Annotated in this window: 111 protein-coding genes, 1 tRNA gene and 2 pseudogenes (2 of these 114 running past the window's edge); 78 read left to right on the top strand and 36 right to left on the bottom strand. The window is 69.8% G+C overall.

Annotated elements, in window-relative coordinates; all coding sequences use genetic code 11:
• Positions 1-182 carry the end of a nuclease-related domain-containing protein gene (locus tag ACGFYY_RS01255; RefSeq protein ID WP_393706515.1) on the top strand. 628 nt of this gene lie to the left of the window's left edge, so the window shows 182 of its 810 coding nt (coding positions 629-810); the start codon falls outside the window, past its left edge; its stop codon occupies positions 180-182.
• 146 nt (positions 183-328) lie between these two features.
• Here ACGFYY_RS01255 and ACGFYY_RS01250 read toward each other — a convergent pair whose 3' ends face one another.
• Entirely contained in the window at positions 329-1,489 is a 1,161-nt protein-coding gene (locus ACGFYY_RS01250) for a Ku protein (protein ID WP_393706514.1), read from the bottom strand.
• 31 nt (positions 1,490-1,520) lie between these two features.
• On the opposite strand from ACGFYY_RS01250, the gene ligD reads away from it, so the two are divergent.
• The 7 genes from ligD (at position 1,521) to ACGFYY_RS01215 (ending at position 9,482) form a co-directional block, all read left to right on the top strand.
• The gene (gene ligD, locus ACGFYY_RS01245) at positions 1,521-2,447 is read left to right on the top strand and encodes a non-homologous end-joining DNA ligase (RefSeq protein WP_393706513.1); all 927 of its coding nucleotides are present in this window, start codon (positions 1,521-1,523) and stop codon (positions 2,445-2,447) included.
• A 204-nt stretch (positions 2,448-2,651) separates the two neighbouring features.
• Positions 2,652-4,112, top strand: a complete 1,461-nt coding sequence (locus tag ACGFYY_RS01240; RefSeq protein ID WP_393706512.1) for a tyrosine-type recombinase/integrase — start codon at positions 2,652-2,654, stop codon at positions 4,110-4,112.
• A complete protein-coding gene (locus ACGFYY_RS01235) occupies positions 4,096-4,944 on the top strand; it encodes a hypothetical protein (protein WP_393706511.1) in 849 nt (282 codons plus the stop codon). The genes ACGFYY_RS01240 and ACGFYY_RS01235 overlap by 17 nt, the downstream gene beginning before the upstream one ends.
• Complete coding sequence (locus ACGFYY_RS01230) at positions 4,925-5,995, top strand: hypothetical protein (RefSeq protein WP_393706510.1); 1,071 nt, start codon at positions 4,925-4,927, stop codon at positions 5,993-5,995. The genes ACGFYY_RS01235 and ACGFYY_RS01230 overlap by 20 nt, the downstream gene beginning before the upstream one ends.
• Entirely contained in the window at positions 5,992-8,073 is a 2,082-nt protein-coding gene (locus ACGFYY_RS01225) for a hypothetical protein (protein ID WP_393706509.1), read from the top strand. Before ACGFYY_RS01230 ends, ACGFYY_RS01225 begins: the two co-directional genes overlap by 4 nt.
• The gene (locus ACGFYY_RS01220) at positions 8,070-8,480 is read left to right on the top strand and encodes a hypothetical protein (protein ID WP_393706508.1); all 411 of its coding nucleotides are present in this window, start codon (positions 8,070-8,072) and stop codon (positions 8,478-8,480) included. Before ACGFYY_RS01225 ends, ACGFYY_RS01220 begins: the two co-directional genes overlap by 4 nt.
• Before the next feature lie 99 nt (positions 8,481-8,579).
• Positions 8,580-9,482 carry a DNA ligase gene (locus tag ACGFYY_RS01215; RefSeq protein ID WP_393706507.1) on the top strand — a complete coding sequence of 301 codons (903 nt, stop codon included), beginning with the start codon at positions 8,580-8,582 and terminating at the stop codon, positions 9,480-9,482.
• Positions 9,483-9,492: 10 nt separating this feature from the next.
• Here ACGFYY_RS01215 and ACGFYY_RS01210 read toward each other — a convergent pair whose 3' ends face one another.
• From ACGFYY_RS01210 to ACGFYY_RS01195, 4 genes are all read right to left on the bottom strand, one after another.
• On the bottom strand, positions 9,493-10,479 hold the full coding sequence (locus ACGFYY_RS01210) for a hypothetical protein (protein ID WP_393706506.1): 987 nt from the start codon (positions 10,477-10,479) through the stop codon (positions 9,493-9,495).
• A 27-nt stretch (positions 10,480-10,506) separates the two neighbouring features.
• Positions 10,507-12,777 carry a DUF6571 family protein gene (locus ACGFYY_RS01205; protein WP_393706505.1) on the bottom strand — a complete coding sequence of 757 codons (2,271 nt, stop codon included), beginning with the start codon at positions 12,775-12,777 and terminating at the stop codon, positions 10,507-10,509.
• A gap of 30 nt (positions 12,778-12,807) precedes the next feature.
• Complete coding sequence (locus ACGFYY_RS01200) at positions 12,808-13,245, bottom strand: hypothetical protein (RefSeq protein ID WP_393706504.1); 438 nt, start codon at positions 13,243-13,245, stop codon at positions 12,808-12,810.
• 212 nt (positions 13,246-13,457) lie between these two features.
• Positions 13,458-13,736, bottom strand: a complete 279-nt coding sequence (locus ACGFYY_RS01195) for a hypothetical protein (protein ID WP_393706503.1) — start codon at positions 13,734-13,736, stop codon at positions 13,458-13,460.
• 340 nt (positions 13,737-14,076) lie between these two features.
• Here ACGFYY_RS01195 and ACGFYY_RS01190 point away from each other — a divergent pair, with 340 nt between their 5' ends.
• A complete protein-coding gene (locus ACGFYY_RS01190; protein ID WP_393706502.1) occupies positions 14,077-14,922 on the top strand; it encodes an ATP-dependent DNA ligase in 846 nt (281 codons plus the stop codon).
• Between the two features lie 68 nt (positions 14,923-14,990).
• Here ACGFYY_RS01190 and ACGFYY_RS01185 read toward each other — a convergent pair whose 3' ends face one another.
• Positions 14,991-15,386 (bottom strand): DUF6479 family protein, encoded by a 396-nt coding sequence (locus ACGFYY_RS01185; protein ID WP_365269598.1) that lies wholly within the window; start codon positions 15,384-15,386, stop codon positions 14,991-14,993.
• Between the two features lie 119 nt (positions 15,387-15,505).
• Between ACGFYY_RS01185 and ACGFYY_RS01180 the strand changes: the two genes are divergently transcribed.
• Complete coding sequence (locus tag ACGFYY_RS01180; protein ID WP_365269636.1) at positions 15,506-15,829, top strand: plasmid stabilization protein; 324 nt, start codon at positions 15,506-15,508, stop codon at positions 15,827-15,829.
• A gap of 9 nt (positions 15,830-15,838) precedes the next feature.
• On the opposite strand, the gene ACGFYY_RS01175 is transcribed toward ACGFYY_RS01180, so the two are convergent.
• Complete coding sequence (locus ACGFYY_RS01175) at positions 15,839-16,825, bottom strand: XdhC family protein (protein ID WP_393706501.1); 987 nt, start codon at positions 16,823-16,825, stop codon at positions 15,839-15,841.
• A gap of 316 nt (positions 16,826-17,141) precedes the next feature.
• Here ACGFYY_RS01175 and ACGFYY_RS01170 point away from each other — a divergent pair, with 316 nt between their 5' ends.
• The 4 genes from ACGFYY_RS01170 to ACGFYY_RS01155 all read left to right on the top strand — a co-directional run bounded on the left by ACGFYY_RS01170 (position 17,142) and on the right by ACGFYY_RS01155 (position 20,936).
• Positions 17,142-17,816, top strand: a complete 675-nt coding sequence (locus ACGFYY_RS01170; RefSeq protein ID WP_393706500.1) for a hypothetical protein — start codon at positions 17,142-17,144, stop codon at positions 17,814-17,816.
• A gap of 179 nt (positions 17,817-17,995) precedes the next feature.
• Positions 17,996-18,754, top strand: coding sequence for a DUF6928 family protein (locus tag ACGFYY_RS01165; protein ID WP_393706499.1), 759 nt, complete (start codon positions 17,996-17,998; stop codon positions 18,752-18,754).
• Positions 18,755-19,407: 653 nt separating this feature from the next.
• Positions 19,408-19,941, top strand: a complete 534-nt coding sequence (locus ACGFYY_RS01160) for a DUF6932 family protein (protein ID WP_393706498.1) — start codon at positions 19,408-19,410, stop codon at positions 19,939-19,941.
• Between the two features lie 365 nt (positions 19,942-20,306).
• On the top strand, positions 20,307-20,936 hold the full coding sequence (locus tag ACGFYY_RS01155; RefSeq protein WP_393706497.1) for a hypothetical protein: 630 nt from the start codon (positions 20,307-20,309) through the stop codon (positions 20,934-20,936).
• Between the two features lie 884 nt (positions 20,937-21,820).
• On the opposite strand, the gene ACGFYY_RS01150 is transcribed toward ACGFYY_RS01155, so the two are convergent.
• The 6 genes and pseudogenes from ACGFYY_RS01150 to ACGFYY_RS01125 form a co-directional block, all read right to left on the bottom strand.
• Positions 21,821-22,621: a nucleotidyltransferase gene (locus ACGFYY_RS01150; RefSeq protein ID WP_393706496.1), complete on the bottom strand. Its 801-nt coding sequence runs from the start codon at positions 22,619-22,621 to the stop codon at positions 21,821-21,823.
• A 165-nt stretch (positions 22,622-22,786) separates the two neighbouring features.
• Positions 22,787-23,239: a deaminase gene (locus ACGFYY_RS01145; protein ID WP_393706495.1), complete on the bottom strand. Its 453-nt coding sequence runs from the start codon at positions 23,237-23,239 to the stop codon at positions 22,787-22,789.
• Positions 23,236-23,919, bottom strand: coding sequence for a RibD family protein (locus ACGFYY_RS01140; protein WP_393706494.1), 684 nt, complete (start codon positions 23,917-23,919; stop codon positions 23,236-23,238). Before ACGFYY_RS01140 ends, ACGFYY_RS01145 begins: the two co-directional genes overlap by 4 nt.
• 41 nt (positions 23,920-23,960) lie before the next feature.
• The gene (locus ACGFYY_RS01135) at positions 23,961-24,968 is read right to left on the bottom strand and encodes a DNA-binding protein (protein ID WP_393706824.1); all 1,008 of its coding nucleotides are present in this window, start codon (positions 24,966-24,968) and stop codon (positions 23,961-23,963) included.
• 192 nt (positions 24,969-25,160) lie between these two features.
• A pseudogene (locus tag ACGFYY_RS01130) lies at positions 25,161-25,316 on the bottom strand (helix-turn-helix domain-containing protein); the annotation flags it as partial.
• A 296-nt stretch (positions 25,317-25,612) separates the two neighbouring features.
• Positions 25,613-25,990: a winged helix-turn-helix domain-containing protein gene (locus ACGFYY_RS01125; RefSeq protein ID WP_393706493.1), complete on the bottom strand. Its 378-nt coding sequence runs from the start codon at positions 25,988-25,990 to the stop codon at positions 25,613-25,615.
• A 270-nt stretch (positions 25,991-26,260) separates the two neighbouring features.
• Between ACGFYY_RS01125 and ACGFYY_RS01120 the strand changes: the two genes are divergently transcribed.
• The 15 genes and pseudogenes from ACGFYY_RS01120 (at position 26,261) to ACGFYY_RS01050 (ending at position 38,489) form a co-directional block, all read left to right on the top strand.
• Positions 26,261-26,563 carry a hypothetical protein gene (locus ACGFYY_RS01120; protein WP_393706492.1) on the top strand — a complete coding sequence of 101 codons (303 nt, stop codon included), beginning with the start codon at positions 26,261-26,263 and terminating at the stop codon, positions 26,561-26,563.
• On the top strand, positions 26,560-27,204 hold the full coding sequence (locus ACGFYY_RS01115) for a GGDEF domain-containing protein (RefSeq protein ID WP_393706491.1): 645 nt from the start codon (positions 26,560-26,562) through the stop codon (positions 27,202-27,204). The genes ACGFYY_RS01120 and ACGFYY_RS01115 overlap by 4 nt, the downstream gene beginning before the upstream one ends.
• Complete coding sequence (locus ACGFYY_RS01110) at positions 27,204-28,292, top strand: conjugal transfer protein (RefSeq protein WP_393706490.1); 1,089 nt, start codon at positions 27,204-27,206, stop codon at positions 28,290-28,292. Before ACGFYY_RS01115 ends, ACGFYY_RS01110 begins: the two co-directional genes overlap by 1 nt.
• Positions 28,292-28,676: pseudogene (locus tag ACGFYY_RS01105) on the top strand (RRQRL motif-containing zinc-binding protein). Before ACGFYY_RS01110 ends, ACGFYY_RS01105 begins: the two are co-directional and overlap by 1 nt.
• 92 nt (positions 28,677-28,768) lie before the next feature.
• On the top strand, positions 28,769-30,994 hold the full coding sequence (locus tag ACGFYY_RS01100; protein WP_393706489.1) for a cell division protein FtsK: 2,226 nt from the start codon (positions 28,769-28,771) through the stop codon (positions 30,992-30,994).
• A gap of 139 nt (positions 30,995-31,133) precedes the next feature.
• On the top strand, positions 31,134-31,385 hold the full coding sequence (locus tag ACGFYY_RS01095; protein WP_393706488.1) for a hypothetical protein: 252 nt from the start codon (positions 31,134-31,136) through the stop codon (positions 31,383-31,385).
• Between the two features lie 23 nt (positions 31,386-31,408).
• Entirely contained in the window at positions 31,409-31,603 is a 195-nt protein-coding gene (locus tag ACGFYY_RS01090; RefSeq protein ID WP_030768821.1) for a hypothetical protein, read from the top strand.
• Between the two features lie 12 nt (positions 31,604-31,615).
• Positions 31,616-32,065, top strand: coding sequence for a hypothetical protein (locus ACGFYY_RS01085; protein WP_393706487.1), 450 nt, complete (start codon positions 31,616-31,618; stop codon positions 32,063-32,065).
• An 11-nt stretch (positions 32,066-32,076) separates the two neighbouring features.
• Positions 32,077-32,583, top strand: coding sequence for a hypothetical protein (locus ACGFYY_RS01080; protein ID WP_393706486.1), 507 nt, complete (start codon positions 32,077-32,079; stop codon positions 32,581-32,583).
• 84 nt (positions 32,584-32,667) lie between these two features.
• On the top strand, positions 32,668-33,375 hold the full coding sequence (locus ACGFYY_RS01075; protein WP_393706485.1) for a class I SAM-dependent methyltransferase: 708 nt from the start codon (positions 32,668-32,670) through the stop codon (positions 33,373-33,375).
• Entirely contained in the window at positions 33,372-34,286 is a 915-nt protein-coding gene (locus ACGFYY_RS01070; RefSeq protein ID WP_393706484.1) for a bifunctional DNA primase/polymerase, read from the top strand. The genes ACGFYY_RS01075 and ACGFYY_RS01070 overlap by 4 nt, the downstream gene beginning before the upstream one ends.
• Positions 34,283-35,830, top strand: a complete 1,548-nt coding sequence (locus ACGFYY_RS01065) for a YfjI family protein (RefSeq protein WP_393706483.1) — start codon at positions 34,283-34,285, stop codon at positions 35,828-35,830. The genes ACGFYY_RS01070 and ACGFYY_RS01065 overlap by 4 nt, the downstream gene beginning before the upstream one ends.
• A 321-nt stretch (positions 35,831-36,151) precedes the next feature.
• Positions 36,152-36,343: an AlpA family transcriptional regulator gene (locus ACGFYY_RS01060; protein ID WP_078628386.1), complete on the top strand. Its 192-nt coding sequence runs from the start codon at positions 36,152-36,154 to the stop codon at positions 36,341-36,343.
• Positions 36,340-37,806, top strand: a complete 1,467-nt coding sequence (locus tag ACGFYY_RS01055) for a tyrosine-type recombinase/integrase (RefSeq protein WP_393706482.1) — start codon at positions 36,340-36,342, stop codon at positions 37,804-37,806. The genes ACGFYY_RS01060 and ACGFYY_RS01055 overlap by 4 nt, the downstream gene beginning before the upstream one ends.
• Before the next feature lie 125 nt (positions 37,807-37,931).
• Positions 37,932-38,489 (top strand): hypothetical protein, encoded by a 558-nt coding sequence (locus ACGFYY_RS01050; protein ID WP_393706481.1) that lies wholly within the window; start codon positions 37,932-37,934, stop codon positions 38,487-38,489.
• Between the two features lie 189 nt (positions 38,490-38,678).
• Here ACGFYY_RS01050 and ACGFYY_RS01045 read toward each other — a convergent pair whose 3' ends face one another.
• Positions 38,679-39,491 (bottom strand): DUF4231 domain-containing protein, encoded by an 813-nt coding sequence (locus ACGFYY_RS01045; protein WP_393706480.1) that lies wholly within the window; start codon positions 39,489-39,491, stop codon positions 38,679-38,681.
• A 255-nt stretch (positions 39,492-39,746) separates the two neighbouring features.
• Positions 39,747-39,818, bottom strand: a tRNA-Arg gene (locus ACGFYY_RS01040).
• Between the two features lie 106 nt (positions 39,819-39,924).
• Here ACGFYY_RS01040 and ACGFYY_RS01035 point away from each other — a divergent pair.
• The 25 genes from ACGFYY_RS01035 to ACGFYY_RS00915 all read left to right on the top strand — a co-directional run bounded on the left by ACGFYY_RS01035 (position 39,925) and on the right by ACGFYY_RS00915 (position 65,974).
• Positions 39,925-40,410 carry a response regulator gene (locus ACGFYY_RS01035; RefSeq protein ID WP_393706479.1) on the top strand — a complete coding sequence of 162 codons (486 nt, stop codon included), beginning with the start codon at positions 39,925-39,927 and terminating at the stop codon, positions 40,408-40,410.
• 96 nt (positions 40,411-40,506) lie between these two features.
• The gene (gene nrtL / locus ACGFYY_RS01030) at positions 40,507-41,451 is read left to right on the top strand and encodes an ArgS-related anticodon-binding protein NrtL (protein ID WP_393706478.1); all 945 of its coding nucleotides are present in this window, start codon (positions 40,507-40,509) and stop codon (positions 41,449-41,451) included.
• A 19-nt stretch (positions 41,452-41,470) separates the two neighbouring features.
• Entirely contained in the window at positions 41,471-42,862 is a 1,392-nt protein-coding gene (gene lysA / locus ACGFYY_RS01025; RefSeq protein WP_393706477.1) for a diaminopimelate decarboxylase, read from the top strand.
• Between the two features lie 126 nt (positions 42,863-42,988).
• A complete protein-coding gene (locus ACGFYY_RS01020) occupies positions 42,989-44,278 on the top strand; it encodes a homoserine dehydrogenase (protein WP_109783610.1) in 1,290 nt (429 codons plus the stop codon).
• Between the two features lie 6 nt (positions 44,279-44,284).
• Positions 44,285-45,355: a threonine synthase gene (thrC, locus tag ACGFYY_RS01015; RefSeq protein ID WP_393706476.1), complete on the top strand. Its 1,071-nt coding sequence runs from the start codon at positions 44,285-44,287 to the stop codon at positions 45,353-45,355.
• Between the two features lie 381 nt (positions 45,356-45,736).
• Positions 45,737-46,663, top strand: a complete 927-nt coding sequence (gene thrB, locus ACGFYY_RS01010; RefSeq protein WP_365269577.1) for a homoserine kinase — start codon at positions 45,737-45,739, stop codon at positions 46,661-46,663.
• Positions 46,664-47,095: 432 nt separating this feature from the next.
• Positions 47,096-49,192 carry a transcription termination factor Rho gene (gene rho / locus ACGFYY_RS01005; protein WP_393706475.1) on the top strand — a complete coding sequence of 699 codons (2,097 nt, stop codon included), beginning with the start codon at positions 47,096-47,098 and terminating at the stop codon, positions 49,190-49,192.
• Positions 49,193-49,425: 233 nt separating this feature from the next.
• The gene (locus ACGFYY_RS01000) at positions 49,426-50,526 is read left to right on the top strand and encodes an LCP family protein (RefSeq protein WP_393706474.1); all 1,101 of its coding nucleotides are present in this window, start codon (positions 49,426-49,428) and stop codon (positions 50,524-50,526) included.
• A 182-nt stretch (positions 50,527-50,708) separates the two neighbouring features.
• Complete coding sequence (gene rpmE / locus ACGFYY_RS00995) at positions 50,709-50,927, top strand: 50S ribosomal protein L31 (RefSeq protein ID WP_030008686.1); 219 nt, start codon at positions 50,709-50,711, stop codon at positions 50,925-50,927.
• A 125-nt stretch (positions 50,928-51,052) separates the two neighbouring features.
• Entirely contained in the window at positions 51,053-52,132 is a 1,080-nt protein-coding gene (gene prfA / locus ACGFYY_RS00990) for a peptide chain release factor 1 (RefSeq protein ID WP_030008687.1), read from the top strand.
• Between the two features lie 49 nt (positions 52,133-52,181).
• Positions 52,182-53,027, top strand: coding sequence for a peptide chain release factor N(5)-glutamine methyltransferase (gene prmC / locus ACGFYY_RS00985; RefSeq protein WP_393706473.1), 846 nt, complete (start codon positions 52,182-52,184; stop codon positions 53,025-53,027).
• A 49-nt stretch (positions 53,028-53,076) separates the two neighbouring features.
• Positions 53,077-53,724, top strand: coding sequence for an L-threonylcarbamoyladenylate synthase (locus ACGFYY_RS00980; RefSeq protein WP_393706472.1), 648 nt, complete (start codon positions 53,077-53,079; stop codon positions 53,722-53,724).
• On the top strand, positions 53,721-54,377 hold the full coding sequence (locus ACGFYY_RS00975; protein WP_181382876.1) for a protein-tyrosine-phosphatase: 657 nt from the start codon (positions 53,721-53,723) through the stop codon (positions 54,375-54,377). The genes ACGFYY_RS00980 and ACGFYY_RS00975 overlap by 4 nt, the downstream gene beginning before the upstream one ends.
• A 168-nt stretch (positions 54,378-54,545) precedes the next feature.
• Positions 54,546-55,775 (top strand): serine hydroxymethyltransferase, encoded by a 1,230-nt coding sequence (glyA, locus tag ACGFYY_RS00970; RefSeq protein ID WP_393706471.1) that lies wholly within the window; start codon positions 54,546-54,548, stop codon positions 55,773-55,775.
• A 116-nt stretch (positions 55,776-55,891) separates the two neighbouring features.
• On the top strand, positions 55,892-57,226 hold the full coding sequence (locus ACGFYY_RS00965; protein WP_393706470.1) for an MraY family glycosyltransferase: 1,335 nt from the start codon (positions 55,892-55,894) through the stop codon (positions 57,224-57,226).
• 274 nt (positions 57,227-57,500) lie between these two features.
• Positions 57,501-57,950 carry a hypothetical protein gene (locus ACGFYY_RS00960; protein ID WP_266379868.1) on the top strand — a complete coding sequence of 150 codons (450 nt, stop codon included), beginning with the start codon at positions 57,501-57,503 and terminating at the stop codon, positions 57,948-57,950.
• A gap of 210 nt (positions 57,951-58,160) precedes the next feature.
• Entirely contained in the window at positions 58,161-58,997 is an 837-nt protein-coding gene (gene atpB, locus ACGFYY_RS00955; protein ID WP_365269630.1) for a F0F1 ATP synthase subunit A, read from the top strand.
• A gap of 74 nt (positions 58,998-59,071) precedes the next feature.
• Complete coding sequence (locus ACGFYY_RS00950) at positions 59,072-59,320, top strand: ATP synthase subunit C (RefSeq protein WP_030008695.1); 249 nt, start codon at positions 59,072-59,074, stop codon at positions 59,318-59,320.
• A gap of 40 nt (positions 59,321-59,360) precedes the next feature.
• Positions 59,361-59,906 (top strand): F0F1 ATP synthase subunit B, encoded by a 546-nt coding sequence (locus tag ACGFYY_RS00945; protein WP_030008696.1) that lies wholly within the window; start codon positions 59,361-59,363, stop codon positions 59,904-59,906.
• Complete coding sequence (locus ACGFYY_RS00940; RefSeq protein WP_365269558.1) at positions 59,903-60,718, top strand: F0F1 ATP synthase subunit delta; 816 nt, start codon at positions 59,903-59,905, stop codon at positions 60,716-60,718. Before ACGFYY_RS00945 ends, ACGFYY_RS00940 begins: the two co-directional genes overlap by 4 nt.
• Before the next feature lie 130 nt (positions 60,719-60,848).
• Positions 60,849-62,444 carry a F0F1 ATP synthase subunit alpha gene (atpA, locus tag ACGFYY_RS00935; RefSeq protein ID WP_030857153.1) on the top strand — a complete coding sequence of 532 codons (1,596 nt, stop codon included), beginning with the start codon at positions 60,849-60,851 and terminating at the stop codon, positions 62,442-62,444.
• Between the two features lie 20 nt (positions 62,445-62,464).
• Positions 62,465-63,382, top strand: coding sequence for a F0F1 ATP synthase subunit gamma (locus ACGFYY_RS00930; RefSeq protein ID WP_365269555.1), 918 nt, complete (start codon positions 62,465-62,467; stop codon positions 63,380-63,382).
• On the top strand, positions 63,382-64,824 hold the full coding sequence (gene atpD / locus ACGFYY_RS00925) for a F0F1 ATP synthase subunit beta (RefSeq protein WP_136232537.1): 1,443 nt from the start codon (positions 63,382-63,384) through the stop codon (positions 64,822-64,824). Before ACGFYY_RS00930 ends, atpD begins: the two co-directional genes overlap by 1 nt.
• A gap of 141 nt (positions 64,825-64,965) precedes the next feature.
• On the top strand, positions 64,966-65,337 hold the full coding sequence (locus ACGFYY_RS00920; RefSeq protein WP_030720897.1) for a F0F1 ATP synthase subunit epsilon: 372 nt from the start codon (positions 64,966-64,968) through the stop codon (positions 65,335-65,337).
• A gap of 190 nt (positions 65,338-65,527) precedes the next feature.
• Positions 65,528-65,974 carry a DUF2550 domain-containing protein gene (locus tag ACGFYY_RS00915; RefSeq protein WP_365269551.1) on the top strand — a complete coding sequence of 149 codons (447 nt, stop codon included), beginning with the start codon at positions 65,528-65,530 and terminating at the stop codon, positions 65,972-65,974.
• Positions 65,975-66,061: 87 nt separating this feature from the next.
• Here ACGFYY_RS00915 and ACGFYY_RS00910 read toward each other — a convergent pair whose 3' ends face one another.
• The 3 genes from ACGFYY_RS00910 to ACGFYY_RS00900 all read right to left on the bottom strand — a co-directional run bounded on the left by ACGFYY_RS00910 (position 66,062) and on the right by ACGFYY_RS00900 (position 69,922).
• Positions 66,062-67,915 (bottom strand): glycosyl hydrolase family 18 protein, encoded by a 1,854-nt coding sequence (locus ACGFYY_RS00910; RefSeq protein WP_393706469.1) that lies wholly within the window; start codon positions 67,913-67,915, stop codon positions 66,062-66,064.
• A 172-nt stretch (positions 67,916-68,087) separates the two neighbouring features.
• Positions 68,088-68,741, bottom strand: a complete 654-nt coding sequence (locus ACGFYY_RS00905) for a response regulator (protein ID WP_393706468.1) — start codon at positions 68,739-68,741, stop codon at positions 68,088-68,090.
• A complete protein-coding gene (locus ACGFYY_RS00900; protein WP_393706467.1) occupies positions 68,738-69,922 on the bottom strand; it encodes a sensor histidine kinase in 1,185 nt (394 codons plus the stop codon). The genes ACGFYY_RS00905 and ACGFYY_RS00900 overlap by 4 nt, the downstream gene beginning before the upstream one ends.
• Positions 69,923-70,085: 163 nt before the next feature.
• Between ACGFYY_RS00900 and ACGFYY_RS00895 the strand changes: the two genes are divergently transcribed.
• On the top strand, positions 70,086-70,709 hold the full coding sequence (locus tag ACGFYY_RS00895) for a hypothetical protein (RefSeq protein WP_393706466.1): 624 nt from the start codon (positions 70,086-70,088) through the stop codon (positions 70,707-70,709).
• Here the strand turns inward: ACGFYY_RS00895 and ACGFYY_RS00890 are convergent.
• The gene (locus ACGFYY_RS00890; RefSeq protein ID WP_365269536.1) at positions 70,706-71,278 is read right to left on the bottom strand and encodes a cob(I)yrinic acid a,c-diamide adenosyltransferase; all 573 of its coding nucleotides are present in this window, start codon (positions 71,276-71,278) and stop codon (positions 70,706-70,708) included. The genes ACGFYY_RS00895 and ACGFYY_RS00890 overlap by 4 nt on opposite strands.
• Positions 71,279-71,376: 98 nt before the next feature.
• Here ACGFYY_RS00890 and ACGFYY_RS00885 point away from each other — a divergent pair, with 98 nt between their 5' ends.
• The 4 genes from ACGFYY_RS00885 to ACGFYY_RS00870 all read left to right on the top strand — a co-directional run bounded on the left by ACGFYY_RS00885 (position 71,377) and on the right by ACGFYY_RS00870 (position 76,133).
• Positions 71,377-71,916 (top strand): hypothetical protein, encoded by a 540-nt coding sequence (locus ACGFYY_RS00885; RefSeq protein ID WP_393706465.1) that lies wholly within the window; start codon positions 71,377-71,379, stop codon positions 71,914-71,916.
• 156 nt (positions 71,917-72,072) lie between these two features.
• Positions 72,073-72,921, top strand: a complete 849-nt coding sequence (locus tag ACGFYY_RS00880) for a 3-hydroxyacyl-CoA dehydrogenase family protein (protein ID WP_365269530.1) — start codon at positions 72,073-72,075, stop codon at positions 72,919-72,921.
• A gap of 176 nt (positions 72,922-73,097) precedes the next feature.
• Positions 73,098-73,421, top strand: a complete 324-nt coding sequence (locus tag ACGFYY_RS00875) for an STAS domain-containing protein (RefSeq protein WP_030764081.1) — start codon at positions 73,098-73,100, stop codon at positions 73,419-73,421.
• Positions 73,422-73,613: 192 nt separating this feature from the next.
• The gene (locus tag ACGFYY_RS00870) at positions 73,614-76,133 is read left to right on the top strand and encodes an ATP-binding protein (RefSeq protein WP_393706464.1); all 2,520 of its coding nucleotides are present in this window, start codon (positions 73,614-73,616) and stop codon (positions 76,131-76,133) included.
• A 55-nt stretch (positions 76,134-76,188) separates the two neighbouring features.
• Here ACGFYY_RS00870 and nucS read toward each other — a convergent pair whose 3' ends face one another.
• Positions 76,189-76,860, bottom strand: coding sequence for an endonuclease NucS (gene nucS / locus ACGFYY_RS00865; RefSeq protein WP_030720861.1), 672 nt, complete (start codon positions 76,858-76,860; stop codon positions 76,189-76,191).
• 220 nt (positions 76,861-77,080) lie between these two features.
• Between nucS and ACGFYY_RS00860 the strand changes: the two genes are divergently transcribed.
• A complete protein-coding gene (locus tag ACGFYY_RS00860; protein ID WP_030037139.1) occupies positions 77,081-77,473 on the top strand; it encodes an SCO5389 family protein in 393 nt (130 codons plus the stop codon).
• A 94-nt stretch (positions 77,474-77,567) separates the two neighbouring features.
• Here the strand turns inward: ACGFYY_RS00860 and ACGFYY_RS00855 are convergent, their stop codons facing one another.
• A complete protein-coding gene (locus ACGFYY_RS00855) occupies positions 77,568-78,599 on the bottom strand; it encodes an LLM class flavin-dependent oxidoreductase (protein ID WP_393706463.1) in 1,032 nt (343 codons plus the stop codon).
• 229 nt (positions 78,600-78,828) lie between these two features.
• Between ACGFYY_RS00855 and ACGFYY_RS00850 the strand changes: the two genes are divergently transcribed.
• Positions 78,829-79,155 (top strand): hypothetical protein, encoded by a 327-nt coding sequence (locus ACGFYY_RS00850; protein ID WP_030009607.1) that lies wholly within the window; start codon positions 78,829-78,831, stop codon positions 79,153-79,155.
• An 18-nt stretch (positions 79,156-79,173) separates the two neighbouring features.
• On the opposite strand, the gene ACGFYY_RS00845 is transcribed toward ACGFYY_RS00850, so the two are convergent.
• From ACGFYY_RS00845 to mce, 7 genes are all read right to left on the bottom strand, one after another.
• Positions 79,174-80,010, bottom strand: coding sequence for an ABC transporter permease (locus tag ACGFYY_RS00845; protein ID WP_030764068.1), 837 nt, complete (start codon positions 80,008-80,010; stop codon positions 79,174-79,176).
• Positions 80,007-81,143, bottom strand: coding sequence for an ABC transporter ATP-binding protein (locus ACGFYY_RS00840; RefSeq protein WP_393706462.1), 1,137 nt, complete (start codon positions 81,141-81,143; stop codon positions 80,007-80,009). The genes ACGFYY_RS00845 and ACGFYY_RS00840 overlap by 4 nt, the downstream gene beginning before the upstream one ends.
• Positions 81,144-81,289: 146 nt before the next feature.
• Complete coding sequence (locus ACGFYY_RS00835; RefSeq protein WP_365266054.1) at positions 81,290-82,060, bottom strand: ABC transporter permease subunit; 771 nt, start codon at positions 82,058-82,060, stop codon at positions 81,290-81,292.
• A 2-nt stretch (positions 82,061-82,062) separates the two neighbouring features.
• Complete coding sequence (locus tag ACGFYY_RS00830; protein WP_365266056.1) at positions 82,063-83,058, bottom strand: ABC transporter ATP-binding protein; 996 nt, start codon at positions 83,056-83,058, stop codon at positions 82,063-82,065.
• A 102-nt stretch (positions 83,059-83,160) separates the two neighbouring features.
• Positions 83,161-84,099: a cellulose-binding protein gene (locus tag ACGFYY_RS00825; RefSeq protein ID WP_030386920.1), complete on the bottom strand. Its 939-nt coding sequence runs from the start codon at positions 84,097-84,099 to the stop codon at positions 83,161-83,163.
• Positions 84,100-84,294: 195 nt separating this feature from the next.
• The gene (scy, locus tag ACGFYY_RS00820; protein WP_393706461.1) at positions 84,295-88,851 is read right to left on the bottom strand and encodes a polarized growth protein Scy; all 4,557 of its coding nucleotides are present in this window, start codon (positions 88,849-88,851) and stop codon (positions 84,295-84,297) included.
• Between the two features lie 192 nt (positions 88,852-89,043).
• The gene (gene mce, locus ACGFYY_RS00815; RefSeq protein WP_008738238.1) at positions 89,044-89,472 is read right to left on the bottom strand and encodes a methylmalonyl-CoA epimerase; all 429 of its coding nucleotides are present in this window, start codon (positions 89,470-89,472) and stop codon (positions 89,044-89,046) included.
• A 135-nt stretch (positions 89,473-89,607) separates the two neighbouring features.
• Between mce and ACGFYY_RS00810 the strand changes: the two genes are divergently transcribed.
• Together ACGFYY_RS00810 and meaB are read left to right on the top strand one after the other, a co-directional pair.
• On the top strand, positions 89,608-90,807 hold the full coding sequence (locus ACGFYY_RS00810) for an acetyl-CoA C-acetyltransferase (protein ID WP_393706460.1): 1,200 nt from the start codon (positions 89,608-89,610) through the stop codon (positions 90,805-90,807).
• Positions 90,808-90,887: 80 nt separating this feature from the next.
• Complete coding sequence (gene meaB / locus ACGFYY_RS00805; protein WP_393706459.1) at positions 90,888-91,850, top strand: methylmalonyl Co-A mutase-associated GTPase MeaB; 963 nt, start codon at positions 90,888-90,890, stop codon at positions 91,848-91,850.
• A gap of 70 nt (positions 91,851-91,920) precedes the next feature.
• Here meaB and ACGFYY_RS00800 read toward each other — a convergent pair whose 3' ends face one another.
• The 5 genes from ACGFYY_RS00800 to ACGFYY_RS00780 form a co-directional block, all read right to left on the bottom strand.
• Positions 91,921-92,499, bottom strand: coding sequence for a PepSY domain-containing protein (locus ACGFYY_RS00800; protein ID WP_393706458.1), 579 nt, complete (start codon positions 92,497-92,499; stop codon positions 91,921-91,923).
• Between the two features lie 125 nt (positions 92,500-92,624).
• Positions 92,625-93,128: a MarR family winged helix-turn-helix transcriptional regulator gene (locus tag ACGFYY_RS00795; RefSeq protein ID WP_393706821.1), complete on the bottom strand. Its 504-nt coding sequence runs from the start codon at positions 93,126-93,128 to the stop codon at positions 92,625-92,627.
• A gap of 63 nt (positions 93,129-93,191) precedes the next feature.
• On the bottom strand, positions 93,192-93,995 hold the full coding sequence (locus tag ACGFYY_RS00790; RefSeq protein ID WP_365266138.1) for an AIM24 family protein: 804 nt from the start codon (positions 93,993-93,995) through the stop codon (positions 93,192-93,194).
• Between the two features lie 11 nt (positions 93,996-94,006).
• Positions 94,007-94,657, bottom strand: a complete 651-nt coding sequence (locus tag ACGFYY_RS00785) for an AIM24 family protein (protein ID WP_030009699.1) — start codon at positions 94,655-94,657, stop codon at positions 94,007-94,009.
• Entirely contained in the window at positions 94,657-95,295 is a 639-nt protein-coding gene (locus ACGFYY_RS00780) for an AIM24 family protein (protein WP_030009698.1), read from the bottom strand. The genes ACGFYY_RS00785 and ACGFYY_RS00780 overlap by 1 nt, the downstream gene beginning before the upstream one ends.
• A 187-nt stretch (positions 95,296-95,482) precedes the next feature.
• On the opposite strand from ACGFYY_RS00780, the gene ACGFYY_RS00775 reads away from it, so the two are divergent.
• From ACGFYY_RS00775 to ACGFYY_RS00745, 7 genes are all read left to right on the top strand, one after another.
• The gene (locus tag ACGFYY_RS00775) at positions 95,483-95,830 is read left to right on the top strand and encodes a DUF3817 domain-containing protein (protein WP_365266067.1); all 348 of its coding nucleotides are present in this window, start codon (positions 95,483-95,485) and stop codon (positions 95,828-95,830) included.
• On the top strand, positions 95,827-96,123 hold the full coding sequence (locus ACGFYY_RS00770) for an MTH1187 family thiamine-binding protein (protein ID WP_150259427.1): 297 nt from the start codon (positions 95,827-95,829) through the stop codon (positions 96,121-96,123). The genes ACGFYY_RS00775 and ACGFYY_RS00770 overlap by 4 nt, the downstream gene beginning before the upstream one ends.
• Positions 96,124-96,294: 171 nt before the next feature.
• Complete coding sequence (locus ACGFYY_RS00765) at positions 96,295-96,993, top strand: hypothetical protein (RefSeq protein ID WP_393706819.1); 699 nt, start codon at positions 96,295-96,297, stop codon at positions 96,991-96,993.
• On the top strand, positions 96,990-97,670 hold the full coding sequence (locus tag ACGFYY_RS00760) for a DUF4166 domain-containing protein (protein WP_393706457.1): 681 nt from the start codon (positions 96,990-96,992) through the stop codon (positions 97,668-97,670). The genes ACGFYY_RS00765 and ACGFYY_RS00760 overlap by 4 nt, the downstream gene beginning before the upstream one ends.
• The gene (locus ACGFYY_RS00755; RefSeq protein WP_393706456.1) at positions 97,667-98,296 is read left to right on the top strand and encodes a TetR/AcrR family transcriptional regulator; all 630 of its coding nucleotides are present in this window, start codon (positions 97,667-97,669) and stop codon (positions 98,294-98,296) included. Before ACGFYY_RS00760 ends, ACGFYY_RS00755 begins: the two co-directional genes overlap by 4 nt.
• 161 nt (positions 98,297-98,457) lie before the next feature.
• The gene (locus ACGFYY_RS00750; protein ID WP_393706455.1) at positions 98,458-100,218 is read left to right on the top strand and encodes a glycosyltransferase family 2 protein; all 1,761 of its coding nucleotides are present in this window, start codon (positions 98,458-98,460) and stop codon (positions 100,216-100,218) included.
• Positions 100,219-100,220: 2 nt separating this feature from the next.
• Complete coding sequence (locus ACGFYY_RS00745) at positions 100,221-102,197, top strand: galactose oxidase-like domain-containing protein (RefSeq protein WP_393706454.1); 1,977 nt, start codon at positions 100,221-100,223, stop codon at positions 102,195-102,197.
• A 15-nt stretch (positions 102,198-102,212) separates the two neighbouring features.
• Here ACGFYY_RS00745 and ACGFYY_RS00740 read toward each other — a convergent pair whose 3' ends face one another.
• Together ACGFYY_RS00740 and ACGFYY_RS00735 are read right to left on the bottom strand one after the other, a co-directional pair.
• Complete coding sequence (locus ACGFYY_RS00740; RefSeq protein WP_393706453.1) at positions 102,213-103,253, bottom strand: glycoside hydrolase family 6 protein; 1,041 nt, start codon at positions 103,251-103,253, stop codon at positions 102,213-102,215.
• Between the two features lie 101 nt (positions 103,254-103,354).
• Positions 103,355-104,353 (bottom strand): DUF5937 family protein, encoded by a 999-nt coding sequence (locus ACGFYY_RS00735; RefSeq protein WP_393706452.1) that lies wholly within the window; start codon positions 104,351-104,353, stop codon positions 103,355-103,357.
• Positions 104,354-104,464: 111 nt separating this feature from the next.
• Here ACGFYY_RS00735 and ACGFYY_RS00730 point away from each other — a divergent pair, with 111 nt between their 5' ends.
• The 5 genes from ACGFYY_RS00730 to ACGFYY_RS00710 all read left to right on the top strand — a co-directional run bounded on the left by ACGFYY_RS00730 (position 104,465) and on the right by ACGFYY_RS00710 (position 108,968).
• Complete coding sequence (locus ACGFYY_RS00730) at positions 104,465-105,721, top strand: MFS transporter (RefSeq protein ID WP_393706451.1); 1,257 nt, start codon at positions 104,465-104,467, stop codon at positions 105,719-105,721.
• Positions 105,722-105,742: 21 nt separating this feature from the next.
• Positions 105,743-106,249, top strand: coding sequence for a MarR family winged helix-turn-helix transcriptional regulator (locus ACGFYY_RS00725; RefSeq protein ID WP_393706450.1), 507 nt, complete (start codon positions 105,743-105,745; stop codon positions 106,247-106,249).
• 90 nt (positions 106,250-106,339) lie between these two features.
• Complete coding sequence (locus ACGFYY_RS00720; protein WP_030764021.1) at positions 106,340-106,669, top strand: DUF3817 domain-containing protein; 330 nt, start codon at positions 106,340-106,342, stop codon at positions 106,667-106,669.
• A gap of 98 nt (positions 106,670-106,767) precedes the next feature.
• Positions 106,768-108,468 carry a methylmalonyl-CoA mutase family protein gene (locus tag ACGFYY_RS00715; RefSeq protein ID WP_365266082.1) on the top strand — a complete coding sequence of 567 codons (1,701 nt, stop codon included), beginning with the start codon at positions 106,768-106,770 and terminating at the stop codon, positions 108,466-108,468.
• A 47-nt stretch (positions 108,469-108,515) separates the two neighbouring features.
• Positions 108,516-108,968 (top strand): hypothetical protein, encoded by a 453-nt coding sequence (locus ACGFYY_RS00710; RefSeq protein WP_352336036.1) that lies wholly within the window; start codon positions 108,516-108,518, stop codon positions 108,966-108,968.
• A 7-nt stretch (positions 108,969-108,975) separates the two neighbouring features.
• On the opposite strand, the gene ACGFYY_RS00705 is transcribed toward ACGFYY_RS00710, so the two are convergent.
• Positions 108,976-109,596, bottom strand: a complete 621-nt coding sequence (locus ACGFYY_RS00705) for a TetR/AcrR family transcriptional regulator (protein WP_365266084.1) — start codon at positions 109,594-109,596, stop codon at positions 108,976-108,978.
• 249 nt (positions 109,597-109,845) lie between these two features.
• On the opposite strand from ACGFYY_RS00705, the gene ACGFYY_RS00700 reads away from it, so the two are divergent.
• The 3 genes from ACGFYY_RS00700 to ACGFYY_RS00690 form a co-directional block, all read left to right on the top strand.
• Entirely contained in the window at positions 109,846-110,850 is a 1,005-nt protein-coding gene (locus ACGFYY_RS00700; RefSeq protein ID WP_393706449.1) for a tetratricopeptide repeat protein, read from the top strand.
• A gap of 628 nt (positions 110,851-111,478) precedes the next feature.
• Positions 111,479-112,120, top strand: a complete 642-nt coding sequence (locus ACGFYY_RS00695; protein ID WP_030764011.1) for a DUF6230 family protein — start codon at positions 111,479-111,481, stop codon at positions 112,118-112,120.
• Positions 112,121-112,227: 107 nt separating this feature from the next.
• Positions 112,228-112,731: the 5' portion of a DUF6114 domain-containing protein gene (locus ACGFYY_RS00690; RefSeq protein ID WP_365266090.1), read on the top strand. The gene runs 99 nt beyond the window's last position; 504 of the gene's 603 nt are visible here — the first part of the coding sequence; its start codon is at positions 112,228-112,230; its stop codon lies off the right edge, out of view.

Raw genomic sequence — 112,731 nt, 5'->3', positions numbered from 1 at the left:
CGGTGGTCGACGCCTCGCGCGTCGAGACGGCCCCCACGGTCCGCGACATCCGCGTCCTCCAACCCCCGACGGCGACCCCGACCCTCACGGCATCCCCGACGACCCTGAAACCCCCGGAGATCGAAGCCCTCTTCGCCCAGGCCCGCGACACCACCACCTGGCTGGGCCCGAGACCCGTCTGACCGGGCCCCTCCGCCCCGTACGTCAGCCTCGCCGGCGTTCGAGGCGCGGGGTCCGGGGCGGTGCCCCGGTTGCGGGAGGGGGCGGGTGGGGGAGAGCGCCGCAGGCCCGCCCCGCCCGTGCGGCCCGACCCCGGCACCACCCCCGTTCAGGCGGAGGTCCGCTTCCGCGGTGTCGCGGTCTTCTTCGCGGCCGCCGCACCGGTCTTCTTCGCCGCCGCGGTCTTGGCCGTACTCTTCGCCGTGCTCTTGTTCGCGCCCGCGGTGCCCGCGCCCGCACCCGAAGTCGACTTGCTCGCGGCCGACTTGCCACCCGCCGTCGTCTTCTTCTTCGTCGCGGCCGTAGCCGCCGTCTTCTTGGCCGTAGCCGCCGTCGACTTCTTCCCACCGACCGCCTTCGGCGCGGCGGCGCCCGTGCCCGAGCGCGAACCCGTACGCGAACCCGTACCCGTACCCGCACCGGCCTTCCGTCGGATCGGCGTGACCTCGGCCTCCGCCTCGGCCGCGCCACCCTCGGCCGCCCCCGCCTCCCCCCGGGAAGCCTTCGCGGCCCGCACACTCTTCTCCAGCGCCGCCATCAGGTCGATCACCTGCCCGCCGGCCGGCTCCACCACGGCCTCCGTCGGCTCGAAAGCCCCGCCCGACTTCGCGACGATCAGCGCCTCCACGGCGTCCCGGTAGTCGTCGTGCAGCGAGGCCATCTCCACGTCCCCCAGCGTCGCCATCAGCGCGTCCGCCAGGTCGAGTTCGGCGTCCCGGACCGTCACGTCGGCCTCCGGCGCCACGCCCTCCGGCGCCCGGATCTCGTCCGGCCACAACAGTCCGTGCATCGCGATCACGTCGTCCACGACCCGCAGCATGCCCAGCCGCTCCCGCCCCCGCAGCGCGTACTTGGCGATCGCGACCTTCCGGCTCCGCTTGAGCGCCTCCCGGAGCAACGTGTACGGCTTCGCCGCCGTCGCCCCGTTCGCCGCGAGGTAGTACGCCGCGTCCATCTGCAGCGGATCGATCTCCTCCGCCGGCACGAACGACATGATCTCGATCGTCTTCGCGGTCGCCAGCGGCAGCTGCGCCAGGTCCTCGTCCGTGATCGGCACGATCGACCCGTCGGCCTCCTCGTACCCCTTGCCGATCTCGGCGCTCGGCACCTCCTCCCCGTCCAGCTCGCACACCTTGCGGTACCGGACGCGCCCGCCGTCGTTGACGTGGATCTGGCGGAAGGAGATCGAGTGGCTCTCGGTGGCGTTCACGAGCTTGATCGGGATGCTGACCAGGCCGAAGGAGATCGCCCCGTTCCAAATGGATCGCACGGTTCCTCCTGTTTCGTGGCAGTCTCATCGTATGACGCCGATCACATTGGTGGAGGGCCGTCGCATCGCGCTCAGCAATCTCGACAAGGTCCTCTACCCGGAGACCGGCTTCACCAAGGGCGAGGTGTTGCACTACTACGCCACCGTCGCGGGCCCGCTGCTCGCCCACATCCACGACCGACCGGTGTCCTTCCTTCGCTACCCCGACGGTCCGGACGGCCAGCTCTTCTTCACCAAGAACCCGCCGCCCGGCACGCCCGACTGGGTGAGGACCACCCCCGTGCCGCGCTCGGAGGACCTCTCCGCCGCCCAGGTGGTCGTCGCCGACCTGGCCACCCTCATGTGGTCCGCCAACCTGGTCGTGGAGTTCCACACCCCCCAATGGCCCGCCGGCCACCCCGCCCTCGCCGACCGGATGGTCCTCGACCTCGACCCCGGCCCGCCCGCGACCGTCGTCGAGTGCTGCGCCGCCGCGCTCTGGCTGCGTGACCGGCTCGCCGCCGACGGCCTGCACGCCTACGCCAAGACCTCCGGTTCCAAGGGCATGCACCTGGCCGTGCCGCTGGAGCCGACCCCGTCCGAGCGGGTGTCCGCGTACGCGAAGCGGCTCGCCCAGGAGGCCGAGCGCGAGCTCCCCGAACTCGTCGTGCACCGCATGGCCAAGGCCCTGCGCCCCGGCAAGGTCTTCGTCGACCACAGCCAGAACGCCGCCGCCAAGACCACCGCCGCCCCCTACACCCTGCGCGCGCGGGCCCGGCCGACCGTGTCCGCGCCCGTGTCCTGGGCGGAGGTCGAGGCCTGCCGGACCGCCGCCGGCCTCGTCTTCCTCGCCGACGACATCGCCCCGAGGCTCGCCCGTGAGGGGGACCTGTTCGGCTCCGTGACCGACCCCGAGCGGGCCCGCCCGCTCCCCGGGACCGGGACGGCGCCGAGGTCCCGGACCGGGACCCGGCCGTGATCCGCGTCGCGCTGGCCGCCCCCGTACGTACCCTGCCGCGCGGGGCGGGACTGGCGTACGAGCCGAAGTTCGACGGTTCTCCAGACACTTTGGAGTGTCTCATCCGGGTGACTCTCCCAGCCTTCCCGTAGCCGTTCGCGTGATCGTCCGTTGGGGTGACTGTCCGGTTCTTCGGAACGACGGCAGCGTCCCTCGGAGGATTCTGTGCAGCTGTTCTTCACCAACAAGCGGAAGGTCTGGAAGGTCGGTGAAGTTGCCGGCCTGGATCACGCCCAGCTCACGGATCTCTTCGAGCGACGTCGCATACCCGCAGGTACACCGATCCTGCTCGACAAGGCGATGCGCCCGGTGGAACCGGTCTCGACGTGGTTCCGGAAGATCTCCTTGAGCGGCCTGGACGCAAAGACGATGCGGTCGTACGCGTACACCGTCCTGATGCTGCTGAACTTCCTGGCGGCGCGAGGTTTGGATCTGCGCACGGCTACCGAGTCGGACATCCAGGAGTTCCGGCAGTGGCGGCGAGAGGATGCGGAGGAGACCGTCGGGGAGGCGACCTGGGACCGTGATTCGGCGGCCATCAGCGGGCTCTACGACTTCCTGCTCCAGGACGGCTTTGTCGAGGTCCGCCCCTGGCGGGCGACGGGACGGAGAGCAGCACTGCGCAGCGGGACCAGCCGTGACCTGCGGGTTCGACACATGGAGCTGGAGCAGTACCTCTACTGCCGGGACGTGGGTTTCGGCGGGCTGGCACCGGACGCGCAACTGGACGAGACATTCCGTGGATGGCGACCGCACCGCAATCGGGCGGCATGCGAGCTCGCGCTCATGACCGGCATGCGCATCCAGGAGTGGGCCACCCTGCTGCTGCCGGAGCTCGGGCTGGAAACCGGCCTGCGGCCGCGGACCACCGATGTCGCCCTTGCCGCCTGCGCGAAGTACGGACGGCCGCGCTCCGTCTACGTCCCCATGGACGCCATGGAGCTACTTGACCCCTACCTGCACATCGAGCGCCCGGAGATCGTCGCTAAATCCCAGTCCAGCCTGCGTCGGCGACACCGGGATCTCTTTGTGGTCCAGCGGTTCGAAGCAGACGCCTCGAAGGTCCGCGGGGTTCTCGACGGCCGAACGGTGACACGGGTGATCAAGGACATGAAACCCGATCTCCGCCGCATCACGGTGATGGAGACCGGCGACGGCCTGGATCCGCTGGCTCTGTTCATCGGGCAGGGCGGGCGGATGCTCACCTTCTCGGGCTGGGACCGGATCCGCTGGCGGGCCTGGGAACGGATGGAGCGGTGGGCAGCTCAGGTCGCGGTTCCGCAGTTGCCGCGCCGCTGCTGGGTCTACCACGACCTACGGCATACGTTCGCTCTGCGTCTTCTGATCTTCCTTACGCGCGAGGGGTTGAACGACGCCCAGAACCAGGGCCTGCCGATGTCGACCTTGCTGGACCACATGACCGGCAACCCTCTGCTGGTCGTTCAACGCCGACTCGGCCATGCCCAGCCATCCACGACCTATCGCTACATCCGCTACCTGAAGGACCCCATGCGGGAGGTCGACGATGCCTTCCGCGAGTGGACTGCGTCCGGCGGGGCCTCGTACATCACGGTCGCCCGTCATCTGCTGAGTCTTGAGGAGCATGTCCATGCCGCGCAGAGGTGAACACACGGGCAACTTCCCCACCTCCAGCTCCCGGCTTCCCGCACAACGTCGGGTCGGCGTCCGAGAGGTCGTCGCCCTCGACGGCAATGGGGAGATGGCCCCCGTCGCACTGGATCCGACCGCCTTCGAGTGCGAGACGCTGGCCGCGGAGCTCGCCGACGAGTGGGTGGAGCTGGCCGCAGCAGCTGGTCTGCACGCCGGCACGAATCGGCAGTACCGCCGGGCCATCAGGGCATTCTGCGAGCACGTTGACGCCACCGTTCCCCGTCCTCGCCAGGCGTCGCTGGCCCGCGCCGAGCCGGATCTGCACCACGCGGTCACCGAGTGGATCCGCGTGCTGCCCACCGAGCACAAGGCCGGATCGAGGACGCCGGCCTGGCTCGCGGGGAAACTGCGCATTCTGATCGGCCGCCGGATCGAGCATCACGAACGTCCCGTCGCAGGTCACCTGCACGGCTGGGTGGACGGCTCGCTCGGCCTGCGCCGCGGGCAGTCACAGGAACTCGACGAGTTCACCCGAAGTGACAAGAAAAGACTCGTGCAGAGGGCATGGGCCGACCACCTCGCCATCGCGGCAAGGATTCGACGCGGCTGGGAACTCGTCGCCAGCGGCACAGACCCAGCGAAGGGAGGATGGAGCGAACCGGCCAACCTGCTCTGGGCTCTGGCCAACGATGCCTGGACCTGCGGTGAGATCAGTCAGCACCTGCCGGTCTGGTCCAACATGCCGGATTCACTGCGCGGCTTGCTGCCGCAGGGGGATCGCCCCGGCTGGCGCCAAGAGGGCCTTGCTGAGATTTCTCGTCCGCGAGTTGTTCCTGAGCAACCTTGATCTTCAGCCGTACCGAGTCCTGCTGATGGCGATCACTGGTCGGGCCCCGGAGGAGGTCACGCTGCTGACGGAGGATGACATCGAGTTCGGCCCACACGGCGTGCTCATCGACTTCAGCAAGTGGCGGGCTCACTCCCACACACGGCAGGCGTTCAGCACGCCGCCCGTGGATACCACGCCCATCCTCCATCCGAGCAAGCCGAGGCTGGACGCGTCGGAGATCGTTCGACGACTCCTGGACATGAACAGGCCGCTAGCCGAGCGAGCCGGTATCTCACCGGTTCCGCTCTTCCTCCGAGCGTCGTTGCCCTCCTCCTCACTGTCGATCTCGCGGATGGACAGAGTGGTCGGCGGCACGTTCCGGGACTGGATGAAGGTCCACGACCTTTCCGTTGATGGCGCAGTGGATATCCGGCGGCTCCGCAAGTCCGGCAAAGTCGAGAAGGCGATCGCCTTCAAGGGTCGGGTCAGCGACATCGCCGACGACCACTCGGTGGAGACCTTCCGCAGCCACTACGCCCACGGCACCACGCTGCGGGTCATCGCGGGAAACGTCATCACCGCCGCTCAACAACGCTGGTTCACCCAGACGCTGGACGGGCCCCTTGTACTCACCGAGGAAGCAGAAGCGTCGCTGCACGAGCCGGGAACAGCCGTCACCCTGGGCCTCAGCCCCGACGACGTGGAGCAGTTGCGGGCCGGCCAGCTGGACATGGGCGTCTCCAGCTGCCGAGACCCTCTCGACTCACCGTACGGACGGCCCGGCCAGCTCTGCCCTGTCGCACCCACACGCTGTCTGGAATGCCGCAACGCGTTCGTGCTGCCGTCCAACCTGCCCCAGCTGCAGTTGTTCTCGGCCCATCTGGACCAGCTTCAGCTGCGGCTGTCACCCCGGCACTTCCACGCGCTCTGGGGACAGAGCCGTGTCAACGTCACCGAGGCGATCAAGGCCCGCACCGACGCAGAGATCGCACTCGCCCATCAGCAGATCGTTGACCAAGGGCTGACGCTGCCGCTTCCCCTCGCCGCACATGTGGAGTTCGACGCGTGAACAGGCACCTCTCGCTTTCCCAGGGCCAGTCAATCTTCCGTGAAGACGAACCTGTGATCCAGTCCCACCCCATGCTGGAAGGGGCGAAACCCCCACGGTTCGACTCCAAGGAGTGCTGGGACCTCAACGGGGTGGTCCGGCGAGCTCCGAACATGCAGGCCGCGGGCATGCGCGTTTGGTTTCGCGACCTCAACCCGGAGTGGAATCTGACGGCCCGCGAACTGGCCATGGTCTGGTTCAACCCGCGCCATCCGGCCGTTCTCGCGCGGGGCCTTCACCTGCCGGCTGCACCTTTGTCGCCGGTCACCGTCGCCCAGCGGATCGGGCATCTGCGAGCCATGGCCGCCTTCGGCGCCTCCCAAGGGCTGCCCCCAAGGCTCGACGACTGGAGCGACGACGATTTCCAGGACTACGTCACGCAGCGATGCGAGACCGGCGAGGCGACCAGCGCCCTCGGGCACGTCCATCTGATCAAGGCCCTCTACCGGTTCCGTCAGGCTCTCGCGTCTGGAGGTCTGAAGCGAGACCCTTGGCCCGGCGTTTCCACCAACGCGGTCCTCAACCAGCCCGTCGTGCCGGCTCTCAAGACCCCAGTGATCGCTCCGGAGACGTGGTTCCCCCTCGTCCGCGCCGCGTGGACGTACATCAGCGTGTTCGCCCCGGACATCTTGCGCACCCAATCCCACTGGCAGGACATTCAGGCACGGACCCAAAAGATCAGCACAGCCGAGGCAGACCCTCTCTTCAGGGCCTGGGTGGCGGACCCCGATCACCTGGTTCCCTTGGGCACGGCCGGGGCTACGGAGAGGTCTGTCAACTGGTCGCTGCTGTGCTGGATGATCGGAGCCGAGCCAAGGCGTGGCCGCCTCTTCGAAACCGCGTCCCGGCCCGGCCGCGAACGCCGGGCGATGGTCGAACAGCTCGTCGCGGCGGGCCGCTCGCAGGTCGGGCTGGTGGCCGACCTCATCCAGGTGTCACGGCCCGATGGAAGCTGCGGCCCCTGGCATGACTCGCTACAGCCACGCGATCTGTGGCTGGAGTGCGTCGCCCTGCGCAATGCCTGCTACGTCTTCGTCGCCGCGCTGTCGATGATGCGGGACTGCGAGATCCGAGAGATCGTCAAGGGCGGAGTCGTGGAGCACTACGGCACCCCGGCGGTGAAATCGACCAAACGGAAACTGGACCCGGACCTGCCCACGAAGCACTGGTGGATCATTGCTCCGGTCGCCGAGGCCATCGACGTCGCCTCCCAGCTGTCTCAACACAACGAATTGGCCTTCGCGTCCGCGAGTCCGCGATCCACCGGCGAGGGATTCGTCAGCGGGCACGCAGTTGCCGACTTCATCGCCCATGTCAATCGCTCCCGTCACATCACCGGCCTCGACGAGATCCCGCAGCAGAACGTCACTCCCCACATGTTTCGCCGGACAATGGCCATGCTCACCAAAGACTTCCCCGGATCCGAGATCGCGGTCGGCATGCAGCTCAAGCACGCCGCCACCCGCGCCCTGGCCAACCGGACCACGCAGGGCTACATGGATCACGATCCATCCTGGGCCCGCCACCTGGACACCGCCATCCAAGAGCGCCGGTTCCAGCGGCTCAAGGACCTCTACACCGCTGACAGCCGTGGCGAGAACATCGGTTTCGGACCCGGAGCCGAGCAAATGCGCGACGCTTTCGCCGCCGTCCGGCAGCAGGCCGAAACTCTCCGCAGCACCGGCAAGGCTCAGCGCGGCGACATTCGCGTCGAATTCGACCTCCTGCGACGCACCCGGATCTCCATCCGTTTCGGCAAGCTGAACCATTGCACTATGAACGACGCCAACCCCGTCGGCGCGAAATGCCTGGAAGATGCCATCGTCCCCCAGGGCCACCAAGGCCCGCTCCTCGACCGCTGCCAGCCGTCCCGATGCGCCAACAGCGTCCTTGGCCCAGAGCACCTGCCCATCTGGCAGGCCGAACGCTCTTCCTTGCTCAAGCTGCTGGACACACCCAAGATCCCCAAGAACCGGAGGGCCCTGCTCGACGCGCAACTGCAGGATGTCGAGCTCGTGATCAAGAGGGCGGACCAGTGACCGTGTCACCCCGGGCCGAGCAGGCGCTCTGCGAAGCCATGGAACGGCTGCTGTCGGGCAAGCCGAGCCGAACCGACGGCGCACTCACCAAGAACAACCTCTGGCGCGAGGCCGGCGTCAGCCGAGCCACCATGAACCGCGCGACCTCGGTCCTCGCCGAATGGGACAGCCGGGTCGACGAGAGTCCGGCTACCGCCCTGGATCGCCAGCGCCGTGAGGAGCTCAGCGAGGTGCGCGGCAATCTCCGAAAGAGCCGACAGGAATGCCGGCAGCTCCAGGACCAGGTCGACGCCGCTGCCACGGTCATCGCGGTGCTGCTGGCCGAGAACGCGGCGTTCCGTGAACAGCTGGCCAAACGATCGGCCGTCGTCATCCCACTCGACCGGACGAGCGCCATCCGTGAATGAACCGCGGGCCCGCGCGGGGTGAGGCTATTCCGGTGACAGGCCGGCCGGACCAGCGAGCCCCACTCTGTTCCGAAGACCGGGCAGACAGACCCTGGCGGCATGGATGAGAGTTCGCCGAAGGTGGTCCTTCGACCGCCCCTCGATGTCATGCGTCCGCGTCCGGCCGATGAGATCCCCGAGCAGGACAGCATGCACGGGGGGTTTCAGTACTCCCTCAAGTTGGATGGGTTTCGCGCACTCGCCTTCATCCTGGACGGTGGGAGAGTGTTCTTGCAGTCACGTTCCGGGAGGGACCTCACCAGAGAGTTCCCACAGGTCACCGAATATCTGCGCGGCAATTTACCGCCCGGAATCGTCCTGGACGGCGAGCTCTGCGCCTACCGCGACGGGCGGCTGAACTTCACTGATCTTCTTCGATCGCCCGCCGATCGCGAGCGGTCAGGAATTCCCGTCTACTACATCGCCTTCGACATCCTCGCCATCCCAGGAACTGATGTCAGGGGCCTTCCTCTGTGGGAGCGGTGGGAGCTCCTCGGTGCGGCTTTGGGCGATGCCGAGCCGCCTCTTCAGCGTGTGCTGGCCACGCTGGACGAGGGGATCGCGTACCTCTGGTTTCGCGAGATGAGGGCTGTGGGCGTCGAAGGAATCGTGGCGAAGTCGCTCAATTCGACATATCAGCCGGGGGAAACATGGGCCTGGAGGAAGATCAGGCACTCCGACACCCGAGACGGCAGACTCCTCGGCGTATTCGGTCCGGAACAGAGACCGCACGCCCTCCTCGTGGAGCTTCCCGACGGCCGAACCGTGAAGACCTCGCCCCGCCTGACGGGAACCCAGGCACGACAGGTCGGCGAATCGGTACGCGGCCGCCTCGGAGAGAGGACCGAACATCCCGACCACGGGCCCGTGACCCTACTGATCGAGCCAGTTCTGGTTGAGGTGCGCGAGACGGCAGGCCGCCACGAGACAGCGAAATTCGTGCGCGTCCGGTTTGAGGGATGAGGTACCGCGTTCAGGGCTTGATCTCGCGGTACGCGGTGAGTGCGCTGCGTTCGACCTTGGCGAGCAGTCCCTGCTGGGTCTGTTCATCCATCTTCCGGTCCTGAGACCAGGTACGGGCCATGTCAACACCCTGTGCACGCAGCCGGTCGAAGCGCTCCCCCTCGGAGGCTTTCCTCAGGTTTTGGAACCATGCTGTGGTGAGATGGGCGGCCTGGGCATCCTGATCGCTGTGGGGGGAGGTCTGTCCGTCCAGCAGGGTGTCGAGGACAGCCGTGCGCCATGCCCGTGCCTGTCCCTTGTCCTTGCCGTGGGTGACCGCGTCAGCGATGCCGTCGAGGATGCCGAGTGCTCGCGCGCTTTCCGTCGGGGGAACGCTGAGGCTGAAGTCCGTGGCGTCGGCGGGGACCGCCGAGAGCCTCTGCGCCGTGGTCCGGGTTTCCGCCATACGAAGCAATGCGTATGCCTTGGGGTCCTGCGCGACAGCGCGGACGACGCCCCTGAGAGTGTCAGCGAGGACGGTGAGGTGGTAAGTGTCCTCGGACTGCCACGGCGGAGCCTGAGGTGCGGCCTTGGCCAGGAAGTCGGTGATACCGATACCGCCGAGCATCGCGTGCAGATCGGGCGCGTAGTCGGCCAGGGCACTGGCCAGCGGGACACGCAGTGCGGGATCCAGGTTGAGTTCCGCCGGGTTTCCGGATCCGAGGGCGATGAGCACGTCCTTCAGCGCCTGGGCCTGAGCCTGGGTGTGCCGGCCGGATGCGTCCCCGGCCGACGCCCCCACGATGGCTTCGGCAAGAGCTGTGCAGCTCATGCCAGGGCGGACCGCCGCGCCCACAGACTTCTGCACGCGCTCGTCCCCTGCCAGACCATTGCACGGTTCAGACGTCTCCCTGCCGAGCAGCAGCCATGCGCCGACGCCACCCAGCAGAGCCAGACATAGCCCGAGCACGATGAATGCCTTGACTCGTGTCGTGCGGCCGGGGGTCTCCTGCGGCATGGCTGCCTCTCCTGTATGGGGGTCGCGTCAGTTGGTGGTGTCGGTCAGGTACTTGTGGGTGGTGTTGCTTCCCCGGTCGTGACCGTCGAGGATCTCGTCCTTCAAACCGGCCCTGGCGTTCACGTCGATGTCCGGCCGTCCGTCAGCCCAGGAATCGACCATCAGACCCATCTGGTTGGTGGCCGTCAGGTAGACGTCGGCGATGCCCGCGTTCGCCGTGACGTCCGCCTCTCCCTTCAAGTTGTTGCCCATGACCCAGGCCCAGGTGTCCACGCCGCGCTGGATCGAATCGCCAATGGCGATGGACATGCCTCCTGCTGTCGTGAAATACATCGGCGTCACTGCGCCACCGATGACGTGATAGGCCATCTTCGACTTCCAGTCGGCCTCGCTGTAGGCGGCCATGCGGTCGTCGTTAAGGACATCTTCCCTGATGGCGCTGTACGCCCCGAGGACGGCGCCGGCGTTGCTCAGCGGATTGCTTTGGGCGAAGCCGGTGGCGCCCTGCGGGATCTTCTCCATCTCCAGGCTGATGTAGCGGGACTCTGCCTTGTGCAGGGTGGCGTACGCCTCCGGGTCGTCGGAGAGGCCCCGCATGAACTGGGCCAGGTCCTTCTGGGTGACCGCCATGTGGGTCTTGTCGCCCTCCCGGAAGAAGCCATCGCCCGTCGCGGAGGTCACGTACTGGCTGCTGCCCATGCCTCCCAGGATCTGGTGGGTGTCCTCGGTGTAAGAGGCCAGAGAGCGCGCAAGCGGTTCGCGCAGGTTTTCGTGGATCTTCTGGGAGGGGCCGAGCTCGCCGATGACGTCGTGCATGACGCGTGCCTGGGCATCGGTGTGCGGGGTCACGGGCCAGGGGTCCTGCTTGGGGCCGAGGGGCGTGTGCCCGGTGGTCGCAGCCTCCAGGGCCGCGCCGAGCCCCATGTGGCTGGTCGGGTCGACCAGGTCCGTGTTGTGATAGCCGAGGACCGTATTGGTGGGCCAGTCGCGGGTTCCGTCGCCGCTGCCGGCCAGGTAATGCAGGTGGTCGTTGGTGACCTTGTCACCGTCTGGACCGTTGCCCTTGGCGTCGAAGAAGGCCGTCGCAGCGTCAGGGTTCTTGCTCATGACGTCGAGCAGCCCGTCGATGGCGTCCGTTTCGATGCCGTCGTGACCGGCTCCCCACTTGGTGAAGAGCCCGGGTTGCTTCTTCTCGGCCGATATGAGGTCGTCGCCGAGGTCGTACAGGAACTGGTCGTCGAACTTGGTGTCGGCGTGCTGCATCATGCTGATGAACGACTGGTAGCCGTAGAGCGGATTGGCCTTGTCGCCGGTCGATTTGACACCAGCCTTGTCCAGCCCGTCGGTGAACTCCCGGTAGAACTTCCCATCAGGACTGGCCAGCCACTCCTTGAACTTCTTGGACCCGGGCGGGGCGTCGGAGACCTTCCCCGGGACCTCGGTGGCACCCGCCACCGTGTTGGCCAGGCCCTTCTGGAGGTTCTGGTACCGGTCGCTGTTTTTCTTGTCCGAGTGAAGGGCCCGATCATTGAGCTTGTCCGTCAGCGTGATCGTGCCGCCCGGACCGAGACCTGACAAGAAGGTCTGACTGAATGCCTTGTTGCCCGTGTTGTCACGGAAGGAACGGTCGAGTTCCGCGTAGTCGGCAGCCGAAACGTTTCCGCCGCTGTTGATGCGGGTGGCGATGTCCTCGGCGTTTCGGGCCTCGTAGACCTCGATGTCGTTCTGCGCACCGGCGTTGAAGCCGTTGTATGTCTCGTCGTTGCCCTTGCCGAAGGCATCCTTGTTGCTGTCGACACCTACCGCATCGAGTGCGATCTTGACGCCTTGGTCGGCTTCCGACACGGCCTTCACGCAGTCGTCGAGATGCTGCTGCCACTTCGTGACGGCCTTCTGGACCTCGGCCTTACCGTCCGGGTCGTGCTGGTAGGCGCTTCGCTCGGACGATGTGAGCTTGGCGTAGTCGAAGGCGACGTTCCCCTGTTCGGAGACGACCATGCCAGCAGCTATCGCCTTGTCCCGTCCGGTCTCAAGCCTCTTCTTCAGATCGGTGAACTGGCCGTGGGCGTCTCGCAGCAGCCCTGCGATGGCCTTGGCCTGGATCTGCGCCGCAGAGTACTCATACCGGGTGGCGGCGAAGCTCGTGTGAGCCACCCCGACACTGACGCCGGTCCAGCTCTGCCCCATAGTGATCTTCTGGACGCTGTCGCCGTACCGGTCTTCGACCTTCTTCAGCTCACCGGCCATGGAGTCCCACTTGTCGGCCGCCGTCGTCAGCAGACCCAGATCCGTGGTCATCACTTCGTAATACGTGAGCATCTGCCACCCCTACATGCCGTTGAGCTTCGACTGGCCGATCGGGTGGAACTGGTCACCCAGCCCGATGTCATTGCGAACGAACAGACCTGATGCACCCCGCAGGGCACTCTTCTCCGAACCGAGTCGGCCCATCAGGACCTTGACCTGCTTGTCCCAGGTTTCCGCGAGCTTCTTCATGCCTGCTGCGGTGTCCCACCCGTCGAATCCCTTGACCGCGGTGTTGGTCGCCTCATCCGCGTGATCCGTCGCCGTCTTCGTGTTCGGCTCGAGCTCGGTCTCGATGGTGTTTGCCGCCGCCGTCTTCTCCGCCGGCGTGGACCCGAACGTCCCCGACCCCCCAGGCGCGAGCGGCCCTGCGGGAGCACCCGTACCGTTCAGTCGCATGTCCACCTGAGCATCACCCGCACCAGGATGCGACAGGAGCCACTTCCGATCGAAATCTCCCATGCTGTACACCCTCCCCCATGGACCTCTCGTGATCTTAGGCATGGCAACTGCACGCCTGCCAAGTCCGCAGGGCCCAGCGGCCGATCGCCTTGGCGGCCGCAGAGCCTGTCGGTGTTGCACTCCGAGTCCGTGAACTTGAGCATGCGGGGAATCCGGGCGTGAGTAATCCGCCTCGGACCGGTTTGCGGCCGTACAGGCGCTCTGCCAGAGAGTCAGTCCTGTGGCCGCATGCCGGGTACGTCGCGGTGTGCCAGGCGGGAGAGGACTTTGGCGTACACCGTTGTCGCCGCAGTAATGACGGTTGCAATGACCGCCAGCGCCAGGATGCCCAGCAGCGCGGGCCACTGGCGCAGCGAGTCACGGCACAGGCTCTCCTTGGACGACGGGTCGACCAGCGGGCCTCGGCAGAGGGCTCGGTCCCCGTACTCGGGGCCGTAGTCGGCGAGCATGAGGAAGGCGAACCAACCCCAGATCGCCAGGGCCAGGAGCATCCACGCGATAGACCACGCCTCGATGCGGCCTGCTGCCCGTCGCTCCTGTTCGACATGAGTCTGTGTGGCAGGTGCAGGATCGGGCGTTTGTGCGGCCGGAGCGTCGGTGGCCATGTCTCCCCCTCTTGATCAACGATGAAGGGAAGGCAGTTCATCACACCGCGCGGACGCGCTGGCGTGACCTTGCAGAGGTCAACCTGGCCTTGCGGTGACTGTGACGGCGATAGGGGGCCAATACCGGTGCAACAGGACACACAGAACGCAAGCGCCTACTGTGCGTGACTCTGCGCCGATGGTGAGGGTCGGAGCGTCCCCGCGACACCCGGCATGAGACTTCGGTGTGTCTCGTGAGACACCCCTAAGTCTGGAGAACGACGGCCACCGGCTCGTCGTCCTGCGCTCGGCGACCGACGTGACGCTCCAGGCGCGCTCCGGCCGGATCGTGACCAGCGCCTTCCCCGACCTGGCCGCGGCCGCGCTGCTGCTGCCCGCCGACACGGTCCTCGACGGCGAGGTGGTGGTCTGGCACGCCGGGCGTACGGACTTCGCCCTGGTACAGCGGCGGGCGGCGGCCACCTCCGCCCGGGCCGCCGTCCTCGCGCAGCGCCTGCCCGCCTCGTACGCGGCCTTCGACGTGCTGGAACTGGCCGGGCTGGACCTGCGCGGCCGCCCCTACGAGCGCCGCCGGGCCCTCCTCGTCGACCTGCTGCTGCCGTTGGGTCCGCCGCTGCAACCGGTGCCCATGACCACCGATCCGGAACTGGCCGCCACCTGGTACGAGACCCTGCCGGCCAGCGGTATCGAGGGCCTCGTCGTGAAACGGCTGGACCAGGCCTACCCGGCCGGGCGGCGCGGCTGGCAGAAGCTCCGCCACACCGACGTCCGCGACGCGGCGGTGGTCGGCTACACCGGAACCCCGCGCCGCCCGCTCGCCCTGGTGCTCGTCCTGCCGGTCGGGGACGAGAGCCCGCTGGTGTCGAGCCCGCTCAGCGCGGCACTGCGGGCGGAGGTGGCGACCGAGGTGGCCGCCCGCGGGCCGGCCTCGCCCGCGCCGTCCACGGTCACGGCGATCGGGCTCGGGGAGGTCCCCTTCCGGCCGCTCGACCCACCGCTCACGGCGGAGGTCCGGCACACCTCGGCCCGGCACCCGCCGCCGGAGGTGCTCCGGCTACGGACGGACCTCTGACCCGCGCGGGAGGCGCGGGTCAGAGGCCGTCGAAGTGGGTGCCGGGTGCGTCGGGCGGGTGCGCCGCGTCAGGCGTGTGCGCCGCGACCGGCGTCCGGGGGAGCTCCTGGCTGTGGATGCGGTCCCGGGCCCTCCGGCAGCTTGTAGCCGGACTCCCGTTCCGCCCGGACCTCGTCCGGATGGGTGGAGGTGGTGGAGCCGAAGTTCCCGTAGCCCTGCATCTCGTGCGGGCGTAGACCCCCCTCGGGGATCTCCACCTGGTCCCGCTCCTCGCGGACCTCGTAGACCGCCCCGCCCTCCGGCAGGTGGGGCTGACTCTCGGCGGTGGGCGGGGGTGGCTCGTGGTTCCGCACCCTCTTGCCGAGCAGGAAGCCGCCCAGCAGGAAGCCGGCGACGAGGATGCCGACGACCAGGAACCAGGCGATGTCGGCGAGGGTCGCGTCCACGCTCAGGGTCGTGTCCATACCGACCATGTTCCCGCACGCAGGTCCGAAATGCTTCGCTATGCCCTGGATGCCATGGGCCATCCGGGGTACACGCCCGGTACACGCCCGTACATGCCGAAGTGAGAAGGAGGCCGACGATGCCCCGCGGATCGTCCCCGAAGCGCGAACGACAGTACGAACACATCAAGGAGGGCCTGGAGGAGCGCGGCGAGCCGGAGGAGAAGGCGAAGGAGATCGCCGCCCGGACCGTGAACAAGGAACGAGCCAGGGCCGGCGAATCCCGGACCGCGAGCAAGGAATCCCTCCAGGACATCTCCTCGTCCCGGCGCGGAGGCCTGCACTCCCACTCGGGCGCGCAGGGCCCCACGTACGAACAGCTCTACGCCGAGGCCCGGCGCCGCAACATCCACGGCCGCTCGGAGATGAACAAGACACAGCTCAAGCGGGCCCTGGGCGAGTGACGGCCCCGGTCAGGCGTTGATGGGCCCGTCGGCGTCCCGCAGCGCGCCGGTGGCCTTGCGCTCCCCGAGCGCGCCCAGGATCTCGGCGCAGATCGCCAGCGCGGTCTCCGCCGGGGTACGGGCGCCCAGGTCCAGGCCGATCGGGCCGTGCACGCGCGCCAGTTGAGCCTCGGTGACCCCGGCCGCCAGCAGCCCCTCCCGCCGCCGGGCGGTGGTCTTGCGGGAGCCGAGCGCGCCGACGTACGGCACCTCCTGGGTCAGCGCCACCCGCAGCGTCGGCACGTCGAACGACTCCTCATGGCTCAGCATGACCAGGCACGCGGCGTCCCGGCGGGCCTCCAGCACCTTGCCGGCCTCCTCCGGGCCCGTGACCAGTACGGCCTCCCAGCCCAGCAGCAACGACTGCCGCTCGATGATCTCGGCCAGCTCGCCGCCGCCCCCGATGACCACGTAGGGGGCCGACGGGAACGCCTCGACCAGCACCAACCCCGACTCCGCGTACAGCGCGTCCCGCCCGGCCCGCCGGGTCGCCAGCAACTCGCCCGCCCGCCGGCCGGCATCGTCACCGGGCGCGTCCGTGGCCCGTACGACCTCACTGGTGGCCTGGTCGGCGGCCTCGTTCAGCCGGGTCACCAACGCCACCCCGACCCCGTCGCCCAGCAGCTCCCACCACGCGGCCGGGATCGCGGCGAGCGGCTGCAGCAGCACCTCGGCCTGCCCGCCGCAGGTCAGCTTCGCGGCCACGGCCTCGGCCGCCCGTACGGACACCTCGCACACCCGCGCCGTGACCCCGGGCGGCAGGGCCGCGACCTCGGCGGCGAGCTCGGCGTCGAAGACCCCGCGGTAGAGCGTGCCGACACACTCCCCCCGAGGATCGATGAGCACGGCCCCGGCGGGATCCCGCGGCCCGAACCCCTGCTCGGTCACGGGCCGGGCCAGATACCCGGCCCGCCCCTCGGCCGCCCACCGCCGCGCCGTCTCCACCAGCTCACGCATCCGCGCCGCCCCTTCCCGATCGTCAGAGCCCGCCACGCGACACCGAGCCGGCGGCGCCGTGCGGCCTCACCCCCAACGTACGCGCGCACCCCACCCGGCCCCACCCCCCGAATCCCACAGACCCCGCCCCACCCCCCTCGTACGGACCACCGACGCCCGGCGGGACCCGACAAGCCGGACCTGTCATGCCGAACAGCCGTTCACCCACCAATTGTTAGAGTGATCCACTCCGATTCGCAGGCCGGGGGTCAGTGCTCCGCTCCGAATACGGCCACGGGACGGGAGCCGGCTTGACGACGGGGAGGGGGGCAGGGGCATGACCATCGGGACGTTCGGGACACCCGACGGCGGTGAGCCGAGCCGGCCCCCCACAGGCGGCCCGGCCCAGGAGCCCGACACCGGCGCCGAGCGGCGGAAGCCCTGGCAACGGCGCCTCGCCATCGGGGCCGGGATCTTCGTGAGCCTGTGCGTTCTCGGGGTCCTCACGATGCTCGTCCCGCTCGCCCACGAGTGGGGACGACCGGCCGATGCCGAGGGCCGGGCGTGTTGCTGGGAGGAGAACGCCACGCCCGAGTGGACGGCGGGCGCGCTCGGTGTGCGGGTACCGGAGGCGGCCACCGATCGGCGGGCCGCGTTCCACAGCAACGTGCAGTACGACGCCGCGCTGCTCACCTTCACCGTTTCGACCGCGGAGGCGGACCGGTTCCTGCAGCCGCTCCTGCGTGAGGGCGACCCGATGGCCCGCAACCGGCACCCGTACGAGCCGGGCTACACCCGCAGCGACGGCTTCAGCCACCTCGGTCTGCCCGAACCCGAGACCTTCACCGAGGGCATGCGTGTCACGAGTGTCTGCCCGCGCGAGGCGAAGTCGCCCGAAAGCGGCGCACTCAGGCTGTGCGTGGACATCCACGCCCACGAGTTCCGGCCCGGCACCACCCGCGTCTACCTGTGGGCCGGCAGCGACGCCCCCCTCCAGAAGCCCCCGACCTGAGTCCGGGTCCGACGGCGGCACGGCCGTGAGCGCAGCGCAGCACGACGCGCGCCGACCGAAACGGAAGCGCACGCAAGCCCGGCTCCGTCTTCGTGTCAGGTCGGCCCGCTGATCCGTCGCTGTCAGAGCCGGGGGATACGGTGCGGGCACGATGGGGCGTTGTGCTTTGGGGAGGGACCTTGGGAGCCAAGACCGGTCTGCTCGTGTATGCCGACGGCGATGTGCCGGGCCTGCTGCGCCAGGTGGGTGCGGCGGACTTGGAGCCGACGTCCCTCATGATGAGGCGCCTGTATCCGGGCTGTGAGATCGAAGAGTGTGAGGGTTCGTTCCTGGGGGAGGGCGTCTATCCCCCCGACGGAACGACCTATGGGGCGAGCTGGTCGGGTGTGGAGCTCGTCTGCGATCAGCGGGTGATGATCGATTTGCCTTCACAGCTACCCGAGCACTTCGTGGCGGCGAGTGCCGGCCGACGGTTGGTTTTGCACGCCATGCACAGTGTCGTCGACTGGCTGGCATTCGCCGTCTGGGAGGACGGACAGCTCATTCGATCCCTGAGCCTGTCGCCGGACGGCGGGATCATGGAAAACATCGGGGAGCAGCTCCCCTTCGAACGCCCCTACTGGGCCGGGGACCGTCCGGCGGACGTCATTCCTTGGCCGGGTGAGGAAGAGGAGCCGTACGCCTTGCCCTTCCACCCTCTGGAGCTCGGAGAAGACGCACTACGCGCGCTCTGCGGCTTCATTCAGGAGGGATATCCGGAATCCGACGACGTGGACGCGGACAGCATCGGACTTCATGGCTTCCGCGTGCGGGACCCTCACGGCCCCGACCCCGCCGAGAAGGAAGAGGCGCGGCGGAGGGCCATCGCAGCGATGGGGCCGCCACGAATCTACTCAATGGGCCCTGACGGCTTGCTGGTCGAGCGGGACAGCCTCTAGCCCCCGGGGGCTCCCTGGTCGGCTTGTGGCCGGTGGGAGCGAGCATGGTGGACACCTGAACGACGCGCGGGCAACGGCGTTGCGGTCCTGCTCGGCCGGTACGCCCCGTGCCTCGACGGTCGGCAGGAGGTCGGCAACCGGCGGATCGAGGAACTGCTCCGCGAGTACGAGTGAGAGCTGAGGCGTTGCTGCCCGAGGCCCCTGGGGAAACCCGGGGCCTTCGTGTTTCCCTGGCTGACCCGGGCAGTTGCGGGGAGTTCCGGGCCGCGAACAGGCCGCAGAGGCTGTCATGGGGCTGCATCGCCTGGCACATGGCTGCACATACGCGAAGACCCCGGCTTCAGCGTTGCCGCTGATGGCGGGGTCTTTGGGCACTTCCTGCGAAGTGCCCCCGGCAGGATTCGAACCTGCGCACACGGCTCCGGAGGGCACTAGGGGATGTAGAGCAAAAGCGTCTCTGTGCTGCACCGATGCAATGCCGCGGCCCGAGAGGCCGGACGGCTCACACGCTTGTCACGCGCACTTGACTGTCTGAGGGTCTGGCCTAGCGAGTGGTGGAGACGAGCCGAGCCCTAAGTAGTCGCGGCTACACCCTGATCTGCCAGGCTGTTGCCGCGTAGAGTGCTGCCATCCTCCGATGCCCCTGGAGTCGCATGCCGCCGCTGCCGCCCCTTGACTCGTCCACTCAGTGTCCGGCTCCTGGCCGTTACCCCGCGACGTGGGAAGAGGTTGAAGCGTCGCTGGTTCGAGCTGAAGCTTTTGGAGCGTCGAGTACACGACCCGGCCTCTGGGAGGAGCTAGGGTCCCACCGGGCTCTGATCGAGTGCCTCTTCGGATCAGTGAGGCGTATCTGGCTGGCTGGGAGCTTCGTGAGCGGCAAACTGAATCCGAGTGACGTCGATGTGGCCTACCTCTTGGACGCCAGCGTCTATGGAACGGTCGCCGACCCCGATGACCTCGCAGACCTGGCCAACCTCAGCGATCGGGAGTGGTGTGTGAAGCACGGCATGCGCATCGACGCCTACGTCCTGAGCTTGCCGGCCACCTTGCGCTTCAAGGATTTGGGTGTCGTCGGAGCGATGGCGGCAGGTGACAGCGAGGTCTTTCAGATCCTTGGTCTCTATGATGAGATCTGGCAGCGCACGCGTCACACGGGACGTCGGGGATATCTGGAGGTGGCGCTATGAACACCCCCCCGAGCCTTCCTGATGTCACGGATAAGAAGGCCCTACGTGCGTGGCTCGCAGCTCGACGATCGGAGTCGACGGAGAAGCCGGCTCCCAGAACGCTCACCGAGCTCCGCTCGCTGCAGCTACGACGTCTTGCCAGATCGATGCAAGGCGAAGCAGGATCCGACACATCGGGCAGCGAGTGCCGGCCGATCCTGCGCTTTGCTCTCGATGGTGCAACTGTCCGGACACACCAGGTCGAGGTTGGCGTTCTTGGCGACTGGCTGCGCGCTCTGCAGACCGTTGTGCAGTCAGTCGCCTACGCTCTCGACGAGCTTCGACCCACACACGACTCTGGCCCCGTTCCTAGGGAAATTCAGCGGGTGACGAAGCTTTTCTCTGGTCCCGTATTCGCCTCGTCTTATGGAATGATTCTTGAAGGAGCTCCAGAGGCGGGACAAGCAGAACTTCCGGGCTCAGGTGGCGACATTCTCCTGGATCGAGCAATCAACAAGATCCTCGACCTAGCGGACCGAGCCAGCTCATCCGTTGGAGCGGAAGATGCGCTCCTCGATGCAGCCCTGCCGCTGGGCCGTCGCGTGATTAGCCACCTGTCTGAACTTTCAGATGTCCTCGCTTCGACCAATACGAATGTCACGATGACATGGGAATCTAAGGGCACCAAGCGTCGAACGTCATCGCTAAGCTGGGAGAGCGCGGACCGGTGCCTAAAGGTGCTCAAAACGGCCCAGGTGGACGACAGTACGGAGTCTCTTACCGGAGTACTGGTCGGTGGAAGTAAGGTGCGCGGCGTAATTGAAGTTGAAGTAGACGGCAAGGGTGTCGTGGTAGTGCGCACCGAGAAGGAGTCAGTGACTGGCCTTCTCGCGGGCTACGCAGAACGTCGTGTGGTAGTCGAGGTCGATGTTCTCACTGCTCGTCTCGCTGGTGGTCGTGAGCACCGTATCTATTCACTTCGAGAACTCACATTGAGCGAGGCTGAAGAGCTCTAGACGCCTCAATGGCGTGTGCGACCTTCTTCGCATCTGAAGGCCGCACCCCACCAGGTGTGGAGAATCAGGTGCTTCGCCTATTCCATAGATCGTTAACTCGATTTCTCTCGCGAAGGTAAATCCACGTCGGCACCGGAGGGGCACCTGCGGTTGCGGTGCAGTAGTCGCCGTACGCGGATAGGAGGGCTCCGATGCGACCTGCTCGGAGTTCCTCATCACTGCAACCCGTTAGAGACTCCAGGCGGCGATCAAGGGTTTCACTCTTCGACTCGGCTGACTTCCAAGAGGAAACTTCGCTCAGCTGTGTGAAAGCCGCGCCTGAGGCGAGGGCGACAACGATCAAGCGTGCCAATACCAGACCGTGGCCGTCCGAAGCCACCGGAATGGCGATAAGGGCTGCTGCTACGAATAGGCCGGCGAAGATCCAGAGCATTCTTCCGTAGTAGTCAGCGGCCTCCTTGTACAGGTGCTTTCCCCAGAATGCATTCTCCTGCAGGTGCTCACATAGGCGCTTCAGGCCTGCTGATGAGCTGCTAGCGAAATAGTTCGGAGGTGCGGGAGGTGGGGGTGCCTCACCGGTTCGTGGGGTTACTCGACTGAACCAGTTATTCAGGTCGACCCGCTCTTCTGTTGATCCCAGCGCATCCAGGAGGAGTCCCCTCATCCTCCCTTCCTCGCCGGCGCCATGGAACTTCGCGGCCTTGTTTCGAGTGATCCAGGAAAAGATTTGGATCCCTAGCGCTAGAAGGGCCGGTACGTAAGTCCACCCGTTTGAGATGAAGATCGATGCCACGCTAAGCGTAAAGGTGGCAACCTGGAGCCACCTGCTTCTCCGGTAGGCCGATCCAGCCTTCTCTAGTTGAGAATTGGCTAGAGCGATAATCTCAGACGATGACGGTTGGGTACTGGTCACCCAGCAAGCACCCCCAATGCTCGATAGATCCTTGCGTGTCCCCGCTTTCCTCAAGCTCCGCTGCTCGCTTGGCTGTAGCGTGAGCTTCTAGGATTTCCGATGGTACGCGCGATGTCTCGGCATATTGCCGAATTGCTGCATCGAAGAAGACGACCACGGCTTGACTTATTTCGGGCATCTCGCGCGCGAATGCAATGCTGGCGATCTGCTCAATTTTGAATGAGGGGATGGGTTTTCCGTGTAGATTACTCCACCATTTGATCAGCTTGATCAATCGGGTGAAATCCCCTCGGCACCTTGAGTCGATCTCGCGAACGCGTTGGGTCAACTCATTCGGGGAGAATTCCTGCCAGCTCTCAAGGTTGAAAGTTGGGATCTTGTACGTCTCCCTATCGGACGTGCCCGCTAGTTTGAGTGCTGGAAGAACGTCCACGCCTGGTCCGTCGGGAAATCTGATGCGCACGGTATTTTCGGATACTTCAGAACCTGGATACCGGGTCAGGAGGGTCTTGAGTAGATCGGAGATGATTGATGCCGGCCGGATATCTGATGAGGTGTTACTCAAGGTGACGACGAGGTCGATATCCGAGAAACCGCGTAGAGCCGTCGAGCGCGAGAGTGACCCACTCACGAAACAGTCGTGAACCATTTTCCCCTCGCCAAGGAATCTGCAGATTTCCCTGGCTCGGTTCTGTGCTTCTCCTTGCTGATTGTCACTAAGGGAGATGTTATGAAAGAAGACTTCGAGTCGATCTTGAAGCGTTCCGTTCATGCGGGACGGTGCATTTGATTCCCGAGGTTTAGGTCGCTTCTGCCCACGGGCAGAACGCTCATTTTGCCGCAAAGGCTAGGTAGCGGGCACGCGTTCCGCAAAATTTGTCGCCCCTCGGATGCACGCACGTTGACTGTTCGCCGGGGGCGTTGAGGGGGATCTTGGTCAGCGCAGAAGGTGCTCGTTCACCGCTCGCGCCTGGCTTCTCAGACCAGACAGCTCGATGACCTGGATGCCTTGCCCTCGCAGGGTTTCGACGCCCACACAGTCGGCCACCAGGAGGCTCGGCTCGCGCCAGGCGATGACCACGCGGCGGATGGGGGAGCGGAGGATCAGTTGGGTGCACGTGAGGGGGCGGGACCTGCGCTCCGAGCAGGGTTCCAGCGTGCTGTAGAGCGTGGCGCCGGCCAGGCGGGGGTCGTCCGTCGGGAGCTTGGCCAGGGCTGATTCCTCGGCGTGGACGTGAGCGTCGGTCTCGCGGGAGTAGCCGTGGGCCAGCTCTTCGCCATCTGCGCCCACGATGATGGCACCGACGGAGAAGGCGCCCTCGGCCGGCGGGCACTTGCGGGAGAGTTCGATGGCCCGCTCCATCCAGGTCACATCGTCGGCGTGCGTCATGCGGAGCCCTCCTGCTTGGGCAGGTAGCGGAGGAGAACGACGTCGCCGATAGTGCTCGCCTCGGCGAGGTGCATTCGGCGGGTGGATCCGCCCGGGTACGTGGCGGGGTTCAGGAAGCGGGGGGCGCCCGGGTCGCCGACGACCAGGGGGGCAATGGCGAGGTGGATCTCGTCGGCCAGGCCCTGGGAGAGGAAGGCGGTGTGGATCTGTCCGCCGCCCTCCACCATCAGCCGCTCTATGCCGCGGGCCCCGAGGTCGTCCAGCAGGGCGCCGAAGTCGATGTCCGGGCCCGTGGAGACCACCTCCGCCAGGCCGGCGAGGCGCTCGCGGAGCTTCTCCTCGCCCGCGTCCGTGGTGTAGGCGAGCTTCTCTCCGCCGTGGTGCCAGAACTTCAGGTCGGACTCCAGGTCTCCGCTCGCGGAGATGGTGACCTTCAAGGGGTAGGCCGGCTTTCCTGCGGCCACCCGTGCCGCGCGCCGCTCGTCGCTGTTCACCAGCAGTCGGGGGTTGTCGGACCGCATCGTGCCGGCGCCGATCAGGATGGCGTCCGACTCGGCGCGCACCTGGTCCACCCGGTCGAAGTCCTCGCTGTTGCTCAGCAGGAGACGTTCGGCGCTGGTGTCGTCGATGTAGCCGTCCACGGATGTGGCCACGCTCAGGAGGACGTACGGGCGGGGCATTGGGTCTCCTTCATGTGCTGGTCAGGGCGGAGGGAGCCTGTTCAGGCCTGGCGCAGTACTGCCTCGGTCAGAGCGTCCTTGAAGTCGCTCACGCCAGGGACCGTACGCCATTGATCAAGTACTCCGTCGAGCTGGGCCAGCTCCCGCGCGATGCGGTCGGAACCGGTCTCCTTCGCGACGGCCAAGGCCTGCAGTCCTGCGGAAGCGGCCTGCTCGGCCTCGCCCGCGCGGGCCAGGGAGACGGCTTCCCGTCCCAGGTAGACGCCGCGGTCGCGGTGGTAGCCGGCGGGCAGTCGGCTGATGGCATCCCGGAATCCTGCAGCCGCTCCGTGGTGGTCCCCGAGAGCGGCCAGGCTGTGCGCCCGCTGCACGTCTATGTACGCGCCATCGAGCCAGACACCCCAGGGCGAGCTGGGATCCGGGTCCATCCGGGCGAGGAGTTCCCGCGCGTGCTCGTATGCCCGCTGAGCCATCAGCGGGTCGTTCCGGAGCGCGTGGCCGTGGGCCCCGTACGTTGCGGCCACTGCCGCCAGACGGCTCCTCGGCGCGGCGCGGTCCTCTGCGGCCTCGGCAACGTCCACCGCCTCGATCGGGTCGTTCATGTCGCCGGCGAGCTGACTGCGGCGAGCCAGGACGTACGTGGTCAGTTCGTCGTCGCCCGCCATGTGGGAGGCCTCCAAGGCCTCGCGCATCCAGTGCTGGGCGGCGCGGAAGTCCCCGAGGTCCTGGTAGAGCCAGCCACAGAGTTCCGAGTACTGGGTCTGCAGCTGGAGGAGCTTCCGGCGGTCGGTGCCGCGGCGATCCGCACGTAGTTCCTTGATTGCGGTGATCTGCTGCTGCACCGTCGGTATCACCCGATGGGGACCGAACAGGTTGTCGTTGTCGATCAGCACCCGTCGGGTGGCCTGGAGAAGCTCGATCGGGTCGGCCCCGGAGGCGATGAGATCGGAGCGTGGGGCAGGGCTTGCCGCTGCGGAGAAGTCAGAGCTCGCAGCGATCGCGGCACCAGCGCCGAGCGCGCCGATCAGAGCCCTTCGGGACAGAGACACGAAGATGATCCTTCCGTCATCGGAACGAACGGGGACGGACATCCCCTCCTCCGACGGTGCCTGAGTCTCCGGTTCCTCAGCCAGGGCCACAGAGCCGTTGGCCACATGGGGCCCTCGTTTAGCCACATCCACCGTGGAAAGGGCGTCCAGGCTGGCCCCTTCGAGGATCGATGAGTGGAGCCGTACGAGCGAGCCGCTGGCGCCGAGCGCGTCGTCGTACGCCCTGACCAGGTCGGCCGACGCCGCCTGGCCGCCTCGTTCCACGCGGGCCATGTAGCTGGTGTTGAACAGGATCGATCGGCTGAGCTTGCCCAGTGATAAGCCCCGCTGCGTGCGCCAGGCGCGCATTTCGGCGCCTAGGTAGTGCTGAGGGCTTGCATGCGGTGTCAGGTCGTTCGGTCGCTGCCCCACTCGTCCCCCTCATGCGGCCTATGTGGCCGCCTCCTGGCGGCCACATAGCAGACCTGTCGGTCACTCAACTGCCCGGTCTACAAAGGGTGCAGAGGGGCGGACGACAGCCTAGCGACGCAGGTCGGAGCCCTCCATTCGATCCGAACGAAGGGGGCAAGATCGTGACAACAGCTGCCGCTCGTGAACCCATCACACGCCCCGCCGGCGACGGCCGGCGCGACGGGCGCCAGGGCCTAATTCTCCTCCAGACCCGCGACCCGCTCGCGGAGTTCGGCGACCTCGCCCTGGAGTCGGGCAACCTGATCGCGGAGCTCTGCGATCGCGTTCTCGGGGCTGGCGAGCCTCGCGGCGTCGGAGGCCTCCGCAGTCAGGAATGCCCCCTTGCCCTGATGGCTGACCGCGAGGCCGTCCGTCTTGAGCTGGCGGATGGCGTCGCGAGCCACGGTCACGGTGACGCCGTACGTTGCCTGGAGGTCTGCCAGGGACGGCAGCTTGCGGGACTCCGCGAACTCGCCGGCCGCGATCCTCCGCCTCAGCTGTTCCGCCACCTGCTGGTAGGCGGGCTTGCCGGTCCACTCGACCATCTGCACCTCATGTCTCTTCGCCGTCACTGCCTCAGTGTGCCCAAGCGGCACAGGGAGAGCTAGCGCCCGCCCCGCTCTTCCCCGGAGAAGGGCTTGCGCAACTCTGCCTCACAGTGCACTCTGAGGCAGGGTTGAGTGTCGCGGAAACGGGGCTCAACCGGTCGCAACTGCCCTGCCGGTAGCTGCGATCGACCCTCGTTTGCCCTGCCCGGAAGGCCCGCTTTGCCCCCGGGGCCGGTCGCCTCTCGCCAAAGACCGCGACCGCCTCGGTATCCCTTCGACTTCAGGAGAACGACGATGCGTATGTACATCGGCGGCCAGGAGGCCGCCAGTGTTGAGGAGTTCATCGAACTGGCCCTCGGTACCCCGCTGGAGCTCTGGCTCGGTGTGGAGGGGGAGACCGAGGAGGAGCGCGCGGCCCGCCTTGACGCGGCCCGCGACATCCTCGCCGAGAACCCCAACCTGCCCGACGACGTGAGCCGGATCGCCGCCCTGGTGATCGAGGCCAACGCGCCGGAGCTGTTCAACATCACCCCGCTGGTGCGGCGGCCCGCCGGCCGCCGCCCGGCGCACAAGGGCGGCAAGGGGGCCGCGGCATGAGCCACACCCTGACCGCCCTGTCCGTCGCCTTACCGCTCGCGTCCGGCTGGTCGGTTCACAGCCTGTGGATGCGGCGCCGGATCGAGACTGCCCGCCGCGACCCGCTCACCGACCTGTGGACGCGGGACCCGTTCGAGGAGCACGCTCGCAAGAGCCTCGCCCGGAAGCGCCAGCTCGCCGTAGTGGTCCTGGACCTCAACCGGTTCAAGGAGATCAACGACTCCCTCGGCCACGCGGCCGGAGACGCGATCATCCGCGCCACCGGCCGGCGTCTGGGCGGCTGGGCCGAGGAGCGCGCCGGCGTGGCCGGTCGTCTGGGCGGGGACGAGTTCGCCGCCGTCATCCCCGGCTACGGCGTCGACAAGCTGCGCGCGGACCTGCACATGCTCACCGCTCGATTGGACCGGCCGGTGCCGTTCGATGGCCACCTGGTCGAGGTGCATGCGTCGATCGGGGCCGCCTACTACCGCGCTGGCGCCGCGGAGCTCTCCACTCTGCTGCGGCGTGCGGACGAGCAGATGTACCGGGCCAAGCAGCGCGGCGGTGGCTGGCGTATCGCGCAGCGGTTGACGGTGCCGGAGCTGCGTACGGTCAACGGCCGCCGGGACGGCCGGCGTGGCACCGGTGGTGAGGCGGCGTGATGACGTCTCGCAGGTCGCTGACCAAGGTGCAGAGGGTCGTTCTGACGGCTGCGTTCGTGCCCATGGTGGCCACCGGCGTCGCTGGTGGAGCGGGCACCTTCAGCAACATCCGCCGCGCCTACGGTTCGGGTACGGCGGTGGGAGCGGTGGCGGCCGGTGAGGGCGCGACCGCCGTGCTGGCGCTCGTACTGCTCGGGCTGACGATGCTTGGGCAGTCCTCCCCGGGGATTATCCGGGTGGGCTTGTGGGCCCTGCCCGCCGCCGCATCGGTGATGGCCGCGATGGCCGCCGATGGCCCGGGCCGGACCGTGATCTATGCCGTGACGCCGATGGGCATGTGCGTGTCGGCCGAGGGCATGGCGTTCCTGGCCCGGCGGATCGTGGTCCACCAGGACGGCCGCGACGCCGAGGCCGAAGCCAAGGCGGCTGCCGTGGTGCGTGCCCTCGCGTACCACCGGGGGCGTGCCGCGAACCATCCGTCGGGTTGGGTGCGGAAGTGGTCCGACCGGACGTCGTGGCGGCTGGCCAGGAAGGTGGGGCTGGGCGACGCGTCGCTGGGTGCCAGGCTCCTGGACGTCCAACGCGACCGGCTCACCAGCGGCGCGGACGCCGCCCTCGCCGCCATGTTCACCGGAACCGCAGATCGGGATGTAACGCCTGAGATCACCGAAAATCGGTTGGGGTCTGACCTGCGCAAGTCGACTGCCGAGAGTCCGACCGTTGCTGCCGACGTATCCCTTCCCGAGTCGGCCGACCCGGTTCCCGCGATCGAGGCGGCCGGACGGGGCGAGTCGGTGCCGGCAGTCGAGCCGGTCGAGCTTCCCCAGTCGGCTCCTCCGAGGGCAGTCGCGGCCGCCGAGTCCGCTCCCCGCCGGGCGACGGGTCGGGTGCCGCAGTCGGCCCGTACGTCCCGACCGACTCGTACCCCGGCCGAACTCCTCGCCGAAGCCCGGTCGGTCACGGCCGACTGGCCCGACGCCCGATTGACGGCGGAAGGGATCCGCAAGGCGGTCCGTACGTCGTCCGCCAACGGCCGGACGCTACGTGACGCGCTCAAGGCCGAGCGTGCCGAGCCTGAGGCGGCCTGATGACCTCGCTGACGTTCGCCGAGTGCTTCGACCCGGACGGCGCCCGTTTCGGGATACCGACCTACCCGTGGCGCCTGGCCCCCGAGGGGCCTGGCCACCCGCCGCCAACTTCGCGCCGAGGGGCTGCGGCCCGGTGGCCAGCCGATCGCCGCGCAGCTCCTGCGGCCCCGGTTCCGGCGTGAGCCGCTCGTGGCCTACCTGTACCGCGTCGACCTGGCCAAGCCCGTTCGGCCCATGACCTCGCGCAAGTGGGGAGCGCTCGCTCTGGCGATGCTCTCCCGCCGCACCTGCCCGCAGTGCTCCACCGACGCCGGATACGTCATCCCGGCCTCGCTCGGCATGTGCGTGTCCTGCGCCTACCCCGAAGAACAGCGCGCCGCCTGACCGCACAGATCACGAGCTTCAGGCCCGGACGGTCGGCCGTCCGAAACGTCGTCCGGGCCCCTTCCCGCCTCCACAGAGGGAGCAGATCCATCGTGTCTGAGATCCACGTCATCGAGCAGTCCGGTGAAGAGCCGGAAAGCACGCAGAACTCCCCGGGGTCGGCTTCGGTCCTGCCGTTCCCCGCGAAGAAGGGCAAGACCGAGCCGCTGGCCCCGGGTGAGGCCAGGCCGGGGGAGTGGGAGGCCGAACTCCCCGACGAGCAGCCGGACGACGACGGGACCGTCGCCGAGGGCGACCCCGTCGACCCGCCCAAGCACGAGTTCCCGCCCTCGATCGCCGAGGTGATCGAGGCCAAGGACAAGGCCCGCCGGCCGGTGCTTCCCGACTGGCTGACGAGTGCCAAGCAGCGCGCCGCCGTCACCAAGTGGGCGGCCAGCCACTACGGCCAGACGACCGCCTACCACCTGGTGCGAACCCCCGTGTACTCGGCGAAGCTCCTGGCCTACGCCCCGCGCGGCGCCTTCCGCTGGGTGGGTGCGACCGGCCGTTGGGTCTCCGACGCCGAAGGCCTCCCGGTCCGCCTCGCCGCAGTCCGGACCGAGGACGCGGGGGAGTACCTCAAGCTCTCCCGGCAGCGGGACGCCCGGGTGAAGCTCCGCAGCATCATCGCCACCCTGGCCAGCGTGATCGGCCTCGGCGCGGCCCTGGCCATGTGGGTGCTCGCCCCGGCCTGGCTCCTCACCCTGGCCCTGATCGCCCTGACCGGGGCGCTCGGCTGGGTGGGCGCGCCGGCGGACCGGCCGCTGATCGATGCGGCCAAGGTGAAGTTCCGCCACCGCAAGCTGACCTCGGACATCGTCACCCGCGCCTTCCTGGCAGCCGGACTCACCAAGCCGGATCAGGGCATCGCCTTCCCGCAGCCCATCCGGCAGGACGGCGACGGCTGGCGCGTCGTCGTGGACCTCCCGTACGGCAAGACGTTCTCCGACGCGGTCAAGAAGCGCGACGCGCTCGCCTCGGGCATCGACGTCGCCGAGACCCAGGTGTTCCTGGACCGCGATACGACCAGCTCACGCCGCGTCTCCATGTGGGTGGCCAACCGCGACCCGCTCGCCGTTCCGACCGGCCGCACCCCGCTCCTCGGCGCGGACCGCGTGGACTTCTGGAAGCCCTTCCCGTGGGGCCGCGACGAGCGAGGCGTCGAGGTCGAGATCAGCATGCTCTGGCTCTCGCTCCTCGTCGGGGCCGTCCCCCGCCAGGGCAAGACGTTCTCCGCCCGCACCATCGCGCTCGCCGCGGCCCTGGACCCGTACGTCCGGCTGTACGTGTTCGACGGCAAGGCCTCCCCGGACTGGCGGAAGTTCTCGATGGTCGCCCACCGGGTCGGCTTCGGCACCGTGCCCCAGGGCGGGGTGGACCCGGTCATGCACCTGGTCAACTCGCTCCAGGAGCTCAAGGCCGATGTGGAGGACCGCTACCACCGGCTCTCCGAACTCCCCCTGCACGTCTGCCCGGAGGGCAAGCTCACCCCGACCATCTCGCGGGACAAGAAGTACGGCATGCCGCTCGTGCTCTTCGTGGTGGATGAGGTGCAGGAGTACCTGATGCACCCCGTCCACGGGAAGACCATCCTTGACCTGCTGGTCTTCCTCGCCCGCGTCGCGCCGGCCGTCGGCGTCTCGGTGATGACCGCGACGCAGAAGCCCGACGACACCGCCTGCCCGTCTGTACTCCGCGACCAGCACCAGGCCCGGTTCGCCCTGCGGGTTGGCGCCTACCAGGTCTCGGAGACCATCCTCGGCGCCGGATCGTACGGCGAGGGCCTGGACGCCTCCCGGCTCCTCAAGTCCCACAAGGGAGTCGGCCTGCTCAAGGGCATGTCCGACGACGCCGGGATCGTCCGTACGTACCTGGCCGACGGCCGCGACGCGGAGACCATCCTCACGCGCGCTCAGGCTCTCCGGCAGTCGGAGGGCACGCTCTCCGGCGACGCCGCCGGAGAGGCGCCGGCCGATGCCGCGCTCGCCACGATCCTGGACGACATCGCCGCCGTCATCGGCAAGGGCGAGACCAAGATCTGGTCCGAGACCATCGTGGACCGGCTTGCCGATCACCGCCCCGAGGTCTACGGGCCGTGGGCCGAGATGGACCCCAAGCCCAAGGCCGAACAGCTCACCGCGGCGCTCAAGCCGTACGGCATCGGCACCGACCAGATCGGCCGCCGCATCGACGGCAAGACCGTCAACAAGCGCGGCATCGAACGCGCCCACATCGCCAAGGCGATTACGGAGCGCAACAGGAAGCGGGACGCGGGCTAGCCCCACGGGTCGCTGGTGTTAGCAGCGGACGTCGCTAGCGCTAGCGACCCCGCTAGCAGCCCGTATGCCACCTGATCAGGTCGCTAGCAGATAGCGGCCCACCTGCGGAAACCACCGAATCCCGCCCTGGAGGCCTCTCGTGACCCTCTTCCTGCTCGCTAGCGTCCTCGCCCTGCTGTTCACGCTCGGTTACGCGGGCCTGTGTGCGGCCTCGCCGTTCGGCCGCTGCCGCAAGTGCAGCGGGCTCGGCTTCGCCCTCACCCACGACCGCAAGGGCAAGCTCAAGCGCGGCAAGCACTGCCGCCGCTGCGACGGCCACGGCATCCGCATCCGCGTCGGCCGCCACCTCTACAACCTGTGGGCCCGCACCTACCGCAACGGCACCCGCTGAACCCCACACCGACTGGAGTCGCCATGACCTTCACCATCTCCGCCGTCCTGCTCTTCGGGGCCGGATCGTTCTTCGTCCTCAAGTCCAAGTCCGCCGGGGCCGGCGCCGCGATGGTGCTCTTCCTCTTCGGCTTCTTCACCGCCGGGACCGGCGCCTACGAGCCCATCACCAACCTCGTGAAGTCCGCCGCCGTCGCGGTCACCGACATCGCCGAGTAAGGAGGCACCGCCGTGAACCACCACGACCCCGCCCGCTGGGAGACCACCGAGACCCACCACCCGGTCCCCTTCACGCCCGCCCCGCTGGCCGTCCACCACCCGCACGCCGTTCCGGACATCCAGACCATCCAGCTCCCCGACGGCCGCATCATCACCGGCTACGCCATCGCCCCCACCAAGGCCCCCGAGCCGGTCCCGGACCGGTCGGCCATCAACCCGCTCGCCGTCAACATCGCCCTCGGCGGCATCGGCTTCGCTGCGGCCTGCGGCGGACTGATGCTCCTAACCACCTTCATCGCCGCCGTGGCCGCGCTCATCCAGCAGCTCGTCGTCCTGGCCGCCGTCATCTTCGGGGGCTTCATCGCCACCCAGGTCCTCGGCAGCAACAACGGGCGCGGCCAGGGCGGGACGGTCGTCAACATCCGCCGGGCCGTCTTCAAGCGCAACTACTTCCGAGGGTGAAGGAGCCAACCGTGTTCGAGATCCGCATCATCTGCAGCCCGACCGAGGCACCCGAGATCACCAAGGCCCTGTCCGAGACGTTCACGACCGGCCCTGTCCGCCAGCACCCCACCCGCGACGGCGAGCGCGTCCGGCTGTACGTCACCGCCGAGCAGCAGCCGAGCCACTGGCCCGCACCCGAGACGGCCTATGCCACCGCACCGAGCGTCATCAGCGAGATCGGATGGACGGCCCGAGGAGTCCGCGACTGCCTGCACGGCGTCCATGTCCGCGAGTTCTGGCTCCGTAAGGCCGCGCTCCTGGACCGCATAGCCCTCACCGACGAAGACCCCGTGAGCGGCGACGCCGCCACCCGCGCCGTCGAAGCGGCCCGTCGCCTCATGGACATCGACCAGACCGCTGGCCTCGGCCCCAGCGGCTACGCCGACGGCCCGTACACCCCGGACCACCCGGACAGCATCCGCGACCCCCGCGGCTACGTCCGCCAGGAGTACGCCCTCTGGAACCGGCACCACTAGCTGTGCCCGGGGCGGCCGCCTCTCGCCAAAGACCGCGACCGCCCCGGTTCTCCGTCCCTTCGACAGAAACAGGAGACATTCAGCATGACGCACGCCATCCCCATCCGGCGATCCCGCCTGCGGGTACTCGACGCCTACTCGTGCATCGGCGGCGCGGCCCGTGGCTACCAGTACCTCGGCTGGCACGTCACCGGCGTGGACATCAACCCCCAGCCCGACTACTGCGGCGACACCTTCCACCAGGGCGACGCGGTCGAGTTCATCCGCGAGCACGGTCACGAATTCGACTTCATCCACGCCTCTCCGCCCTGCCAGGGCGAAGGGGCGCCGACCAAGGGCACGAACGCCGCCCGCAACGCCCGCACCGGCCGCCGACACCCCCGCCTCATCGCCCCCACCCGAGCCGCCCTCGACGTCGTGGGCAGGCCGTACGTGATCGAGAACGTGGCCGGCTCGGAGGTACGGAAAGACCTGCGGCTGTGCGGTGAACAGTTCGGCCTGGCCGTCCTGATGCACCGCTACTTCGAACTCGGCGGCTGGTTCACGGTGCAGCCGGCACACCCTTCCCACCGTGGCCGGGTTCGCGGCTGGCGGCACGGCGAGTACTTCGACGGCCCGTACGTCGCCGCCTACGGCAAGGGTGGGGGGAAGGCCACCGTCGCCGAGATTCGCGAGGCCAAGGGCATCGACTGGTCCACCGACCACCTCGCTCTGCGCGAGGCCCTGCCGCCCGCCTACACCCGCTGGATCGGCGCCGCGTTCATCACCCGCAGCGAGGAGGCAGCGGCATGAACACCAACCTCTTGAACGCCGCCCTCGCCGCGGCCGGGCGCGGCTGGCCCGTCTTCCCCCTGCGCCCCGGGGACAAGCGGCCCGCCGGACACCCCGAACGCAACTGCCCAGGCACCGGCCGTTGCGCGTACGGCCACCGCACGCCCGAGCAGCGCGCCACTCTCGACCACGGTCAGATCACCGCGGCTTGGCAGGCGGCTCCGTACAACGTCGGCATTGCTACCGGCCCGGCTGGACTCCTGGTCGTAGACCTGGACATCCCCAAGGAAGACGACGGCCCCGCGCCCGCGGACTGGGCGGGGGCGACCGATGGCCTGGACGTGTTCGCGATGATCTGCGAGAGGGCCGGTGAGCGCCTGCCGACCGAGACGTTCACGGTGCGCACCCGCCGTGGCGGACAGCACCTGTACTTCACCGCCCCTGCCGAAAAGCGGCTGCGTGGGAGCGCAGGGCGCTTGGGGTGGAAGGTCGATACGCGAGCCTGGGGCGGGTACGTGGTCGCGGCCGGCAGCACGGTGGGCACCGGCTCGTACGAGATCATTCACGACGCGCCCCCGGCCCCCCTCCCCACGTGGCTCGGTGACCTGCTCACCCCGCCACCCGCACCCGCCCCAATCCCCGTGTCGGTTCTCCGTTCCCGGATCGGCAAGGCGGACCGGTACGCGACCGCCGCGCTCAACGGTGAGGTCGCCAAGGTGGCCGGTGCTGTCAGCGGCACCCAGAACACGACGCTCTACAACGCGGCGTACGCCCTCGGGCGTCTCATCGCCGCAGGCACCCTCACCGAGCAGGAGGTGACCGACGCGCTCACCGCTGCCGCGCCGAACGGGCTCGCGCCTTCCCGGATCGCTGCCAGCATCCGCGACGGTATTCACCGCAGCTCCCGCAACACCACGGGAGACGCGGCATGACCGAACACCCCGTGGACGGCGATCCGTGGGCGGGCATGGACGCGACCGAAGAGCCTCAGTCCACCGAGCCCTTGTGGGAGGAGCCGATCCCGCTCAGCGGGCGCCGTGAGCTTCCCGCCTTCCCCGCGCACGTCTTTCCGGCCTGGCTCGGCTCGTTCGTGAAGGCCGTCGCCGAGGAGACACAGACACCTATCGACCTGGCCGGGTCGATCGCCCTTTCGGTGCTCGCGGCGGCGGCCGGCGGTCGGTCGGTCGTTCACGTCCGAGGGAGCTGGAGGGAGCCCACCAACCTGTACGTGGTGTGCGCGCTGCCCCCGGCCAACCGCAAGTCCGCCGTCTTCGCACTACTGACAGATCCGCTGTACGAGGCGGAGAAGAAGCTTCAGGTGACGATGGCTCCGGCCATCGTGGAAGCGGCGATGACCGCCCGGCTGGCCAAGGAAGCGGCTGACAACGCCGCTGCCAAGGCGGTGAAGGCCGATGGCGGGAAGCGCGAGGAGCTGATCGCCGAGGCGATCGGGCTGGCACAGACTGCCGAATCGGTGGCGGTGCCGGTTGAACCGCTGCTGCTGGCCGATGACTCCACCTCCGAGACGGTCACCTCGCTCATCGCGGAGCAGGGCGGCAGGCTCGCCGTGATGTCGGCCGAGGGCGGGATCTTCGACATCATCGCCGGACGCTACTCCGGGGCCCCCAACATGGAGGTGTTCCTCAAAGGGCATGCGGGGGACCGGCTGAGGGTCAACCGGCAGACCCGCCGCGAGTACATCGACCACCCGGCTCTGACGATCGGACTGGCCGTCCAACCAGACGTGTTGCGAGACATCGCCAAGGTCAAGGGCTTCGATGGGCGAGGCCTTCTGGCCCGCTTCCTGTACTCCATGCCCCGCTCCCTCGTGGGTGAGCGCGAGGTCATCACCGCCCCGATCCCCGAAGAGACCGCGGCCGCCTACGCGAGCAACGTTCTCTCGCTCACGCTCTGGCTGGCCGAGTGGACCGACCCGGCCGTCATCCAGCTCAGCCCGGAGGCGGACGAGGCACTGATCACCTACCAGCAGCGGGTGGAGCCGCAACTCGCGGCCCGGGGCGGGGCGCTCGGGCACATCGCGAACTGGGCGGGCAAGCTCGCCGGGGCCGTGGCCCGCATGGCTGCTCTGCTGCACCTCGCCGAGCACCTCGAAGGTGGACACACCAAGCCGGTGGCCGAAGCCACCATGCACGCGGCGATCACCCTGGGGGAGTACTTCACCGCCCACGCCCTTGGGGTCTTCGACGTCATGGGCGCGGATCCCACCGTGGGGCGCGCCCGCTCAGTGCTGGAGACGCTGCGGGCAGGCGGCTGGGAGGACGTGAGCCGGCGGGACCTGTTCACCAAGCTGTCCCGCTCGGAGTTCCCCAACATCGCCGATCTCGAACCCACGACCGCGCTGCTGGAAGAGCACGGCTACCTCCGCTCCTACCAGCCCGAGCGCACTGGAGCCCGCGGCCGGCCGCCGGCACTGCGCTACCGGCTGCACCCCTCCCTCCGGAAGGGCGAGGGGTGAGCTGCTGGCATCCCTCACCCCGCCCGCACAAACCGCACAATCGCGAAACCCCCGCCACCTGCCTCTGACCTGCGTATACGCGACATCAGAGCATCCGGCTGGGATCGCCGCACAAGTCGCAGACAATCCGCAAAAAACCCTGCGTCCCTCACGAGCCGACCTGGCCCATTGAATATCGCGGAATTTCGCGAAGTTCCGCGGAGGTGTCCACCGCACAAAGTCGCATCGCAGACGTGCAGGTCAGATCGGATGGGCGGCCTTTCCGTGGTTTGTGCGGCGCTCATCGTCGTCCTTCACCCACCGCTGTGTTCCGGAGGATCCGTGGCTGTACCGCGTGACGAGATGTTGACCATCCCCCAGGTCGTAGAAGAGATCGGCGTACCGCTGGCGACGTTCTACCGCTGGCGGCAGCTCAGGAAGGGCCCCAAGGCCATCAAGCTCCCGAACGGTTCGGTACGAATCCGGCGCTCTGAGCTGGAGCGTTGGATCGCAACCCTGGAAGAGGCCGCGTGACCAACCGCAAGACCGCGAACGTGCCGGGTCCCCGCAACAGCGGGGGCCCGGCCCCCACGGCGGAACTCACCCTGACCACGGACGTCCGGATCTGGAAGATCAGCAGGCTTTCCAGTAAGTCCGCTCCCTACCAGCTGCGATGGGTCGTGGCCGGGCAAGTCCGGCACGCCACGTTCGCCACCGTGGCGCTCGCCGAAAGCCGCCGTTCCGAACTCTGGAACGCGATGACGAAAGGGCAGCCGTTCGACGTCGAATCGGGCTTACCGGAATCCGAGGTCCGGAAAGCCGCCGCCAAGGAGAACGTCCGCCCTGATCCAACCTGGTGGGACTTCAGCCGTGAGTACATGGCCGTCCGGTGGCGGACCGCCGCGGCGAAGACCCGCGAGGGGCTGGCGGACAGCCTCGCCACGGTGGCCATCGCGATGATGGGCGACGGCGCTAAGGCGCCCACCCCTGAAGAGGTACGGCTGGCGGTCCGCTGGGCCGTCGTACCGGCGCATAAGGGCGAGGAGCCCCCGCCGGAGCTCGTGCGGCCCTGCACGTGGCTCTCGCAGCGCTCCCGGCCGCTATCTGACCTCCAGGACCCGAGGGTGCTCCGGGACGTCCAGTACCGGCTTTCGTTCAAGCTGGACGACACCCCGGCGGCGGGGGAGACGTACAAGCGGCGCCGCCGCGGCTTCAACACCGCCATGGAGTACGCGATCGAGTCGGGCTACCTGGACGCCAACCCCTTGGCCGGGGTGAAACGGGCCGGCCCCAAGGGCGGCGACGCGGTGGACCCCAGGGTCCTGGTCAATGCCGTCCAGGGAAGCCAGCTCCTGACCGCCGTCTCCTATGTGGGCTCTGTCCACCGCAACCGCGGGCGGCGGCTCGTCGCGTTCTTCGCCTGCCAGCGCTACGCGGCGATGCGGCCAGCGGAGGCGGTGGGCCTGAGGGAGCAGGACTGCCACCTTCCCGAGACAGGGTGGGGCACGCTCACACTCCGCGAGACGCTGCCGGTATCGGGCAAGAGATGGACGGACTCCGGAAAGCGCCACGACAAGCGCGGCCTGAAGTCCCGCGAGGCCAAAGCTGACCGGCCGGTCCCTATCCCACCGGTCCTGGTGGCGATGCTCCGGGAGCACATCGAGGAGTTCGGCACCGCTCAGGGCGGCCGACTCTTCGCCAACGAGCGAGGCGGCGTGCTGGGGACGTCCAGCTACTGGCGGGTCTGGCAGGAGGCACGGGCATTCGCCCTACCTCCCGACCGGGCCGCCTCGCCGCTTGCACGGCGGCCGTACGACCTGCGGCACACCTGCATCACGAACTGGCTGAACGCCGGAGTCCCGGTGGCCGAGGTTGCCCGCCGCGCTGGCAACTCGCCAGAGGTCATTCACCGGCGATACGAAGGCTGCATCGACGGCCACGAGGAGCTGAACAACGCGAAGATCGCGAAAGCCATGGGATGGGCAGAACCCCTGTGAGCACGAGGAATGGCCCACACTAATCTGCGCTCATGCGACAAGTGGCTAACCGATTAGGGCTGTTGGGGATCCTGGTGGTCCTATCCGGGTGCGGCGGCCGGCAGACGACGACCACCACGGGTGAAGTGACCACGACGGTGGTCCAGGACAGCCAGTGGGTGACAGCGGCGATCTCTGCCGGAGCTGTGCTCATCAGCTCGGCCGCCGCGGCCTGGATCACGCACTACTTCACGGGACGGACCGAGAGGAGGAGGCAGGAGCACGCCGACATCCAGGAGGCAGCCAAGCGCGAGCACGAGGCCAAGCTGTCGCACGAGCAGCGCATTCGGGAGCAGGTGATCGCCACCTCTACGACCATCTCGAAGATGCTCCAGGACTTCCGGTCGAAGATCGGCGAGGCGACCGAGGCGGCGGACACGTTGGCCGCCACGCTCCTGTACGACGAGTGCTCCGCCATCGTCCGCCGGCACCATGACGACGCCCTGCCCGTCATCGAGGTCATGCCGGACCTGGAGCTCCGGCAGCGGGCCAACGCCGTCTTCGAGGCCTACGGGGAGTGGGCGGCCGGCACTGCTGAAGCGCTGTCGAATCTCACCAGGCGACCGGATGCCGCGGGCCTGGACGGGACGCGCGAGCAGTTCTACGAGCGTGCACGAGAGGTGATCAGCGATGCGTCCGGCTGACGCATGACCACACGCCCCTCACTCGGGACCAGCGAGTAGAAACGACAAAGGCCGAGACTCGAAGGACTGAGTTCGGGCCTTCATGTTGGAACTTCAGGTGGTCAGCGTGGAGGGCCTGGCGCGAGGCCCGCCCGTTTGCTCTCCCACCAGATCTGCAACCCTCCGTATCCCTAACTTTCGTCAGCGCGGCTAGATAGGTTGGCTTCGCTGCTGTGGAGCAGCCTCTGGTGGCTGCTCCAGTTGAAGCTCCTTCTTTCTTTGTTCCTCGCGGATCCGCTCAACCTCCTCTGCAAAGACCGACGAAGCCTCCTCTGGAGGCAGGTCCTTGTAGCGCCTGATCCTAAGGCGATATGCCTGGACTTCCAGGTCTATGGAGTCTGCTGTCTGTTGAAGATTGAGGCTGCGTTCGCGAAACTTGAAGTAGGCAATGATTCCGGCGGAGACGCTTACGAGGGCGCTTAGCCCAACCGCGATCCAGCTCCATATCCCCTGTTCAGCAGCTGCTGTAGTGCTGACTGAAGTGAGGATAGACCCAACGATTACGGTTAGTTGGAACAGATTGTGGCGTCCGCGATACTTCTCCGCGCCCTTCCTGTACTCGTCGCGAAGGTCCGGGATAGAGCGATAGTAATCCTGAAATGGTGGAGAGGCGGACGAGTCGGGTTCCGTGGCGACCTGCTCTGAGCGGCGCTCCGCTTGAGCCTGCAGCAGCTGAACGATCTGTTCGCGCTCCCAGGAGCGAGCTTCTCGCCAGAGTGACACCGATAAACCAATTGAAATGAGCGTGGCGATCGCGCCCATGGCGTTTAAGAGGAATCGGCCAGAGCCTGGCTTAGAAAAGTCGATCAGTACGTTGCCGGCTATCACAGCACCGATGAGGAGAATGTTTCCTAAAGAGATCCAGGCGAGGGCCCATCGCTTCGTCAGGCGCGCGTCAGCGATGGTCGACTCAAGTTCGATGATGCGTTGGTCAATTGCAAGCAGCGATGCAGCGCTAGCCACGGATCCCCCCCGGCGTGGACGTCAACGGCCCGGGCAGGCGGCGCCGGTGGCCGAGCGTGGAACGCTAGCGGACGTCCGTCCTGTAGGTGTTGTGATCGTCGAAGGTGCCGGAGTGCCGGCCGTGGGCCCACACGCTCCTCACACGGGAGCAGTGCGTAACAACGACAAAGGCCCGGACTCAGTGGGACTGAGTTCGGGCCTTCATGCTTGGCACTTCAGCTGGTCAGCGGCGTGATCGCGCTGTCTCAGTTGGAGTGCCCCCGGCAGGATTCGAACCTGCGCACACGGCTCCGGAGGCCGTTGCTCTATCCCCTGAGCTACGGGGGCGCGTCGCTTGCGTTGCGGCGACGGGTTGAACACTACCAGCTTCCGTGGGGTGATCAGGAACGGGTTTGCGGGGGAGGAGGGAGTGGTTCGCCCGCAGGGGGTGGAAGTGGCGAAAACCCGGACGCGGGGGCCCGGGCGGACCTACTCTCGAGTTGTGCCAGGCGTCTCAGGCCGGGTGCTTGTTGTCGACGACAACAAGGTCATCCGGCAGCTGATCAAGGTCAATCTCGAGCTGGAGGGCTTCGAGGTCGTGACCGCGAACGATGGTGCCGAGTGTCTGGACGTCGTGCACCGGGTGTGTCCCGACGCCATCACCCTTGATGTGGTCATGCCGCGGCTGGACGGGTTCGGGGCCGCCGCGCAGTTGCGGGCCGATCCGCGGACCAGGGACGTGCCCGTCGCCATCGTCAGCGCCTGTACGCAGCAGGAGGTCGAGGCCGGTATCGCGGCCGGGGTCGACGCCTTCCTCGCGAAGCCGTTCGAGCCCACCGAGCTGGTACGGGTCGTACGCCGGCTGATCGAGCGCAAGGACCTGCGCGACGGAAGGAAAGGCGCACCCGCCGGGCGGGGCCGGGGGAGTCCCCTCCAGTAGTGCGTTCCCCTCCTCTCCGTTCCGGTTGTCCGGCGCCCTGTTCACATGGCGAAACCCTTCGACTGATGACGGCGCGTCTCCCCTAGGCTGGGTCCCGTGACCCCCGCCGACCTCTCCCGTTGCGTCGTAAGCGCCGTGCGCTGCGCCGTCGAGGACGGTGAGCTGGCTGGGATCGTGCCCGCGCGGGTGGTGGTCGAGCGGACCCGGCCCGGTGGAGTCGGGGAGTACGCCACCCCCGTCGCCTTCCAGATCGCGAAGAATGCCGGCCTGCGACCGACCGATGTCGCCGAGGTGCTGGCCCGCCGGCTCGGCGGGGTCACCGGTATCGAGCGGGTCGATGTCACCGGGGCCGGGTTCCTGAATTTTTCGTTGATCTCCGTTTCCGCCGCCCAGCTGGTGCGTGACGTGCGCGATCTGCGCCCGGTGGCAGTGGTCGAGGGCCCGTATCCGACGCCGTCCCGCGAGCCCCGCGAGCGGCTCGTACGGGCCGCCGTCGCGCGGATCGAGGCCGCGCAGGGGGTCGCACCCGGCCCGGAGCCCGTCGTCGTCGCGCCCGTCGCCCGCCGCGACGGGGACGTGCTCGCCCGGTACGGGGCCGACGCCGTCGCCTGGGCCGTGCTCACCACACCCGCGCGGGAGACCCCCGAGTTCTCCGACGCGCTGCTCGTGCAGGGGGAGGGCAACGAACTCCTCCGGGTGCGGTACGCCCACGCCCGCGCACGTGCCCTCGTACGCAACGCCGATCAGCTGGGTTTCCGACCGGAGGCGGGTGATGTCGACGCGCCCGCGCTGGTGCGCGCCCTGGCCGATCACCCGCTCGTCCTCGAAGCCGCCGCGCACCACCGTGCGCCCGAGCGGCTCGCCCGGCACCTCGTCGAGGTGGCCGACGCGCTGCTCGACTTCCAGTACCGCGTCCTGCCCAAGGGCGACGAGAAACCCTCGGCCGCCCACCGTGCCCGGCTGGCTCTTGCCGAAGCCGCCGGGACGGTGCTGGCCGGCGGCCTGGCCCTGCTCGGCATAGACGCACCGACACGCCTGTGATTCGCGAAGAGAGATATCGATGAGCCGTTCCGCGCACCCCGCCGGGCCCCGCCACGCCGACGTCCTGCCCGAGGGGCACTACTCCCCGCCGCCCGCCGACCTGAACGCGCTCGACGAGAAGGTCTGGGCCCGGACCGTCGACCGTACGGCCGACGGGGTCGTCCGCGTCGGCGGCATCGAAGTCACCCAGCTCGCCGAGGAGTTCGGGACCCCCGCCTACTTCCTCGACGAAGAGGACTTCCGGGCGCGCTGCCGGGCCTGGGCGCACGCCTTCGGTCCCGACGCCGACGTCTTCTACGCCGGCAAGGCGTTCCTCTCCAAGGCCGTCGTGAAGTGGCTGAAGGAGGAGGGGCTCAATGTGGACGTGTGCTCCGGCGGTGAGCTGAGCACCGCCCTCGCCGCCGGGATGCCCGCCGCGCGGATCGCCTTCCACGGCAACAACAAGTCCGAGAGCGAGATCCGCCGGGCCGTCGAGGCCGGGGTCGGGCGCATCGTGCTCGACTCCTTCCAGGAGATCGCCCGCGTCGCGCACATCGCCCGTGAGCTGGGCGTGCGCCAGCCCGTCCAGATCCGCGTCACGGTCGGCGTCGAGGCGCACACCCACGAGTTCATCGCCACCGCGCACGAGGACCAGAAGTTCGGCATCGCGGTGGCCGACGGATCCGCCGCCGAGGCCGTGCGCCGGGCGCTCGGGCACGACTCGCTGGAGCTGCTCGGCGTCCACTCCCACATCGGTTCGCAGATCTTCGACATGGCCGGTTTCGAGGTCTCCGCCAAGCGCGTCGTGCGGCTGCTGGCCGACGTACGGGACGAGCACGGCGTGGAGCTGCCCGAGATCGACCTCGGCGGTGGCCTCGGTATCGCGTACACCTCGAACGACGACCCGCGCGAGCCCCACGAGATCGCCAAGGCCCTGCACGAGATCGTGGCCCGGGAGTGCGAGAGCGCCGGGCTGCGCGCCCCTCGGATCTCCGTGGAGCCCGGCCGCGCCATCGTCGGCCCGACCGCCTTCACGCTGTACGAGGTGGGGACGATCAAGCCGCTGGAGGGACTGCGGACCTACGTGAGCGTCGACGGCGGGATGTCCGACAACATCCGCACCGCCCTCTACGACGCCGAGTACTCCATCTCGCTCGTCTCCCGCACCTCCACCGCCGAGCCCATGCTCGTACGCGTCGTCGGCAAGCACTGCGAGAGCGGCGACATCGTCGTGAAGGACGCGTTCCTGCCCGCCGACCTCGCTCCCGGCGACCTCCTGGCCGTGCCGGCGACCGGTGCGTACTGCCGCTCCATGGCCAGCAACTACAACCACGCGCTTCGCCCGCCCGTCGTCGCCGTGCGGGACGGACAGGCCCGAGTGATCGTCCGCCGCGAGACGGAGGAAGATCTCCTGCGTCTCGACCTCGGATGATGAAATAGGTGTCTCACTCAATGGACCGAGGATGGAAACTGCTGTCCATTGAGTGAGACTTGTTCCACCCGGCGGGCAAACCGCCCGCGGGGTACTGATGGAAGATCGAAAGGCGTAGGTCGAATGATGCGTACGCGTCCGCTGAAGGTGGCGCTGCTGGGCTGTGGAGTGGTCGGCTCAGAAGTGGCTCGCATCATGACGACGCACGCCGACGACCTCACGCAGAGGATCGGCGCGCCCGTCGAGCTCGCCGGCGTGGCCGTGCGCCGCCCCTCCAAGGTTCGCGAGGGCATCGATCCCGCGCTGATCACCACCGATGCGACCGCCCTCCTCAAACGCGGTGACATCGACATCGCCATCGAGGTCATCGGCGGCATCGAGCCGGCCCGCACCCTCATCACCACCGCCTTCGAGCACGGCATCTCCGTGGTCTCCGCGAACAAGGCGCTGCTCGCCCAGGACGGCGCCGCGCTGCACGCCGCGGCGGAGCAGCACGGCCTGGACCTCTACTACGAGGCCGCCGTCGCCGGAGCCATCCCGCTGGTCCGCCCGATGCGCGAGTCCCTCGCGGGCGACAAGATCAACCGCGTGATGGGCATCGTCAACGGCACGACGAACTTCATCCTCGACAAGATGGACTCCACCGGCGCCGGGTATCAGGAGGCGCTCGACGAGGCCACGGCCCTCGGGTACGCCGAGGCCGACCCGACCGCCGACGTCGAGGGCTACGACGCCGCCGCCAAGGCCGCGATCCTGGCCGGCATCGCCTTCCACACCCGCGTCCGCCTGGACGACGTGTACCGCGAGGGCATGACCGAGGTCAGCGCGGCCGACTTCGCCTCCGCCAAGCGGATGGGCTGCACCATCAAGCTCCTCGCCATCCTGGAGCGCGCCGCCGACGGCATGTCCGTCACCGCGCGCGTCCACCCGGCGATGATCCCGCTCAGCCACCCGCTCGCCTCCGTCCGCGAGGCGTACAACGCCGTCTTCGTCGAGGCGGAGGCCGCCGGGCGGCTCATGTTCTACGGGCCCGGCGCGGGCGGTGCGCCCACCGCGTCCGCGGTCCTCGGCGACCTCGTCGCCGTCGCCCGCAACAAGCTCGCCGAGGCAACGGGGCCCGGCGAGTCGGCGTACACCCAGCTGCCGGTCAGCCCCATGGGCGACGTCGTCACCCGCTACCACATCAGCCTCGATGTGGCGGACAAGCCGGGCGTCCTCGCCCAGGTGGCGACGACGTTCGCGGAGCACGGTGTGTCGATCGACACCGTCCGCCAGCAGGGCAAGGACGGCGAGGCCTCCCTCGTCGTCGTCACTCACCGCGCACCCGACGCCGCCCTCTCCGGGACCGTCGAGGCGCTGCGGAAGCTGGACACCGTCCGCGGTGTCGCCAGCATCATGCGTGTTGAAGGGGAGTAAGGACCCATGAGCAGCAATCGCACCCACCAGTGGCGCGGCATCATCGAGGAGTACCGGGACCGCCTGCCGGTGACGGACACGACTCCCGTGGTGACGCTCCGCGAGGGTGGCACTCCCCTCGTCCCCGCCCAGGTGCTCTCCGAGCGCACCGGTTGCGAGGTGCACCTGAAGGTCGAGGGGGCGAACCCCACCGGTTCCTTCAAGGACCGCGGCATGACCATGGCGATCACCAGGGCCAAGGAGGAGGGTGCGAAGGCGGTCATCTGCGCCTCCACCGGCAACACTTCCGCCTCCGCCGCCGCGTACGCGGTGCGCGCCGGGATGGTCTCGGCCGTCCTCGTGCCCCAGGGCAAGATCGCGCTCGGCAAGATGGGCCAGGCGCTGGTCCACGGCGCCAAGATCCTCCAGGTGGACGGCAACTTCGACGACTGCCTGAACCTGGCCCGCGCGCTCTCCGACAACTACCCGGTCGCGCTGGTCAATTCGGTCAACCCGGTGCGTATCGAGGGCCAGAAGACGGCCGCGTTCGAGATCGTCGACGCGCTCGGTGACGCGCCCGACATCCACGTGCTGCCCGTCGGCAACGCCGGCAACATCACCGCGTACTGGAAGGGCTTCAAGGAGTACAAGGCCGACGGCCTGTCCACCCGTACGCCCCGCGTGTGGGGTTTCCAGGCCTCCGGCTCCGCGCCCATCGTGCGCGGCGAGGTCGTCAAGGAGCCGCACACCGTCGCCACCGCGATCCGGATCGGCAACCCGGCCTCCTGGGACCACGCGCTGGCCGCGCGCGACGAGTCGGGCGGCTTCATCGACGAGGTGACGGACCGCCAGATCCTGTCCGCGTACCGGCTGTTGGCCTCCCAGGAGGGCGTCTTCGTCGAGCCCGCCTCGGCCGCTTCGGTGGCGGGTCTGCTCAAGGCCGCGGAGCTGGGTCTCGTCGACCCCGGTCAGAAGATCGTGTGCACCGTCACCGGCAACGGCCTGAAGGACCCCGACTGGGCGATCGCGGGCGCTCCGCAGCCCGTCACCGTTCCGGTGGACGCGGAGGCCGCCGCCGTGCGCCTCGGCCTCGTCTGACGGCGGCGCGGAGTCAGCGCGGCGCAAGCCGTACCGCAGTACCGCAGCACCGTGTGAAGCCGGGGTCCGGAGGGCTCCCGAAGGCGGTTCGAGGCCTTCTCGAGGACTCTCCGGAACCCGGCAACTCACCCCGTACGACAACAAAAATGCAGCCGAAGTCGGTCGAAGTCGGTCGAAGTCCGCGACACGCATCGTGCGCCTCCTGTGCGCCCTATGTCGCGAGAGAACCTTCCTTCGATACGCTGTACCTACATCCGCCACCGCGCATATGACTGCGGTGCTGCCCCGAGGGCCTTCGGGTGTCGTACGTTCTCCAGTACATTCGCAGCGAGCCAGCGAAGAGCGAAGATCTCGCACAGTCACAAGGAGTGTCATCGGACGATGGCCGGTCCAGCGTTCCGCGCCGCCGCCGTACGGGTGCGCGTTCCCGCCAGCAGTGCCAACCTCGGCCCGGGCTTCGACGCCCTGGGTCTGGCCCTGGGGCTCTACGACGACGTGGTCGTCCGGGTGGCCGACTCCGGCCTGAACATCGACATCGCGGGTGAGGGCGCCGACACCCTCCCGCGGGACGAGAGCCACCTGCTCGTACGCTCCATGCGCACCGCCTTCGACCTGCTGGGCGGCCAGCCGCGCGGGCTCGAGGTCGTCTGTGCCAACCGCATCCCGCACGGCCGCGGCCTCGGCTCCTCCTCCGCCGCCATCTGCGCCGGCATCGTCGCCGCCCGCGCCGTGACCATAGGCGGCGAGAGCAAGCTCGACGACGCGGCGCTCCTCGAACTCGCCACCGAGATCGAGGGTCACCCCGACAACGTCGCCGCGTGTCTGCTCGGCGGATTCACCCTCGCCTGGATGGACGGCGGCAGCGCCAAGGCGATCCGGATGGAGCCCGCCGAATCCATCGTTCCGGTGGTCTTCGTACCTTCCAGGCCGGTCCTCACCGAGACGGCGCGCGGCCTGCTGCCGCGTACCGTCCCGCACGTGGACGCGGCCGTCAACGCGGGCCGCGCGGGCCTGCTCGTGGAAGCCCTGACCAGGCGTCCCGAGCTCCTCCTGCCGGCCACCGAAGACCGACTCCACCAGGAGTACCGGTCACCGGCGATGCCCGAGAGCGTGGCACTCGTCAACAGGCTGCGGGCGGACGGGATCCCCGCGGTCATCTCCGGTGCGGGCCCCACGGTCCTCGCGCTGGTCGACAACGGCGCGGCCGACAAGGTCGCGCAGCTCGCGGGCGAGGGGTGGGCGGCCAACCGGCTCGCACTCGACGCCGCGGGCGCGAGCGTACTTCCGCTGGGCACCCAGGGCGGCTAGACCCGCTTTCCCGGAGTGCACAGCCGGTCAGGGGCGGGCGGCCAGGGCAGGCCGCCCGCACGGAAGGGCGCGATTGCCGGTGATTGAGAGGGGGAATATCTATTGGATCCGGTAGTGTTAGTCTCAAGTGCGCATCGGAAGCCGTCATGGCTCGGTGCTCAGTGTCCCCATCCGGGACCACATTTCTTCCGGGAGCCTCCCCGACTGCTTTGATCACTTCCAGCAGTTTCGAGCACGCTCCGGAATCGGCGTGACTTTCCCACGCTTTCAGCTCGGGGGCTTCTCGCCGGAACCAGCCATGCACGTTTCTTCCGCCGTATTTCTATCGGCGGACCACCGCCCCGGCACGGTCCACACCTAGGACCGTCGTCGGACAGCACAACCGGTCGCCGAGCCAGACAGGCCGACGTCCGCTCCAGGGAAGGACCCTTCGTGAGCGACACCACCGATCTGATGGGCGCTGCCGACACCTCTGTCGACACCAGTGCCCCCGCCGCGGGCGCCGCACCCAAGCGTCGACGCACCGGCACCGGCCTTGACGGCATGGTCCTGGCCGAGCTGCAGCAGGTCGCGTCGGGCCTCGGGATCAGGGGCACCGCGCGGATGCGCAAGAGCCAGCTGATCGAGGTCATCAAGGAGGCGCAGGCGGGCAGCGGTGCCCCCAAGGCCGCCGCCTCCACCGCCGCAGACACCGCCGAGGCCAAGCCGAAGCGCCGCGCCACCAGCAAGGCCCGCACGGGTGAGGCCGCCGCCGAGGCGCCCGCCGAGAAGCCCGCCAAGCAGGCGCAGATCGAGATCCCGGGCCAGCCGGCCAGCGACGACGCCCCGGTCGGCGAGCGCCGCCGCCGTCGGGCCACCGCCCCCTCCGGCAGCCCGGAGGCCTCGGCCCCCGTCGCCGTGCAGGTCGAGCAGAAGACCGAGACCGCGCCCGCCGCCACCGCCCCGGCCGAGACCAAGGTCGAGGCCGCCACCGCGGTCTCCGCCGGTCAGGCGCAGGGTCAGGACGGCGAGGGCCGTGGCCGTCGCGACCGCCGCGACCGCGGTGACCGTGCCGAGCGCACCGACCGCCAGCGTGACCGCCGTGACCGCGGTGCCAAGGCCGACGACCAGGGCCAGGGCGGCCAGGGTCAGGGCGGTCAGGGTCAGGGTGGCCAGGGTCAGGGTGGCCAGGGTGGCGGCCGTCAGGACCGCGCCGACCGCCAGCAGCAGGGCGGCCGTGGCCAGGGCCAGGGCCAGCAGCAGGGCCGTCAGGACCGCCAGGACAACGGCCCCCAGGACGACTTCGACGGTGAGGACGGCCGTCGCGGCCGTCGCGGCCGCTACCGCGACCGCCGTGGCCGCCGTGGCCGCGACGAGTTCGCGCCGAGCGAGCCGCAGGTCGCCGACGACGACGTGCTGATCCCCGTCGCGGGCATCCTCGACATCCTCGACAACTACGCGTTCATCCGGACCTCGGGCTACCTGCCCGGCCCCAACGACGTGTACGTCTCCCTCGCCCAGGTCCGCAAGGCCGGCCTGCGCAAGGGTGACCACACCACCGGTGCCGTGCGTCAGCCCAAGGACGGCGAGCGCCGCGAGAAGTTCAACGCGCTCGTGCGTCTGGACTCGGTGAACGGCATGGCGCCCGAATCCGGCCGCGGCCGCCCGGAGTTCCAGAAGCTGACCCCGCTGTACCCCCAGGACCGGCTCCGTCTGGAGACCGACCCGGGCGTGCTGACCACCCGCATCATCGACCTCGTGTCGCCGATCGGTAAGGGCCAGCGCGGCCTGATCGTGGCCCCGCCGAAGACCGGCAAGACCATGATCATGCAGGCGATCGCCAACGCGATCACCACGAACAACCCCGAGTGCCACCTGATGGTCGTCCTGGTCGACGAGCGTCCGGAAGAGGTCACCGACATGCAGCGGTCGGTCAAGGGCGAGGTCATCTCCTCGACCTTCGACCGCCCGGCCGAGGACCACACCACCGTCGCCGAGCTGGCCATCGAGCGCGCCAAGCGTCTCGTCGAGCTGGGTCACGACGTGGTCGTCCTGCTGGACTCCATCACCCGTCTGGGCCGCGCGTACAACCTCGCGGCGCCCGCCTCCGGCCGCATCCTGTCCGGTGGTGTCGACTCGACCGCGCTGTACCCGCCGAAGCGCTTCTTCGGTGCCGCGCGCAACATCGAGGACGGCGGCTCGCTGACCATCCTGGCCACCGCGCTCGTCGACACCGGCTCGCGCATGGACGAGGTGATCTTCGAGGAGTTCAAGGGCACCGGCAACATGGAGCTCAAGCTCGACCGGAAGCTCGCCGACAAGCGCATCTTCCCGGCCGTCGACGTCGACCCGTCGGGCACCCGCAAGGAGGAGATCCTCCTCAACGCGGAGGAACTCGCCATCGTCTGGAAGCTGCGCCGGGTGCTGCACGCGCTCGACTCGCAGCAGGCGATCGAGCTGCTGCTCGACAAGATGAAGCAGACGAAGTCGAACGCCGAGTTCCTGATGCAGATCGCGAAGACGACCCCGTCGGGCAAGAACGACGACTGACGTCCGGCTCGCGCAGCATCGCGACAGCCCCCGCCGCACCCGCGGCGGGGGCTGTCGCGCGTACGGGCACCGAAACGGGGTACACGCGCCCGTCACGGGGTGCGCGCGCCCCCGCCGGGCGGTTCGGCCCGGAATGGAACCCTGCGCGCCGTACACCCGTCTGTGTCAGAGGACCCGCGGGGTGGACGGCGGGCCTGAGCGACCAGGGGACCGGACCCAGGACTGAGGAGAGCATGACCGAGGAGAGCAAGGACCACGGCGGGCGTGCCGCGGCCCGGCGCCGACGCAAACCGGCGAAGCGCCGCAAGGCCCTCGCCGTGGCGGCCTGGAGCGCGGCGGGGGTGGTCCTGCTGGGGGGAGCGGGCCTCGGCTACTTCTACTTCAAGTTCAACGGGAACCTGAAGACCGTCGACATCGACCAGGCGCTCGGCAGCGACCGCCCGCAGAACGTCGACAACGGTTCGATGGACATCCTCGTCCTCGGCTCCGACTCCCGCGGCGGCGCCAACGGCGAGTACGGCCAGGACGACGGCGGCTCCGCCCGCTCCGACACGGCGATGATCATCCACCTCTACGAGGGCCACGAGAAGGCCAGTGTCGTGTCGATACCCCGCGACACCATGATCTCCCGGCCCTCCTGCGCGACGTCGGGCGGCAAGACCGACCCTGGCGGTCAGCGCACCCAGTTCAACGAGGCGTTCACCGTCGGCGGGGCCGCCTGCGCGGTCAAGACCGTCGAGAAGATGTCGGGGATCCGCATGGATCACTACATAGAGGTCGACTTCACCGGCTTCAAGAAGATCATCGACAACCTCGGCGGCGTCGAGGTGACCACCACCAAGCCGATCAAGGACGGCTCCAGTCACCTCGACCTGGCGGCCGGCACCAACAAACTGAACGGCGAGCAGGCCCTCGGTCTCGTCCGCACCCGCAAGAGCGTCGGCGACGGCAGCGACCTGGGCCGAATACAGCTCCAGCAGGCCTTCATCAAGGCGCTCATCAAGCAGGTGAAGGGCATCGGACTCTTCGACAACCCCAAGAAGCTGCTCGACATCGCCGACTCCGCGACCAAGGCGATCACCACCGACAAGCCCCTCGGCGATGTGAAGTCCCTCATGGGCTTCGCCCAGGGCCTCCAGGGCATAGACGCCCAGGACATGCAGATGATCACGCTGCCGGTGACCACGGACCCCCGCGACCCGAACCGCGTGGCCCCGCTCACCAAGGAGACCAAGATGGTCTGGGACGCCCTGCTGGCGGACCGGCCGATCCCGGCCGAGGCCACCGTCAACTCCTCCGGGGACAAGAGCGCCGCCGGGTCGATCGTCCGGTGAAGGCCCTCACGGACGGGCCGCGGGCCCGTCCGGAATAGATGCCGGCCCCCTGCCGTTGAGGGAGGCGTCCTCAGAATTTTGACAGGCGGCCCGGTCCTGGCAGACTGGTCTGTCGGCCCCGGTTCACGCAGTACGCAATTCGGCTCCTGCGACCCGGCGCCCTCCCGAATCTAGGAGACACCTTGAAGCGCGATGTTCACCCCGAGTACGTCGAGACCGCGGTCAGCTGCACCTGCGGCGCGTCGTTCACCACCCGTAGCACCCTGACCGAGGGCACCATCCGTGCCGAGGTCTGCTCCGAGTGCCACCCGTTCTACACGGGCAAGCAGAAGATCCTCGACACCGGTGGCCGCGTGGCCCGCTTCGAGGCGCGCTTCGGCAAGGGTGCGGCCAAGAAGTAGCGCGACCCAGGCGCCGGTCTCCGGCCGCCCCCTGTCCATTCGGGGGTGGCCGGACCGGCGCCTTTGTCGTCGTTCCGGCACGTCCCCCTGCAGTCCTTCGCACTTTTCACCCCAGGAGTCCCCCGATGTTCGAAGCGGTCGAGGAATTGGTCGGCGAACACGCCGATCTTGAGAAGAAGCTCGCCGACCCTTCGGTCCACTCGGATCAGGCCAACGCGCGCAAGCTGAACAAGCGCTACGCGGAACTGACCCCGATCGTCGCGACCTTCCGTGCCTGGAAGCAGTCGGCCGAGGACATCGAGACGGCCAAGGAGTTCGCGGCCGACGACCCCGACTTCGCGGCCGAGGCCAAGGAACTGACCGCACAGCGCGAAGAGCTCACCGAGAAGCTCCGCCTGCTGCTCGTTCCGCGCGACCCCAGCGACGACAAGGACGTGCTCCTCGAGGTCAAGGCGGGCGCGGGCGGCGACGAGTCGGCGCTGTTCGCCGGCGACCTGCTGCGCATGTACCTGCGCTACGCCGAGCGCGTGGGCTGGAAGACCGAGATCATCGACGCCACCGAGTCCGAGCTCGGCGGCTACAAGGACGTCCAGGTCTCCGTGCGCACCAAGGGCGGCAACGGCGCCACCGAGCCCGGCCAGGGCGTATGGGCACGCCTGAAGTACGAGGGCGGCGTGCACCGCGTCCAGCGGGTTCCGGCTACCGAGTCCCAGGGCCGCATCCACACCTCCGCCGCCGGCGTGCTCGTCACCCCGGAGGCCGAGGAGGTCGAGGTCGAGATCAACATGAACGACCTCCGCATCGACGTGTACCGCTCGTCGGGCCCCGGCGGCCAGTCCGTCAACACCACCGACTCGGCCGTGCGCATCACGCACATCCCCACCGGTGTGGTCGCCTCCTGCCAGAACGAGAAGAGCCAGCTCCAGAACAAGGAGCAGGCCATGCGCATCCTGCGCTCGCGGCTCCTGGCCGCGGCCCAGGAGGCCGCCGAGCAGGAGGCCTCGGACGTGCGCCGCAGCCAGGTGCGCTCCGTGGACCGTTCCGAGAAGATCCGTACGTACAACTATCCGGAAAACCGGATCTCGGACCACCGGACCGGTTTCAAGGCGTACAACTTGGACCAGGTGCTCGACGGTGACCTCGACGCGGTCATCCAGGCCTGCGTCGACACGGACTCCGCGGCCAAGCTCGCGGCCGCGCACTGATCCGCCCCCCCGCACCACCCCCCGTACGACAGCAGCCCGGAGGACCAGCGTGAACTTGCTGCTTGCCGAGGTGGCCCAAGCCACCCAGCGGCTGGCCGCCGCCGGCGTGCCCTCACCGCGCTTCGACGCGGAGGAGCTCGCCGCCTTCGTGCACGGCGTCAAACGGGGGGAACTGCACCACGTCAAGGACGCGGACTTCGACGCCCGCTACTGGGAGGCCGTCGCCCGCCGCGAGGCGCGCGAGCCGCTCCAGCACATCACCGGCCGCGCCTTCTTCCGGTACCTGGAGCTCCAGGTCGGGCCCGGGGTCTTCGTGCCCCGGCCCGAGACCGAGTCGGTCGTGGACTGGGCCATACACTCCGTGCGCGCGATGGACGTCGTCGAGCCGCTGATCGTGGATTTGTGCACCGGCTCCGGCGCCATCGCGCTGGCCATGGCCCAGGAGGTGCCGCGCTCGCGCGTGCACGCGGTCGAGCTGTCCGAGGACGCCCTGCGGTGGACCCGTAAGAACGCCGAGGGCTCCCGGGTCACCGTGCACCAGGGCGACGCCCTGAGCGCGCTTCCGGAGCTCGACGGCCAGGTCGACCTGGTCATCTCCAACCCGCCGTACATCCCGCTCACCGAGTGGGAGTACGTCGCCCCCGAGGCCCGCGACCACGACCCGGAGATGGCGCTCTTCTCCGGCGAGGACGGCCTCGACACCATCCGCGGTATCGAACGCACCGCCCACCGGCTGCTGCGACCCGGCGGCATCGTCGTCATCGAGCACGCCGACACCCAGGGCGGCCAGGTTCCGTGGATCTTCGCCGAGGAGCGGGGCTGGGCCGACGCGGCCGACCACCCGGACCTCAACAACCGCCCGCGCTTCGCGACGGCCCGCAAGGCCCTGCCGTGACCGGCGCGACGAATTCCGCCACCCCCCTGCTGCACGAGGAGGCCCGCTGATGGCCCGGCGATACGACTGCAACGACGCGACGGACCGTAAGACGGGTCTGCGTGAAGCCGCATCCGCCGTGCGCCGCGGCGAGCTCGTCGTGCTGCCCACCGACACCCTCTACGGGATCGGCGCGGACGCCTTCAGCCCGGAGGCCGTCCACGACCTGCTCGCAGCCAAGGGTCGCGGCCGTGGCATGCCCACCCCGGTGCTCATCGGCTCCCCGAACACGCTCCACGGCCTCGTCACGGACTTCTCCGAGATGGCCTGGGAACTCGTCGACGCCTTCTGGCCGGGCGCGCTGACGCTGGTCGCCAAGCACCAGCCCTCGCTGGCGTGGGACCTGGGGGACACCCAGGGCACCGTGGCCGTACGCATGCCCCTGCACCCCGTCGCGATCGAGCTGCTGACCGAGGTCGGCCCCATGGCGGTGTCCTCGGCCAACCTGTCGGGTCACCCGGCGCCCGAGGACTGCGACGCCGCGCGCGAGATGCTCGGGGACTCCGTGTCCGTGTACCTGGACGGCGGCCCGACGCCCGGCATCCAGCCGTCGTCGATCGTCGACGTCACCGGGAAGGTTCCCGTCCTGCTGCGCGAGGGGGCACTCACCGCAGACCAGCTGCGGGAGGTCGTACCCGACCTCGAGGTCGCCCCGTGAGCCCTGAGGGGCGTGGCATAGCAGGGGGGTACCGCCCGCCGGTAGCCGGGGGAAACACTTTCCGCATACTCCACGTCAGCACCGGGAACGTGTGCCGCTCGCCCATCACCGAGCGGCTGACGCGGCATGCCCTCTCGCACCGCCTCGGCGGCCTCGTCACCGGTGACCTCATCGTGGAGAGCGCCGGCACCTGGGGCCACGAGGGCGCCCCGATGGAGGCGAACGCGGCCGCCGTACTGGCGGACTTCGGGGCCGACGCGTCCGGGTTCACCGGGCGGGAGCTGTTGGACGAGCACGTCATACGCGCCGACCTGGTGCTGACCGCCACCCGTGACCACCGGGCGCAGGTCATCTCGATGGGCCACTCGGCGGGACTGCGCACCTTCACGCTGAAGGAGTTCACCCGGCTGGTCCGAGCGATAGATCCGGCCACGCTGCCGCCGCTGGACGACGGCATGGCGGAGCGGGCACGGGCGCTGGTACGGGCCGCAGCGGCCCTGCGCGGCTGGCTGCTGGCGCCCTCGCCGGACGCGGACGAGGTGTACGACCCGTACGGAGCCCCGATCACCTTCTTCCGCTCGATCGGCGACGAGATCAACCAGGCCTTGGACCCGGTCGTGACGGCGTTGACGGGTGTGACCGCCGCGCGCTGAGCGCCTGTCCGGCCGGAGGCCGGCGCAGCGGGGCGAAGCCCGGGAGGCCCCCCGGGGCCGAGCGGTGCGAGTGCCGCGTCGAGGAGGGGCTCGCCGCGCGCTGACAGGGCATCGTGGGGTCCGCGGGCCTACAGTGGCTGGTAACCCGGTACCCCCTGGAGCGCCGCCATGAGCGTCATCACCCAGCCCACGGACCTGCTGCGCGCGCAGGACCCGCAGATGGCCGACGTACTGGCCGGGGAGCGGCAGCGGCAGGCCGACACCTTGCAGCTGAGCGCCGCGGAGAACTTCACCTCGTCCGCCGTGCTCGCCACGCTCGGCTCCGCGCTCGCCAACAAGTACGCCGAGGGTTACCCCGGCGCCCGGCACCACGGCGGGTGCGAGTACGCCGATCTGGCCGAGCGGACCGCCGTGGAGCGGGCCAAGGCACTCTTCGGCGCCGAGCACGCGAACGTGCAGCCGCACTCCGGATCCTCCGCCGTCCTCGCCGCGTACGCCGCCCTGCTGCGGCCCGGCGACACCGTGCTGGCGATGGGGCTCCCGTACGGCGGACACCTCACCCACGGGTCGCCGGCGAACCTCTCCGGACGGTGGTTCGACTTCGTCGGGTACGGCGTCGACCCGGCGACGGGCCTCATCGACTACCGGCAGGTCCAGCGCCTCGCCCGCACGCACCGGCCCGAGGCGATCGTGTGCGGCTCCATCTCCTACCCCCGCCACCCCGAGTACTCGGCCTTCCGGGAGATCGCCGACGAGGTCGGCGCCCACCTCATCGTGGACGCCGCCCACCCGATCGGCCTCGTGGCCGGTGGGGCCGCGCCCAGCCCCGTCCCGTACGCCGACATCGTCTGCGCGACCACGCACAAGGTGCTGCGCGGCCCGCGCGGCGGCATGCTGCTGTGCGGCGCCGAGTACGCGGAGCGCGTCGACCGGGCGGTGTTCCCCTTCACCCAGGGCGGGGCCCAGATGCACACCATCGCCGCGAAGGCCGTGGCCTTCGGCGAGGCGGCCCGGCCGGCGTACACCACCTACGCGCACCGGGTCGTCGCCAATGCCCGGGTCCTGGCGGGCGCGCTCCAGGAGCACGGGTTCACGGTCACCACCGGCGGCACCGACACCCATCTGATCACCGCCGATCCCGCGCCGCTGGGCGTGGACGGCCCGACCGCCCGCGGTCGGCTGGCCGCCGCCGGGATCGTGCTGGACACCTGCGCCCTCCCGTACGGGGACCAGCGCGGCGTCCGGCTGGGAACCGCCGCCGTGACCACCCAGGGGATGGGGGAGCCGGAGATGGTCCGGATCGCGGCGTTGTTCGCCGCGGCGCTGGACGGCGACGGCGTGAAAACACGTACGGAGGTCGGCGAGCTCACGACAGGATTTCCCCCTTACGGGGAGTAAGCAGGACAAGCAGGGCGTACTGGAACCGGGATACCGCCCCCTCGCGTCCTCGATGAAGGTGACATCGCAGCTAATGTGTGGGGCTGAGATGGCCGGCGATACATCTGGGGCAGCCCGTGCGTGAATATCTGCTGACGCTTTGCGTCACGGTCGCGGTGACCTACCTGCTGACCGGGCCCGTGCGGAAGTTCGCGATCGCGGCCGGGGCCATGCCGGAGATCCGCGCCCGCGACGTGCACCGCGAGCCCACACCGCGACTGGGCGGCATCGCCATGTTCGGCGGTCTGTGCGCGGGCCTGCTGGTCGCGGACCACCTGCGCAACCTCAACGGCGTCTTCGAGCTCTCGAACGAACCCCGCGCGCTGCTCTCCGGCGCGGCCCTGATCTGGCTGGTCGGCGTCCTCGACGACAAGTTCGAGCTCGACGCCCTGATCAAGCTCGGCGCGCAGATGATCTCCGCCGGTGTGATGGTCATGCAGGGTCTGACCATCCTGTGGATCCCCGTCCCGGGTATCGGTACGGTCCCGCTCACCCAGTGGCAGGGCAACCTGCTCACCGTCGCCCTCGTCGTCATCACCATCAACGCCGTGAACTTCGTCGACGGCCTGGACGGCCTCGCCGCCGGCATGGTCTGCATCGCCGCGGCCGCGCTCTTCCTCTACGCGTACCGGATCTGGTTCGGCTACGGCATCGAGTCGGCGGCGCCGGCGACCCTCTTCGCCGCGATCCTCATGGGCATGTGCCTGGGTTTCCTGCCGCACAACATGCACCCCGCCCGGATCTTCATGGGCGACTCCGGCTCGATGCTCATCGGCCTCGTGCTGGCCGCCTCCGCGATCTCCCTCACCGGTCAGGTGGACCCGGACGCGCTGGCCCTCTTCGCCGGTGGTGAGCGCAACGCGACGCACGCGATGCTCCCCGCCTACATCCCGCTGATCCTGCCGCTGACGGTCATCGCGATCCCGATGGCGGACCTGGTCCTGGCCATCGTCCGGCGTACGTGGAAGGGCCAGTCGCCCTTCGCCGCCGACCGCGGACACCTCCACCACCGGCTGCTGGAACTCGGACATTCGCACAGCCGCGCGGTCATGATCATGTACTTCTGGTCGGGGCTGATCGCCTTCGGCACGGTGGCCTATTCGGTGCATTCCGCCACCATGTGGATCGTGCTGGCGATCGTCGCGCTGAGTGCGGTCGGCCTGATCCTGCTGCTGCTTCCGCGCTTCACCCCACGCGCCCCGCGCTGGGCGGAAGGTCTGGTTCCGCCGCGCTACCGCCATGCCGCACGCGCCGCGGAGGCCGCCGCCGAGGCGGCCGCGCGGAATGCCTCGGGTGCGGAGCCGGAGGCGGCGAGGCCGATCGCCGCGGGTGTCTCCGGCGTCAACGGAGCGACCGCCGTGGGCCCCCGTTCGCGCTTCCCCGACCGGCGTAAGGCTGAATCCACCCGCTGACGGTCGATTCGCATGTCGGACATGGATGGCCTTTACCAGACAAGCCGCCTTCCTGTCGCGCACACACGCGCAGGGTCACTCTCATGTGTGACAGTCGGCACACCCAGCAGGTAAAGCTCTCATCAAATAGTTTGTGATACCGTTCACTAAACCCGGCGACAGAGCCGAAGGACCGTAGTGCGACGGTCCCTTGGCCCGAGGTCCTCTCTCGGACCGGGCTTACGCTCGTCCTGTACGAGTCCCGTTACCCCACCATCACGCGGAGCCATGCGCCATGCTGTCCGATGACGCCCGAACCCTTCTGCACACCGCCGTACCCACCGCTGCCGTCGGCGCTGTCGCCGCCATCGTCAGTGGCGTGGTCGCGGGCGGTAAGGGGGCGATCGGGGCGATCGCGGCCACGGTCGTCGTGATTCTCTTCATGGGTATCGGATTCGTCATCCTGCAGCGGACGGCGCGGTCGCTGCCGCACCTGTTCCAGATGATGGGTCTGGCGCTCTACACGACCCAGATCCTGCTGCTCTTCGTCTTCGTCGCCGTGTTCAAGAACACGACGCTGTTCAATCCCAGGGCATTCGCGATCACCATCGTCGCGGCGACCCTTGCTTGGATCGCCGCGCAGACGCGCGCGCACATGAAGGCCAAGATCCTTTACGTCGAGCCCGAGTCCACCACCAAGCGTGGCAAGGGTGAGAAGCCTGAAAACACGGGGCCCTCGTCGTGAACGGTAGGGGCGGAATAAGTGCGCGTTCGAGATGCTGCTATCGTCCGGTGCCATATGCGGCATCGCGGGCGCAGGCAGCTGAGCTGACGCCTGCTCAATCGCGAGGCTCACTGCCTGCAAGCCGCCCCCACATCCGTAAGACCAGTCCCGTGCCGAACCGCGGCTGTGCGCCGCGCCGACACAACGAGGTTGCCGTACCTATGCGCCACGCTGAAGGAGCCCGCGGTGAGTGCTGACCCGACGCAGGTGCTCGCCTTCGAGACCGATTGCCACATCTTCGACGGCTGTGGTTTCCCGGCTCCTGGCCTGCACTCGTTCCTGTTCGAGCCGATCTTCGGCGACATGGACGGAGCCGTCTACTTCAACAAGACGATGCTCCTGGCCCTGCTCGGGTCCGTCATCATCGTCGGTTTCTTCTGGGCCGCCTTCGCCAAGCCGAAGATGGTCCCGGGGAAGCTCCAGATGGTCGCCGAAGCCGGCTACGACTTCGTGCGCCGCGGCATCGTCTACGAAACGATGGGCAAGAAGGAGGGCGAGAAGTACGTCCCCTTCATGGTCGCGACGTTCTTCTTCGTCTGGATCCTGAACCTCTGGTCGATCATTCCGGTCGCCCAGTTCCCGGTGACCGCGGTCATCGCGTACCCGGCCGGTATGGCCCTGGTCATCTACTTCATGTGGATGTCGGTCACCTTCAAGCGCCACGGGTTCGTCGGCGGCCTGAAGAACCTCACGGGCTACGACAAGTCGCTGGGTGGCATCCTGCCGCTGGTCATGCTGATCGAGTTCTTCTCGAACGTGATCGTCCGCCCCTTCACCCACGCGGTCCGTCTCTTCGCGAACATGTTCGCCGGTCACACCCTGCTGCTGCTCTTCACGATCGCCAGCTGGTACCTGCTGAACGGCATCGGCATCGCCTACGCGGGCGTGTCCTTCGTGATGGTCATCGTGATGACCGCGTTCGAGCTCTTCATCCAGGCTGTCCAGGCCTACGTCTTCGTGCTGCTGGCCTGCAGCTTCCTCCAGGGCGCCGTCGCCGAGCACCACTGACCGCCCCACCCCCAAACCACCAGTCGTCCGGTGGCCAACCCCCACCGGTCCATGAAAGAGAAGGAAGAACCGGCATGTCCGCTCTCCAGACCCTCGCTGCTGGCGTCGAAATCAAGGGCAACCTCGGCTCCATCGGTTACGGCCTCGCGGCCATCGGCCCCGGCGTCGGCGTCGGCATCATCTTCGGTAACGGCACCCAGGCCCTGGCCCGCCAGCCCGAGGCCGCCGGCCTGATCCGCGCCAACCAGATCCTCGGCTTCGCCTTCTGTGAGGCGCTCGCCCTCATCGGTCTGGTCATGCCGTTCGTCTACCCGACCTCCTGATCCCGGTAGCGAACAGACCCTTTAGTCGGAAGGCACTGATGTGAACCCTCTGGTTCAGCTCGCGGCCGAAGAGGCGGAAAACCCCCTCATCCCGCCGATCCCCGAGCTCGTCATCGGTCTGATCGCCTTCGTCATCGTCTTCGGTTTCCTCGCGAAGAAGCTCCTCCCGAACATCAACAAGGTTCTGGACGAGCGTCGCGAGGCCATCGAGGGCGGTATCGAGAAGGCTGAGGCCGCTCAGACCGAGGCCCAGAGCGTGCTGGAGCAGTACAAGGCCCAGCTCGCCGAAGCCCGGCACGAGGCCGCGCGCCTGCGCCAGGAAGCGCTGGAGCAGGGCACTGCGCTCAAGGAAGAACTGCGCGCAGAGGGCCAGCGGCAGCGTGAGGAGATCATCGCTGCCGGCCACGCCCAGATCGCGGCGGACCGTAAGGCCGCCTCTCAGGCGCTGCGTCAGGACGTGGGCAAGCTCGCCACCGACCTGGCCGGAAAGCTCGTCGGCGAGTCCCTCGAGGACCACGCCCGGCAGAGCCGCACCATCGACCGCTTCCTCAGCGAGCTTGAGGAGAAGGCCGAGGCGGCCCGATGAACGGAGCGAGCCGCGAGGCGCTGGCCTCCGCGCGTGAGCGTCTCGACGCGCTGACGGACAACACGTCCGTCGACGCGGCGAAGCTCGCCGGTGAGCTGGCTGCCGTCACCGCGCTGCTCGACCGTGAGGTCTCGCTGCGTCGGGTCATCACGGACCCGGCGCAGTCCGGCGAGGCCAAGGCCGAGCTGGCCGGTCGGCTGCTCGGCGGCCAGGTCGGCGGGGAAACCCTCGACCTGGTGTCCGGCATGGTCCGGTCCCGCTGGTCGCAGTCCCGCGACCTGGTGGACGCGCTGGAGGAGCTGGCGGCCACCGCCGACCTCACGGCCGCCCAGCAGGGTGGCGCACTCGACAACGTCGAGGACGAGATCTTCCGCTTCGGCCGGATCGTCTCCTCGAACACCGAGCTGCGTGCCGCGCTGACCGACCGTGCGGCCACCGCCTCCGCCAAGAGCGAGCTGCTGCGCAGCCTGCTCGGCGGCAAGGCGAACGCCGTCACCGAGCGCCTGGTGATCCGTCTTGTCACGCAGCCGCGTGGACGTAGCCTGGAAGCGGGACTGGAGTCCCTTTCCACGCTCGCCGCCGAGCGCCGCAACCGCATGGTCGCCACTGTGACCAGCGCGGTTCCGCTCAGCGACGTGCAGCGGGCGCGTCTCGGCGCTGTGCTGGCCAAGCTGTACGGCCGACAGATGCACCTGAACCTCGACGTGGACCCCGAGGTCCTCGGCGGGATCTCGGTGCGAGTCGGCGACGAGGTCATCGACGGCACCATCGCGGACCGCCTCGCCGAGGCGTCGCGCCGCATGGCCGGCTGACCAGCCACCAAAAGAACAGAAGCATTCCTAGCGGCCCGGTTGGGCCGTGCAGAACTTGCAGAAGATTCCTGGGGGTCGCCCCCAGACCCCTAAGAAGCTTCAGGCCCAACAAGGAGAGCAGGGAACCCAGATGGCGGAGCTCACGATCCGGCCGGAGGAGATCCGGGACGCACTGGAGAACTTTGTCCAGTCGTACCAGCCGGACGCGGCCTCGCGCGAGGAGGTCGGAACGGTCAGCGTTGCCGGCGACGGCATCGCGAAGGTGGAGGGTCTGCCCTCCGCCATGGCGAACGAGCTGCTGAAGTTCGAGGACGGCACCCTCGGTCTCGCCCTCAACCTCGAGGAGCGCGAGATCGGTGCGGTCGTCCTCGGCGAGTTCAGCGGTATCGAGGAGGGCCAGCCGGTGCAGCGCACCGGTGAGGTGCTCTCGGTCGGCGTCGGCGAGGGCTACCTCGGCCGCGTCGTCGACCCGCTCGGCAACCCGATCGACGGTCTCGGCGAGATCGCGACCGAAGGCCGTCGCGCCCTGGAGCTCCAGGCTCCTGGCGTCATGGTCCGTAAGTCCGTCCACGAGCCGATGCAGACCGGCTACAAGGCCATCGACGCCATGGTGCCGGTCGGCCGCGGTCAGCGTCAGCTGATCATCGGTGACCGTCAGACGGGTAAGACCGCTCTGGCCGTCGACACGATCATCAACCAGCGCGACAACTGGCGCTCGGGCGACGTGAACAAGCAGGTTCGCTGCATCTACGTCGCCATCGGCCAGAAGGGCTCGACCATCGCGTCCGTTCGCGGCGCCCTGGAAGACGCCGGCGCGCTCGAGTACACGACGATCGTCGCCGCCCCGGCGTCCGACCCGGCCGGCTTCAAGTACCTGGCGCCGTACACCGGTTCGGCCATCGGTCAGCACTGGATGTACGCCGGCAAGCACGTCCTGATCATCTTCGACGACCTGTCGAAGCAGGCCGACGCCTACCGCGCCGTGTCGCTGCTGCTGCGCCGCCCGCCGGGCCGCGAGGCCTACCCGGGTGACGTCTTCTACCTGCACTCCCGTCTGCTGGAGCGCTGCGCGAAGCTGTCCGACGACATGGGTGCCGGTTCGATGACCGGTCTGCCGATCGTCGAGACCAAGGCGAACGACGTGTCGGCGTTCATCCCGACCAACGTCATCTCCATCACCGACGGCCAGTGCTTCCTGGAGTCCGACCTGTTCAACGCGGGCCAGCGCCCGGCGCTGAACGTCGGTATCTCGGTCTCCCGCGTCGGTGGCTCCGCCCAGCACAAGGCCATGAAGCAGGTTTCCGGCCGTCTGCGTCTGGACCTGGCCCAGTACCGCGAGCTGGAGGCGTTCGCCGCCTTCGGTTCCGACCTGGACGCCGCGTCGAAGGCTTCGCTGGAGCGCGGCAAGCGTCTGGTCGAGCTGCTGAAGCAGGGCCAGTACCAGCCGATGCCCGTCGAGGAGCAGGTCGTCTCCGTCTGGGCCGGCACCACCGGCAAGATGGACGACGTTCCGGTCAACGACATCCGTCGCTTCGAGTCGGAGCTGCTGGAGCACCTGCGCCGCGAGCGCAAGGACCTCCTCACCTCCATCGCCGACGGCGGCAAGATGTCGGACGACACCCTGTCCTCCATCGCGGACGCCATCGCCGGCTTCAAGCGTCAGTTCGAGACCTCGGACGGCAAGCTCCTGGGCGAGGACGCACCGGCCGTCAACGTCTCCAAGTGACGACGGAAGGGACCTGACTCATGGGAGCGCAGCTCCGGGTCTACAAGCGTCGCATCCGTGCCATCACGGCGACCAAGAAGATCACCAAGGCGATGGAGATGATCGCCGCCTCGCGCATCGTCAAGGCGCAGCGCAAGGTGGCGGCGTCGATGCCGTACGCGACCGAGCTCACCCGTGCGGTGACCGCGGTGGCGACCGGTTCGAACACCAAGCACGCCCTGACCACCGAGGTCGAGACGCCGACCCGTGCCGCGATCCTGCTCATCACGAGCGACCGCGGTCTGGCCGGCGGCTACTCCTCGAACGCCATCAAGCAGGCGGAGCGGCTCACCGAGCGGCTGCGTGCTGAGGGCAAGGACGTCGACACCTACATCGTCGGCCGCAAGGGTCTGGCTTACTACGGCTTCCGCGAGCGCAAGGTCGTGGATTCGTGGACCGGCTTCACCGACAGCCCGGCCTACGCCGACGCCAAGCGCGTCGCCGGGCCGCTGATCGAGGCCATCCAGACCGAGACGGCCGAAGGTGGCGTCGACGAGCTGCACATCGTCTACACGGAATTCGTGTCGATGATGACGCAGAACCCGGTCGACGGCCGGATGCTGCCGCTCAGCCTTGACCAGGCTCCGGAGGAGACCGGTGCGAAGGGCGAGATCCTTCCGCTGTTCGACTTCGAGCCGTCGGCGGAGGACGTCCTCGACGCCCTTCTGCCGCGCTACGTCGAAAGCCGCATCTACAACGCACTGCTGCAGTCGGCCGCTTCCGAGCACGCCGCCCGCCGCCGCGCGATGAAGGCGGCGACCGACAACGCCGGAGACCTCATCAAGAGCCTCTCCCGGCTTGCCAACGCGGCCCGCCAGGCCGAAATCACCCAGGAAATCAGCGAGATCGTCGGTGGCGCGAGCGCCATGGCTGACGCGACCGCGGGGAGTGACAAGTAATGACGACCTCTGTTGAGACGGCCGCCGCCACGGGCCGCGTCGCCCGGGTCATCGGCCCGGTCGTCGACGTGGAGTTCCCCGTCGACGCCATGCCTGACATCTACAACGCGCTGAAGGTCCAGGTCACCGACCCGGCCGAGGACGGCGCGCTGAAGACCCTGACCCTCGAGGTCGCGCAGCACCTGGGTGACGGCCTCGTCCGTACCATCTCGATGCAGCCGACCGACGGCCTGGTCCGCCAGGCCCCGGTGACCGACACGGGCGAGGGCATCACCGTCCCCGTCGGTGACTTCACCAAGGGCAAGGTCTTCAACACCCTGGGTGAGGTGCTGAACTACCCGGAGGAGAACGCCAACGTCACCGAGCGCTGGCCGATCCACCGCAAGGCCCCTCGCTTCGACGAGCTCGAGTCGAAGACCGAGATGTTCGAGACCGGCGTCAAGGTCATCGACCTTCTCACCCCGTACGTCAAGGGTGGAAAGATCGGTCTGTTCGGTGGTGCCGGTGTCGGCAAGACCGTTCTGATCCAGGAAATGATCTACCGCGTCGCCAACAACCACGACGGTGTGTCGGTGTTCGCGGGCGTCGGTGAGCGTACCCGTGAGGGCAACGACCTCATCGAGGAGATGGCCGACTCCGGCGTCATCGACAAGACGGCGCTTGTCTTCGGCCAGATGGACGAGCCCCCGGGCACCCGTCTGCGCGTCGCCCTGGCCGGTCTGACCATGGCGGAGTACTTCCGCGATGTGCAGAAGCAGGACGTGCTCTTCTTCATCGACAACATCTTCCGGTACACCCAGGCGGGTTCCGAGGTGTCGACCCTGCTCGGCCGTATGCCCTCCGCGGTGGGTTACCAGCCGAACCTGGCCGACGAGATGGGTCTCCTCCAGGAGCGCATCACCTCGACCCGTGGTCACTCGATCACCTCGATGCAGGCGATCTACGTCCCCGCGGACGACCTGACCGACCCGGCGCCGGCGACCACCTTCGCCCACCTCGACGCGACGACGGTTCTCTCCCGTCCGATCTCCGAGAAGGGCATCTACCCGGCCGTGGACCCGCTGGACTCGACGTCCCGCATCCTCGACCCGCGGTACATCGCGGCGGACCACTACGCCACGGCGATGCGCGTCAAGGGGATCCTGCAGAAGTACAAGGACCTCCAGGACATCATCGCGATCCTCGGTATCGACGAGCTGGGCGAGGAGGACAAGCTCGTTGTCCACCGTGCCCGTCGTGTCGAGCGCTTCCTGTCGCAGAACACCCACGTGGCGAAGCAGTTCACCGGTGTGGACGGTTCGGACGTTCCGCTCGACGAGTCGATCACCGCGTTCAACGCGATCTGCGACGGTGACTACGACCACTTCCCCGAGCAGGCGTTCTTCCTGTGCGGTGGCATCGAGGACCTGAAGGCCAACGCCAAGGAGCTGGGCGTCTCCTGATCCGGCGCGCTCCGCGAGGAGTGCATCCGGTTCGCAGGTTTCGACGGAGAGGGGCGGGTGTGTCCCGTCCCTCTCCCCACGCCCATTAGAATTTGACCCAACACCCGGCCGACCCGCCGGGTGGTGACCCGAGGAGCCACCTTGGCTGCTGAGCTGCACGTCGAGCTGGTCGCGGCGGACCGCAATGTCTGGTCCGGCGAGGCCACCCTTGTTGTCGCCCGCACCACGTCCGGCGACATCGGCGTCATGCCCGGTCACCAGCCGCTTCTCGGTGTGCTGGAATCGGGCCCGGTGACCATCCGTACCAGCGACGGCAACACCGTCGTCGCCGCGGTGCACGGCGGTTTCATCTCGTTCGCGGACAACAAGCTGTCCCTGCTGGCCGAGATCGCCGAGCTCGCGGACGAGATTGACGTCCAGCGTGCGGAGCGGGCACTGGAGCGCGCGAAGTCGGAGGCCGACGCGGCCGCCGAGCGTCGCGCTGATGTCCGGCTGCGCGCCGTAACGGGCTGAACGCCCGACGGAGTTTGATCATTCGAGTCCCGGGGGGCGACCTTCGGGACTCGGCAGACCTCAGCCGCGGTCCGTGCTGGAATTTTCCAGACCGGGTCGCGGCTGAGGCGATGCGGGTCCTCCCCCAGACTCCGTCTGGGGGGGTCCCCGGTTTCTCATGTGTAGTCGATGAGCGAGGAGGTCGGTGAAGATGCTCCTCGCTCTGCTTGTGAGCGGCCTGGTCGTAACCCTGGTGGTGATCGGGCTGTTCGTCTTCGGGCTGCGCCGCAGACTCATCCAGCGGTCCGGCGGCACCTTCGACTGCAGCATGCGCTGGGGCGTGTCCGAGGAGCCCGACATCTCCGGCAAGGGCTGGGTGTACGGGGTCGCGCGCTACAGCGGTGACCGGATCGAGTGGTTCCGGGTGTTCTCGTACTCCCCTCGCCCGCGCCGGATGCTGGAGCGGTCCTCCATCGAGGTCGTCGCCCGCCGTGCCCCGGAGGGCGAGGAGGAGCTGGCGCTGCTCTCCGATGCCGTCGTGCTCGGCTGTCTCCATCGGGGGACCCGCCTGGAGCTGGCGATGAGCGAGGACGCGCTGACCGGATTCCTCGCCTGGCTGGAGGCGGCGCCGCCCGGCCAGCGGGTGAACGTGGCCTAGGGCCTGTCCTTCGGATCAGGCCCTAGGGCCGAGCGATCGAGAAGCCGGGGAGACGGGGGCGGACCCGTCTCCCCGGCTTCGGTATGTCTACTGGAGCCCGGTGTGGACCGCGTTCGCGAGTTCACCGTTCGTGGTGTCTCCGCTGAACTCCCAGTAGAAGGCTCCCCTGAGGCCCTGCTGCTTGGCCCAGGTCATCTTCCCGGCGATGGTGGCGGGGGTGTCGTAGCTCCACCAGTTGCTGCCGCACTTGGCGTAGGCGGTGCCGGCGACGGTGCCGGTGGCCGGGCAGCTGTTCTTGAGGACCTTGTAGTCCTCGATGCCCTGCTCGTACGTGCCCGGGGCCGGTCCGGTGGCGGTGCCGCCGGGGGCTGCCTGGGTGACGCCGGTCCAGCCGCGGCCGTAGAAGCCGATGCCGAGGTTGAGCTTCGAGCCGGGCACGCCCTTGGCCTTGAGCTTGGCGATGGCGTCGGCCGAGTTGAAGCCGGCCTGCGGGATGCCCGCGTAGGAGGTGAGCGGGGAGTGCGGGGCCGTCGGGCCCTGGGCCGCCCACGCCCCGAAGAAGTCGTACGTCATGACGTTGTAGAAGTCGGTGTACTGCGCGGCGCCCGCGTAGTCGGCCTTGTCGATCTTGCCGCCGTCCGAGGCGTCGGCGGTGATGGCCGCGGTGACCAGGTTGTTCGCCCCGAACCGTGCCTTCACGGCCTGCATCAGGTTCTTGAAGGCGGCCGCTCCGCTGGTGTCGCAGGACAGGCCGCAGGCGTTCGGGTACTCCCAGTCCAGGTCGATGCCGTCGAAGACGTCCGCCCAGCGCGGGTCCTCGACCAGGTTGTAGCAGGACTGGGCGAAGGCGGTCGGGTTGGCGGCGGCCTGCGGGAAGCCGCCGGACCAGGTCCAGCCGCCGAAGGACCACAGGATCTTGATGTTCGGGTAGGCCTTCTTCAGCTTGCGCAGCTGGTTGAAGTTGCCGCGCAGCGGCTGGTCCCAGGTGTCGGCGACGCCGTCGACGCTCTGGTCGGCGGTGTAGGCCTTGTCGTAGTCGGCGTAGGCGTCACCGATGGTGCACTGGCCGTTCTGGACGTTGCCGAAGGCGTAGTTGATGTGGGTGATCTTGCCGGCCGTGCCGGAGGTGACCAGGTTCTTCACGTGGTAGTTGCGGCCGTAGACGCCCCAGTTGGTGAAGTACCCCAGCTTGACCTTGCCGCCCGGGTCCGGGGGGATGACCCCGCCGGTGGTCGTCACCGTCGCCGAGCCGGAGGAGGGGCCGGTCTGGTCGACGGTGTCGCGGGCGGTGACGCTGTAGGTGTACGTCGTGCCCTTGGTCAGGCCGGAGTCGGCGTAGCTGGTCCCGGTGACCGTGGCGATCTTGCTGGAGCCCCGGTAGACGTCGTAGTTCTTGACGCCCTTGTCGTCCGTGGCCGGGGTCCAGGTCAGGGTGAGCGAGGTGTCGGCGATGTTGCTCGCGGTGGGGGTGCCGGGAGCCGTGGGGGGAGTGTCGCCGGGCTGGGTGCCGCCGTCGCAGGAGGCGCCGTTGATCTTGCAGCCGCTCGGCGCGCCGCCGCCGGAGCCGTTGAAGCCGAAGCTCGCGGTGGCCCCTGGGGCCAGGGTCCCGTTCCAGCCGAGGTTCTTGGCGGTCCAGTGGGTGCCCGAGCCGGTCACGGTGGCGTCCCAGGCGGAGGTGACCGAGGTGCCCGCCGGGTAGTCCCACTCCACGGTCCAGCTGCTGAGGCTGGTGGTGCCGGTGTTCTTCACCACCCACTTGCCCTCGAAGCCGGAGCCCCAGTCGGAGACCTTGGTGTACGTCGCGGTCGCGGAGGCGGCCGCCTGGGCCGGGCCGGCCAGTGCGACGAGGCCGGAGACGGGCAGCGCGAGTGCGGCCACGATCGCCGCGACCCGACCGAAGAACCGGGTGCGCCTGGTGCGGGGTGGGGATGCTGTGCTCAAGGGTGATCCTCCGTAGGTCCGTCGAGGTCGTGGGGCCGACTACGACATGGGGGTGGGACCTGCGCCGCCCGTGAGCACGCTTTGTCATGGCACGCTCACCACAGTGTTCCGGCGAGCGTAGAAAGGTCTGGACCAACCGTCAAGAGGTCCAGACCGGTGCGGGCGGAGCCGTTCATATCCCCAACTCCTGTGCCAGCACTGCCGCTTGGAGCCTGCTGCGCAGCTCCAACTTGCCGAGCAGCCTGCTGACGTGCGTCTTGGCCGTCGCCTCCGCCATCTCCAGGCGCGCCGCGATCTCCGCGTTCGACAGACCTTCGCCCAGAGCGCTCAGCACCTCCCGCTCCCGCCGGGTGAGGGAGGCGACCGCCGCGGCCCGCTCCGGCGCCGGGGCAGGCCGCGCCGGCCGGGGCGCCGCGAACTCCGCGATCAGCCGCCGGGTCACCGCCGGGGCGATCAGGCCCTCGCCGCGCGCGACGGTCCGTACCGCCTCGATCAGCTCCGCGGCGTCCGCGTTCTTCAGCAGGAAGCCCGCGGCTCCCGCCCGCAGTGCCCCGAAGACGTACTCGTCGAGGTCGAAGGTGGTCAGCACCAGGACGTCGGCCAGCCCCTCCGAGACCACCTGACGGGTCGCGGACACGCCGTCGAGCCGGGGCATCTGCACGTCCATGAGGACAAGATCCGGCCGTAGCTCCCGGGCCAGGCGCACGGCCTCCTCCCCGTCGGTGGCCTCGCCCACCACCTCGATGTCGCCCGCGCTGCGCAGGATGAGCACCAGCCCGGCCCGGACCGCTCCCTGATCCTCCGCCACCACCACCCGAATGGTCATGCCTCCACCGCTTTCTCCTCCGCGGGCAGTGTCGCCCGTACCTGCCACACCGCACCGGACCGCCCCGCCGTGAACTCTCCGCCCAGCAGCTCCGTCCGCTCCCGCATGCCGATCAGCCCGGCGCCCGAGCCCGGGGCGCGCGGCCCGGGCCGGTCCCCGTAGGGCGAGTCCACCCGTACGCTCAGCAGCCCGTCCGCGTGCGCCACGCGGACCGTGACCGTGCCCGGGGCGGCGTGCTTGAGGGCATTGGTCAGCGACTCCTGGACGATCCGGTACGCCGCCAGCTCCACGGGCGCGGCCGCCGACTCCGCGGGGGGCCGCTCGTCGTGGAGCACGAACGTCAGCCCGCTCGCCGAGCCGTTGGTCCTGGCCTGCCCGAGCAGGGCCTCCAGGCCGTCCAGCGAGGGCACGGCGACCGGTTCCTTGTCGCCGCCGGCGTCCCGCAGCAGCCCGATCAGACGGCGCATCTCGGCCAGTCCCTGCACGCTGTTCTCGCGGATCACACCGAGCGCGTCCCGGCTGGTGTCGGCCTTGTCGATGGAGAGCGCGGCGGTGGAGTGGATGGCGATGGCGGAGAGGTGGTTGGCCACCATGTCGTGCAGCTCCCGGGCCATCCGGGCGCGCTCGGCGGCCACCGCCTGGCTGCGGTCCATCTCGGCCAACAGCGCGGTCTGCTCGGCGCGCAGCCGGGCGGCCACGGCGGCCTCGCGGTGGTTGCGCAGGGTGGCGCCGGTCAGGGCCGGGCCGAAGCTGACGATGCCGGTGACCGCCCCGATCAGCAGGGCCTGCGGGGTACGCAGCCAGGCCAGCGAGGCGATGGTGACCACGAGGGTGATCAGGCCGGTGGTGACCGGGAGGCGCCGGGCCATGGCCGGTTTCCCGTACACGACGGCCGCGTACATCAGGTCGGTGAAGATCACGACGGTGGCGAGGCTGCCGACCGTGAACTGGTCGGCGATCACCCCGACCGTGCCGACGGTCAGGGTCAGGTTCGGCTTGGTGCGGCGCAGCAGCTCCATCGCACCGAGGGCCACGAGCGGGACCAGCGCCGCCCAGGCCGGCAGGAAGCCCCGGCCGGGGCTGCTGTAGACGCCGAGCGACCAGAAGGCCAGGCCCGCGGCCGTGCTGACCACCGCGAGGAAGACGTCGTCACGGTGGGGGCGCAGGTTCTTCTCGGTCACGTTCCCATCCAACAGGGTGCGCGGGCCCCGCACGTCGGCGGAGAGGCCGAAGCGCGGCTACATCGAAGGATGCAGGTCCACATGGTCAATGGAGACGACGTATCGGGCCCCGCCGGACGGGAGCCTGGAAGGGAACGGAGAACCCGAGCGGACGGAGAGTCCCATGATCGTCGCGCTGATCATCGCCTGCGAGGTCGGCTTCTGGGTACTGCTGGCGGCCGGCCTGGCGCTGCGCTACCTCGCGAAGATGCCGAGGCTGGGCGCGGCGGTCCTGCTGTGCGAGCCGCTGATGGAGCTGGTCCTGCTGGTGGTCACCACGTTCGACCTGAAGAACGGCGCCGCACCGGACTGGAAGCACGGACTGGCCGCCCTGTACATCGGCTACACCGTCGCCTACGGCCACTACACGATCAAGTGGCTCGACGGGCACGCCGCGTACCGGCTGGCCGGGGGGCCGAAGCCGGCGGGACCCGGGTACGGGACGGCGCGGGCCCGGCACGAGTGGAAGCTGTGGATCCGTACCGTGCTCGCCGCCGCCGTCGCCCTGACGCTGCTCCAGCTGGCGATCTGGTTCGTCGGTGACGCGGGCGACGTCAGCTCGCTCGAGGGTTGGCAGTTCAGCGCCCTGCGCGTGGTCGGCATCCACGCCCTGGTCGCCGTGGCCTACACGATCTGGCCGAGCAAGGCCCCGAAGAACGGCCCGGACCAGGACCGGCAGCAGGCCCGGGAGCAGGCCCCGGCGGACGCCGCCGAGGACCGGTCCCCCCTGACCCGGACGGAGCGCTAGCGCTCGCCGCCCGGCACCCACAGCACGTCCCCGACCTCCTTGTTGGCCACCCGGGCCAGGATGAACAGGAGGTCGGAGAGCCGGTTCAGGTAGGTGGCGGTCAGCGGGTTCATCACCTCGCCGTGCACCTCCAGCGCCGCCCACGTCGAACGCTCGGCGCGCCGGACCACCGTGCAGGCCTGGTGCAGCAGGGCCGCGCCGGGGGTGCCGCCGGGGAGGATGAAGCTGCGCAGCTTCTCCACCTGCTCCAGGAAGTGGTCGCAGTCCGCCTCCAGCTTGTCCACGTAGAACTGCTCGACGCGCAGCGGCGGGTACTCCGGGTTCTCGACGACCGGGGTGCACAGGTCGGCGCCGACGTCGAAGAGGTCGTTCTGCACGCGGACCAGGACCTTTGCCAGGTCCGCCGACAGTCCGCCGAGCGCGATCGCCGTCCCGATGGCCGCGTTGGCCTCGTTGGCATCGGCGTACGCGGAGATCCGCAGGTCGGTCTTGGCGGTGCGGCTCATGTCGCCGAGGGCGGTCGTGCCCTGGTCGCCGGTACGGGTGTAGATGCGCGTGAGGTTCACCATGCGGCCAGCGTAGACGGGCCCGCGGGGGAAATTCCGGGCGAGGTCGCCGCCGCTCACATACGGTCCGATGGGCCCCTGGCCCGGAAGGGAGCGGCGAAGTGGCCGACGTGTACTACATCTGGCGGCTCGCCGAGGCCGCCCAGCAGATCGATCTTCTGGCGGGCTTCCTCGCCACCCGGGACGCGGACGGGCCGGTCGCCCTCCGGGAGTCGGCCGAGTCCGCCCGGGCCGGACGCGCGGCCGTGGCCGCCGGGCGCCTGAGGGAGGCCCTGGACCGCCTCGAGGCCCTGCGACGACATGCCGCCCGCTGGGCCGGCCACCCGCACCACCCGGGCGAACCGGACGCCGCCGAGCACGACGCGAGGGTCTGGGACTACGCCAAGGACATGCTGCGCGCGCAGCTCCCGCCCCGGGAGGCGAAGGCCGCCACCGCGCGCGACGTCCTGGGGGCGCTCCACCGCCTGCGGAGGGAGATCTGCGCGTGCCCGGAGGCCGACGAACGGGCCCGGGCGGACGCCCACCACCTCGCCGGACGCGGCGCCATGGCCGTCGAGATCGGCCACCTCGGCGCCGCCCGTAAGGAGCTGGGACGGCTGCGCGCACTGGCCGAGAGGTACGCCGGGGACGAGGACGGGTGAACTGGAGGGCGGGGGAGGGTTGCTGGGCCGTCCCGGTGTGATGTCCGTCATCTGAGACGTGACGCGTGTTACTTCACGGTCACACGGCACCGCCCGGGCGCTAGTCTCCGCCGGAGTGGCTACGTGACTGTGCCGTAGGGAAACGAGGGGTGTGTAGTGGCTGGGAAGCTCGCCGTCATCGGTGCCGGACTCATGGGTTCCGGAATCGCGCAGGTCTCCGCTCAGGCGGGTTGGGACGTCGTACTCCGCGATGTCACCGAGGCCGCGCTGACCCGTGGCACGGACGGAATCAAGGCCTCCTACGACAAGTTCGTCTCCAAGGGCAAGCTGACGGCGGAGGACGCCGAGGCCGCGCTCGCGCGCATCACCACCACCACGGACCTCGACGCGGTCGCCGACGTCGACATCGTGGTGGAGGCCGCCTTCGAGAAGATCGAGATCAAGCACGAGATCTTCCGCGCCCTGGACAAGATCGTCCGCGAGGACACGATCCTCGCCTCCAACACCTCCGCCATCCCGATCACGAAGATCGCGGCCGTGACGGAGCGTCCGGAGCGGGTCGTCGGCGCGCACTTCTTCTCGCCCGTCCCGATGATGCAGCTGTGCGAGCTCGTGCGCGGCTACAAGACGAGCGACGAAACCCTCGCCACCACCCGGGCGTTCGCCGAGTCCGTCGGCAAGACCTGCATCGTCGTCAACCGCGACGTCGCCGGCTTCGTGACGACCCGTCTGATCTCCGCGCTGGTCGTCGAGGCCGCGAAGCTGTACGAATCGGGCGTGGCCTCCGCCGAGGACATCGACATCGCCTGCAAGCTCGGCTTCGGGCACGCGATGGGCCCGCTGGCCACCGCCGACCTGACGGGCGTCGACATCCTGCTGCACGCCACCAGCAACATCTACACCGAGTCCCAGGACGAGAAGTTCGCCCCGCCGGAGCTCATGCGACGGATGGTGGACGCCGGGGACTTCGGCCGCAAGAGCGGCCAGGGCTTCTACAAGCACTGAGGCCTGGCCCTGCCACGGAGCACCACCGTTCGAATGCCGTCACCCCCCAGGGTGAATTAGGTATCGGTTCGCTCACGGTCGGCAACTTCCCTGCCCGTGCGGCAGTCAGTTGCAGTGAGAGTTGCCGACCACGGACCAGTCGGACCATTACGTACGCAGTACCGCCGGGAGTACACATGCACATCAGGGGCGACCACGCCGAACTCGCTGTCGGGGGTCGCCTCGACGTGCGCAGCGCGGCGGACGCCCGTACGGCCCTCCACTCCGCCCTCGACGACGGGCAGGGCGACCTCGTGCTCGACCTCACCGGGCTCGACTCCTGGGACGCGACCGGCCTCGGCGTGATCATGGGAGCGCACCGCCGGGCCGGTCGGACGGGCCGCCGCCTGGTCCTGCGCGGCGTGCCCCCGCAGATGCAGCGGCTGCTCGTCGCGACCCGGCTGCACCGGATCCTCGCGATCGAGGGCGGCCTGGAAGCCGAGTCCCTGCCCCGCGTCTGACCGACAAACCGCTGACCTCCGCGTTCCCCGCGGAAACGTAACGGTCCGGTGGTGATCGCACCCCTGCGGTTTCCCGCACGACCGGCCACGGTCTAGGGTTCGGGCGGAAACCGGACCGGTGGCGACAGCGGGTGCGCGACGGCCGGGCGGTACGACGGCGAGGCACGCGGCCCGCGATCGGGGGACTGGGTCATGGACCGTACACAGGGGCAGAGCGAGCAGCCCGAGCAGCCCACGGGCGGCTCCGGGCCCGTGCGGCCCGGCGCGCCCACGACCTCCGCGACACCCGCGGCGGCCGGACCCGCGCGGGTCGTCAGCCTGACCGCGGGCGGGTTCGCCCTCACCGTCAACCCGGTCGACGGCAGCGAGATCGAACCGCTGCGCCCCGGCACCGAGCCGGCCCGCCCCGCCAAGCGCGACGCGGCCGCCCGCGCGGCCCGTGCCACCGCCGCCCGGCCGCCCGTACTGCCGGGCCCCGCCGTCCCCGCCCCGCCGCTGCGGGCGCGCGAGGAGGAGCTGGAGCGGCTCGTCCGGCTGCTGGGCCGGGGTCGGTCCGTACGGCTGACCGGACCCTCGGGATCCGGCCGCAGCGCACTGCTCGACGCGGTCGCCGGCCGCTGCGCGGGCCTGGCGCCCGACGGCGTCGTTCGGCTCAGCGGATACGGGCAGCAGCAGCCCGGGGAACTGCTCCACGCCCTCTACGCGACCGTGTACGCGGCCGAGCGGGAGCGGCCCGCCCGGACCGAGCTCCTGGCCCGGGTACGGGAGATAGGCGCCGTCGTCCTCCTGGACGACCTGGAGATGGGCGGGACCGCCCTCGACGAACTCATGCGCGCCACCCCCGAATGCGCCTACCTGCTGGCCGCCACCCCCGACACCCGGGCCCCCTCCGACGACTCGCACATCGAGGAGGTCTTCCTCGGCGGACTGGGCAAGGCCGACTGCCTGGAACTCCTCGAAGCGGGCCTCGGACGGCCGCTGACGGACGAGGAGACCGCCTGGGCGGGCGACCTGCGCTTCGCCTCCGAGGGGCTGCCCCTGCGCTTCGTCCAGGCCGCCGCACTGCTGCGGCAGCGGGACGAGCTCAACCACAGCGACGAGGACGACGAGGAGGAGGAGCCCGGCGTCTTCGAGGAACGCCCCCGTGACGCCGTGCACGTGCCGCTGCCGACCCTCGCCGAAGGCGCCGCCCCGGCGGAACTGCTCGCCTCGCGGGTCAGCGAGTCGGCGCGCGCGGCCCTGCGGATCGCGTGCGCGCTCGGCGGTGAGCTGCCGCACCACGCGCACCTGCCCGCGCTGGTGGGTGACACCCACGCCGACACGGCGGTGGCGGAGCTGCTGGCCTGCGGGCTGCTGACGCCCGTCGGAACGCGCTACCGGCTGGCCTCGGGCGTCGCCCGGCAGCTGGAGGAGGTCGGATACGGGGTCACCGCCTCGGAGGAGGCCCGTACGGCCGCCCGGCACTACGCCTGGTGGACCGGGCACTCCTCGGTGGTCCCGGAGCGGGTCGCGGCCGAGGCGGACGCGGTGCTCACGGCGCTGGCCGGCGCGGACGTGGTCGCGGCGGTGCTGCTGGCGCGTACCGCGGCTCCGGCGTTCGCGGCCTCGCTGCACTGGGAGGCCTGGGAGCGGGTGCTGCGCTCGGGAGCGGAGGCCGCGCGCAAGGCCGGCGAGGTCGCCGAGCAGGCGTACTTCCACCACGAGCTCGGTGTGCTGGCCCTGTGCGAGGAGCGCCTGGACCGGGCGCGGGCCGAGCTGGAGACCTCGATCGGGCTGCGCGGCGCCCTGGCGGACAAGCGGGGCACCGTCGCGGGACGGCGGGCCCTGGCACTGGTCGTCGACCGGGAGACGGCGGGGGCGTCACCGCCGCTGCGGCTGGAGGCACCGGCCGCCCCGGCGGCGGCTTCCGAGGCCGTGACGGTGGCCACCCCCGCCACCCCGGCCCCCCGGTCCGCCGCCGCACCGCGCGTGGCCCCGTCCTCGGCGTCGGCCCCGTCCTCGACCCCGTCCGGCGCGTCCGCCCCGGCCGCCCCGGCGGCCTCCGAGGCGTCCACGACCCGGGTGCCCCCGGTGGCTCCGGCGGTCCCGGTCTCCGCCGAGGCGGTGACCCGGATGACCCCGGTCGTGCCGGTCACCGGCCGCTCGGAGACGCCCGCGACGCTGTCCGAGGTCTTCGAGGACGCCTTCCCGCTGGATCCGAAGCCCGCCCCACCCGCCGCCCCCCGTTCCGCCGCCGCACCGGCCCAGGCGCCTGGCCGTCGCCGGCTCGTGCTGCTGGCCGGCGCGGGCGCGCTGGTCGTGGTGGCGCTGGGCACGGCCGTCAGCCTGGCGCTGAGCTCCTCGGACAGCGAGCCGCCGGCGCAGAGCCCGGCGGTGAGCTCCACCCCCACCGTCGCGGCGCCGGACACGACCGCCGTCACCAGCGGGAACGATCCTGCACCGGAGCCGCCCGTATCGGCCCCGCCGGCCGAGACCCCGGAGCCCGGACAGAGCGCCGCGCCGACCCCGGGCCGCAGCCCCGCCCGGACCCCGTCGCGCCGCCCGTCCTCGACGCCGCCGACCAACTCGACGCCGACGACGAGCGTTTCGCCCACGCAGACCAGCGCCCAGCCCTCGCCCACCGTGACGGAGACGATCACGCCGACGCCTTCGGCGACCGCCACCCAGACGGGTACCACCACCTCGGCCGGCTCACCGGTCACCGGCGACTGAACGACGACGGCTCCGTCCCGAGGGGCGGAGCCGTGGTGCGGGGTGGAGCGGAGGATCAGAACAGGCGGAGCTTGTCGTCCTCGATGCCGCGCAGCGCGTTGTAGTCCAGGACCACGCAGTCCATGCCGCGGTCCGTCGCCAGGACCTTCGCCTGCGGCTTGATCTCCTGGGCCGCGAAGACACCCCGGACCGGGGCCAGGTGCGGGTCACGGTTGAGGAGTTCGAGGTAGCGCGTCAGCTGCTCGACACCGTCGATCTCGCCGCGGCGCTTGATCTCCACGGCCACCGTCGCGCCCGACGCGTCCCGGCACAGGATGTCCACCGGGCCGATCGCCGTCATGTACTCGCGTCGGATCAGCGTGTAGCCCTCGCCCAGCGTTTCGATGCGGTCCGCCAGCAGTTCCTGGAGGTGTGCCTCGACGCCGTCCTTGATGAGCCCCGGGTCGGTGCCCAGCTCGTGGGAGGAGTCGTGGAGGACTTCCTCCATGGTGATGATGAGCTTCTCGCCCGCCTTGTTGATGACCGTCCAGATGTTGGCCTCATCGCCGCTCCCCTCCTTGAGGGTGCACGGCGGGGACATCCAGTTGAGCGGTTTGTACGCTCGGTCGTCCGCGTGGATCGAGACACTGCCGTCAGCCTTCACGAGGATCAGACGGGGTGCCGAGGGCAGATGGGCGGTGAGCCGGCCCGCGTAGTCGACGGAGCAGCGGGCAATGACGAGACGCATGGTCGGCAACGCTACTCGACGAGAAGGCCTTCACGCGATTCGCCCCTGAAAGCCCCGTTCGCCGATGGCGCGTTGTATGCGCATTCTCCTGGTGCGTCACCGATGGGACGCCTACCGTGGTGAGCGGGAGGTTGTCGAGCGTGCACTCTGCGTCGCGACCTCCTTCCCTGCCCGTAAGACTCCGGCAACCCGAACAGCCGGGGTCGCGAGAGGAGAACCCATGTCGCTCGACGTCTCACCGGCCCTACTCGAACAGGCCGAGCGAGGCGAGGTCGACGAAGCCGCTTTCGTCGACTGCGTCCGGACCTCCCTGCCCTTCGCGTGGGAGATGATCAGCTCGCTGGTGGCTCAGCTGAAGGTGGACGGCGGACAGTTCGCCGACAACCAGACGCCGCCGCCGGACGAGCAGGCACGAGGGCAGTTGCTGCGCGCCCTCGCGAGTGACGCGATACGCGGTGCGCTGCAACGGCACTTCGGAGTGCGCCTGGCATTCCAGAACTGTCACCGGGTGGCGGTCTTCCCGCTGGATCCCTCGGTGGACGACCGGCTGGCCAAGTTCACTTCGATCCGCGGTCAGCTGCTCAACCAGTCGCCCGAGCTGCGGGACTGCTAGACCGGCTCGGCCGTGTCCTGGCCGCCTCTTTCGGATCATGTCCGGGCCCACCGGCGTGATCCGAAAGAAACGGCCCAGGTAGGACCGGCAGATCTCAGTCGAGACGGGGAAGGACCTCGGCGCCGAGTCGTCGTACGTTCTCCTCCGTCGCGGCGAGATCTCCGGATCCCTCCGTCAGGAGGGCGAAGCGCGTGATGCCCGTCCGTGCCGCCGTGGCCGCCAGCCGGTCCGCCGCCACCTCCGGGGTGCCCACCGGGTGCAGGTCGCAGAGCAGTTCCGTGTAGGCGACCGGATCCCGCATCGCGCGCACCCGGCCGTCCACCGTCACATGCGCGTCGAGGCCCTGCTTGAGCCAGCCCGGCATCGCCTTCAGCAGGGTCTCGCGCGCGTCCGCCGTACGGTCGGCGATCTGGCACACCCCGGCGGAGACGTGTCCCGCGCCCGCCACGTGCTCGCGCGAGTGACCCGCCGCCAACGCCGTGCCGCGCCACAGCTCGACCATCTCGGCCTTGATCTCGTCCCCGCAGTGCATCCCGAGGAGCATCGGCAGCCCCCGCTCCGCGGCCATCCGGACCGACGCCGGCGAGGTGCAGGCCACGATGACCTCGGGTCCCGCCGGGTCCCCGTCCAGGGCCTCCGAGGGGCGCGGTACGACGGCCACCTCGCGGAATCCGTACCGCTCGCCGGCGGCGCCCACCCGGGCCTCCGTCAGCCAGCGCCGCAGCAGGTCCAGGGCCTCCGGGAAGCCGTTCTCGTAACGGTCCAGGCCGCCGCCGAAGACCTCCAGGTCCACCCACGGCCCGCCGCGGCCCACCCCGAGGGTGAACCTGCCGCCCGAGGTCAGGTGCAGCAGGGCCGCCTGCTCCCCGAGTGCCACCGGGTGCGTGCTCGGCAGCACGCTCACCGCCGTGCCCACCCGCAGCCGCCGGGTCCGGCCCAGCAGCAGGCCCGCCAGGGTCACCGCCGAGGGGCAGACCCCGTACGGGACGAAGTGGTGCTCGGCGAGCCAGACCGAGTCGAGCCCGGCCTCCTCGGCCACCTCGGCGGTCCGCACCGCCCGGTGCAGTGCCTCTCCCTGTCCCTGGCCCGGGAACTGGGCCGCCAGTACAAACGCTCCTACGCGCATCGCCTTTTGCCTCCTCGCGGCTGACGCGGCCTCCCCCAGGTGGACCGGTTCTTCCTATGGCAACAACGTCTGACACGTGCCAAAGGCACGGGCTGACAGGAAAGTTATTGGGATTGTCGGGCCATTCCTCGTCGCGTGGCCGTCTTCCTCGGCAACCCTGCGGGTACCCGGCCTCGCTGCGCGTAGTCTGGGAGAAAGTCACTGCCGTCCGCCCATCCGTGAGGTATACGTGTCACCGCGCAACAACCGCCCCAGGGGCGGCGAGACCCCGGACGAACGCCCCAGCACCGGCCTCGACCGCTACGGGCTGGAGCGCACGGAGGAGTACCAGGGGGAGGACTGGAAGGTCCGGCACGTGGCCGGCGCGAGCGCGGCGGGCAAGCGCTACCGCTGCCCCGGCTGCGACCAGGAGATCCCCTCCGGCACCCCGCACCTGGTGGCCTGGCCCGAGTACGGCGGTGTGGACGACCGCCGGCACTGGCACAAGGCCTGCTGGAACGCGAAGGACCGCCGCACCTCGAAGGTGCAGCGGTCCCGCAACGCTCCCCGGTACTGACCGGGCGCACGGGACGGCCTACACGTCCCGGCGGCCGACGATCACGTACGAGGCGGCCACCGCGCCGCCGGTGACCAGCAGGATGAGCATCACGTGCGAGAGGGTGCTCGGCTCCGGGCCGATGTCGCCGCCCTGCGGCAGGCCGAACAGCGTCATCAGTGCCACCGGCACGTTGTGGCGCAGGATGAGCTCGCCGGTGGACGCGACGGCCTGCCACATGCTGAGCATGGCCCCGATCACCGGCGGCAGCGTGACCAGACCCAGCATCACGGCGATCGCCCCGGCCGAGTGCCGCACCAGCGCGCCGATCGCGAGCGCCAGCACGCCGAGAAGGGTGACGTAGCCGCAGCCGAGCAGCGCCCCGAACCACTCGCCGGCCGCGTGCGGGCCGGAGGCGGTGCCGCCGCGCATCACCGCCGCGGTGACGCCGACCACGAAGACCGACAGCGCGGTGATGACGAAGGCCACCATGCTGAAGACGAGGTACTTGGCCGTGAGCACCCGGTACCGGTCCGGGGCGGCCGTGAACGTGGTCCGCACCAGCCCGGTGCCGTGCTCCGAGCTGATGGTCAGCACCCCGAGGACGATCACCGCGAGCTGCCCGACCAGCAGGCCGATCAGCGCGGGCGTGGTGAAGTTGATCTGCGTGAAGTCCTCGGCCGAGGTCTGCGAGACGACGGTCAGACCGACGCCGACCACGGTCAGCACGAGCGAACCCAGCGTCCACAGGGTGGAGCGGAGCGAGACCAGCTTGGTCCACTCCGAGGCCATGGCGTGCCCCAGGTGCGGCCGCGGCGTGGCGAGGGAGGAGCTGTAGCTCCCGTGCTGCTCCGCCGTCGTGGTCGTCGGGGTCATCGGGTGTCCTCGGGGGTGCGCGGGGTGGTGTTCCTGGTGGTGCTCGCGAGCTCGCCCGGCTTGCCGGGCATCAGGAAGGGCTGCCCGCCCGCCCCGGGGGGCGGGGGAGCGTAGAAGCCGGTCTGCGGGACCTCGGGAGCTGCCTGCGACTGCGCCTCCTCCTCCCAGGCGGGGAGGGTGAGCGGCTCCGGCTCCCACAGCTCGGCGCGCGGGTCGTCGGTGGAGGTGTACTCGACGGTGGACTGGGTCATCCGCATGTACGCCTCCTCCAGCGAGGCCCGGTGCGGTGACAGCTCCCACAGCCGTACGCCGGCCTCGTGCGCGAGGTCGGAGATGCGCGGCAGCTCCAGGCCGGTCACGCGCAGTGCTCCGTCGGGCTCCTGGAGGACCCGCCCGCCCGCTTTGGTGAGGGCCTTACCCAGCGTGTCCCAGCCATCAGGATCGGTGTCGGCCGTCCGCACCCGAGCGAATCCGGCCGAGTTGTGCGCGATGAACTCCTGGGTACCCATGTCGGCCAGCAGCCGCCCCCGGCCGATCACGATCAGGTGGTCGGCGGTCAGCGCCATCTCGCTCATCAGGTGCGAGGAGACCAGGACGGTGCGGCCCTCGGAGGCCAGCCGGCGCATGAGGTTGCGGACCCAGAGGATGCCCTCGGGGTCGAGCCCGTTGACCGGTTCGTCGAACAGGAGCACCTGCGGGTCGCCGAGCAGCGCGGTGGCGATGCCGAGCCGCTGGCCCATACCGAGCGAGAAGCCCTTCGTACGCTGCCGGGCGGCGTCCTGGAGGCCGACCACGGCCAGCACCTCGTCCACCCGCTTCTCCGGGATCCCGGAGAGCTGGGCGATGGAGAGCAGGTGGGTCCGGGCCCGCCGGCCGCCGTGCACGGCCTTCGCGTCGAGCAGGGCCCCGACGTGCCGCTGGGCGTTCGGCAACTCCCGGAACGGCCGGCCGTTGATCGTGACATGCCCGGCCGTGGGCCGGTCCAGTCCGACGATCATGCGCATGGTGGTGGACTTCCCGGAGCCGTTGGGCCCCAGGAATCCGGTGACGTGACCCGGCTTGACCTGGAAGGACAGCTGGTCGACGGCGGTCTTCGCGCCGAAGCGCTTGGTCAGGCCGACTGCCTCGATCATCTTGCTGCCCCTTACCAGGCCGGGACGACTTTCGCCCGCGTAAGGGTTAAGAGGATAACGAGGTTCCCGCGGTTCCGTCCCGGGCCGGATCCCTGAGCTGCCCCTGAGTCCGACCCGGGAATCACCCGTAGTACGCGGGCAGGAGGTCAGGCGTCCCTCTTGCGGAGGACGGCGTAGCCCCCGAGTACCGCGGCCAGCGTCCACAGGACCATGATCCCGAAGCCGCCCCACGGACCGTACGGGGTGTCGGGGGCGTCGAACGCGTTGGGCACGACCTGCATGATCCTTCCCCCGGCGTTGCTCGGCAGGTACTGGCCGACCGTACGGGTCGCGTCGAAACCGACGAGCAGGTTCGAGACGATCAGGAAGAAGGGGACCAGGACGCTGATGGCGGCGACCGAGCTGCGCAGTACGGCCGCCACCCCCATGCAGAACAGGGCCAGCATCGCCAGGTACAGCCCGGCGCCGGTCACGGCCCGCAGCACGTGCTCCTCGCCGATGCCGATACCGAGGTCACCGAGCAGCGCCTGGGTGAGGAAGAACGACACGAAGCTGGTCAGCAGCCCCACGACCAGGGCCAGCGCCGTCGCCACCGCCATCTTGCCGAGCAGGAAGTGCTCCCGGCGGGGTACGGCGGCCAGCGAGGTGCGGATCATGCCGGTGCTGTATTCGGTGCTCACGACCAGCACACCGAAGACGATCATGGCCAGCTGTCCCAGCTGCATCGAACCGAGGCTCATCGCGGTCGGGTCGAAGGTGGCCCGCTGGGCGGCCGGCAGGCTGTCCGGGTCGAACGTGGCGCTGAACAGCGCGGCGAACCCGACGGTGACGAGGAAGACGAGGGCGAGGGTCCAGCTGGTGGAGGCGACCGTGCGGATCTTGGTCCACTCGGACTGCAGGACGGCGGTGAAAGCCATGCTCACTCACCGCCCTTGCGGGTCGCCTCGAAGCCGGCGCCCCAGGCGGGGACGTCGGCCGGCCGGGCCGGGTTGTCGGCGGCCATGCCCGGGGCGTGGGCGTGGTACTCGACGGAGTCCGCCGTCATGCGCATGAACGCTTCCTCCAGTGATGCCCGTTGCGGGCTGAGTTCGTGCAGCACGATCTGGTGCTGGGCGGCCAGCTCGCCGAGCTGCTCCGCACTCGCGCCGTCGATCTCCAGGGTGCCGGTGGCGGGAACGCTCACCGCGTTGATCCCGGCCTCGTGCAGGACGTCCTTCAGTCGTTCCTGCTGCGGGGAGCGCAGCCGTACGTAGCTGCGCGAGTTCTGGTGGATGAAATCGGCCATCGGCAGGTCCGCCAGCAGCTTTCCCTGCCCGATCACGACCAAATGGTCCGCTGTCAGCGCCATTTCGCTCATCAGGTGGGAGGAGACGAAGATCGTCCTTCCCTCCGCCGCCAACCCCTTCATCAGATTGCGGATCCAGAGAATTCCTTCGGGATCCAAGCCGTTGACCGGCTCGTCGAACATCAGGATCTCCGGATCGCCCAACAATGCGGAGGCGATTCCCAGCCGTTGGCTCATTCCGAGCGAAAATCCTTTGGACTTCTTCTTCGCCACGGCCGTCAGACCGACCAGGTCCAACACCTCGTCGACCCGCTGACGCGGGATGCGGTTCGACTGGGCCAGGCAGAGAAGGTTGTTGTACGCGGTCCGGCCACCGTGCATGGCCTTCGCGTCCAGGAGCGCCCCGACGTGCTTCAGCGGCTCCGACAGCTCTCGGTAGTGCTTCCCGTACACCCGGACCGTGCCGCTGGTCGGGTTGTCGAGGTCGATCATCATGCGCATCGTCGTCGACTTGCCCGCACCGTTCGGGCCCAGGAAGCCGGTCACCACCCCCGGTCGGATCTGGAAGCTGAGGTGGTCCACGGCGGTCGTCGTGCCGAATCGTTTGGTAAGGCCCTCGAGCTCGATCATGCGGACACGCTAGAACGCCCGAGGGCCCTACGCCACCTCAAAAGGGTGACATAGGGCCCTCGATCGGGCGCACGACGGGTGCCGTGTGCTACCCGGCGGTAATCAGCGGCTCTGCTGAGCCGGGACGCCGCGGGTGACGGGCTCGTCGTCCACGATCGGGTTGGCCGCCGCGACGGCCGCACCGGTGAGCGTCGCCAGCATCTCGCGGACGTTGGTCAGCTGCGCGTTGATCGAGTCGCGGCGGTTGGTGAGCGCCGCCAGCTCGCGCTCGGACTCGCTGCGGATGCGGTCCGCCTTGGCGTTGGCGTCGGCCACGATGTCCTCGGCCTGGCGCTGCGCGGTCTCCACGGTCTGACGGGCCCGACGCTCCGCGTCCGTACGCAGCTTCTCGGCCTCCAGGCGCAGCTGCTCGGCGCGGTGCTCGATCTCCGCGAGACGCTTCTCGGCCTTGGCCTGACGGGAGGCCAGGTCGCGCTCCGACTGCTCGCGGCGCTTGGCCAGGTTGGTCTCGAAGTCCGCGGCGGCCTGGGCGGCCTTGGCGCGGGTCTCCTCGAAGAGGGCGTCGGCCTCCTCGCGCTTGGAGGCCGCGTCCTTCTGGGCCTCGGCGCGCAGGGTCGAAGCGTCGCCCTTGGCCTTCTCGACGATGCGGACGCCCTCGTCCTCCGCCTTCGACTTGCGGTCGGCGGCGAACGACTCGGCGTCGTTGCGCACCTGCTGGGCGGCCGACTCGGCGAGCTCACGGTGCTGCTCGGCCGCGCGACGGGCCTCCTCGCGCAGGTCCTTCGCCTCCTCCTCGGCCAGCCGCAGGATCTTCTCGACCCGGGCGCCGAGGCCGGCGTACGACGGCTCGGCGTCGTTCACCTGGGCCTGGGCGTTCTGCGTCTCGAGGTGCAACTCCTCGATCCGCTTTTCCAGAGAGTTGATACGTCCAAGGGCGCTGTCGCGGTCGGAGACCAGCTTGGTAATGCGGTCGTCCACCTGACCACGGTCGTAACCACGCCGCACGAGCTCGAAGCCGAAGGGGGAGGAAGTGTCGCTCATGGGGTTCCTGTCGAATGAGACCGATGAGGTGCTACGTGAGGTGTTAGGGGAATCCTAGGCGCCCAGACGGCGTGTCATCGAGTCAATCCGCGTTTGATCTGGACAATGACACCCCTTTTGAGTGGCAAGACAGCAGAACGCTTGTCACCCGTTCGCCTGAACCTTCATCAGGTGCACACACCTCGGAGCATTTGGCTACCCCTCCGACGCCTTGCCACCCGAACGAGTGGATCCCGCAGTCACTCCGGCCTTCACGCCCCCCGCGCCCTGGCCGCCGACCGCCGGCTTTCCGCCGCCCGAAGGCGCCTCGAATGATTCCAACGCCTCAAGAACGTCCTGGACACGGGAGATCTCCGCCTGAATGTCCTCGCGACGGCGCACCAGGACCTCCAGCTCACGGCGACCCTCCTCGACGAGCTGCTCCGCCTCGGCCTTGGCCTGCGCGAGGGCGCTCTCGGCCTCCCGGGCCAGCTCCGCCTTCTTCTGCTCGGCCTCCTTGAGCAGCGCCTCCGCCTTGCGGACCGCGGCGATGCGCACCTTGCTCGCCTCGCTGCTCGCGTCCGACACGAGCTCCTTGGCCTTCGCCTCGGCCTCGACGCTCTGCTCCGTCGCCGCGCGCACCAACTTGTCCACGCGCTCGCCGGCCGACTTCATCTGCTCGGCCGACTCCCGGCGGGCCCGCTCGTGCAGTTCCTCGACCTCGCCCTCGACCCGGCCGCGCAGCTCCTCCGCCCGTTCTCTTATGGCGGCCGCGTCCGTGCGCGCGCCGACCAGCAGCTCGTTCGCGTCCGTACGGGCCTTCTCCACCATGGAGTTGCCCTCGACGGTCGCCTCCGAGGTGATCCGCACGGCCTCCTTGCGGGCCGCGTCGACCATCGCGTCGGCCTGCTCCTCGGCCGCCGTGGTGGCGGCGAGAGCCTGCTTCTGCGCCTCGGCCGTGAGCTTCTCGGCCTCCGCCGAGGCCTCCGTGATGAGCCGGTCGACCTGCTCCGCGGCCTCGCTGCGGCGCTTGTTGGCCGCCTCGCGCGCCTCGTCCAGCAGTCGCTCGGACTCGGTACGGGCCTCGGCGCGGGTGCGCTCCGCCGCGGCGGCCGCCTGCGCCTTGACCCGCTCGGCCTCCGACCGGGTGCGGGTCGCGTGCTCCTGCGCGGAGGACAGCGCCTCCGACGCGTCCGCACGCAGCCGCTCCGCCTCGGCGGCCGCCTCGCCGACGGTGCGCTCGTTGTCCTTGCGGGTCTGCTCGGTGAGCTTCTCCGTCTCGGACACGGCCTCCGTGACGAGCCGGTCCGCCTGCTCGGCCGCCTCGGTACGCAGCCGGTTCGCCTCGGCGCGCGCCTCGTCCAGCGTCTGCTCGGCGTCGCGCTCGGCGCCCGCCAGCGTCTCGTTCGCCGCGACCGTGACCCGGTCCGCCTCGGCGGTGGCCTCGCCGATGATCCGGCCGCCCTCCGCGCGGGCGTCGTCCAGCACCGCGGCCGCCTCGGCGCGCACCCGGTCCGCCTCCGCCGTCGCCTCGGCGACGGTGGCCTCGTTGGCCACGCGGGTCTCGTCGATGAGCCGGTCACCCTCGGCGCGCGAGTCGACCATGATCCGCGCGGCGTCGCGCTCGGCGCTCGCCAGGGTCTCGGCGGCCTGCGCCTTGAGCCGGGTCGCCGCGGTGGTGAGCCGCTCGGCCTCCACCGTGGCCTCGCCCACCGTGGCCGCGTTCGCGGCGCGGGTCTCCTCGGTGAGCCGGTCGGCCTCCGCGGAGGCCTCGGTGATGAGCCGGTCGACCTGCTCCGCGGCCTCGGTACGCAGCCGATTGCCCTCGGCCCGGGCCTCGTCCAGGATGCCCGCGGCCTCGATGCGGGTCGCCTCGGCGATCTCGTCCGCCTCGGTGGTGATCCGCTCGGCCTCGGCCGTCGCCTCGCCGACGGTGGCCGCGTTCGCGGCGCGGGTCTCCTCGGTGAGCCGCTCGGCCTCCGCCGTCGCCTCGGCCGTGATCCGGGCGCCCTCGGCGCGGGAGGCCTCCAGGGACTCCGCCGCCTCGCCGCGGATCCGGTTCGCGTCGTCCCGGGCGTCGGCCCGGGTCCGGGCCGCGTCCCGCTCGGAGGCGGCCAGCGCGTCGGTGGCCTCCGTACGCACCCGCTGCGCGTATTCGGCGGTGTCGCCGCGCAGCTGCTCGGCCTCGGCGATGGCCTCGGCGACGGTGCGCTCCGCGAGCGCCTTCGCCGCGTCCGTCTCGGACCGCGCCTCGCCGCGGATCCGGTTGGCGTCCTCGGTGGCCCGCTCCCGTTCCGCGTAGGCGTCGGCGCGGACCCGGCCGGCCTCTTCCTCGGCCTCCGTCCGCGTACGCTCCGCCGCGTGCTCGGCGGCGTTGCGCAGCCCGGTGATCTCCTCCTCGGCCTGCTCGTGCAGCCCGGCCACGGAGTCCCGTACCTGCTGGGCGGTGGCCTCCGCCGCCGACACGACCTCCGAGGCGCGCCGCTCGGCCTCCTCCGTCAGCCAGACCGCCTCGGCCTGTGCCTCCTCGGAGCGCTTGCGGGCCTGCGCCAGCAGTTCCTCGCTCTGCTCGCGGGCCTGGGCCCGCTCGCTGTCCGCGTCGGTGCGCGCCGACGCCAGGGTCTCCTCGGACTCCCGACGGCGCCGGGCGGCCTCCTCCTGCGCGGCGGCCAGCGCCTCCGCGGCCTCCTCGGCGACCCGCTCGGCGGCGGCCTTCGCCTCCGCGCGCAGCCGGTCGGCGGTCTCCTGGGCCTCGGAGCGCACCCGCTCCGCCTCGGCCTCGGCCTCACCGCGCAGCCGCACGGCGGACTGCTCGGCCTCGGCGCGCACCCGGCCGGCGTCCTGCGCCGCCTCGGTACGCAGTTGGTCGGCCTCGGCCTCCGCCTGCGTCTGCAGGGTGCGGATCCGCTCCGCCGACTCGGCGCGCAGCCGGTCGTTCTCCTCCGTGGTCTCGCGGCGGATGTTCTCCGCCGCACCGCGGGCGTCACGCAGCGTCTGCTCGGCCGTCGTCAGCCGGGTCTCGGCCTCCGTGTGCAGCCGTACGAGCTCCTCGTCGGCCTCCGCGCGCTTGGCGGCCAGCGTCTGCTCGGTCTCCTGGCGCCGGGCCACCGCCGCCGCGTCGGCCTCGGCGCGTACGGCCTCGGCCTGCTCCTCGGCCTCGGCACGCAGCCGCTCGGCCTCGGCGCGGGTTCGCTCCAGGGTCTCCTCGGCCTGCTTGCGCAGCGTGCCGGCCCGCTCCACGGCCTCGGCGCGCACCCGCTCGCTCTCGGCGGTCGCGCCGCCGCGCAGCTCGTCCGCGTCCGCCTTGGCCTTGCCGAGCAGCTCCTCGGCGGTCCGGGCCGCCTCCTCGATCTGCTGGACGGCCTCGCGGCGGGCCTCGCCGCGGATCCGCTCGCCCTCGGCGACGGCCTCGGCGCGCAGCTGCTCGGCCTCGCCGCGCAGCCGTCGGGCCTCCGACTGGAGCTCGACCGTGCGGGCCCGGTACTCCTCGGTGTCGTCCTTCGCGGCGCCCTTGAGCTCGTCGGCCGTGGTCGCCGCCTGCAGGCGCAGCCGGTCGGCCTCGGCCTCGGCCTCGTGGCGGATCCGCTCGGCCTCCTCGGACGCGGCCCGGGTGGTGGCCCGGGCGTCCTCCGACGCCTTGTTCAGTACGTCCTCGGCCGTGCGGGCGGCCTTCGCCAGCTGGGCCGCCATGTCCTCGGCCGCCGCCGTACGGGCGCTCTCGCCGGCCTCGGTGCGCTGCCGCTCGGCGTCCGCGCGGGCGTCCGCCAGGGCCTGCTCGGCCTCCGCCTTGAGGGCTTCGGCCTCCTTGGTGGCCTCGCCGACCAGCCGGGCCACCTGCTCCTTGGCGGTGCGGGTGCGCTGCTCGTTGACGGATTCCGCGGACGCCAGCTGCCGGGTGGCGCTCTCCTTCGCCTCGGCGAGGAGCTTCTCGGCCTCGGCCCGGGCCTCGCGCAGCGCGGAGTCGGCCTCCTGCACCCGGGATTCGGCCAGCCGGCCCAGGTCCAGGGTCTGCTGACGGGTGTGCTCGGCCTCGGCGGTGGTGGTGGAGCGCAGCCGCTCCGCGTGCTCGCTGGCCTCCTGGGCCTGCGAGGAGGCGGCGGTCAGCAGCCGCTCGGCCTCCTTGCGGGCGCGCAGCAGGGTGGTCTCGGCCTCCGCGCGGGCGGCCTCGGCGTCCGCGGCCATCCGGCGCCGGGTCTCCTCGGCGACCCGGGCGGCCTCGGCGCGGGCTGCGTTCAGGGACTGCTCGGCCTCGGCGCGGGACTCCTCCATGAGCCGGCGTGCCTGAGCCTCGGTACGGGCCCGCAACTGCTCGGCCCAGGCCACGTTCTCGTTGACGTGGGCCTCGACGGTCTGGCGCCGCTCGCCCAGCTCCTGGTCCAGGCGCTGGCGGCGGTTGACGGCCTCGGCGTGCAGCTCGGCCTGCAGGCGCGCCTGGTGCTCGGCGTGTTCCTGGAGGATGCGCTGGGTCTGGGCCCGGGCGTCGCGCAGCTCGCGTTCGGCGTCCGAACGCAGTTGGTCGGCCTGGATCTGGGCATTACGGAGCAACTGCTCCGCCTGGTAGCCCATGTCCGCGCCGTCGTAGGCGGGGCGGGACGCCAGCGCGCGTCGTACCTCGTGAAGCTTGGCGCGCAGCACCTCGACCTGGTATCCCAGGTCCTCAGCGTGCTGGACGGCCTTCCCGCGCTCCTTCTTCAGCCGCTCCATCTCGGCCTCGAAGCGCGAGAGATGGTCGGCCTCGGCCTGATGGCTCTCCTGGCTTTCGTAGCCCCGCACAGCGCGGTCCCATCCGTCCCCTGGTCGCAAGCTCACTCCCAATGAGCATCGCTCGCCCGCTGAACGACGCCCCCGGGGGAATGGTGTCAGATACCGGGGCAGGGATCACAGGCCCCGACCCCGTCTCCGCACCGAACCCCGGCCGAGCCATGGCCACTCTACCGGCCGGGGAATCGGGCCATCAGTGGTCCGTCAGTGCTCGGGGTTCGAGGTGACCAGTTCGGTGAGAACGCCGTGGCAGTCCTTGGGGTGCAGGAAGGTGATGGAGGACCCCATGGATCCCGTGCGGGGCTGGTCGTAGAGGACGCGGACGCCCTTGCCGCGGATGGCCTCGGAGTCCCCCTGGACGTCCTCGGTGCCGAAGGCGATGTGGTGCACGCCCTCGCCGTTCTTGGCCAGCCATTTACCGACGGCGGAGTCCTCGCGGGTGGGCTCCAGGAGCTGGAGGTACGAGGCGCCGCCGTCGGACGTCTCGTTGATCTTCAACATGGCCTCGCGGACACCCTGCTCCTCGTTGACCTCGGAGTGGAACACCTCGAAGCCGTACGTGGCACGGTAGAACTCGACAGTCTTGTCCAGGTCGAAGCAGGCGATCCCGATGTGGTCGATTCTTGTCAGCATGGTGACAGTGCACCGCCGAAGGGGGTCGTCACGCAACGTGCGCGCGATCACACCGGCACCCCGGTGACCGCTGCGGTACCGCCCAGTACATTCACGTAAACCCTCGTTCACTCCTCATCCAAGGGGCTGTGCCTCATGTCCGGATCGAACAACACCACTTCTGTGATCGTCGCCGGGGCCCGCACGCCCATGGGACGGCTGCTCGGCTCGCTGAAGTCCTTCTCGGGTGCCGACCTCGGCGGCTTCGCCATCAAGTCCGCGCTGGACCGGGCCGGGATCTCCGGCGACCAGGTGCAGTACGTGATCATGGGCCAGGTGCTCCAGGCCGGCGCGGGCCAGATCCCCGCCCGCCAGGCCGCCGTCAAGGCGGGCATCCCGATGAACGTGCCCGCCCTCACGATCAACAAGGTGTGCCTCTCGGGCCTGGACGCGATCGCGCTGGCCGACCAGCTGATCCGCGCCGGTGAGTTCGACATCGTGGTCGCGGGCGGTCAGGAGTCCATGACCAACGCCCCGCACCTGCTGCCCAAGTCCCGCGAGGGCTACAAGTACGGCGCCGTCGAGATGCTGGACGCGATGGCCTACGACGGCCTCACCGACGCCTTCGAGAACATCGCGATGGGCGAGTCCACCGAGAAGCACAACACCCGCCTGGGCATCGAGCGCGCCCCGCAGGACGCGTTCGCCGCCGCCTCGCACCAGCGGGCCGCGGCCGCGCAGAAGAACGGTGTCTTCGAGGCCGAGATCGTCCCCGTGGAGATCCCGCAGCGCAAGGGCGACCCGGTGATCTTCTCGACGGACGAGGGCATCCGCCCCGAGACCACCGTGGAGTCCCTCGGCAAGCTGCGTCCGGCCTTCGCCAAGGACGGCACGATCACCGCCGGCACCTCCTCGCAGATCAGCGACGGCGCCGCCGCCGTGGTCGTGATGAGCAAGGCGAAGGCCGAGGAGCTCGGCCTGGAGTGGATCGCCGAGATCGGCGCCCACGGCAACGTGGCCGGCCCCGACAACTCGCTCCAGTCGCAGCCGTCGAACGCGATCCTCCACGCCCTGAAGAAGGAGGGCCTGGAGGTCTCCGACCTGGACCTCATCGAGATCAACGAGGCCTTCGCGGCGGTCGCGGTGCAGTCAATGAAGGACCTCGGCGTGACCCCGGAAAAGGTGAACGTCAACGGTGGCGCCATTGCCCTGGGCCACCCGATCGGCATGTCCGGAGCCCGTGTGGTGCTGCACCTGGCGCTGGAGCTGAAGCGCCGTGGCGGCGGCGTCGGCGCAGCCGCCCTGTGCGGCGGCGGCGGCCAGGGCGACGCGCTGATCGTCCGCGTCGCCAAGTAGGCGGCGTCGGGTCGCCGGCCCCGATCCCCGGGCCCGGCGGCCCCCACGTATCCGTACGAGAACCGAGGAGCGCAGCACAGATGACGGCGGTGGACGTCCCCCAGCTGGTGGCCCAGGCGCGTGAGGGCCGCCCGAGAGCGGTGGCCCGGCTGATCTCGCTGGTCGAGGGCGCGTCCCCGCAGCTGCGCGAGGTGATGGCCGCGCTGGCCCCGCTGACGGGCGGGGCGTACGTGGTGGGGCTGACGGGGTCGCCGGGCGTCGGCAAGTCGACCTCGACCTCGGCACTCGTCTCCGCGTACCGCAAGGCCGGCAAGCGGGTCGGCGTCCTCGCCGTCGACCCCTCCTCGCCCTTCTCCGGCGGTGCGCTGCTCGGCGACCGGGTGCGGATGTCGGACCACGCCTCCGACCCGGGGGTCTACATCCGCTCCATGGCCACCCGCGGCCACCTGGGCGGCCTGGCCTGGGCCGCCCCGCAGGCGATCCGGGTGCTGGACGCGGCCGGCTGCGAGGTGATCCTGGTCGAGACGGTCGGGGTCGGGCAGTCGGAGGTGGAGATCGCCTCGCAGGCCGACACCTCGGTGGTGCTGCTGGCCCCCGGGATGGGCGACGGGATCCAGGCCGCCAAGGCGGGCATCCTGGAGATCGGCGACGTCTACGTGGTCAACAAGGCGGACCGGGACGGCGCGGACGCCACCGCCCGGGAGCTGAACCACATGCTGGGCCTGGGCGAGGCCCGGGGCCGGGACGACTGGCGGCCGCCGATCGTGAAGACCGTCGCGGCCCGCGGCCAGGGCATCGACGAGCTGGTCGAGGCGCTGGAGAAGCACCGGGCGTGGATGGACGAGCGGGGTGTGCTGGCCCAGCGGCGGGCCACCCGGGCGGCCCGGGAGGTCGAGACGATCGCCGTCACCGCGCTGCGGGCACGGATGGCGGACGTGCACGGCGACGCCCACCTGGACGCGCTGGCCGCCAAGGTGGCCGTGGGCGAACTGGACCCGTACGCGGCCGCGGACGCGCTGCTGACGACGCTGACGGAGGCCTGAGCCTCCGCCCGGGCCCACGGCTCGGCGGGGAGCGCGTGCGGCGCTCCCCGCCGGTGTCCGGGGGTAGGAGTCAGGAGTTGTCGTCGGAGTCCGAGTTCGAGTCGGAGTCGGTCTGTGCGGTGACCTTGCCGGTCGTGGGGTCCACCGACGCGTTCCAGGTCTTGCCGTCGGAACCCCTGACCTCGACGTGCCAGTACGGGGCCTTGCCGCTGTCGTCGTCGGAGTCCCACTCGACGGTCCAGGTCGTGCCCGGGTGGGCGGCCACGGCGGCCTTGGCGGCCTGCGCGGCGGTGATCTTGGCCGCGAGCAGGCCCTTGTGTTCGCCCGGGTTCTCGTCCTTGTCCACGTTCTTCCGGGACACCTTGCCCGTGGCGGCGTCGACCTCCAACTCGGCGTGGCCCTTGCCGTCCTTGGTGATCACGTCCACGTGCCAGATGTTGCCGTCCCTGTCGAGGGACTCGACCACGCCCGGATAGTCCTTGAGGGCGGCGGCGACGGCCTGCTCCGCCGAGACGTCGGCGCGGGCGGCGGCGGATGCGGGGACGGTTCTCGCCGAGTCGGCGGACGACACCGTGGCGGCGGTCGCCGAGGGGGCCGCGGTCAGCAGGACCACGGACGCGGCGGCTGAGACGAACACGTTGTGCTTCATAGGCTGGACCTCCTCAGGCCGGCCCGACGGGCAAGGGCCGGCAGCGAGCGTTCCCAGCCATTGTCAGGCCGATGGCCGTCCGGGGCGCGACGAGTGCGCGCGGTCCGGACGGCTCGGCCCCGACCTCAGGCCCTGCCGCGGTTGTCGCGCAGGTGCTCCGCGACCGGGGTCAGCGAGGCGCGCAGCGCCGCCAGGGCCTCCGGCGGCAGCAGGTCGATGAAGTGCCGGCGGACGGACGCCACGTGGTGCGGGGCGACCCGGCGCATCGTCTCCATGCCTTCGTCCGTGAGGACCGCGTACAGGCCGCGGCGGTCGGACTCGCAGTTCACCCGGCGGACCAGGCCGGCCGTCTCCATGCGCGTGATCTGGTGCGACAGTCGGCTCTTGGACTGCAGCGTGGCGGTCGCGAGATCGCTCATCCGCATCCGGTGGTCCTGCGACTCCGAGAGGTTCACGAGGATCTCGTAGTCGTTGTTGGTGAGTCCGAAGGGCTGGAGGTCCTTTTCCAGCTGGTGCATCAGCAGCCGGCTGACGTCCAGGTGGGTGCGCCAGGCGCACTGCTCGGCATCGGTCAGCCAGCGGGTGCCCCCGGACGGACTCTGGGGGAGGGCGGCCGTCTGGGTCTCCATGGTCTCCATGAATGAACTCTACCTAAAAAGTTGAATTGCGTACAAAAATCTCAGGTCAGGGGATCACAGTCCGAGGCGGCGCTGGAGATCACCCAGCTGTCCCGGCATCCGCGGCACACCCAGCTGCCCCATCGGACCCTGACCGGCCCCCGGAACGCCCTGCGCGTTGCCCGTGGCCGCCCCGGCGCCGACCGTGCCGATCGCCTGCTCCGCCATCAACATCTCCGACGACTGCAGCAGCACCGTCCCCGCGCCGACGAACTCGAACTGGTGCTCCTCGCCCGAGCTGCCCCCGATGCCGGTCAGCGAGCGCAGTCCGCCCATCACGCCCGTCATGTATCCGTGGTCGTAGTGGTGGCACGGCGAAGGGCAGTCGGCCCAGCCCACCAGCGCCTGCGGGTCCACGCGCAGCGGCGGCTCCATGAACACCACCGGTCCGTTGGACGCCGCCACGAACTTCCCGGTTCCGATCAGCGTCAGGAAACCCGGGACGATCGACTGCTTCAGGGCGAGCGAGGGCTGGTACGCGAGCAGGTTGCCCGACCGGATCGTCAGGTTGCCCTTGTCCAGGTCGTACGAGTTCACGTCGAAGGCCCGGTCGGCCAGCAGCATCTTGCCCGAGCCCTCGGCGACCACCCAGTCGCTCGCGTGCAGCGGCGAGTGGAAGCTGCTGCGCAGCAGGCGGTCGAAGCGGCCGTTGCCGATGCCGTTGAAGTCGATGTTCCCGTAGTACGAGATCATCTTCCCCTTCTGCAGGAACCACTGGCTCCCCTTGAGCTCCACGCAGAAGGTGTACGCGTTCACGTTGTCGTCGGAGGGCAGCGTGTACGGGTCGAAGACCGTCGGGCCGCCCGGTCCGCCGGTCACAGGGCCAAAGTTCACAGCTTCTCCTCGGAGGCCTGTACGTACACCGCGCCCTGGCCGGACAGCTCCAGCTGGAACGCCTCGCCCGAGCCGCGCCCCACCATGTCCCGCCAGCCGAGGGCGGTGGAAAGCTTGTTGCGCACGTCACCGTGGTGGGCGACGTACGCCTGCGGGTCCACGTGGATCGGGCGCTGCGGGGTGATCGGCAGCTCGATGACCCCGCCGTGGGCCATCACGGCGACGGAGCCGTGGCCCTTGAGGGTGGTGGTGAAGAGGCCCTGGCCGGTCACCTGGCCGCGGACCATGCCCATGACCCCGCCCTGGGAGCCCATGAACATCGTGCCCTGCTGGAGGGTGCCGTCGAAGGCGAGCAGCCGGTCGGCCTCGACGTAGAGCGTCTCGCCCGTCAGGTTGATCACCTGGATGTGGTGGCCGCCGTGGCCGAACATCACGGTGCCGCTGCCCTCGACCGCCATCAGCGGGGTCTGCTCGTTCGCCACGCGGCGCCCGATCATGCCCATGACCCCGCCCTGACCGCCGGTCAGGCTCGGGGTGAAGGAGACCTCGCCGCGGTACGCGAGCATGGCGCCGCGCTGGCTGTACATCTTCTGACCCGGGATCACCTGGGCCTCGACCATCTTCGAGTTGATCTCGCGGAACGGCATCAGATGTCGCCCCCGACGGTGTTGCGCTCGCTGGGCTGCACGTAGACCAGGCCCTCGCCCTCGAAGCGGATCTGGAACGCCTCGCCGGAGCCCTCGCCGATGAGTGTGCGGAAGTTCACACCGGACTGGAAGGACTGCTGGAGGTTGCCGGTGTGCGCGATGTAGGCGCCGGGGTCGACGGACAGCGGGTACTGGGCGCTCACGCGCAGCACCACGGCCGGCCCGTCGGACATGATCGCGGCCTGGCCCGAACCCTCGACCGTCGTGGTGAACAGGCCGTTGCCCGTCGTCGCACCACGCAGGCCGGTGAAGGTCGTGCCGGTCCGCAGACCGGCGTCGGTGCACAGCAGGTTGCTGGACTCGACGTAGAGCTTCTCGCCGCGCAGGTTCACCAGGTTGATCTCGCTCGCGCGGTCGGCGAAGAAGCAGGTGCCGTGCCCCTGCACTTCCATCACTGTCATCTGTTCGCCGGTCAGCCGGCGGGTCACCATGCCGCGGAGGCCTTCGCCGCCGCCGGTCATCTTCTTGAAGGCCATCTGCCCGTCGTACGCGACCATGGAGCCGTTCTTCGCTTTCACGGCGTCCCCGGTCAGGTCGACGGCCAGCACCTTGCTGCCTTGGAGTCGGAACTGAGCCACGGGAAGACGTTATCGGCACCGGGCGACCCCGAACAGGGCCCTGTGGACGATATATGCCACACCCGGGTGATATCGGCGCGACCGCACCCCGTCCGTGGAGGTCGCGGCGGGCGAGGGGTCGGGTCAAGATCCCGCAAAGCGGCTGAGACACTGGGAAGGACCCTGGCCTCCAGCCCGAAGGTTCCCCGTGGACATCAAGACCGCCTCCGCCCTGCACCGACTGCGCCTCGTCTCCGTCCCGGAGGCGCTGTCGTTCCCGGCCCTGCTGATCTTCGGCTCGCTGCTGAGCCGGATCTCGGACATCGACTACCTGCTGATGCCGCTGGGCTTTCTGCACGCGATCCTGTTCATGATCTACGGGGTGCTGCTGCTCGACGTCTGGTACAAGGCGAAGTGGCCCTTCAAGAAGGTCCTGTTCTTCTTCTTCCTCTCCGTGGTGCCCCTGGGCGGCCTCTACGGCGACAAGCTGCTCAAGCGGGAAGAGTCGGACAGCGTGGTGGCGGCCCGCGTCGCGCGTGAGGCGGCCCAGGCATGATCGTCGCGTTCTCGGTGACCCCGCTGGGGGTCGGTGAAGAGGTCGGCGAGTACGTCGCCGACGCGGTCCGGGTGGTCCGCGAGTCCGGGCTGCCGAACCGCACCGACGCGATGTTCACCACCGTCGAAGGCGAGTGGGACGAGGTCATGGACGTGGTCCGGCGCGCGGTGGCCGCCGTCGAGGAGCGGGCGCCGCGCGTCTCCTTCATCCTCAAGGCCGACATCCGCCCCGGGGTCCACGACGGGATCACCTCCAAGGTCGAGACGGTGGAGCGGCACCTGGCCGAGGGCTGAACCGCCCTCACCGGCCCGATTTCCGCCGGTACTTCCGAAAGCGCCCCCGGCCCGCAGGCCGGGGGCGCTTTCGCGTTCCCGGGGAGCCGGCGGAGGTCGTTTGAGCGATCGCTCAAATTCCCCTAAGGTGCCGGTTGAGCGATCGCTCAACACGAGGCGCTGGGGGTGGAGATGGGCCTGTACGTCGAGACGCGGATCCGGGTCGACATGGACGAGCTCTGGGAGCGCAGCCAGGACCCGGCCCAGCACCAGCGGTGGGACCTGCGGTTCACCTCCATCGGCTACCTCCCGCGCGCCGAGGGAGAGCCCCAGCGGTTCCGGTACGCGACCCGCGTACTGCCGTTCCTCTCCGTCGACGGGACCGGGATCTCCGCCGGGGAACGCCACCGGGCCGACGGCACCCGGGTCTCCGCCCTGCGGTTCGCCTCGGAGCACCCGCTGTCCCTGCTCGCCGAGGGCAGCGGCTACTGGCGCTACGTCCCGGGCCCCGACGGGATCCGCTTCCTCACCGGCTACGACTACCGCCCGCGCTGGGGGCGCTTCGGGTCCCTCGCCGACCGGTCGGTCTTCCGCCCGCTCATGGGCTGGGCCACCGCCTGGTCCTTCGACCGGCTGCGGCTGTGGTGCGAGCGCGGGACCACCCCGGGCCGCGCCCTCGCCCGCGCGATCGGCGAGAGCGTCCTGCGCGCCCTTCCGGTCGTGGCCGCCCTGGTGTACGCGCCGCTGCCGGCCGCCCTGGTGGTCCTGGCCGCCGCTCTCCTGCTGCCCCCGCTGCCCGGCACCCCCGCCGCCCGCCGCTGCCTGCGCACCCCGCCCGGACGCACCCCCGCCCGCGCACCCCGCCTGCTCAGCACCCTGGAGCCGTCATGACCTCCATCTTCCGGGCCCACATGGGCGCCGAGTTCGACCGTCTGCACCCGCAGCTCCGGCGCCGCTTCTCGGTGGGGCTCGCGAGCGGCGAGGGCTGCATCGGCCGCGGCACCATGGAGCGGATATGGCACGGGCCCGGTTATGTGAAGCCCTTCCTCCGGCTCGGCGGCACGCGGAACATCCTGGTGCCGCGCGAAGGGCGGAACGTCCCCTTCGTCATCGAGAACCTCCCCTACCTCGACTCCTTCGGGCGTGAGACCGTCACCTTCGTACGGACCTTCCAGCTGCCCGGCGCGGCCCACCGCTTCGACGCCACGATGGTCCACAGTCCCGAGCGTGACTGCGTCCTCGACTACCTCGGCACCCACCAACACCTCGCCAGCGACCTCCACATGAGCGCCGAGCCCGATGGTTCGCTGCTCATCCGCTCCGGCGAACACCGCTTCCGCGAGGGCCCCGTCGACGTCCGCGTCCCCGACCTGATCGGCGGCGACGCCGAGGTCCGCGAATCCTTCGACGACGCCACAGGCCGGTTCCGGATCCGGGTACGGGTGGTCAACCGCCGCTTCGGACCGCTCTTCGGCTACGAGGGATCCTTCACCGCGCAGTACGTGGACGTCCGCTCCCACGGGGTCCGCGGCGACCTGCGGCCGGTCCGCGAGGAGGTCCGGGCATGAGCGCCGCGACCAAGGAGAAGCTGCTCGAAGGAGCCCTGCGCACCCTGGCCGAGCAGGGCGTCGCCAAAGCCTCCGCCCGCACCATCGCGACCACCGCCGGGGTGGGACAGGGCCTGATCTTCTACCACTTCGGCTCCGTGGACGAGCTGCTCGCCGCGGCCTGCCGGTACGGCGCCGAGCAGCGGGTGGCCCGCTACCGCGAGCGGCTCGCCGCCCTGGGCAGCCTCGCCGAACTGCTGGAGTTCGCCCGCGCCATGCACGAGGAGGAACGGGCCGCGGGGAACGTCGCCCTGCTCGGGCAACTGCTGGCCGCCGGGCAGTCCTCGCCCGTCCTCGCCGCCGCCACCGCCGACGGGCTCGGACTGTGGGTCGAGGAGCTGGAGAAGGTCCTCACCCGGTTGCTGGCGGCGACCCCGCTGGACGGGTACGCCGACCCGGCCGGGCTGGCGCGGGCCACGGCCGCCTCCTTCATCGGCATCGAGCTGTACGAAGGGGTGGACCCGCAGGGCGCCGGCAGCGCGCTCGCCGCACTGGAGCAGCTCGCCGGGCTGGCCACGATGCTGGAAGGCCTCGGATCCCTCGGTCGGCGCGCGGTGCGGCACGGCCTGCGGCGCGGCACCCGCTGATCCGGCCGCGCCGCCCGAGCCGGCCGCGCGCATCACCCGTACGGCCCTACCGCCCCCGACCCGAGGAAGGACCGCCCGGTCGGCCGAGCCCTGCTCGACACGACCGAGGCCGTCCCCTTTCGTGGGGATATCAGCCTCGGGATCGAGCTCCGGGAGGGACCGTGGCGCCGGAACGCTTCGATTACGAGACGCACAGCCGACTCGCCGGTCCGTTCGCGCGGCCGACCCCCGGCCCCGACGGCGTCCACCGGGTCCAGTACCGCTCCCTGCTCTCGCGCGAGGAGATCCGCACCCGAATACGGGCGATCGCCCTCATGACCCTCGCCCCGGTGGCCGCGGCCGGCCTGCTGCTCTACCTGGTCTGGCCCAGCCACCGGACCGTCCGGGAGGGCGCCACCCGGTGGCTGGTCGTCCTCGATGCCACGATGCTCTGCTCCCTCGCGCTGATCATGCTGTTCACCCTGGTCAACGTGGTCTCGATCGCCCACGCCACGATGGTCGCCCGCGACCCCGTCCCCGTACCGGCCGAGCCCGGCACCCGCGTCGCGTTCCTGACCACCTACGTCCCCGGCAAGGAGCCCCTCGCCATGGTGCGGGCCACCCTCCAGGGTGCGCGGCGGGTCCGCCACGACGGGCCGCTGGACGTATGGCTGCTGGACGAGGGCGACGACCCCGAGGCACGGGCGCTGTGCGCGCGGCTCGGCGTACGGCACTTCACCCGCAAGGGCGTGCCCGAGTGGAACACGGCCGCGGGCCCCCACCGGGCGAGGACCAAACACGGCAACTACAACTCCTGGCTGGCGCGGCACGGCGACGAGTACGAGTTCTTCGCCTCCGTCGACACCGACCACGTCCCGCTCGCGAACTATCTGGAGCGGATGCTCGGCTTCTTCCGCGACCCCGACATCGCCTTCGTCGTCGGCCCGCAGGTCTACGGCAACTACACCGAGGCCGTCACCAAGGCCGCCGAGTCCCAGCAGTACCTCTTCCACGCCCTGATCCAGCGCGCCGGCAACCGGTACGGCGCCCCCATGTTCGTCGGCACCAACAACGCGGTACGGATCAGCGCCCTGCGGCAGATCGGCGGGCTCTACGACTCCATCACCGAGGACATGGCCACCGGCTTCGAGCTCCACCGCAGCCGGAACCCGGCCACGGGGCGGTTCTGGCGTTCCGTCTACACCCCCGACGTACTCGCCGTCGGCGAGGGCCCCGCCTCCTGGACGGACCTCTTCACCCAACAGCTGCGCTGGTCGCGGGGCACCTACGAGACCCTGTTCAAGCAGTACCGCAAGAGCCTCTTCACGATGCCCGCCGGGCGCCGGCTCACCTACACGCTGATGCTCGTCTACTACCCGATGACCGCGGTGAACTGGCTGCTCGGCATCCTCAGCTGCGCCCTCTTCCTCTGGTTCGGCGCCTCCGGCACCCAGGTCTCCTCCAAGGTCTGGCTGATGCTCTACGCCGACGCGGCCGCCCTCCAGGTGGGCCTCTACCTGTGGAACCGCCGCCACAACGTCTCGCCCCACGAACCGGAGGGCTCCGGCGGCGTCGCCGGCATGGCCCTGTCCGCGGTCTGCGCCCCCGTCTACCTCAGGTCGCTCGGCTCGGCGGTGCTCCGCACCGAGGGCCGTTTCGTCGTCACCCCCAAGGGCGGGGACGCCAGCCCCGACCGGCCGGCCACCTTCCGCATCCACCTCTTCTGGGCAGCCGTCCTGATCGCCTCGCTGATGGCGTCCGTCCGCTTCGAGCACACACACGTCGCCATGCGCGTCTGGGCGGTGTTGGCCCTGGCCATCGCGCTCGCCCCGGTCGCCGTGTGGTGCGTGACGCGCGGCCGGTCGGCGTCCGGGGGCGGGACGGACCCGGGCTCCGAGCCGGGTGAGGAGCCGGCGTACGTCCGCGCGACAGGAGGGAACTGAGCATGGACCACCGGCCGTCGAAGAAGTTCAAGAAGACCGCCCTGGGCGCCGCGGCCGTGCTGGTGCTCGTCGCGCTCAACGCACCCGCCGCGATCTCCTTCGCCGAGGACAAGTACCACTCGTACAAGATCGGGCGGACCGGCTACCGGATGCGGTACGGGTCGTGGGGCCTGGTCGGGCTCCCCGAGGAGTACCGGATCAACGCCATGCACGCGGCCCTGTTGCACACGGGCAAGGTGCTGCTCATCGCCGGCAGCGGCAACAACCAGAAGAACTTCGACAAGGGCACCTTCGAGACCGTCCTGTGGGACCCGGAGCACAACAGCTTCAAGAAGATCCCGACCCCGGAGGACTTCTTCTGCGCCGGGCACAGCCAGCTGCCCGACGGGCGCCTGCTGGTGGCCGGTGGGACCGCCCGCTACGAGGTCCTGCACGGGAAGGTCACCCGGGCGGGCGGCCGGATGCGGGTCAAGAACGAGAATCCCGACAAGAGCGTCAAGCTGCGCAAGGGCACCCGGTTCCGCTCCCCGTCCGGGGTGGAGTACGAGGCGAAGTTCGACGTGGTCGTGCCGAAGGCCCGGAAGAAGTTCGAGATCACCTACGGGCGCGGCGGGCAGGTCATGCCGTGGCGGACCACCGTGGTCGCCGCCGAGTCACGGGTCTTCGTGGAGGTGGTGAAGCCGGGCGCGGCGGGTCTGACGACGGAGGCCGCGCAGTACGAGGTGGTGGGGCTGACCGGCAAGGACGCCGACAACGTCTACGGGCTCGCGGAGCGACTGAGCGCCGACAAGCAGGACTTCCAGGGCATCAGGTCGGCGTACGAGTTCGACCCGGAGGCGGAGAAGTACCTCCGCGTCGACCCGATGAGCGACGCCCGCTGGTACCCGACCCTCGTGACCCTGCAGGACGGGCGGGTACTCGCGGTCTCCGGGCTCAACGACGTGGGTGACGTGGTGCCCGGCGACAACGAGTACTACGACCCGCAGACGAAGAAGTGGTCGAAGGCCCCCTTCCACTACTTCCCGACCTATCCCGCGCTCTTCCTCATGCAGGGCGGCAAGCTCCTCTACACCGGCTCCAACGCGGGCTACGGCCCCAAGACCAAGGGCCGCGAGCCGGGCGTGTGGGACCTGACGACCAACGAGTTCAGGAAGGTCGGCGGGCTCACGGAGCCGGACCGGCTGGAGACCTCCTCCTCGCTCCTGCTCGCGCCCGCCCAGGACCAGAAGGTGATGGTCCTCGGCGGCGGCGGGGTCGGCGAGTCCAAGCTCTCCTCCAGCCGCACCGCGATCGTGGACCTGAAGGAGGAGAACCCGGTCTTCCGGACCTCGGCGCGACTGCCGCGCGCCACCCGCTACCTGAGCAGCGTGCTGCTGCCGGACGACTCGGTCTTCACCACGGGCGGGTCCGCCGACTACCGCGGCCGCAGCGCCAGCGACATCCACAAGGCGCAGTTCTACCACCCGCGCACCGACACCTTCGTGGCCGCCGCCGATCCGACGGTGGGCCGCAACTACCACTCCGAGGCGTTGCTGCTGCCCGACGGCCGGGTGGCGACCTTCGGTTCGGACCCACTCTTCGCCGACAAGGACAACACCCGGCTCGGCAGGTTCGAGCACCGGATGGAGGTGTACTCGCCCCCTTACCTCTACCGGGACCCGGCCCGGCGGCCGGTCCTGGGCGAGGGGCCCGACGAGCCCGACGCGGCCGGGCGGGCCACCTTCGCCACCGCGCACCCGGAACGGATCGCACGGGCCCGCCTGATGCGGCCGAGCGCGGTCACGCACACCACGGACGTGGAGCAGCGCTCGATCGAGCTCGGGCTGACCAAGGCGGACCGCTCGGTCACGGTCGAGGTGCCGCGGGACCCGACGCTGGTGCCGCCGGGCTGGTACATGCTGTTCGTGACCGACGCGGAGGGGACGCCGTCGGTGGCGAAGTGGCTCCAGGTCAAGGCCCCGCGGCCGGTGGTCCCGTAGCCGGCGGCCCCGTGGTCATCGCCTGGCGCGGCGGGCCAGCCCCAGGGCGTAGTCCGGCCACCAGGTGCCGGCCGACGGGCCGCCTCGGCAGGCCCCGTCGGACTCGCCGGGCCGCTTGACCCAGAGGTACGCGTCGACGAGCGGGTCGCCCGTCCGGTCGGTCGGCGGCGCCCCGAGGGCGCGACCCGGCGGATTGCACCAGGCCTGGGCGCGGTCGCCGGGCAGCGGTCCGTCCCCGTTGCGGCTGGTGTCGATGACGAAGTGCTTGCCGCTCGTGCCCCGGGAGATCTTCGCGCCGTAGGCCCGGGCGGCCGCGTCGGGCTGGAAGTTGGAGACGTTGAGGGCGAAGCCGTCGGCCCGTTCCAGGCCCGCCTTGAAGAGGGGTTCGACGAGATCCATCGGGTTGGGGATCCAGGCCGGGTTGCCGGCGTCCAGATAGACCTTGGTGTTGCGGTTCCTCTTCAGTCGGTCGACGGCCTCGGAGAGCAACTGGTAGCGCTCGGCGTGGTGCTCGGGTCGGGTGCAGCCGTCGATGATGTGCGCGATGGCGTCCGGCTCCAGGACCACGACGGCCTTGGTGTCCTCGATGTTGTCGGCGAAGGCGCCGATCCAGCTCCGGTAGGCGGTGGCGTCCGGAGCGCCACCGGCCGAGTGTTGCCCGCAGTCCCGGTACGGGATGTTGTACGCGGCCAGCAGCAGGGTCCGTCCGGTGGCCCGCGCCCCCGCCCGGGCCCGGCGGATCTCGGGGCCGGGGTCGCCGCTCGGACCCCACAGGGTGAGCGGGCGGTCCGCGATCCGGCGCAACACCTGGGCGTCGCTGTCGCGGCCGGCCGCCTCCCAGGCGGCGACCTGCCGGGCGGCGTCGCTGCGCGGGTCCACCCAGAACGGGGACTCCTCGGCGGCGACCACGGGGGAGGGCGCCGCGGGCGTGGCGGCGGGGGTGCCCGGCTCGGGCGCGGGTTCACCGCCGCAGGCGGGGGCCGCGGCGAGGAGCGCGAGGAGGCCGAGGACGGGGGCGGTGGCGCGAAAACGCGGCCTGCGAGCGGCGGAGGGCATCCGGCTTCCTCGGGACGAAGGGTCGGGCAGCGGAGCGAGATACCGGGATATGTTGACATGTCCGGTAGTGGGCATGGCTGTGCGACACCGGGCGGCGAGGCTCAGCGGGCGGGGTCGCCCGTGGTGAGCGCGATCGCCAGCGGGGTGCGCTCGTAGCGGACCTGGTGGCCGTGGCGGGCGGAGATGAGCAGCCCCGCGTCGTGCAGCACCCCCAGGTGGGCCGAGACCGTGGACGGCGCCAGACCGAGCCGATGGGCCAGCGCCGTGGTGGAGGCCGGTTCCTCCAGCGCGCACAGCACCGCGGCCCGGCCCCGGCCCAGCAGCCGGACGAGCGCGTCGGGGGTGTTCTCCCGGGCGGGGGTCCACAGGGCGCCGATCCCGCGGGCCGGGTAGACGATGGTGGGCTGCCAGGGCGGGTCGAAGCCGCCCGCGATCCCCGGCCAGATGAAGGCGCTCGGCATCAGGAGCAGCCCCTGGCCGCCCAGGACGCGCTCGTGGTGACTGGTGGGCCGCTCGATGGTCAGGGTGAGGGAGGCGGGATCCCAGGCGAGGCTCGGGTGCAGCCCGTCGAAGAGGGCCTGGAGACCGCCGGCGGCGAGGCGGCGCGAGTGGAAGAGGATGTCCGCCTCCAGCAGGGCCCGCAGCCGCGGCCAGTGCGGCTCGATCAGCAGGCTCCAGGCCCGCTCCAGCAGATCGGCCAGGTCGCGTACGGCCCGGGCCGGATCGGCGAGCAGCGACCGGCCCAGGTCGCTGTCGAGGGCGCCGCGCGTACTGGCCAGCGACTTGCGGATGTCCTCGCGCGCCGCGGCCGGATCCGCCCCGCGGATCAGCGCGAGCTCCTCCTCGAAGGAGACCCCCGGTCCGCTCGGCGGTGGCCCGATGAAGTCCACGCTGTGCCCCCGGAGCGGCATGAGCAGCCACAGGGGCCGCAGGTCCAGCCCGTCGGCGGCGGCACGGATCCGCCGCAGCCAGGGCAGGTGGTAGCCCTGTCGCTCCGTGAGTTTCAGTACGCGCACCGCCTCCTGCGTCTCCCAGGCGGGCGACAGCGCGAACCGGCACCGCAGCAGGTCCTCGTGCCCGAAGTGGTGGTGCAGTCCCATACCGGCGCTCTCCCTCCTCTTCTTCGAGACGGCCGACGACGTACTCTGCCCCGACATTCGGCCACAGGCGAATCTCTGGAGCCCCGGGGGTGGGCTCGGGACGCTGGGCCCATGCCAGCCGCACACCAGGCGCCCGGGCGGTCCGCACCGCCACCGGGCTACCGCTCCGTGTTCCGTGTCCGTGAGTTCAGCTCCGTCTTCGCCGCCCACCTGCTGTCCGTGCTCGGCCTGGTCGTCGCCGAGATCTCGCTGTCCGTCCTCGTCTTCCGGGCCACCGGCTCACCCCTGATGAGCGCGCTCACCTTCGCCCTCGGCTTCCTCCCCTACGTCCTCGGCGGCACCCTGCTCGCCGGGATCGCCGACCGCCACCCCGCTCGCCGGGTGCTCGTCGCCTGCGACCTCCTCTGCGCGCTCTGCGCGGCCGCCATGGTGGCGCCGGGCACGCCCGTCGCCGTGCTCCTCGTCCTGCGCTGCGCCATGGCCTTCGTGGCGCCGCTGTTCCAGGGCACGCGCAACGCCTCCCTCGCCGACATCCTCGGTACCGGCGACACCTTCGTCCTGGGCCGCTCGCTGATGCGCATGGTCGCCCAGAGTGCCCAGCTCGTCGGCTTCGGCCTCGGCGGGCTGCTGCTCACCGTGCTCGCGCCGCGCGCCGCCATCGCCCTCACCGCCGCCGGCTTCCTCGGCTCCGCGCTGCTGCTGCGACTGGGCACGCGCGGCCGCCCCGCCCGCGGCGGTGCCCGTACCTCCCCGCTCGCCGGAGTGCGCGCCGTCCTCGGCCGGCGCCGGCTGCGGGCGCTGATGCTGCTGTTCTGGCTGCCGCCCGTCTTCCTCGTCGCCCCCGAGGCGCTGCTCGCCCCGTACGCGGACGGCATCGGCGTCGGCACCGCGGCGCTGGGCCTGATGATGTGCGCCATGCCCGTCGGCACCATCGCCGGGGAGCTCTGGGCCGGCTCGGCCCTCACCGCCCGAACGCGCTCGCGGATCGTGATCCCGCTCGCTTCCGCCGGGCTGCTGCCGCTCCTCCTCTTCGCGGTCCGGCCGGGTCTGCCCGTGGTGCTCGCCGCCCTGCTGCTCGCCGGGCTGGCGCACGCCTACACCCTCGGGCTCGACCAGTGGTACGTCGACGCCGTCCCCGACGAGCTGCGCGGCCGGGCGATGACCCTGCTCAGCACCGGCATGATGACCCTCCAGGGGGTCGGCATGGCCCTGGCCGGCCTGGCGGCCGAATTCCGCCCGGTGCACGAGGTCGTCACGGGCGCCGGGATCCTCGGCACCGGGGTCGTCCTGCTGCTCCTGGCCGAACTCCGGTCCGCCGCCCGGCAGGAGGAACGACTGAGGGATGAGACGGCCCTCGCCGTGAAGTGACCTCCCGGTAGGGTCGGACGCGTGCCCAAGCCGCTCAGCCTTCCCTTCGATCCCATCGCCCGCGCCGACGAGCTCTGGCAGCAGCGCTGGGGACCCGTGCCCTCGATGGCCGCGATCACCTCGATCATGCGCGCGCACCAGATCCTGCTCGGCGAGGTCGACGCGGTCGTCAAGCCGTACGGGCTCACGTTCGCCCGGTACGAGGCACTGGTGCTGCTCACCTTCTCCAAGGCCGGCGAACTGCCGATGTCCAAGATCGGCGAGCGACTGATGGTCCACCCGACCTCGGTGACCAACACCGTGGACCGGTTGGTGAGGTCCGGACTGGTCGCCAAGCGGCCCAACCCGAACGACGGCCGCGGCACCCTCGCCTCCATCACGGAGAAGGGCCGCGAGGTCGTCGAGGCCGCCACGAAGGACCTGATGGCCGTCGACTTCGGTCTCGGCACGTACGACGCCGAGGAGTGCGGGGAGATCTTCGCGCTGCTGCGCCCGCTGCGCGTGGCCGCGGCGGACTTCCAGGAGTGAGGCCCGGTCCCGAGCCGCCCCCGGGCCACCGCCGGGCCGCCCCCGGGGCCGCGTCAAGATCGAGCAAAACGGACGGCTAGGCTCGTCGGCATGAAACGAAGCGTGCTGACCCGCTACCGCGCCATGGCCTACGTGACCGCGGTCATGCTCCTGATCCTCTGTGCCTGCATGGTGGCGAAGTACGGCTTCGACACCGGCGCCGACCTGACCTTCGTGGTCTCGCAGGCCCACGGTGTGCTCTTCATGATCTATCTGGTCTTCGCCTTCGACCTGAGCTCCAAGGCCAGGTGGCCCTTCGGCAAGATGCTCTGGGTCATGCTCAGCGGAACGATTCCGGTGGCCGCCTTCTTCGTCGAGCGCAAGGTCCGCGCCGAGGTGGAACCGCTGGTCGACGACTCGCTCGCGACCGCCAAGGCCTGATCCCCGCCCCGTACGAGGCGAGCGTCACCCACCCCCGGGGCGAGTCCCCGGGGGTTTGCCATCGACATTTACTAGGACGTCCTAGTAAATTCATGGGTATGGACGCTGACGCCATCGAGGAAGGCCGCCGTCGCTGGCAGGCCCGCTATGACAAGGCCCGCAAGCGCGAGGCAGACTTCACCACGCTCTCCGGCGACGAGGTCGAACCGGTCTACGGTCCCCGCCCCGGCGACGCGTACGAGGGCTTCGAGCGCATCGGGTGGCCGGGCGAGTACCCGTACACCCGCGGGCTCCACGCCACCGGGTACCGCGGGCGGACCTGGACCATCCGGCAGTTCGCCGGGTTCGGGAACGCCGAGCAGACCAACGAGCGCTACAAGATGATCCTGGCCGCCGGCGGCGGCGGGCTCTCCGTCGCCTTCGACATGCCGACCCTCATGGGGCGCGACTCCGACGACCCCCGCTCCCTCGGCGAGGTGGGCCACTGCGGGGTCGCCATCGACTCCGCCGCCGACATGGAGGTCCTGTTCAAGGACATCCCGCTCGGTGACGTCACGACCTCGATGACGATCTCGGGTCCGGCCGTCCCCGCCTTCTGCATGTACCTGGTCGCCGCCGAACGGCAGGGAGTGGACCCCGCCGTCCTCAACGGCACGCTCCAGACCGACATCTTCAAGGAGTACATCGCCCAGAAGGAGTGGCTCTTCGAACCCGAGCCGCACCTGCGCCTCATCGGCGACCTCATGGAGTACTGCACGAAGGGCATCCCGGCCTACAAGCCGCTGTCCGTCTCCGGCTACCACATCCGCGAGGCCGGGGCCACGGCCGCGCAGGAGCTCGCGTACACCCTCGCCGACGGCTTCGGCTACGTGGAGCTGGGCCTCTCGCGCGGCATGGACGTCGACGACTTCGCGCCCGGCCTGTCCTTCTTCTTCGACGCGCACCTCGACTTCTTCGAGGAGATCGCCAAGTTCCGCGCCGCGCGCCGGATCTGGGCCCGTTGGATGAAGGAGGTCTACGGTGCGAAGAGCGACAAGTCCATGTGGCTGCGCTTCCACACCCAGACCGCCGGTGTCTCGCTGACCGCGCAGCAGCCCTACAACAACGTCGTACGCACCGCCGTGGAGGCCCTCGCGGCCGTGCTCGGCGGCACGAACTCCCTGCACACCAACGCCCTGGACGAGACCCTCGCCCTGCCCAGCGAGCAGGCGGCCGAGATCGCCCTGCGCACCCAGCAGGTGCTGATGGAGGAGACCGGCGTCGCCAACGTGGCGGACCCGCTGGGCGGTTCCTGGTTCGTGGAGCAGCTCACCGACCGCATCGAGGCCGACGCCGAGAAGATCTTCGAGCAGATCAAGGAGCGCGGACTGCGCGCCCACCCGGACGGGCAGCACCCGATCGGGCCGATCACCTCGGGCATCCTGCGCGGCATCGAGGACGGCTGGTTCACCGGGGAGATCGCCGAGTCGGCCTTCCAGTACCAGCGGTCCCTGGAGAAGGGCGACAAGCGCGTCGTCGGCGTCAACGTGCACCACGGGTCGGTCACCGGGGACCTGGAGATCCTCCGGGTCAGCCACGAGGTGGAGACCGTCCAGGTGCGGGAGCTGGCGGCCCGCAAGGCCCTCCGCGACGACGTCAAGGTGGACGCGGCGCTGAAGGCGATGCTGGACGCCGCCCGGGACGGGTCGAACATGATCCCGGCCATGCTGGACGCGGTACGGGCCGAGGCCACGATGGGCGAGATCTGCAACGTCCTGCGCGACGAGTGGGGCACCTACACCGAGCCGCCGGGCTTCTAGCCCCGCCTGTGTGAGACGGCCGGTCGTGGCGCCCGTACGGTGGCGCCATGACCGGCCTTCCTGCTCCCGTACGGGGCATCAGCGCGCGCGTGGTGATGAACAAGGGCGGCTGCGGGGGCTACTACGCACACCTCGTGGCCGACTTCGAGCCTCCGGGCCCCGACGGTCGGACGGAGATCGTGAACCTGGTCCCCGAGCGGCGGTTGCCCGCCGAGTTCCTGCCGGCCGTACGTGCGGGGATCGAGCTGGGGCTGGACGGCGTCGCGGCGGCCGTGCTGCTCACGGACGGGGGATGGCACGAAGTGGACTCCTGGGACATCGGCTTCCGGACGGCCGGGGCGGAGGTGGCACGCGCCGCGCTCGTGGCGGCCGCGCTGCGCCCCGCCGAGGAGGCGGACGCCCTGCGCTGGGCGTCCTGGCCCGGCCGGCGACCCTGGCCCGGGCACAACCCCCGGTACGAGGAGCTGTACGGCCGGATCCGCCGGGCCGGACCCCGCTGAGCCGGGGTCAGGCCGCGGCCGGGCCCTGGAGGCCGTGCATCAGGAGGGCCGTGAAGGTGGCCACCCAGACCTCGTCCACCGGTTCGGAGCTCACCAGGGCGCGGTGCACCACCGTGCCGGCGATCACGTCGAAGATCAGGTCCGTGGTGCGGCCCGCGAGGGACTCGTCCTCCTCGTAGGGGAGTTCGCCGCGGGCCTGGGCCCGTTCGCGACCCAGTACGACGAGACGTTTCTGCCGGTCCACGATCGCCGACCGGATCCGGTCGCGCAGGGCCTCGTCCCGGGTGGACTCGGCGACGACCGCCATCAGGGCGGTACGGGCCTCCGGGCGCCGCAGCAGTTCCGCGAACTGCAGCACCACGCCCTCGATGTCCGCTTCGAGGGAGCCGCGGTCCGGGAGTTCGAGCGCGTCGAAGAGCTCCGCGACGGCGTCCACGACCAGCTCGTTCTTGCCCGCCCAGCGCCGGTAGAGGGTGGTCTTGGCGACCCCCGCGCGGGCGGATACGTCGCCCATCGTCAGCTTCGACCAGCCCAGCTCGACCAGCGCGTCCCGGGTCGCGGCGAGGATCGCGGCGTCCGCGGCGGCACTGCGGGGACGACCGGTGCGGCCGGGGCTGGGGTTGCGCATGGCCGAGACCATACCCGTCGGTAGCCGTACCGGCCGCTGTGGTTCAGATCACGGGCCCGGAAGGGGAGCGGTGGGCCGCCGGGGGAGTTACGCTACGGCTCGTAGCGTAAGAGCGACAACCACGCGAAGAGCTACAGGCGCCAGGTGGGGACCCGGCGCCGTTCAGCATCACGATCGCGACAGTACGGCGGCACGGCCAATTCACGCGATCTTTTTCGTCGGCGCGCGCACACGGGGGAGGATGTACGCATGCAGCCCAGAAACATGTCCATGAGCGGCGTCGTCGACCTCGCCGCGGTGAAGGCGGCCGGCGAGGCCAAGGCCAAGGCCGAGCAGGCTCGCGCCGAAGCGGCGAGCCGGGCGGGCCAGGCCGGCGAGGCGGGTCCGTCCGCCGGCGCGGTGCCGCCGTCCGCACTCGTCGTCGACGTAGACGAGGCCGGCTTCGAACGCGATGTGCTCCAGCTCTCGGCAGAGGTTCCGGTCGTCCTGGACTTCTGGGCCGAGTGGTGCCAGCCGTGCAAGCAGCTCAGCCCGCTGCTGGAGCGGCTGATCATCGAGGCCAACGGTCGCCTCGTGCTCGCCAAGATCGACGTCGACGCCAACCAGATGCTCATGCAGCAGTTCCAGATCCAGGGGATCCCGGCCGTCTTCGCCGTGGTCGCCGGTCAGGTGCTGCCGCTGTTCCAGGGTGTGGTCCCGGAGCAGCAGATCCGCGAGACCTTCGCCCAGCTCGTCCAGGTCGCCGAGGACCGCTTCGGGATCATCGGCATCGAGGTGGACCCGGACGCGGAGGGTGTCGCTCCGAGCGGCGCGGCCGCGGACGAGATCCCGGCCGGCCCGCACGACGCCCTGCTGGAGGCGGCCGTCGTCGCGCTCGACGCCGGTGACCTCGGCGGCGCGGTCCAGGCGTACAAGAACGTGCTCGCGGACGACCCCGGCAACACGGAAGCCAAGCTGGGTCTGGCCCAGGCCGAGCTCCTCGCCCGGGTCCAGCACATGAACCCGCAGGCGGTGCGGGCCGCGGCGGCCGAGAACCCGCGTGACCCGGCGGCGCAGATCGCCGCGGCCGATCTCGACCTGGTCGGCGGCCATGTGGAGGACGCGTTCGGGCGCCTCGTGGACACCGTCCGGGTCACGTTCGGTGAGGACCGGGACGCCGTGCGACTGCGGCTGCTGGAACTGTTCGAGGTCATCGGCGCGGACGACCCCCGGGTCTCCGCGGCGCGTACGGCGCTCGCGCGGGTGCTCTTCTAGGCCGGCTCCGGAACGGCTTCGCGGCCGCTCCGGGCCCCTCGGCGCGCGCCCTCCGCACCTCGCCGGGCGGCCGACGATTTGTTGACACGTAGATAAACAGCGGCCGCACTTTGCCAAAACTTGGCAATTGCGGTCGCTGTTACTCGCAGTAAATCGAACCCTGTGAACTGTCCGGTGTGTTCGTCATTCACCCGTTCTGTCGTGGCCCTGGGTAACACCCTGTGTGCCTGCCCGACGGCGGCGGGTCGTACCCAGGTTATCTGGCCGTTACCCGCCAGTAACGAACCCCCTTGTGCCCCGGCCTGGAATGGACCACGATCGGCGACGCTCGGTCCTTCCCGCAGAGCCGCTCACTCGGAGCCGCGGTGAAGGGTCCCCACCGAGCCGGCCTGTGGCAGTGGCACCGGCCGTGGGACAGGGGGGTCTCCGCCACTCCGGTGGGGCCTGTCCTCCAGGTTGCGCGAACGCGTGGCCCAGTGGTTGTCGCTCGGGGGTGATCGCCGGTGTATCGGACGTGGCACGGCCGCGGCCCGGCCGCCTGCGCTCCTTCCCGAGGACGTAGCACTTCTCCCATCCCAGGACGGGCACGGCCCGGACCGGAGATGTACGTCCGAGAAGGAGGAACGAAATGAGTTCTCAGGTTCGTGGTGGTACCAGATGGAAGCGCTTCGCGCTCGTCATGGTGCCGAGCATCGCGGCCACGGCCGCGGTCGGTGTGGGTCTGGCGCAGGGCGCCCTCGCGGCGTCCTTCAGCGTCTCCGGCCAGGACTTCAAGGTCTCGGCCGACAAGCTCGACGGTGACAACCTCATCCAGTACGGCGGCGTCGCCGAGGGTCACGACCTCAAGGGCAACGCGGCGCACCACCCGGTCACCATCTCCGGGTTCAGCCACGCCGAGATCACCAACATGTGCCAGTCGCTGGTGACCCCGACTCCGCTGGGCAACATCACGCTGCAGCTGCGGACGGGTCACAAGGGCACGCCGGCCGTCGCCGACAACATCTACCTGGATGTTGCCGAGCTCGACACCGACGCCGAGTTCAAGAACCTCGACATCGGTGTCGCGGTGGGCGACCCGAGCCACAAGACCAAGCCGCAGGCCGGTACGGTGGCCAGCCCGTACGCGTTCTCGCAGCGCGCCGACAAGGCGATTCTGACGAACGTGAAGCAGAAGGCGTGGGCGACCACGGCGGGCACCTTCAAGCTGCCCAACCTGAAGCTGCGCCTGCTCGGTGGCGACCAGCCCTGCTACCAGGACATCAAGGACTGATCAGTCCCCGTGTCTGACCGGACGGGCGGGTGGCGGCAGCCGTCGCCCCCCGCCCGTCCGGGCTCCACAGAGTTCTCCGTACCACCGTTTCCAGGGAGCTGTTGTCCATGAACCCCCAGGCCCCGGTTTACGTTCGCGCAGAAGACGACGCCTGGCCCACCGTGGTGTACTACCACTTCCATGCCTGGAGCGGTCGCCGTCCCTTCTGGGCCGGGTTGTTCACGCTCCTCGGTGGCTTCCCGATCGCATACTTCCCTTACGCGGACCTCCGGCTGGGCAACATCAGCCTCGCGATGGCCACCACGGGCGGCGCGGGCGCACTGATCATCGGTGTACTGCTGATCACGCTGGGGCTGGCGCTCTGGTTCCAGGCGACCATCCGCGTCTTCGCCGGTGTGGCCGCGATCCTGCTCGCGCTGGTCTCCATCCCGGTGTCCAACCTCGGCGGTTTCTTCGTCGGCTTCAGCCTCTCCATGGTCGGCGGCGCGCTCGCCCTGGCCTGGGCGCCGGGTCAGCCGGCCGAGGAGGGCGAGCAGCCGACGGACGCGCGGCCGATGGTCGAGCAGCAGCCGGGTGTGATCGGACTGAGCAAGGCGGAGGCGACGTCGGAC

Source organism: Streptomyces sp. NPDC048331 (assembly GCF_043201215.1).
Lineage (GTDB): Bacteria > Actinomycetota > Actinomycetes > Streptomycetales > Streptomycetaceae > Streptomyces.
Note: the sequence above shows the minus strand (reverse complement) of the source record. Positions and strands in the feature narration are given on the sequence as shown.

What these genes read in the sequence shown, in the direction of transcription:
- atpD (WP_136232537.1), top strand. Translation starts at nt 63,382, where the DNA reads ATGACGACCTCTGTTGAGACGGCCGCCGCCACGGGCCGCGTCGCCCGG.
- ACGFYY_RS01180 (WP_365269636.1), top strand. Translation starts at nt 15,506, where the DNA reads ATGCCCCGCGGATCGTCCCCGAAGCGCGAACGACAGTACGAACACATC.
- ACGFYY_RS00695 (WP_030764011.1), top strand. Translation starts at nt 111,479, where the DNA reads ATGAGTTCTCAGGTTCGTGGTGGTACCAGATGGAAGCGCTTCGCGCTC.
- ACGFYY_RS01115 (WP_393706491.1), top strand. Translation starts at nt 26,560, where the DNA reads ATGAGCCACACCCTGACCGCCCTGTCCGTCGCCTTACCGCTCGCGTCC.
- ACGFYY_RS01195 (WP_393706503.1), bottom strand. Translation starts at nt 13,736, where the DNA reads ATGCTCCTGGCCCTGGCGATCTGGGGTTGGTTCGCCTTCCTCATGCTC.
- ACGFYY_RS01175 (WP_393706501.1), bottom strand. Translation starts at nt 16,825, where the DNA reads ATGCGTGAGCTGGTGGAGACGGCGCGGCGGTGGGCGGCCGAGGGGCGG.
- ACGFYY_RS00755 (WP_393706456.1), top strand. Translation starts at nt 97,667, where the DNA reads ATGAGCGCCGCGACCAAGGAGAAGCTGCTCGAAGGAGCCCTGCGCACC.
- ACGFYY_RS01150 (WP_393706496.1), bottom strand. Translation starts at nt 22,621, where the DNA reads ATGAACGGAACGCTTCAAGATCGACTCGAAGTCTTCTTTCATAACATC.
- ACGFYY_RS00745 (WP_393706454.1), top strand. Translation starts at nt 100,221, where the DNA reads ATGGACCACCGGCCGTCGAAGAAGTTCAAGAAGACCGCCCTGGGCGCC.
- ACGFYY_RS01235 (WP_393706511.1), top strand. Translation starts at nt 4,096, where the DNA reads ATGCCGCGCAGAGGTGAACACACGGGCAACTTCCCCACCTCCAGCTCC.
- ACGFYY_RS00930 (WP_365269555.1), top strand. Translation starts at nt 62,465, where the DNA reads ATGGGAGCGCAGCTCCGGGTCTACAAGCGTCGCATCCGTGCCATCACG.
- ACGFYY_RS00890 (WP_365269536.1), bottom strand. Translation starts at nt 71,278, where the DNA reads ATGGTGAACCTCACGCGCATCTACACCCGTACCGGCGACCAGGGCACG.
- ACGFYY_RS00710 (WP_352336036.1), top strand. Translation starts at nt 108,516, where the DNA reads ATGACCGGCCTTCCTGCTCCCGTACGGGGCATCAGCGCGCGCGTGGTG.
- ACGFYY_RS01120 (WP_393706492.1), top strand. Translation starts at nt 26,261, where the DNA reads ATGCGTATGTACATCGGCGGCCAGGAGGCCGCCAGTGTTGAGGAGTTC.
- ACGFYY_RS00825 (WP_030386920.1), bottom strand. Translation starts at nt 84,099, where the DNA reads ATGAGCGACACTTCCTCCCCCTTCGGCTTCGAGCTCGTGCGGCGTGGT.
- ACGFYY_RS00895 (WP_393706466.1), top strand. Translation starts at nt 70,086, where the DNA reads ATGATCGTCGCGCTGATCATCGCCTGCGAGGTCGGCTTCTGGGTACTG.
- ACGFYY_RS00830 (WP_365266056.1), bottom strand. Translation starts at nt 83,058, where the DNA reads ATGATCGAGCTCGAGGGCCTTACCAAACGATTCGGCACGACGACCGCC.
- mce (WP_008738238.1), bottom strand. Translation starts at nt 89,472, where the DNA reads ATGCTGACAAGAATCGACCACATCGGGATCGCCTGCTTCGACCTGGAC.
- ACGFYY_RS00765 (WP_393706819.1), top strand. Translation starts at nt 96,295, where the DNA reads ATGGGCCTGTACGTCGAGACGCGGATCCGGGTCGACATGGACGAGCTC.
- ACGFYY_RS00845 (WP_030764068.1), bottom strand. Translation starts at nt 80,010, where the DNA reads ATGACCCCGACGACCACGACGGCGGAGCAGCACGGGAGCTACAGCTCC.
- ACGFYY_RS00720 (WP_030764021.1), top strand. Translation starts at nt 106,340, where the DNA reads ATGAAACGAAGCGTGCTGACCCGCTACCGCGCCATGGCCTACGTGACC.
- ACGFYY_RS00915 (WP_365269551.1), top strand. Translation starts at nt 65,528, where the DNA reads ATGCTCCTCGCTCTGCTTGTGAGCGGCCTGGTCGTAACCCTGGTGGTG.
- ACGFYY_RS00905 (WP_393706468.1), bottom strand. Translation starts at nt 68,741, where the DNA reads ATGACCATTCGGGTGGTGGTGGCGGAGGATCAGGGAGCGGTCCGGGCC.
- ACGFYY_RS00840 (WP_393706462.1), bottom strand. Translation starts at nt 81,143, where the DNA reads ATGATCGAGGCAGTCGGCCTGACCAAGCGCTTCGGCGCGAAGACCGCC.
- glyA (WP_393706471.1), top strand. Translation starts at nt 54,546, where the DNA reads ATGAGCGTCATCACCCAGCCCACGGACCTGCTGCGCGCGCAGGACCCG.
- atpA (WP_030857153.1), top strand. Translation starts at nt 60,849, where the DNA reads ATGGCGGAGCTCACGATCCGGCCGGAGGAGATCCGGGACGCACTGGAG.
- ACGFYY_RS00950 (WP_030008695.1), top strand. Translation starts at nt 59,072, where the DNA reads ATGTCCGCTCTCCAGACCCTCGCTGCTGGCGTCGAAATCAAGGGCAAC.
- ACGFYY_RS00735 (WP_393706452.1), bottom strand. Translation starts at nt 104,353, where the DNA reads ATGGGACTGCACCACCACTTCGGGCACGAGGACCTGCTGCGGTGCCGG.
- prfA (WP_030008687.1), top strand. Translation starts at nt 51,053, where the DNA reads ATGTTCGAAGCGGTCGAGGAATTGGTCGGCGAACACGCCGATCTTGAG.
- ACGFYY_RS01065 (WP_393706483.1), top strand. Translation starts at nt 34,283, where the DNA reads ATGACCGAACACCCCGTGGACGGCGATCCGTGGGCGGGCATGGACGCG.
- ACGFYY_RS00980 (WP_393706472.1), top strand. Translation starts at nt 53,077, where the DNA reads ATGGCCCGGCGATACGACTGCAACGACGCGACGGACCGTAAGACGGGT.
- ACGFYY_RS00700 (WP_393706449.1), top strand. Translation starts at nt 109,846, where the DNA reads ATGCAGCCCAGAAACATGTCCATGAGCGGCGTCGTCGACCTCGCCGCG.
- ACGFYY_RS01160 (WP_393706498.1), top strand. Translation starts at nt 19,408, where the DNA reads ATGCCGCCGCTGCCGCCCCTTGACTCGTCCACTCAGTGTCCGGCTCCT.
- ACGFYY_RS01020 (WP_109783610.1), top strand. Translation starts at nt 42,989, where the DNA reads ATGCGTACGCGTCCGCTGAAGGTGGCGCTGCTGGGCTGTGGAGTGGTC.
- ACGFYY_RS01090 (WP_030768821.1), top strand. Translation starts at nt 31,409, where the DNA reads ATGACCTTCACCATCTCCGCCGTCCTGCTCTTCGGGGCCGGATCGTTC.
- ACGFYY_RS01210 (WP_393706506.1), bottom strand. Translation starts at nt 10,479, where the DNA reads ATGCCGCAGGAGACCCCCGGCCGCACGACACGAGTCAAGGCATTCATC.
- ACGFYY_RS01140 (WP_393706494.1), bottom strand. Translation starts at nt 23,919, where the DNA reads ATGCCCCGCCCGTACGTCCTCCTGAGCGTGGCCACATCCGTGGACGGC.
- ACGFYY_RS01215 (WP_393706507.1), top strand. Translation starts at nt 8,580, where the DNA reads ATGGATGAGAGTTCGCCGAAGGTGGTCCTTCGACCGCCCCTCGATGTC.
- ACGFYY_RS00785 (WP_030009699.1), bottom strand. Translation starts at nt 94,657, where the DNA reads ATGCCGTTCCGCGAGATCAACTCGAAGATGGTCGAGGCCCAGGTGATC.
- ACGFYY_RS00855 (WP_393706463.1), bottom strand. Translation starts at nt 78,599, where the DNA reads ATGCGCGTAGGAGCGTTTGTACTGGCGGCCCAGTTCCCGGGCCAGGGA.
- ACGFYY_RS00960 (WP_266379868.1), top strand. Translation starts at nt 57,501, where the DNA reads ATGCTGTCCGATGACGCCCGAACCCTTCTGCACACCGCCGTACCCACC.
- ACGFYY_RS00860 (WP_030037139.1), top strand. Translation starts at nt 77,081, where the DNA reads ATGTCGCTCGACGTCTCACCGGCCCTACTCGAACAGGCCGAGCGAGGC.
- ACGFYY_RS00715 (WP_365266082.1), top strand. Translation starts at nt 106,768, where the DNA reads ATGGACGCTGACGCCATCGAGGAAGGCCGCCGTCGCTGGCAGGCCCGC.
- ACGFYY_RS01170 (WP_393706500.1), top strand. Translation starts at nt 17,142, where the DNA reads ATGACCATCGGGACGTTCGGGACACCCGACGGCGGTGAGCCGAGCCGG.
- ACGFYY_RS00760 (WP_393706457.1), top strand. Translation starts at nt 96,990, where the DNA reads ATGACCTCCATCTTCCGGGCCCACATGGGCGCCGAGTTCGACCGTCTG.
- ACGFYY_RS01145 (WP_393706495.1), bottom strand. Translation starts at nt 23,239, where the DNA reads ATGACGCACGCCGACGATGTGACCTGGATGGAGCGGGCCATCGAACTC.
- ACGFYY_RS00730 (WP_393706451.1), top strand. Translation starts at nt 104,465, where the DNA reads ATGCCAGCCGCACACCAGGCGCCCGGGCGGTCCGCACCGCCACCGGGC.
- ACGFYY_RS01000 (WP_393706474.1), top strand. Translation starts at nt 49,426, where the DNA reads ATGACCGAGGAGAGCAAGGACCACGGCGGGCGTGCCGCGGCCCGGCGC.
- ACGFYY_RS00810 (WP_393706460.1), top strand. Translation starts at nt 89,608, where the DNA reads ATGTCCGGATCGAACAACACCACTTCTGTGATCGTCGCCGGGGCCCGC.
- thrC (WP_393706476.1), top strand. Translation starts at nt 44,285, where the DNA reads ATGAGCAGCAATCGCACCCACCAGTGGCGCGGCATCATCGAGGAGTAC.
- ACGFYY_RS01070 (WP_393706484.1), top strand. Translation starts at nt 33,372, where the DNA reads ATGAACACCAACCTCTTGAACGCCGCCCTCGCCGCGGCCGGGCGCGGC.
- ACGFYY_RS01185 (WP_365269598.1), bottom strand. Translation starts at nt 15,386, where the DNA reads ATGGACACGACCCTGAGCGTGGACGCGACCCTCGCCGACATCGCCTGG.
- ACGFYY_RS00795 (WP_393706821.1), bottom strand. Translation starts at nt 93,128, where the DNA reads ATGGAGACCCAGACGGCCGCCCTCCCCCAGAGTCCGTCCGGGGGCACC.
- ACGFYY_RS00800 (WP_393706458.1), bottom strand. Translation starts at nt 92,499, where the DNA reads ATGAAGCACAACGTGTTCGTCTCAGCCGCCGCGTCCGTGGTCCTGCTG.
- ACGFYY_RS00770 (WP_150259427.1), top strand. Translation starts at nt 95,827, where the DNA reads ATGATCGTCGCGTTCTCGGTGACCCCGCTGGGGGTCGGTGAAGAGGTC.
- ACGFYY_RS00835 (WP_365266054.1), bottom strand. Translation starts at nt 82,060, where the DNA reads ATGGCTTTCACCGCCGTCCTGCAGTCCGAGTGGACCAAGATCCGCACG.
- ACGFYY_RS00705 (WP_365266084.1), bottom strand. Translation starts at nt 109,596, where the DNA reads ATGCGCAACCCCAGCCCCGGCCGCACCGGTCGTCCCCGCAGTGCCGCC.
- nucS (WP_030720861.1), bottom strand. Translation starts at nt 76,860, where the DNA reads ATGCGTCTCGTCATTGCCCGCTGCTCCGTCGACTACGCGGGCCGGCTC.
- ACGFYY_RS00940 (WP_365269558.1), top strand. Translation starts at nt 59,903, where the DNA reads ATGAACGGAGCGAGCCGCGAGGCGCTGGCCTCCGCGCGTGAGCGTCTC.
- ACGFYY_RS01200 (WP_393706504.1), bottom strand. Translation starts at nt 13,245, where the DNA reads ATGGGAGATTTCGATCGGAAGTGGCTCCTGTCGCATCCTGGTGCGGGT.
- lysA (WP_393706477.1), top strand. Translation starts at nt 41,471, where the DNA reads ATGAGCCGTTCCGCGCACCCCGCCGGGCCCCGCCACGCCGACGTCCTG.
- ACGFYY_RS01110 (WP_393706490.1), top strand. Translation starts at nt 27,204, where the DNA reads ATGACGTCTCGCAGGTCGCTGACCAAGGTGCAGAGGGTCGTTCTGACG.
- ACGFYY_RS01205 (WP_393706505.1), bottom strand. Translation starts at nt 12,777, where the DNA reads ATGACCACGGATCTGGGTCTGCTGACGACGGCGGCCGACAAGTGGGAC.
- ligD (WP_393706513.1), top strand. Translation starts at nt 1,521, where the DNA reads ATGACGCCGATCACATTGGTGGAGGGCCGTCGCATCGCGCTCAGCAAT.
- meaB (WP_393706459.1), top strand. Translation starts at nt 90,888, where the DNA reads ATGACGGCGGTGGACGTCCCCCAGCTGGTGGCCCAGGCGCGTGAGGGC.
- thrB (WP_365269577.1), top strand. Translation starts at nt 45,737, where the DNA reads ATGGCCGGTCCAGCGTTCCGCGCCGCCGCCGTACGGGTGCGCGTTCCC.
- ACGFYY_RS00875 (WP_030764081.1), top strand. Translation starts at nt 73,098, where the DNA reads ATGCACATCAGGGGCGACCACGCCGAACTCGCTGTCGGGGGTCGCCTC.
- ACGFYY_RS01075 (WP_393706485.1), top strand. Translation starts at nt 32,668, where the DNA reads ATGACGCACGCCATCCCCATCCGGCGATCCCGCCTGCGGGTACTCGAC.
- ACGFYY_RS00870 (WP_393706464.1), top strand. Translation starts at nt 73,614, where the DNA reads ATGGACCGTACACAGGGGCAGAGCGAGCAGCCCGAGCAGCCCACGGGC.
- ACGFYY_RS00740 (WP_393706453.1), bottom strand. Translation starts at nt 103,253, where the DNA reads ATGCCCTCCGCCGCTCGCAGGCCGCGTTTTCGCGCCACCGCCCCCGTC.